Source organism: Microbispora bryophytorum (assembly GCF_043197435.1).
Lineage (GTDB): Bacteria > Actinomycetota > Actinomycetes > Streptosporangiales > Streptosporangiaceae > Microbispora > Microbispora bryophytorum.
In genome coordinates this window covers 1-115,343 of the sequence record NZ_JBICTF010000014.1, presented here as the reverse complement: position 1 = coordinate 115,343, position 115,343 = coordinate 1, and the positions used below count along the sequence as shown (strand labels likewise).

The 115,343-nt window shown below is 71.3% G+C and carries 90 protein-coding genes and 3 pseudogenes (1 of these 93 running past the window's edge); 52 read left to right on the top strand and 41 right to left on the bottom strand.

The window, feature by feature from the left end:
- Positions 1 to 184: the beginning of an ABC transporter ATP-binding protein gene (locus ACGFIB_RS34455; RefSeq protein WP_393377516.1), read on the bottom strand. The gene continues 1,091 nt to the left of window position 1, outside the view; 184 of the gene's 1,275 nt are visible here — the first part of the coding sequence; it begins with the start codon at positions 182 to 184; the stop codon falls past the left edge of the window.
- A 314-nt stretch (positions 185 to 498) separates the two neighbouring features.
- On the opposite strand from ACGFIB_RS34455, the pseudogene ACGFIB_RS34450 reads away from it, so the two are divergent.
- The 4 genes and pseudogenes from ACGFIB_RS34450 to ACGFIB_RS34435 form a co-directional block, all read left to right on the top strand.
- A pseudogene (locus ACGFIB_RS34450) lies at positions 499 to 801 on the top strand (extracellular solute-binding protein); the annotation flags it as partial.
- Between the two features lie 37 nt (positions 802 to 838).
- Positions 839 to 1,108 (top strand): hypothetical protein, encoded by a 270-nt coding sequence (locus tag ACGFIB_RS34445; protein WP_357264243.1) that lies wholly within the window; start codon positions 839 to 841, stop codon positions 1,106 to 1,108.
- A 26-nt stretch (positions 1,109 to 1,134) separates the two neighbouring features.
- On the top strand, positions 1,135 to 2,748 hold the full coding sequence (locus ACGFIB_RS34440) for a glycoside hydrolase family 13 protein (protein WP_393377657.1): 1,614 nt from the start codon (positions 1,135 to 1,137) through the stop codon (positions 2,746 to 2,748).
- 10 nt (positions 2,749 to 2,758) lie between these two features.
- Entirely contained in the window at positions 2,759 to 3,781 is a 1,023-nt protein-coding gene (locus ACGFIB_RS34435; protein WP_393377513.1) for a LacI family DNA-binding transcriptional regulator, read from the top strand.
- 143 nt (positions 3,782 to 3,924) lie between these two features.
- Here the strand turns inward: ACGFIB_RS34435 and eda are convergent, their stop codons facing one another.
- The 3 genes from eda to edd form a co-directional block, all read right to left on the bottom strand.
- Positions 3,925 to 4,542 (bottom strand): bifunctional 4-hydroxy-2-oxoglutarate aldolase/2-dehydro-3-deoxy-phosphogluconate aldolase, encoded by a 618-nt coding sequence (gene eda / locus ACGFIB_RS34430; RefSeq protein WP_393377511.1) that lies wholly within the window; start codon positions 4,540 to 4,542, stop codon positions 3,925 to 3,927.
- A gap of 79 nt (positions 4,543 to 4,621) precedes the next feature.
- Entirely contained in the window at positions 4,622 to 5,626 is a 1,005-nt protein-coding gene (locus ACGFIB_RS34425) for a glucokinase (RefSeq protein WP_393377508.1), read from the bottom strand.
- Positions 5,623 to 7,452 carry a phosphogluconate dehydratase gene (gene edd, locus ACGFIB_RS34420; protein ID WP_142572789.1) on the bottom strand — a complete coding sequence of 610 codons (1,830 nt, stop codon included), beginning with the start codon at positions 7,450 to 7,452 and terminating at the stop codon, positions 5,623 to 5,625. The genes ACGFIB_RS34425 and edd overlap by 4 nt, the downstream gene beginning before the upstream one ends.
- A 240-nt stretch (positions 7,453 to 7,692) precedes the next feature.
- On the opposite strand from edd, the gene ACGFIB_RS34415 reads away from it, so the two are divergent.
- The 3 genes from ACGFIB_RS34415 to ACGFIB_RS34405 all read left to right on the top strand — a co-directional run bounded on the left by ACGFIB_RS34415 (position 7,693) and on the right by ACGFIB_RS34405 (position 10,413).
- Positions 7,693 to 8,844 (top strand): ROK family transcriptional regulator, encoded by a 1,152-nt coding sequence (locus tag ACGFIB_RS34415; protein WP_142572792.1) that lies wholly within the window; start codon positions 7,693 to 7,695, stop codon positions 8,842 to 8,844.
- A 197-nt stretch (positions 8,845 to 9,041) separates the two neighbouring features.
- The gene (locus ACGFIB_RS34410; RefSeq protein WP_189105034.1) at positions 9,042 to 9,839 is read left to right on the top strand and encodes an ion transporter; all 798 of its coding nucleotides are present in this window, start codon (positions 9,042 to 9,044) and stop codon (positions 9,837 to 9,839) included.
- Positions 9,817 to 10,413 carry an HD domain-containing protein gene (locus ACGFIB_RS34405; RefSeq protein WP_393377504.1) on the top strand — a complete coding sequence of 199 codons (597 nt, stop codon included), beginning with the start codon at positions 9,817 to 9,819 and terminating at the stop codon, positions 10,411 to 10,413. The genes ACGFIB_RS34410 and ACGFIB_RS34405 overlap by 23 nt, the downstream gene beginning before the upstream one ends.
- A 33-nt stretch (positions 10,414 to 10,446) precedes the next feature.
- Here the strand turns inward: ACGFIB_RS34405 and ACGFIB_RS34400 are convergent, their stop codons facing one another.
- Positions 10,447 to 11,400 (bottom strand): zinc-dependent alcohol dehydrogenase family protein, encoded by a 954-nt coding sequence (locus ACGFIB_RS34400; protein WP_393377654.1) that lies wholly within the window; start codon positions 11,398 to 11,400, stop codon positions 10,447 to 10,449.
- A 92-nt stretch (positions 11,401 to 11,492) separates the two neighbouring features.
- On the opposite strand from ACGFIB_RS34400, the gene ACGFIB_RS34395 reads away from it, so the two are divergent.
- The gene (locus ACGFIB_RS34395; RefSeq protein WP_142572798.1) at positions 11,493 to 12,062 is read left to right on the top strand and encodes a TetR/AcrR family transcriptional regulator; all 570 of its coding nucleotides are present in this window, start codon (positions 11,493 to 11,495) and stop codon (positions 12,060 to 12,062) included.
- A gap of 31 nt (positions 12,063 to 12,093) precedes the next feature.
- On the opposite strand, the gene ACGFIB_RS34390 is transcribed toward ACGFIB_RS34395, so the two are convergent.
- The 5 genes from ACGFIB_RS34390 to ACGFIB_RS34370 form a co-directional block, all read right to left on the bottom strand.
- Complete coding sequence (locus ACGFIB_RS34390; RefSeq protein ID WP_393377501.1) at positions 12,094 to 12,660, bottom strand: AAA family ATPase; 567 nt, start codon at positions 12,658 to 12,660, stop codon at positions 12,094 to 12,096.
- Positions 12,657 to 12,908 carry a hypothetical protein gene (locus tag ACGFIB_RS34385; RefSeq protein WP_357247559.1) on the bottom strand — a complete coding sequence of 84 codons (252 nt, stop codon included), beginning with the start codon at positions 12,906 to 12,908 and terminating at the stop codon, positions 12,657 to 12,659. Before ACGFIB_RS34385 ends, ACGFIB_RS34390 begins: the two co-directional genes overlap by 4 nt.
- A 79-nt stretch (positions 12,909 to 12,987) precedes the next feature.
- On the bottom strand, positions 12,988 to 14,349 hold the full coding sequence (locus ACGFIB_RS34380; protein ID WP_142572802.1) for a S8 family peptidase: 1,362 nt from the start codon (positions 14,347 to 14,349) through the stop codon (positions 12,988 to 12,990).
- 180 nt (positions 14,350 to 14,529) lie between these two features.
- Positions 14,530 to 15,990: an LCP family protein gene (locus ACGFIB_RS34375; RefSeq protein WP_393377499.1), complete on the bottom strand. Its 1,461-nt coding sequence runs from the start codon at positions 15,988 to 15,990 to the stop codon at positions 14,530 to 14,532.
- Positions 15,991 to 16,395: 405 nt separating this feature from the next.
- Positions 16,396 to 17,754 carry a neutral zinc metallopeptidase gene (locus ACGFIB_RS34370; RefSeq protein WP_393377496.1) on the bottom strand — a complete coding sequence of 453 codons (1,359 nt, stop codon included), beginning with the start codon at positions 17,752 to 17,754 and terminating at the stop codon, positions 16,396 to 16,398.
- Positions 17,755 to 18,763: 1,009 nt separating this feature from the next.
- Between ACGFIB_RS34370 and ACGFIB_RS34365 the strand changes: the two genes are divergently transcribed.
- Entirely contained in the window at positions 18,764 to 19,633 is an 870-nt protein-coding gene (locus ACGFIB_RS34365) for a LysR family transcriptional regulator (RefSeq protein ID WP_142572806.1), read from the top strand.
- An 86-nt stretch (positions 19,634 to 19,719) separates the two neighbouring features.
- Positions 19,720 to 20,616, top strand: coding sequence for a dihydropteroate synthase (gene folP / locus ACGFIB_RS34360; RefSeq protein WP_393377493.1), 897 nt, complete (start codon positions 19,720 to 19,722; stop codon positions 20,614 to 20,616).
- A gap of 85 nt (positions 20,617 to 20,701) precedes the next feature.
- Here folP and ACGFIB_RS34355 read toward each other — a convergent pair whose 3' ends face one another.
- The 3 genes from ACGFIB_RS34355 to ACGFIB_RS34345 are packed head-to-tail and all read right to left on the bottom strand — an operon-like array spanning position 20,702 to position 24,234.
- Entirely contained in the window at positions 20,702 to 22,120 is a 1,419-nt protein-coding gene (locus ACGFIB_RS34355) for a pyridoxal phosphate-dependent decarboxylase family protein (RefSeq protein WP_393377491.1), read from the bottom strand.
- An 8-nt stretch (positions 22,121 to 22,128) separates the two neighbouring features.
- Positions 22,129 to 23,556 (bottom strand): sensor histidine kinase, encoded by a 1,428-nt coding sequence (locus ACGFIB_RS34350; protein ID WP_393377488.1) that lies wholly within the window; start codon positions 23,554 to 23,556, stop codon positions 22,129 to 22,131.
- Between the two features lie 3 nt (positions 23,557 to 23,559).
- Positions 23,560 to 24,234, bottom strand: coding sequence for a response regulator transcription factor (locus ACGFIB_RS34345; RefSeq protein ID WP_142572812.1), 675 nt, complete (start codon positions 24,232 to 24,234; stop codon positions 23,560 to 23,562).
- Between the two features lie 134 nt (positions 24,235 to 24,368).
- Between ACGFIB_RS34345 and ACGFIB_RS34340 the strand changes: the two genes are divergently transcribed.
- The 4 genes from ACGFIB_RS34340 (at position 24,369) to ACGFIB_RS34325 (ending at position 28,037) form a co-directional block, all read left to right on the top strand.
- Positions 24,369 to 25,562: a LolA family protein gene (locus ACGFIB_RS34340; protein WP_393377485.1), complete on the top strand. Its 1,194-nt coding sequence runs from the start codon at positions 24,369 to 24,371 to the stop codon at positions 25,560 to 25,562.
- Positions 25,559 to 26,638, top strand: a complete 1,080-nt coding sequence (locus ACGFIB_RS34335; RefSeq protein ID WP_393377484.1) for an ABC transporter ATP-binding protein — start codon at positions 25,559 to 25,561, stop codon at positions 26,636 to 26,638. Before ACGFIB_RS34340 ends, ACGFIB_RS34335 begins: the two co-directional genes overlap by 4 nt.
- Complete coding sequence (locus ACGFIB_RS34330; protein ID WP_393377481.1) at positions 26,625 to 27,497, top strand: ABC transporter permease; 873 nt, start codon at positions 26,625 to 26,627, stop codon at positions 27,495 to 27,497. The genes ACGFIB_RS34335 and ACGFIB_RS34330 overlap by 14 nt, the downstream gene beginning before the upstream one ends.
- A gap of 63 nt (positions 27,498 to 27,560) precedes the next feature.
- Complete coding sequence (locus tag ACGFIB_RS34325) at positions 27,561 to 28,037, top strand: hypothetical protein (RefSeq protein ID WP_142572816.1); 477 nt, start codon at positions 27,561 to 27,563, stop codon at positions 28,035 to 28,037.
- Here ACGFIB_RS34325 and ACGFIB_RS34320 read toward each other — a convergent pair.
- Genes ACGFIB_RS34320 through ACGFIB_RS34310 form a run of 3 tightly spaced genes read right to left on the bottom strand, consistent with a single transcriptional unit; the run spans position 27,961 to position 30,366 of the window.
- Positions 27,961 to 28,767, bottom strand: coding sequence for an ABC transporter ATP-binding protein (locus tag ACGFIB_RS34320; RefSeq protein ID WP_142572818.1), 807 nt, complete (start codon positions 28,765 to 28,767; stop codon positions 27,961 to 27,963). The two genes, ACGFIB_RS34325 and ACGFIB_RS34320, sit on opposite strands and share 77 nt — an antisense overlap.
- Before the next feature lie 3 nt (positions 28,768 to 28,770).
- Complete coding sequence (locus ACGFIB_RS34315) at positions 28,771 to 29,559, bottom strand: ABC transporter permease (RefSeq protein WP_393377478.1); 789 nt, start codon at positions 29,557 to 29,559, stop codon at positions 28,771 to 28,773.
- 6 nt (positions 29,560 to 29,565) lie between these two features.
- Positions 29,566 to 30,366: an ABC transporter permease gene (locus tag ACGFIB_RS34310; protein ID WP_393377475.1), complete on the bottom strand. Its 801-nt coding sequence runs from the start codon at positions 30,364 to 30,366 to the stop codon at positions 29,566 to 29,568.
- Positions 30,367 to 30,755: 389 nt separating this feature from the next.
- On the opposite strand from ACGFIB_RS34310, the gene ACGFIB_RS34305 reads away from it, so the two are divergent.
- The gene (locus tag ACGFIB_RS34305; protein ID WP_223853665.1) at positions 30,756 to 31,649 is read left to right on the top strand and encodes an alpha/beta hydrolase; all 894 of its coding nucleotides are present in this window, start codon (positions 30,756 to 30,758) and stop codon (positions 31,647 to 31,649) included.
- A gap of 263 nt (positions 31,650 to 31,912) precedes the next feature.
- On the opposite strand, the gene ACGFIB_RS34300 is transcribed toward ACGFIB_RS34305, so the two are convergent.
- The gene (locus ACGFIB_RS34300; RefSeq protein WP_393377472.1) at positions 31,913 to 32,320 is read right to left on the bottom strand and encodes a hypothetical protein; all 408 of its coding nucleotides are present in this window, start codon (positions 32,318 to 32,320) and stop codon (positions 31,913 to 31,915) included.
- 631 nt (positions 32,321 to 32,951) lie between these two features.
- On the opposite strand from ACGFIB_RS34300, the gene ACGFIB_RS34295 reads away from it, so the two are divergent.
- Positions 32,952 to 34,718 (top strand): serine/threonine-protein kinase, encoded by a 1,767-nt coding sequence (locus tag ACGFIB_RS34295; RefSeq protein ID WP_393377469.1) that lies wholly within the window; start codon positions 32,952 to 32,954, stop codon positions 34,716 to 34,718.
- Between the two features lie 45 nt (positions 34,719 to 34,763).
- Positions 34,764 to 35,567 (top strand): ABC transporter ATP-binding protein, encoded by an 804-nt coding sequence (locus ACGFIB_RS34290; protein WP_393377466.1) that lies wholly within the window; start codon positions 34,764 to 34,766, stop codon positions 35,565 to 35,567.
- A gap of 30 nt (positions 35,568 to 35,597) precedes the next feature.
- On the opposite strand, the gene aceA is transcribed toward ACGFIB_RS34290, so the two are convergent.
- Complete coding sequence (gene aceA, locus ACGFIB_RS34285) at positions 35,598 to 36,890, bottom strand: isocitrate lyase (protein ID WP_393377464.1); 1,293 nt, start codon at positions 36,888 to 36,890, stop codon at positions 35,598 to 35,600.
- Between the two features lie 244 nt (positions 36,891 to 37,134).
- Here aceA and ACGFIB_RS34280 point away from each other — a divergent pair, with 244 nt between their 5' ends.
- From ACGFIB_RS34280 to ACGFIB_RS34265, 4 genes are all read left to right on the top strand, one after another.
- A complete protein-coding gene (locus ACGFIB_RS34280) occupies positions 37,135 to 38,607 on the top strand; it encodes a helix-turn-helix domain-containing protein (RefSeq protein ID WP_373292594.1) in 1,473 nt (490 codons plus the stop codon).
- Positions 38,608 to 38,732: 125 nt separating this feature from the next.
- Positions 38,733 to 39,698 (top strand): glucosyl-3-phosphoglycerate synthase, encoded by a 966-nt coding sequence (locus ACGFIB_RS34275; protein ID WP_357161918.1) that lies wholly within the window; start codon positions 38,733 to 38,735, stop codon positions 39,696 to 39,698.
- A gap of 57 nt (positions 39,699 to 39,755) precedes the next feature.
- The gene (locus ACGFIB_RS34270) at positions 39,756 to 40,967 is read left to right on the top strand and encodes an acyl-CoA dehydrogenase family protein (protein WP_357247600.1); all 1,212 of its coding nucleotides are present in this window, start codon (positions 39,756 to 39,758) and stop codon (positions 40,965 to 40,967) included.
- Between the two features lie 12 nt (positions 40,968 to 40,979).
- Entirely contained in the window at positions 40,980 to 42,038 is a 1,059-nt protein-coding gene (locus ACGFIB_RS34265) for an ADP-ribosylglycohydrolase family protein (RefSeq protein WP_393377461.1), read from the top strand.
- A 34-nt stretch (positions 42,039 to 42,072) separates the two neighbouring features.
- Here the strand turns inward: ACGFIB_RS34265 and ACGFIB_RS34260 are convergent, their stop codons facing one another.
- Complete coding sequence (locus ACGFIB_RS34260; RefSeq protein ID WP_393377458.1) at positions 42,073 to 43,983, bottom strand: MGMT family protein; 1,911 nt, start codon at positions 43,981 to 43,983, stop codon at positions 42,073 to 42,075.
- Positions 43,984 to 44,183: 200 nt separating this feature from the next.
- On the opposite strand from ACGFIB_RS34260, the pseudogene ACGFIB_RS34255 reads away from it, so the two are divergent.
- A pseudogene (locus tag ACGFIB_RS34255) lies at positions 44,184 to 44,426 on the top strand (hypothetical protein); the annotation flags it as partial.
- 487 nt (positions 44,427 to 44,913) lie between these two features.
- Positions 44,914 to 45,450, top strand: coding sequence for an NUDIX hydrolase family protein (locus ACGFIB_RS34250; RefSeq protein ID WP_435822352.1), 537 nt, complete (start codon positions 44,914 to 44,916; stop codon positions 45,448 to 45,450).
- Positions 45,451 to 45,457: 7 nt separating this feature from the next.
- On the opposite strand, the gene ACGFIB_RS34245 is transcribed toward ACGFIB_RS34250, so the two are convergent.
- The 4 genes from ACGFIB_RS34245 to ACGFIB_RS34230 form a co-directional block, all read right to left on the bottom strand.
- Positions 45,458 to 46,438, bottom strand: coding sequence for a nucleotidyl transferase AbiEii/AbiGii toxin family protein (locus tag ACGFIB_RS34245; protein WP_393377455.1), 981 nt, complete (start codon positions 46,436 to 46,438; stop codon positions 45,458 to 45,460).
- Positions 46,435 to 47,106: a hypothetical protein gene (locus tag ACGFIB_RS34240; protein ID WP_208762318.1), complete on the bottom strand. Its 672-nt coding sequence runs from the start codon at positions 47,104 to 47,106 to the stop codon at positions 46,435 to 46,437. The genes ACGFIB_RS34245 and ACGFIB_RS34240 overlap by 4 nt, the downstream gene beginning before the upstream one ends.
- Before the next feature lie 197 nt (positions 47,107 to 47,303).
- Positions 47,304 to 47,867: a DUF4291 domain-containing protein gene (locus ACGFIB_RS34235; protein WP_393377452.1), complete on the bottom strand. Its 564-nt coding sequence runs from the start codon at positions 47,865 to 47,867 to the stop codon at positions 47,304 to 47,306.
- A gap of 116 nt (positions 47,868 to 47,983) precedes the next feature.
- Complete coding sequence (locus ACGFIB_RS34230) at positions 47,984 to 49,267, bottom strand: alkaline phosphatase (RefSeq protein WP_357264220.1); 1,284 nt, start codon at positions 49,265 to 49,267, stop codon at positions 47,984 to 47,986.
- A gap of 257 nt (positions 49,268 to 49,524) precedes the next feature.
- Between ACGFIB_RS34230 and ACGFIB_RS34225 the strand changes: the two genes are divergently transcribed.
- The 3 genes from ACGFIB_RS34225 to ACGFIB_RS34215 are packed head-to-tail and all read left to right on the top strand — an operon-like array spanning position 49,525 to position 54,659.
- On the top strand, positions 49,525 to 50,532 hold the full coding sequence (locus tag ACGFIB_RS34225; RefSeq protein ID WP_393377449.1) for an ABC transporter ATP-binding protein: 1,008 nt from the start codon (positions 49,525 to 49,527) through the stop codon (positions 50,530 to 50,532).
- Positions 50,529 to 51,902 carry an ABC transporter permease gene (locus ACGFIB_RS34220; RefSeq protein WP_393377447.1) on the top strand — a complete coding sequence of 458 codons (1,374 nt, stop codon included), beginning with the start codon at positions 50,529 to 50,531 and terminating at the stop codon, positions 51,900 to 51,902. Before ACGFIB_RS34225 ends, ACGFIB_RS34220 begins: the two co-directional genes overlap by 4 nt.
- A gap of 3 nt (positions 51,903 to 51,905) precedes the next feature.
- Positions 51,906 to 54,659 carry an alkaline phosphatase family protein gene (locus ACGFIB_RS34215; RefSeq protein WP_393377445.1) on the top strand — a complete coding sequence of 918 codons (2,754 nt, stop codon included), beginning with the start codon at positions 51,906 to 51,908 and terminating at the stop codon, positions 54,657 to 54,659.
- A gap of 101 nt (positions 54,660 to 54,760) precedes the next feature.
- Here ACGFIB_RS34215 and ACGFIB_RS34210 read toward each other — a convergent pair whose 3' ends face one another.
- The 3 genes from ACGFIB_RS34210 to ACGFIB_RS34200 form a co-directional block, all read right to left on the bottom strand.
- Positions 54,761 to 55,936: a glycosyltransferase family 4 protein gene (locus tag ACGFIB_RS34210; protein ID WP_357264232.1), complete on the bottom strand. Its 1,176-nt coding sequence runs from the start codon at positions 55,934 to 55,936 to the stop codon at positions 54,761 to 54,763.
- Positions 55,933 to 56,820: a sulfotransferase family protein gene (locus tag ACGFIB_RS34205; protein WP_142572865.1), complete on the bottom strand. Its 888-nt coding sequence runs from the start codon at positions 56,818 to 56,820 to the stop codon at positions 55,933 to 55,935. Before ACGFIB_RS34205 ends, ACGFIB_RS34210 begins: the two co-directional genes overlap by 4 nt.
- 246 nt (positions 56,821 to 57,066) lie before the next feature.
- Positions 57,067 to 58,491, bottom strand: coding sequence for an endo-1,4-beta-xylanase (locus tag ACGFIB_RS34200; RefSeq protein WP_393377442.1), 1,425 nt, complete (start codon positions 58,489 to 58,491; stop codon positions 57,067 to 57,069).
- Positions 58,492 to 59,180: 689 nt separating this feature from the next.
- Here ACGFIB_RS34200 and ACGFIB_RS34195 point away from each other — a divergent pair.
- Positions 59,181 to 60,569 carry an extracellular catalytic domain type 1 short-chain-length polyhydroxyalkanoate depolymerase gene (locus ACGFIB_RS34195; RefSeq protein ID WP_393377439.1) on the top strand — a complete coding sequence of 463 codons (1,389 nt, stop codon included), beginning with the start codon at positions 59,181 to 59,183 and terminating at the stop codon, positions 60,567 to 60,569.
- Between the two features lie 64 nt (positions 60,570 to 60,633).
- Here ACGFIB_RS34195 and ACGFIB_RS34190 read toward each other — a convergent pair whose 3' ends face one another.
- Both ACGFIB_RS34190 and ACGFIB_RS34185 read right to left on the bottom strand, forming a co-directional pair.
- Positions 60,634 to 61,887, bottom strand: coding sequence for a PP2C family protein-serine/threonine phosphatase (locus tag ACGFIB_RS34190; RefSeq protein ID WP_393377437.1), 1,254 nt, complete (start codon positions 61,885 to 61,887; stop codon positions 60,634 to 60,636).
- Positions 61,888 to 61,982: 95 nt separating this feature from the next.
- Positions 61,983 to 62,681: a methyltransferase domain-containing protein gene (locus ACGFIB_RS34185; RefSeq protein WP_393377435.1), complete on the bottom strand. Its 699-nt coding sequence runs from the start codon at positions 62,679 to 62,681 to the stop codon at positions 61,983 to 61,985.
- Positions 62,682 to 62,863: 182 nt separating this feature from the next.
- On the opposite strand from ACGFIB_RS34185, the gene ACGFIB_RS34180 reads away from it, so the two are divergent.
- The gene (locus tag ACGFIB_RS34180) at positions 62,864 to 63,064 is read left to right on the top strand and encodes a hypothetical protein (RefSeq protein ID WP_393377432.1); all 201 of its coding nucleotides are present in this window, start codon (positions 62,864 to 62,866) and stop codon (positions 63,062 to 63,064) included.
- 154 nt (positions 63,065 to 63,218) lie between these two features.
- Here the strand turns inward: ACGFIB_RS34180 and ACGFIB_RS34175 are convergent, their stop codons facing one another.
- The 4 genes from ACGFIB_RS34175 to ACGFIB_RS34160 form a co-directional block, all read right to left on the bottom strand.
- Positions 63,219 to 65,717, bottom strand: coding sequence for a PEP/pyruvate-binding domain-containing protein (locus tag ACGFIB_RS34175; protein ID WP_393377429.1), 2,499 nt, complete (start codon positions 65,715 to 65,717; stop codon positions 63,219 to 63,221).
- A gap of 1 nt (position 65,718) precedes the next feature.
- Positions 65,719 to 66,435 (bottom strand): TetR/AcrR family transcriptional regulator, encoded by a 717-nt coding sequence (locus tag ACGFIB_RS34170; RefSeq protein ID WP_393377426.1) that lies wholly within the window; start codon positions 66,433 to 66,435, stop codon positions 65,719 to 65,721.
- A gap of 93 nt (positions 66,436 to 66,528) precedes the next feature.
- Positions 66,529 to 68,052 carry a glycerol kinase GlpK gene (gene glpK, locus ACGFIB_RS34165; protein WP_393377424.1) on the bottom strand — a complete coding sequence of 508 codons (1,524 nt, stop codon included), beginning with the start codon at positions 68,050 to 68,052 and terminating at the stop codon, positions 66,529 to 66,531.
- Between the two features lie 46 nt (positions 68,053 to 68,098).
- Positions 68,099 to 68,878, bottom strand: a complete 780-nt coding sequence (locus tag ACGFIB_RS34160; RefSeq protein WP_142575894.1) for an IclR family transcriptional regulator — start codon at positions 68,876 to 68,878, stop codon at positions 68,099 to 68,101.
- A gap of 286 nt (positions 68,879 to 69,164) precedes the next feature.
- Between ACGFIB_RS34160 and ACGFIB_RS34155 the strand changes: the two genes are divergently transcribed.
- From ACGFIB_RS34155 to ACGFIB_RS34145, 3 genes are all read left to right on the top strand, one after another.
- On the top strand, positions 69,165 to 69,998 hold the full coding sequence (locus ACGFIB_RS34155) for an MIP/aquaporin family protein (RefSeq protein ID WP_357170504.1): 834 nt from the start codon (positions 69,165 to 69,167) through the stop codon (positions 69,996 to 69,998).
- Positions 69,999 to 70,067: 69 nt separating this feature from the next.
- Positions 70,068 to 71,585 (top strand): glycerol kinase GlpK, encoded by a 1,518-nt coding sequence (gene glpK / locus ACGFIB_RS34150; protein WP_142575898.1) that lies wholly within the window; start codon positions 70,068 to 70,070, stop codon positions 71,583 to 71,585.
- A gap of 90 nt (positions 71,586 to 71,675) precedes the next feature.
- Positions 71,676 to 73,406 carry a glycerol-3-phosphate dehydrogenase/oxidase gene (locus ACGFIB_RS34145; protein WP_393377422.1) on the top strand — a complete coding sequence of 577 codons (1,731 nt, stop codon included), beginning with the start codon at positions 71,676 to 71,678 and terminating at the stop codon, positions 73,404 to 73,406.
- Between the two features lie 52 nt (positions 73,407 to 73,458).
- Here ACGFIB_RS34145 and ACGFIB_RS34140 read toward each other — a convergent pair whose 3' ends face one another.
- From ACGFIB_RS34140 to ACGFIB_RS34130, 3 genes are all read right to left on the bottom strand, one after another.
- Positions 73,459 to 75,060, bottom strand: coding sequence for a WD40 repeat domain-containing protein (locus tag ACGFIB_RS34140; protein ID WP_393377419.1), 1,602 nt, complete (start codon positions 75,058 to 75,060; stop codon positions 73,459 to 73,461).
- Between the two features lie 222 nt (positions 75,061 to 75,282).
- Positions 75,283 to 75,957, bottom strand: coding sequence for an HAD hydrolase-like protein (locus ACGFIB_RS34135; protein WP_393377417.1), 675 nt, complete (start codon positions 75,955 to 75,957; stop codon positions 75,283 to 75,285).
- 27 nt (positions 75,958 to 75,984) lie between these two features.
- Entirely contained in the window at positions 75,985 to 77,127 is a 1,143-nt protein-coding gene (locus ACGFIB_RS34130; protein ID WP_357266358.1) for an ROK family protein, read from the bottom strand.
- Positions 77,128 to 77,231: 104 nt separating this feature from the next.
- Here ACGFIB_RS34130 and ACGFIB_RS34125 point away from each other — a divergent pair, with 104 nt between their 5' ends.
- The 7 genes from ACGFIB_RS34125 to ACGFIB_RS34095 all read left to right on the top strand — a co-directional run bounded on the left by ACGFIB_RS34125 (position 77,232) and on the right by ACGFIB_RS34095 (position 82,920).
- Positions 77,232 to 77,960 (top strand): amino acid ABC transporter ATP-binding protein, encoded by a 729-nt coding sequence (locus tag ACGFIB_RS34125; protein WP_142575906.1) that lies wholly within the window; start codon positions 77,232 to 77,234, stop codon positions 77,958 to 77,960.
- Positions 77,961 to 77,982: 22 nt separating this feature from the next.
- Positions 77,983 to 78,912: a glutamate ABC transporter substrate-binding protein gene (locus ACGFIB_RS34120; protein WP_142575908.1), complete on the top strand. Its 930-nt coding sequence runs from the start codon at positions 77,983 to 77,985 to the stop codon at positions 78,910 to 78,912.
- On the top strand, positions 78,912 to 79,556 hold the full coding sequence (locus ACGFIB_RS34115) for an amino acid ABC transporter permease (protein ID WP_191055117.1): 645 nt from the start codon (positions 78,912 to 78,914) through the stop codon (positions 79,554 to 79,556). The genes ACGFIB_RS34120 and ACGFIB_RS34115 overlap by 1 nt, the downstream gene beginning before the upstream one ends.
- Positions 79,553 to 80,401 carry an amino acid ABC transporter permease gene (locus ACGFIB_RS34110; protein WP_393377413.1) on the top strand — a complete coding sequence of 283 codons (849 nt, stop codon included), beginning with the start codon at positions 79,553 to 79,555 and terminating at the stop codon, positions 80,399 to 80,401. The genes ACGFIB_RS34115 and ACGFIB_RS34110 overlap by 4 nt, the downstream gene beginning before the upstream one ends.
- Positions 80,388 to 81,338, top strand: a complete 951-nt coding sequence (locus ACGFIB_RS34105; protein ID WP_357266365.1) for an asparaginase — start codon at positions 80,388 to 80,390, stop codon at positions 81,336 to 81,338. Before ACGFIB_RS34110 ends, ACGFIB_RS34105 begins: the two co-directional genes overlap by 14 nt.
- A 25-nt stretch (positions 81,339 to 81,363) precedes the next feature.
- The gene (locus ACGFIB_RS34100) at positions 81,364 to 82,110 is read left to right on the top strand and encodes a copper homeostasis protein CutC (protein ID WP_393377411.1); all 747 of its coding nucleotides are present in this window, start codon (positions 81,364 to 81,366) and stop codon (positions 82,108 to 82,110) included.
- Between the two features lie 63 nt (positions 82,111 to 82,173).
- Positions 82,174 to 82,920: an alpha/beta hydrolase gene (locus ACGFIB_RS34095; protein ID WP_393377408.1), complete on the top strand. Its 747-nt coding sequence runs from the start codon at positions 82,174 to 82,176 to the stop codon at positions 82,918 to 82,920.
- Here ACGFIB_RS34095 and ACGFIB_RS34090 read toward each other — a convergent pair.
- Both ACGFIB_RS34090 and ACGFIB_RS34085 read right to left on the bottom strand, forming a co-directional pair.
- On the bottom strand, positions 82,907 to 85,081 hold the full coding sequence (locus tag ACGFIB_RS34090; protein WP_393377406.1) for an MMPL family transporter: 2,175 nt from the start codon (positions 85,079 to 85,081) through the stop codon (positions 82,907 to 82,909). The two genes, ACGFIB_RS34095 and ACGFIB_RS34090, sit on opposite strands and share 14 nt — an antisense overlap.
- Positions 85,071 to 85,475 (bottom strand): hypothetical protein, encoded by a 405-nt coding sequence (locus ACGFIB_RS34085; protein WP_357249157.1) that lies wholly within the window; start codon positions 85,473 to 85,475, stop codon positions 85,071 to 85,073. The genes ACGFIB_RS34090 and ACGFIB_RS34085 overlap by 11 nt, the downstream gene beginning before the upstream one ends.
- A gap of 359 nt (positions 85,476 to 85,834) precedes the next feature.
- Between ACGFIB_RS34085 and ACGFIB_RS34080 the strand changes: the two genes are divergently transcribed.
- Complete coding sequence (locus tag ACGFIB_RS34080) at positions 85,835 to 89,743, top strand: ThuA domain-containing protein (protein WP_357249154.1); 3,909 nt, start codon at positions 85,835 to 85,837, stop codon at positions 89,741 to 89,743.
- Between the two features lie 111 nt (positions 89,744 to 89,854).
- A complete protein-coding gene (locus ACGFIB_RS34075) occupies positions 89,855 to 90,496 on the top strand; it encodes a hypothetical protein (protein ID WP_142575923.1) in 642 nt (213 codons plus the stop codon).
- Between the two features lie 87 nt (positions 90,497 to 90,583).
- Here ACGFIB_RS34075 and ACGFIB_RS34070 read toward each other — a convergent pair whose 3' ends face one another.
- Positions 90,584 to 91,747: an ROK family protein gene (locus tag ACGFIB_RS34070; protein ID WP_393377651.1), complete on the bottom strand. Its 1,164-nt coding sequence runs from the start codon at positions 91,745 to 91,747 to the stop codon at positions 90,584 to 90,586.
- 272 nt (positions 91,748 to 92,019) lie between these two features.
- On the opposite strand from ACGFIB_RS34070, the gene ACGFIB_RS34065 reads away from it, so the two are divergent.
- The 5 genes from ACGFIB_RS34065 to ACGFIB_RS34045 are packed head-to-tail and all read left to right on the top strand — an operon-like array spanning position 92,020 to position 97,450.
- Positions 92,020 to 93,462: a sugar ABC transporter ATP-binding protein gene (locus ACGFIB_RS34065; RefSeq protein WP_393377402.1), complete on the top strand. Its 1,443-nt coding sequence runs from the start codon at positions 92,020 to 92,022 to the stop codon at positions 93,460 to 93,462.
- On the top strand, positions 93,462 to 94,460 hold the full coding sequence (locus ACGFIB_RS34060; protein WP_357249145.1) for an ABC transporter permease: 999 nt from the start codon (positions 93,462 to 93,464) through the stop codon (positions 94,458 to 94,460). The genes ACGFIB_RS34065 and ACGFIB_RS34060 overlap by 1 nt, the downstream gene beginning before the upstream one ends.
- Positions 94,457 to 95,398 carry an ABC transporter permease gene (locus tag ACGFIB_RS34055; RefSeq protein ID WP_142575930.1) on the top strand — a complete coding sequence of 314 codons (942 nt, stop codon included), beginning with the start codon at positions 94,457 to 94,459 and terminating at the stop codon, positions 95,396 to 95,398. The genes ACGFIB_RS34060 and ACGFIB_RS34055 overlap by 4 nt, the downstream gene beginning before the upstream one ends.
- Complete coding sequence (locus tag ACGFIB_RS34050) at positions 95,385 to 96,614, top strand: substrate-binding domain-containing protein (protein WP_357249142.1); 1,230 nt, start codon at positions 95,385 to 95,387, stop codon at positions 96,612 to 96,614. The genes ACGFIB_RS34055 and ACGFIB_RS34050 overlap by 14 nt, the downstream gene beginning before the upstream one ends.
- Before the next feature lie 17 nt (positions 96,615 to 96,631).
- The gene (locus tag ACGFIB_RS34045) at positions 96,632 to 97,450 is read left to right on the top strand and encodes a sugar phosphate isomerase/epimerase family protein (RefSeq protein ID WP_229689981.1); all 819 of its coding nucleotides are present in this window, start codon (positions 96,632 to 96,634) and stop codon (positions 97,448 to 97,450) included.
- A 59-nt stretch (positions 97,451 to 97,509) separates the two neighbouring features.
- On the opposite strand, the gene ACGFIB_RS34040 is transcribed toward ACGFIB_RS34045, so the two are convergent.
- Positions 97,510 to 98,904 carry a lectin gene (locus tag ACGFIB_RS34040; RefSeq protein ID WP_357249136.1) on the bottom strand — a complete coding sequence of 465 codons (1,395 nt, stop codon included), beginning with the start codon at positions 98,902 to 98,904 and terminating at the stop codon, positions 97,510 to 97,512.
- A 289-nt stretch (positions 98,905 to 99,193) separates the two neighbouring features.
- Here ACGFIB_RS34040 and ACGFIB_RS34035 point away from each other — a divergent pair, with 289 nt between their 5' ends.
- Both ACGFIB_RS34035 and ACGFIB_RS34030 read left to right on the top strand, forming a co-directional pair.
- Positions 99,194 to 101,881: a glycoside hydrolase family 3 N-terminal domain-containing protein gene (locus ACGFIB_RS34035; protein WP_393377398.1), complete on the top strand. Its 2,688-nt coding sequence runs from the start codon at positions 99,194 to 99,196 to the stop codon at positions 101,879 to 101,881.
- Between the two features lie 80 nt (positions 101,882 to 101,961).
- Positions 101,962 to 103,179: pseudogene (locus tag ACGFIB_RS34030) on the top strand (acyltransferase family protein); the annotation flags it as partial.
- A 47-nt stretch (positions 103,180 to 103,226) separates the two neighbouring features.
- Here ACGFIB_RS34030 and ACGFIB_RS34025 read toward each other — a convergent pair.
- Positions 103,227 to 104,384: an MFS transporter gene (locus tag ACGFIB_RS34025; protein ID WP_393377396.1), complete on the bottom strand. Its 1,158-nt coding sequence runs from the start codon at positions 104,382 to 104,384 to the stop codon at positions 103,227 to 103,229.
- A gap of 379 nt (positions 104,385 to 104,763) precedes the next feature.
- Here ACGFIB_RS34025 and ACGFIB_RS34020 point away from each other — a divergent pair, with 379 nt between their 5' ends.
- Entirely contained in the window at positions 104,764 to 106,479 is a 1,716-nt protein-coding gene (locus ACGFIB_RS34020; protein ID WP_357266394.1) for a DEAD/DEAH box helicase, read from the top strand.
- A 31-nt stretch (positions 106,480 to 106,510) separates the two neighbouring features.
- On the opposite strand, the gene ACGFIB_RS34015 is transcribed toward ACGFIB_RS34020, so the two are convergent.
- Positions 106,511 to 108,376, bottom strand: a complete 1,866-nt coding sequence (locus ACGFIB_RS34015) for a cytochrome c oxidase assembly protein (protein WP_393377395.1) — start codon at positions 108,374 to 108,376, stop codon at positions 106,511 to 106,513.
- Positions 108,377 to 109,262: 886 nt separating this feature from the next.
- Here ACGFIB_RS34015 and ACGFIB_RS34010 point away from each other — a divergent pair.
- The 4 genes from ACGFIB_RS34010 to ACGFIB_RS33995 form a co-directional block, all read left to right on the top strand.
- Positions 109,263 to 111,011 (top strand): glycoside hydrolase family 27 protein, encoded by a 1,749-nt coding sequence (locus ACGFIB_RS34010; protein WP_393377393.1) that lies wholly within the window; start codon positions 109,263 to 109,265, stop codon positions 111,009 to 111,011.
- Between the two features lie 301 nt (positions 111,012 to 111,312).
- Complete coding sequence (locus tag ACGFIB_RS34005; protein ID WP_393377390.1) at positions 111,313 to 111,903, top strand: MFS transporter; 591 nt, start codon at positions 111,313 to 111,315, stop codon at positions 111,901 to 111,903.
- A 102-nt stretch (positions 111,904 to 112,005) separates the two neighbouring features.
- Positions 112,006 to 112,737, top strand: coding sequence for a YcnI family copper-binding membrane protein (locus ACGFIB_RS34000; RefSeq protein ID WP_357249115.1), 732 nt, complete (start codon positions 112,006 to 112,008; stop codon positions 112,735 to 112,737).
- 801 nt (positions 112,738 to 113,538) lie between these two features.
- The coding region (locus ACGFIB_RS33995; RefSeq protein WP_393377387.1) for a DUF222 domain-containing protein at positions 113,539 to 115,343 on the top strand (1,805 nt) is incomplete at its 3' end.

Genomic DNA, 115,343 nt, shown 5'->3' with positions numbered 1-115,343 from the left:
ACAGGTCGCCGGAGGTGATCTCCTCCAGGCCCGCGATCATGCGTAGCAGTGTGGACTTCCCGCAGCCCGACGGCCCGAGCAGGACGAGGAGTTCACCCTCTTCCGCGCGCAGGTTCATACGGTCAACCGCGAGGTACCCCCCCGGGTAAATCTTCGTCACGTTGTCGAGGACGACGGTGCTCATGCGCGCTCGTTCCTCCCGGGCAGGCACGCCCGGATCCCCAGCCTTCGGTGTGAATGATGAGGTAGTACATCGCGTCGTAGGCACTCGTGTCCATACGTGTCGTGAAAGATCCGGCATCTACGTGCAACTTCTCGTTACTGGGAACTTTCCCCTTGCTAAAGGCGGCTGTCAGGGTCGCGCCATGACCTCCCCACGCCCCTTTCTGGGGCGTCAAATGTAACGAAATTACGGAAAGTTTCTGAAAGGCCTTTCATCCCGTTCGCACCCCTGTTACGTTCCGCTCAAATCCCCCCTGAGCAAGGAGCGCGACGCCGATGAGGCGACTCCTCACGTCCGCGGCGGTGGCCGCGGCGCTCGCGGACTTCGCGGCCGAACACCCGAGGATCAAGGTCGGCGATGTCAACGTGCCGTTCGCCTGGCTCGGCTGTCTCGCGCCGTTCGGCGGCACGTACAACGGCAGGTCATACGGCGTGCCGCAGGTGACGCACACCTTCGCGCTCCTGTACAACAAGGAACTACTGAAGAAAGCGGGCTACGACGAGCCTCCGGTGACGATGGCCGACCTCAAGAAGGCGGCGCTCGACGTCAGGTCGAAGACCGGAGCGGGCGGCCTCGCCCTGAACGTGGACGCCTACTTCCTGCTTCCGTTCATCTGTGGCGAGGGCGGCGACTTCGCCCGGCCTGGCCGCGTTCTCCTCGTTCATCACCGCCTGGGCGGAGGTCGCGTACGCGACCGCGGTCGTGACGGGCGACGACACGTACACGCTCGCGGTCGGCCTGAGCCGGTTCGTCGGCCGGCACAAGGCGGAGTGGGGCCTGCTCACGGCCTCGTCGGTGCTGATCGCCATCCCGGCGGCCGCCGTCTTCCTGCTCGTCCGGCGCCACCTCGTCACCGGCCTGACGGCCGGCGCGACGAAGGCGTGACCTCATATGAGAATCGGGGGATCCCAATGACCGAACTCGCCGTCCAGCCGTCCGCGGTCACGACCAGGTGGTGGCGCGACGCGGTGATCTACCAGGTGTACGTCCGCAGCTTCGCGGACGGCAACGGCGACGGGATCGGCGACCTGCTCGGCGTGCGCAGCCGCCTGCGGTACCTGGCCGACCTGGGCGTGGACGCGATCTGGCTGACGCCGTTCTACCCCTCGCCGATGGCCGACTTCGGATACGACGTGGCCGACTACCGCGACGTCGATCCGCTCTTCGGCTCGCTGGCGGACGCCCAGGCGCTGATCGCGGACGCCCACCGGCTGGGCCTGCGGGTCATCGTGGACGTGGTGCCCAACCACACCTCCGACCGCCACCCCTGGTTCGAGGCGGCGCTGCGGGCCGGGCCGGGCGGCCCCGCCCGGGAGCGCTACGTCTTCCGGGAGGGCAAGGGCGCGGCGGGCGAGCTGCCGCCCAACGACTGGGAGTCGATCTTCGGCGGGCCCGCCTGGACGCGGGTCGAGGACGGCCAGTGGTACCTGCACCTGTTCGCGAGCGAGCAGCCGGACCTCAACTGGGAGCACCCGGAGGTGCACGAGGAGTTCGCCGACGTGCTGCGGTTCTGGCTCGACCTCGGCGTGGACGGCTTCCGGATCGACGTGGCGCACGGCATGGTCAAGGCGCCGGGCCTGCCCGACGTCGGGGCCTCGGGCCAGGCCGAGATGATCGGCGCGCAGGTCGTGCCGTTCTTCGACCAGGACGGCGTGCACGAGATCCACCGGACGTGGCGCCGCATCCTCGACTCCTACGAGGGCGAGCGGATCGGGGTGGCCGAGGCGTGGGCGCCCTCGCCCGAGCGGCTGGCCAACTACGTCCGCCCCGACGAGCTGCACCAGGCGTTCAACTTCCACTTCCTCAAGACGCCCTGGGACGCGGCGCTCTTCCGGGAGGTCATCGACGAGTCGGTGCGCACGTCGGCGCTGGTGGGCGCGCCCCCGACCTGGGTGCTGTCCAACCACGACGTCAAGCGGCACGTCACCCGCTACGGCGGCGGCGAGCGGGGCCTGCGCAGGGCGCGGGCGGCGGCGCTGCTCATGCTGGCGCTGCCCGGTTCGGCCTACGTCTACCAGGGCGAGGAGCTGGGGCTGCCCGAGGTGCTCGACCTGCCCGAGCGGTACCTGCAGGACCCGCAGCGGCTGCGCGACCCCGACAGCGGGCGCGACGGCTGCCGGGTGCCGCTCCCGTGGACCGTCGCGGGCGAGCCGCCGTACGGCTTCGCCCCGCCGGGAATCTACGAGAGCTGGCTGCCGATGCCGGCCGACTGGCGCGACCTGTCGGTGGAGGCCCAGCTGCGGGACGGCGCGTCGATGCTCAGCCTCTACCGGACCGCCCTCACCCTGAGGCGGAAGCGGCCGGAGCTGGGCGACGGCACCCTGACCTGGACCGGCAGCCCGGCCGGGACGCTCGCGTTCCGCCGCGGCGACGCGTTCGTCTGCGTGCTCAACATGACGCCCGAGTGGGTGGAGATGGAGATGCCGGGCGACCTGCTGCTGGCCAGCGGAGGACCGGAAACCGCCGGCGACGTCGTCCGCCTCGCTCCCGATTCCGCCACCTGGTGGTCCGCGAGAGATGTCTAAAGTGACGCTCATGAACAACACACGGCTCGCCGACATCGCCGCCCAGGCCGGAGTCAGCGAGGCGACGGTGAGCCGTGTGCTCAACGGCAAGGCGGGGGTCTCCCCGGCCACCCGCCAGGCCGTGCTGACGGCCCTCGACCTGATGGGCTACGAGCGGCCCCAGCGGCTGCGCCGGCGCAGCAACGGCCTGATCGGCCTGGTGATCCCGGAGCTCGGCAATCCGATCTTCCCGGCGTTCGCGCAGGCGATGGAGAAGTCGCTGGTCCAGCACGGCTACACGCCGATCCTGTGCACGCAGGAGCCCGGCGGCGCCCCCGAGGACGAGTTCACCGAGATGCTCCTCGACCGGGGGGTGTCCGGCATCGTCTTCGTCTCCGGTCTGCACGCCGACACCACCGCGCGGATGGACCGTTACACCCGGCTCACCGACCGGGGGCTGCCGATCGTGCTGGTCGACGGCTACAACGAGGCCGTCCCGGTGCCGTTCATCTCGCCCGACGACCGGCTCGCCGCCCGCCTGGCCGTGCGGCACCTGGTGGACCTCGGGCACGAGCGCATCGGCCTCGCGCTGGGGCAGCGGCGCTTCGTCCCGGTAATCCGCAAGATCGAGGGCTTCCGTCAGGCGATGGCGCAGCTGCTCGGCCCGGCCGACGTCGACGACCTCATCCAGCACTCGCTGTTCTCCGTCGAGGGCGGGCAGGCCGCCGCCGCGGCGCTGCTCGACCGCGGCTGCACCGGGATCTTCTGCGCGAGCGACCTCATGGCGCTCGGCGCGATCCGCGCCGCCCGCGAGCGCGGGCTGTCAGTGCCCGGGGACGTGTCGGTCGTGGGGTTCGACGACTCGCCGCTGATGGCGTTCACCGACCCGCCGCTGACGACCGTGCGCAAGCCGATCGGGGGGATGGCGGCCGCCGCCGTCGAGACCCTGCTCGAGGAGATCGGCGGCACTCCCGCCAAGCACGTCGAGCTGGTCTACCGGCCCGAGCTCGTGGTGCGCGGCTCCACCGGCTCGGGCCCGCTGGTCAACCGCTGAGACGACGCCGGGCCCGCCACCGCGGGTGAGCGGTCGCGGGCCCGGCACCCATGGACGTTCCCGGGTCGCGGGCACGAGCATGGCCACCGGCTCCGCCGAGGGAGGAAGGACGGACCGGCGAGCTGGGAGAACTCAGGGCGCGCCTACGGACGCAGCGCGGCGGCCTCGGCCGCGAGCTTCTCGATCCTGGCGAAGTCGCCCGCCGTCACCAGGCTGCGCGGCGTGAGCCAGCTTCCGCCGACGCTGCCGACGTTGGGCAGGGCGAGGTAGGCCGGCGCGGTCGACGGGGTGATCCCGCCCGTGGGGCAGAACCGCACGTCGGGCAGCGGGCCGCTCAGCGACTTCAGGTACGCGACGCCGCCGGCCGGCTCGGCCGGGAAGAACTTGAGCTCGCGCACCCCGCGCTCGGCGAGCGTCATGGCCTCGGTGGCCGTGGCGACGCCCGGCAGGAACGGCACACCCCCGGCGATCATGGCCGCGAGCAGGCCCGGCGTGGTGCCGGGGGAGACGAGGAAACGGGCGCCCGCCCAGGTGGCGGCCTCCACGTCGCCGGGCGAGCGCACGGTGCCCGCGCCGACCACGGCCTCCGGCACCTCGGCGGCGATCCGCCGGATCGCGTCGAGGGCGACCGGAGTGCGCAGCGTGACCTCGATGACCGGCAGCCCGCCCGCCACCAGGGCCCGGGCGAGGGGGACGGCGCTTTCGGCGTCGTCGAGGACGACCACCGGGATGACCGGCGCGAGGTCGAGAAGGTTGCTCATCAGTTACCTCCGAAGAGATCCCCGCCTTTGGCCGGGGGAGGAATAGGTACCCTGCGGGCAGGGCAGGCATGGGCGGATGTCACGCCAGCTCCACATCGGGGTTTCGCTGGGCGAGCCAGGCGGCCGCGCCCGTCAGCGCGGGCTGCTCGGCGGTGATCAGAACGGTGGCGATCCCGGCGGCGTACTCCGTCAGCGCCGGCGCGGTCGTCTCGAAGCGGGCCCGGAACGCGCTGCCGGGGATCCGTGAGACCAGGCGGGGAAGCACGCCGCCACCCAGGTACACCCCGCCCCGCGCGCCGAGGGTGAGCGCCACACCGCCGGCGAAACCGCCGAGCAGGGCGAGGAAGACCTCCACGGTCTCCACGCACAGCGGGTCGTCCGAGGAGGTGATCTGTGCCGCCGTCATCTGTGCTGCCTTCATCTGGGCCGCCGTCATCCCGCTCGTCGTGCGGGCCTCGGCCGTGACGCCCCGCACGAGCGCGAGCCCGTGGTGCAGGCGCGGCAGCCCCGTGCCCGACAGCAGGTGCTCGGCGTCCACGTACGGCATGCCGTCGGCGTGCAGCGCCCGGACGATCTCCATCTCCAGGTCCGTGACGACGGGAACCGCCACGTGCCCGCCCTCGCCGGGCACCGGCTGCCAGCCCTCCCGTACGGGCACGAGACCGGCCACCCCGAGCCCCGTGCCGGGTCCGAGCACGGCCTTCGTCAGGCCGGCGGCCGGCGGCGGCCCGCCGAGCGGCACGAGATCGTCCCCCGCCAGATGCGGCAGCGAGATCGCCAGCGCCTCGAAGTCGTTGAGCAGCACCGTTCGCGGGATGCCGAGTTCCTTCACCGACCCCGACCACCCCGCGTTCGTCAGCCGGTACCGGTCGTCTTCGACCGGACCGGCGATCGCCAGGCACGCGGCCCCCGGCCGAACTCCGCCCGCATGGTCTGCGAGATAGGCGGCTACGGCATCGGCAAGGCCGAGATGCTGGGAAACGTCGAGTACGGCTACCGCGTCCGGCTGCCCTCCGGGTCGGGTCACCAAACCGAACCTGGCGTTGGTTCCGCCGATGTCCGCGACCAGCCAGGGAAGGCTCACGCGGCACCTCCGAAGACGCTCGCCCCGCGCTCGGCCGGGCCGACCGTGCGGCGGAAGGAGGCGAACAGCTCGCGGCCGGTGCCGGCCCACTGCTCGTCGGTCAGCGGGGCGCCCCCCGGCGTACGGCCGGTGAGGTCGGCCAGCACGGTGAGCGTCCCTGCGGCCGAGTCGAGGCGGATCACGTCGCCGTCGCGCACCAGCGCGATCGGCCCGCCGTCGGCGGCCTCGGGGGACAGGTGGATCGCCGCGGGGACCTTCCCCGAGGCGCCGGACATGCGGCCGTCGGTGACGATGGCCACCTGCTGGCCGCGGTCGAGCAGGACGGCCAGCGGTGGCGTGAGCTTGTGCAGCTCCGGCATGCCGTTGGCCTGGGGGCCCTGGTAGCGGACGACCGCGACGAAGTCCTGCCCGTCGAGCTCGCCCCGCTCGAACGCGGTGAGCAGGTCGAGCTGGTCGTCGAACACCTTGGCGGGGGCCTCGATCACCAGGTGCGCGGGCTTGACGGCGGAGACCTTGCTCACGGCCCGGCCCAGGTTGCCCGACAGCATGTGGATGCCCCCGTCGGGGGAGAACGGCTCGGCGACCGGCCGCAGGACCTCGGTGTCGGCGCTGGGCTCTGTCCGCTCCTGCCACACCAGCGCGCCCTCCTTGAGCGCCGGTGCCGATCGGTAGAGGGCGAGGCCGCGCCCGGCGACCGTGAGCACGTCCTCGTGGAGCAGCCCGGCGTCCAGCAGGTCGCCGATGAACACCGGCATGCCGCCCGCGGCCTGGAAGTGGTTCACGTCGGCCTGGCCGTTGGGGTACATGCGGGTGATCAGCGGCACGACCTTGGACAGGGCCGCCATGTCGTCCCAGGTCAGCTCGATGCCGGCGGCCGCCGCCATGGCCACCAGGTGCATGGTGTGGTTGGTGGAGCCGCCGGAGGCGAGCAGCGCGACGACCGCGTTGACGATCGCCTTCTCGTCCACGATCTCGGCGACGGGGGTGTACTCCGCGCCGTGCGGGGTGATCTCGACCGCCCGCCGGGCCGCCGCCCCGGTCAGCGCGTGCCGCAGCTCGGTGTGCGGGTTGACGAACGTCGCCCCCGGCAGGTGGAGGCCCATGACCTCCATGAGGAGCTGGTTGGAGTTGGCGGTGCCGTAGAAGGTGCAGGTGCCGGGGGAGTGGTAGGACGCCGCCTCGGCGTCGAGCATCTCCAGGCGGCCGATCTTGCCTTCGGCGAAGGACTGCCGCGCCCTGGCCTTGACCTTGTTGGGCAGGCCCGAGGTCATCGGCCCGGCGGGGACGAATATCGCCGGTAAGTGCCCGAAGTGCAGGGCGCCGATGAGCAGCCCCGGGACGATCTTGTCGCAGACCCCGAGCAGCAGGGTCGCGTCGAACATGTCGTGCGACAGCGCGATCGCGGTCGCCATCGCGATCACGTCGCGGCTGTAGAGCGACAGCTCCATGCCCGCCCGGCCCTGGGTGACGCCGTCGCACATCGCGGGCACGCCGCCCGCCACCTGCGCCACGCCGCCGGCCTCCCGGACCGCCCGCTTCAGCTCTGGCGGGTAGGTCTCGTACGGCTGGTGCGCCGACAGCATGTCGTTGTACGACGTCACGATGGCCACGCCCGGCTTCGCCGTACCGCGCAGATCGAGCTTGTCCTCGGCCGGCGCGGCGGCGAAGCCGTGGGCGAGGTTGGCGCAGCCGAGCCGCCCCCGGGCCGGCCCCCGCTCACGCAGTTCGGCCCCGGCGCGGCGCACCCGCTTCAGGTAGGCTCCGCGGCTTTCGCGGCTCCGCGCGACCACGCGATCAGTGACCTCGGTGATAACGGGGTTCGTCACGGAAGGTCCTCCTCCTGCCGGGGCCGCCGTGAGGCGGGGTCCAACGCGTCCCGGGGCTGTCGCCTCGGGACGTGTGCCCGGCGTGACGTCCGGTCCCCTTCAGTGGATCGGGCACCAGGTGTCGATCGGGCACGGATGGGACAGTATCCGGAAGTTATGCGACTTTTCAAGCTCACTTATGTAACTCAAAATGAATAAGTCATTGAACTTAGGTGAGCTTCTGTGCTTCACTTACGCTCGATGTCACGTCTAGCCACCACCGGTGAGGTCCTCCAGCTCATCCGGAGCGGGGAGGCGGTGACGCGTGCCGACATCGGTCGTGTGACGGGCCTGTCCCGCCCCGCCGTCGCGCATCGCGTCGCCGATCTCCTCCAGCGCGGGCTGATCCTGGAGGACGCCGACGGGCCGTCCACCGGAGGCCGCCCGCCCATGCGGCTGCGCTTCGCCGCCTCCGGGGGAGTCGTCCCGGTGGCCTCGCTCGGCGCCCGCCGCACCCAGATCGCGCTGTGCGACCTCGCGGGCGAGGTGCTGCAGCGCACCGACCTGGACATCGACGTCGAGGAGGGGCCGGACGTGGTCCTGCCCCTGCTCATGGACACCTGGGAGAAGCTGCTCGACGGGCGCGACGACGTCGTCGGCATCGGGCTGGGCGTGCCGGCGACGGTGGAGTTCGCCGCCGGACGGGTCGAGAGCGCCCGCGTGATGGCCAGCTGGACCGGCGTGGTGATCCCGCCGATCATCGCCGAGCGCTTCCGCGTGCCGGTGCTCGTGGACAACGACGTGAACGTCATCGCGATGGGCGAGCACCGGGTCGTCTACGCCGCCGAACTCGACGACCTGCTGTTCGTGAAGGTCTCCACCCGGATCGGTGCGGGAGTGATCTCCGGCGGCGGCATCCTGCGCGGCGCGCTCGGCGCGGCCGGGGAGATGGGGCACATCCCCGTGCGGGACGGCGGGGGCGTGCTGTGCCGCTGCGGCAACCTCGACTGCGTCGACTCGGTCGCCAGCGGCACCGCGATCCTGCGCGACCTGCGGGCCAAGGGCCGTGACGTGACGTCGCTCGCCGACGTGACCGCCCTGGTCCGGGCCGGCGACGCGGAGACCATGGCCGTGGTGCGGCAGGCCGGTCGCTGGCTGGGCGAGGTCATCTCCGGCGCGGTCAACCTGCTCAACCCCGCCGTCGTGGTCCTCGGCGGCGACGTCGCCGAGATGTTCCAGCCGCTGGTGTCGGGCGTGCGCGAGGTCGTTTACCGGCGCTCCACCCAGCTCGCGACCCGCAGCCTGCGGATCGAGCGCAGCCGCCTCGGGCCCGGCGCGGGCATCACCGGCTGCGCACTCATGGTCCTCGACCACGTCCTGTCGGCCCGGGCCGTCGACGCCGCCGCCCGCTGACCACCCCGCGCCGGCCCCGTGTCGCCGTCCCGTGTCGCCGTCCCGTGTCGCCGTCCCGTGTCGCCGTCCCGTGTCGCCGTCCCGGAGGAGGACGTCGGGATCGAGCACGACCATCAGCGCGGGGCCGACGGCGTCGGCCAGCAGGGCGCGGTGGCACTAGGCTCTGTGCCGATCTTCCAGTCCCCCAGGAGTCCTTCGTGCGTGAACGTGTCCGTCGCCTGCTCGAGTCGCGGCGGTTCCAGCAGTCGATCACCGTGGTGATCCTCTTCAACGCGGCCACGCTGGGTGTCGAGACCTCCGCCGAGGCGGTCGCCCGGTACGGCACGGAACTGCACGTCGCCGACCATGTCGCCCTGTACGTCTTCGTGGCGGAGATCCTGGCCAAGATCTACGTCTACGGGTGGCGGTTCCTCCGCGACGCCTGGAACGTCTTCGACCTGCTGATCATCGGCTTCTCGTTCCTCCCCACGGCGGGCGGCCTGTCGGTGCTGCGGGCGCTGCGCGTCCTGCGGGCGCTGCGGCTGATCTCGGTGGTGCCGTCGCTGCGGCGGGTGGTCTCCGCGCTGCTCACCGCGATCCCCGGGATGACCTCGATCGTCGTCCTGCTCGGCCTCGTCCTGTACGTCGCCGCCGTCATGGGCACCAAGCTGTACGGCGCCGCGGCGCCCGACTACTTCGGCGACCTGCCCACGTCGCTCTACACGTTGTTCCAGGTCATGACGGGCGACGGCTGGTCGGAGATCAACCGGCAGTTGATGGAGAGTCATCCCTCGTCGTGGATCTACTTTGTCGTGTTCGTGCTGATCTGCACCTTCGTCGTCCTGAATCTCTTCATCGCGGTCGTGGTGAGCGCGATGGAGGAGGAGGCCAGGGACGACCGCTCGACGCTCGCCGAGCTGTCGGCCCTGCGCGAGGAGATCAGGAGCCTGCGCGAGAGCCTGGGCGATGATCGTCGCTTGGTAAACTCCGCGCATGCGGCTTCCGACGGACGCTGAGATCCGTGCCCTGCACGTGAAACACGCGCCCACGCAGGAAGCGTTCGAGCTCGTGCACACGCACTGCCGGATCGTCTGCGCGATCGCCCTGCGACTGGCCGACCGCGCCGGGCTCGGCGTGAACGCCGAGTTGGTGCGGGCCGGAAGCCTGCTGCACGACATCGGGGTCTACCCGCTCTACGGCGAGGACGGACGGCTCGACCACGCGGGCTACGTGCGCCACGGGATCCTCGGCCACGAACTGCTCCGCGCGGAGGGCCTGCCCGAGATCCTGTGCCGGTTCTGCTCTCACCACACGGGTGTGGGGATCAGCCGGGAGGACGTGCTGCGGCAGGGCCTGCCGCTGCCGCCCCGCGACTATCTCGCGGAGTCGGCCGAGGAAGAGCTTGTGATGTTCGCCGACAAGTTCCACAGCAAGACCGATCCGCCGAGATTCGTCACCGCCGGCGCCTACGCGGCCCACGTCCGCCGGTACGGCGACGACAAGGCCGAGGCGTTCGCGTCCATGTGCGCGGCCTTCGGCGTCCCCGACCTGCTGCCGCTCGCCGCCGCGTACGGCCACGAGATCGTGTGACCAGCGACCGGTGACCGCCGTGGGCCGCGAGGGCTACGGCGTCAGCACGATCCTGCCGAACACCTCGCCGGCGTCCATCTTCCGGTGCGCCGGCACGGCCTGCTCCAGCGGCAGCACTTCGTGCACCACCGTGCGCAACTCGCCCCGGCTCGCGGCGGCGAACTGCTCGGCCCTCACCGCACGCCGGGAGGGCCCGGCGACCGTGTCGGCGCTGAAGGTGGCGAACGTCAGCGACCTGCGGAACGCCGCCATCATCGCCGTACCGAAGTCCGCCGGCGGCTGGCCCGCGACCGCGCCGACGACCACCAGGCGGCCGTTCGGGTTGAGCTTGCCGAAGAAGGACGGCAGGTCCGGGCCGGCGACGACGTCGATGATGACGTCGTAACCCGCGGGAGCGTCCGCGGCCCCCTCGCCGGAGCGGTTCAGCACGTGGGTCGCGCCGAGCTCGCGCAGGCGCTCGCCCCGCTCGGCCGACGACGTCGTGACCGCCACCGCGCCGGCGCCGTCACGTGCCGCGAGCTGGACCGTCATGATTCCGATGCTGCCGGCCGCGCCGCGCACCAGCACCGACTCGCCGGCGGCGAAGCGGGCGTGGGAGAGGCCGAAGTGGGCCACCACACCGGAGCTGCCGAGCGTCACCGCGTTGACGGCGGACAGGTTCACGGGGAGCGGAAGGATCTCCTCGACCGGTGCGACCGCCTGTTCGACGTAGCCGCCGCCCACGCCGGTGAACGCCCACACCCGCCGGCCGATCCATGAGGTGTCGACGTCGTCGCCCGCGGCGATCACGGTGCCCGCCACCTCGCTGCCGGGGATGTGGCCCTCCTCGAAACCGTAGGCGGCCAGGGCGCCGCTTCGAATCACGGCGTCCGCGCCGCCGACGCCGATCGCCTCGGTGGCGATCAGCACCTGCCCGGCGGCGGGGGCCGGGGTGGGAAGGTCGATGACCGCCAGGCCCTGGGGGCCTCCGAACTCCTGGATCACCACTGCTCTCAAGGTCGTCTCCACATTCCTGGATCGCTTTGCACTGGCTTCGGACCGTAACGGACGCCGCCGTCCGTTTAGCTAAAGTGAGAGCCGTGACCGGACGTTCGCCTCAGATCCTGCGTTCCGACGCCCTGGACAACCGTGAGCGCATCCTCGACGCGGCTCGCGCGCTGTTCGCGGCCGAAGGTCTCGACGTCCCGATGCGGGAGATCGCCCGGCGCGCCGGAGTCGGCCCCGCCACCCTGTATCGCCGTTTCCCGACCAAGCAGATGCTGGTCACCGAGGTCTTCACGGACGAGATGCGCGCGTGCCACGCCATCGTCGACGAGGGGCGTGCCGAACCGGATCCGTGGCGCGGTTTCCGCCTCGTCATCGAGAAGATCTGCGAGCTGCACGCCCGCAACCGAGGCTTCACCGACGCCTTCATGTCGGCCCACCCCAAGGAGGTGGACCTCGCGGCGAGCCGTGAGCAGACGCTGAACGCGATCGCCGAACTCGCCCGCCGGGCCAAGAAGACGGGCCACCTGCGCGCCGACTTCGTCCTCGACGACCTGATCCTCATGCTCATGGCTCACCGGGGCATCCGCGCCACCTCGGCCGCCGCCCGGCTCACGGCCTCCCGGCGCTTCGCCGCGCTGATGATCCAGGCGTTCCAGGCCTGACCGGCCGCGCGAGACCGGGTGAAGACACGACCTAGGTCCTCGCGGTCAGCCGATCGATCTGGACCTCCAGCGGTGGCGCGCCCAGGCGGTTGTCGACCTCGTCGTACGGCACGGCGGGCGGCTCGTCGACGCGGATGGCGCGCAGGTACGCGGCGAACATCTCCAGCTTCTGCCCATCCCTGGCCAGGCCCCGGCGGACGAGCCGCTCACGCAGCGTCGGGCCGTCCGAGCGAGTCCAGATCAGGCGCACCTCGGGTCCGCCCAGCGCCTCCACCCACGCGTGCCAGAGCGCCGCGTCGTGCACCTGGGAGGTGAAGGGCCCGCCGAGCATCACCGGACAGCCGTGGGAGCGGATCTCCCTGGCGGTCGCCGTCATGCCGGCGTATTCGTGCCGTTTGACGTACTCGTCGTACCACGGCCCCTCACGCTCGCCCGGAGGCCTGCCGTGCGCGGCGAGCGTGGCCTCGACGAAGCCGCCGTACATCGTGTCCTTGTCCAGCAGGGCGGGCACCGGGTCGAGGCGGGCCAGCAGCAGGTCGCAGACGGTCGACTTGCCGGCGCCCGGCGGACCGGACACCACCCAGACGGGAGCGGTCATCGCGGCGGTCCGTAGGGCTCGATGGGCGGATCGGAGTAGGGCCCGCCGTCCGCCGTTCCGCCGTCCGAGTCGCCGACGCGCCGTCCGGCGTCCTCCGTCACCCGCAGCACGTACAGGTTCCTGCCGGGATCGATGGGCACCAGGCCGTACGCGGTGTCGACGTCGTCCTCGGTGAGGCCGAGCCGCAGCATCGCGGTCTCCAGCGTCGCGGGCGGGGCGAGCCGCACGGTGATGAGCACCTCGGCCACCGGCCCCCGCCTCCCCCCGCTGGACGTCTTGTCACCGGACGGCGTGACGGCCTCAGGCCGCCTTCGCGGCGCGGTGCGTTCAGGCCGCCTTCGCGGCGCGGCGGCGCAGCGCGGCGATGATGCCGGCGGCGTCCACCACGCCGTATCCGTAGTCGTGGTCATACCCTACGGCACTGCGATCATCGGCCGTCCGGCGGAGCAGGGTCCTGAGCTGGGCGGGCGCCAGCACGGTGGCGGGCCAGCGGGAGCGGACGGCGGCGACCAGCCCGGCCGCGACGGGGCAGGCCGCAGAGGTGCCCGAGTCGGGCTCGTCGTCGCCGAGCGCGCCGGAGCCGGCGAAGTGCGTATAGGCGCAGACGTCCGGCTTGCGCGCGGCCAGCCGTCCGGGGCCCTGGGAGGAGTAGCCCACCCGCGTCCCCGACGTGTCGATTCCGCCGATCGACAGCGCGCGGGGATGGGAGTTGGCCCCGACGATGGGCCGGTCGGGGTAGGCGCACCTGCTGTCGCGGCACTGCGCCCCGCAGTTGCCCGCGGCGAACAGGATGTCCGCCCCCGCCTCGGCCAGGCTGCCGACGATCAGGTTGAACGGATGGGCCGGGTTGTCGGAGTAGTTGCCGGGATGTCCGGGCGGGAAGTCCCAGCGCGGGGAGAACGACCCCCAGCTGTTGGTCACCACGAGCGCCCGCGACTCGGCGGGCTGGGCGTCGATGACCTCGCGCAGGTGGGCGTACGCGGCGATCGCGTCGGACAGCAGGCCGTCGAGCGTCGAGCCGCCCTGCCGCCGCGACAGCAGCACGGGCACGTCGACCAGCGACGCCTTGGGCGCGGCGATGAGCGCGTCGAAGGCGCACATCGTGCCGTGGTCGACGGGGAAGTCTCCCGGGGTTCCGGAGACGCTCTGCGGGCTCCAGCTCCGCTCGTGGTCCACTGTCACGTCGTGGCCGCGGGCGGCCTTGACGTACGCCGCGTTGATGCCGGTGTCGACGACCGCCAGGGGGACGCCGGAGCCGTCCAGCCCCTCGGCCGTCAGGTCGGGCACGCGCAGCAGCCGTTCGACGTCGTGCCAGTCGCCGACGGCCGGGTCGCCCCCGCAGGTGAGCGAGCTCTCGATCGCCGGGTCGGCGTACACCGCGACCACGTCGCGGTGGGCCGCGGGCAGGAGTGCGATCCTGCTGGTGACCTCGTCGTCGGCGATCTCCCCGCGGACCACGACCGAGGCGTCCTGGGGCGCCATGGAGAAGACCAGCGGCTGGTTGAGCGACAGCGGATCCCCGCCGAGGGAGGCCGGCATCGGGCGGGGCACCGCCACGGGGGCGTACGAGTGGTCGAGGACGACCCCGGGCAGGTTGTCGGCGACGTCCGACGCCATCGAGGAGACCGACGGGTCGGCGACGGCGGCGACCAGGTCGGGGGACGGACGCAACTGGATGAGTACGCGCACGACGAGTCCACTCCGTTACTAGGCGGATCGTGACTAGGTGGATACGTTACGTGACAACATTGCTGCATCCGAGGGGCCGCGTCCACGCCTTCTCCGAAAACCCGCAGGTGTCGCCCGGTCCCCGTTCGGAAACACTCGTTCGGGAACCCGCGTTCAGGAACCCGGCTCAGGAGTGCCGGCTCAGAAGCCGCACAGCTCCGACAGGCTCTTGGCCGCCTTGTCGTTCGTGGTGGGCGTCCTGCGGGGGCTCGTCCCGGCGACGACCGGCGTACGGGAGGGAGACGGGCTCGGCGACGCCGACGGGGAGTGCGAGCCGGAGGGCGTGGCGGAGGCCGCCGATCCGGCGGAGGTCATCGGCGAGGCGGTGGCCGCGACGGCGCCCCGGTCGGTCATCGACTCCCGGATCGCCTCCTTGGTCAGCTGCCTGATCTTGGCCCAGTCCGGGTTGCCCGTGTAGATGAGAGGCGGCACGAACTGGAGGCTGGTGATCTTGGCGCTGCGCACCTTCATGCCGAGCGGGACGAGGTGCTCCAGCAGGTCGCGGGGGATGTCGGTGCGGAACATGTGCCGGGCCGCCGCGGCGATCTTGCTGAAGTTCGCGAGCACTGTGGCCGGGGTGACCTGCTGGGCGAGCGCGCCGATGACGCAGCGCTGGCGGGCCATGCGGGAGAAGTCGTCGCTGTCCACCCGCGAGCGGCCGTACCAGAGCACCTCCTCGCCGTCGAGCGTCCGGTAACCGGCCTTGATGGTCCCGGCGGTGCCGAACTTGCCGCCCCACCTGATGTCCTGCTCGACCCGGATCTTGAGCCCGCCGACCGCGTCGATCAGGGCCGCGAAGCCGTACATGTCGACGATCGCGTAGTAGTCGATGTTCAGGCCCAGGGTGTAGCCGATGGCGTCCTTCAGCGCCTGCGCGCCCTTGTTCTTGCCACCCATGACCTGGGGGTTGTTGTCGGCGTAGTACCAGACGGAGTTGAGCAGCCCCTGCCCCTCGGCGTTGAAGCCGTTGGGGAACACCTTGCGCAGGGGGCTGCTCGGGGGGAACCGGACGTACTGGAGATTGCGCGGCAGGCTGAACAGGACGGTGTTGCCGGTGGCGACGTTCACGCTGGCCACGGTCATCGAGTCGGTGCGCACCCCGAGCCGGTTGCCCGCCGCGTCGCCGCCGATCAGCAGGAAGTTCACGCGGGTGCGGCCGTTCCACGGGTCCTCGGCGCGTACGGGGACGGGGGTCGAGCCCTCCACCGGGGCCGTGACGTCGTCGAGTAACTGGCTGGCCGTCCTGATCGTGTTGGCGGTGAAGGCGAACGGGGCCATCACGGCGACGCACAGCACGCCCGCGACGATGCCGGACACCACCTGCCCGGTCTGCGTCAGTCGCTGCGGGCGCAGGGCGACGAAGGAAAGGAGCACGAGCGCGAACCAGGCGAGCGCGCACGCGGCGGCGCCGGCCATGATGGCGGTCATGGTGCTGCCGCGCAGCGCGGCCCCCGCGTTGTCCTTCAGGCGCAGGACCAGGACCACCAGGGCGACCAGCACGACGCCGAACGTCGCCAGCAGCGCGATCCCGGTGCGGCGGTTGCCCGCCCGCAGGTGGGCCGCCCCGGGCAGGACGGCCGACAGCGCCGTCCAGCCGATCAAAGAGGCGGTGGTCAGCGGAGGGCCGAAACGCGGCCCCCGGCCCCGCCCGGCCGCCGCGGCGCGCGGGCCCGTCGGCCCCTTGCCGTCCCCACTCCCACCACGCCGGCCCGGGTCTGCGCCGGGTTGAGCCGGGTGTTCGCCGGGTTGCGTCGGGTGTTCGCCGGGCTGAGTCGGGTGTCCGCCGGGCGGGCCCGCGTGTTCGCCGGGTTGAGCCGCGTGCCCGCGCGGTCGGCCTGGGTCTCCGCTGTCTCCGCTGGGCTGACCTGGCCGCTGCCCTTTCCGGGGTCCTCCGGCCTCGTCAGCGGGACCCCCGCCGCGCATGGTTCACCGCTCTCTCTTTCGAAGCTGTGGCTAGGGATTCTAACCCCCATATCCGGACAAGAACGACGTAAACCGGGGGGCCCATCACGACACCGAACTGGAGCCGACGGCCCAGGTGTTGCACTGGTAAGCCGACGGGCGGGTGTATCCCTGGCGGAACCAGGCGGCGTTGCTGCGCGTGTTCCCGTGGTCGCGCGGCCCTCCCGGCGGGTCGCCCAGGTGGCTGTACGCCCACAGGAGTGTGTTGCGCCGGGTGGTGTCGATCGGATACGAGGTGGCGATCGACCGCATGAACATTCCGCCGAAACAGGTCGCCTGCAGTTCGTGCCGGCGGCTCAGGGCCAGCTTGCCGCTCCGCGAGCCGGAGTCGAGCGTCTGCCGCCACCAGGAGTCGGAGATGCCCGACAGACTCTGGATGTGATGGCCGTACTCGTGGGCCATCATGCTGACGATGATCCCGTTCCACGACCCGAGTGGGCCGTACTCCCTCGCCATGGCCGAGGTGGAGGCGTAGATCGTGCTGTTGCTCGGGCAGTAGTACGGCACGTTGCTGCCGGGGGAGGGATAGTCGCCGCACGCGCCCCGGCCCTTGCGGGCGGCGATCATGTACTTCGGCGGGCTCCAGTCGATCCCGACCCGCTCCAGCGCCGGGGCCCACGCCTTGCCCATGCACGTGCCGGTCTTGAGAATCAGCGCCTTGAACTGGGCGTGGTTGTAGATGCTGGCGTTCCCTGCCCGGCAGTTCGGTTTCGCCAGCGATCCCGCCCGGTAGAGAGTGTTGTTCTTCGTCGTCCGGTTGAGCACCGGAGTCGGCCGCGTCGTGGGCCGCGACGTCGGCTCCGAGGTCGGATTCCGGGTCGGCCGCGTGTCCGTGGTGGCTTCATCTGAGGGGAACGGAGAGAAGGTCGGGATCGCGATCGGCGAGACCGTTTCGTCGTGGTCCGACAGGCCTACCAGCGCGCCCACGATCACGATGAGCACGAAGACCAGCGCCAGCACGCCCATGAGCGCGCCGATGACCGCCCCCGCGCCGGACTTGCGACGCGGCGGCCGCCAGGCGGGCGGCGGATAAGGGGAGGCGGGCCCGCGGGAGGGAGCCGGAGGCTGCGCGGCCCACCCGGGCCCCTGCGGGGGCGGCACCGGGAACGGCGCTCCCTGGGGTGCCGCCTGCGGTGGCGCCTGGGGTGGCGCCTGGGGTGGCGGCGCCGCCTGGAACGGCATGCCCTGCGAGGGGACGGGGGCCGCGGTCCCCCGCGGTCCCGGGAAGTCCTGCGGGTAGGCGGGCCCGTTCGGCGCGTACGCCTGGCCTCCCTGGGCCCCGTTCGGCGCCCCGTTCGGCGGCCCGTACGGCCCGTACGGAGAGCCGGGTTGGGTGGCGGGGGACGGCGGGGGTGCGTAGGGCTGCGCGTAGGGCCCTCCGTGACCCTGTGCAGGGGCCTGCACGGGATGCTGCGCAGGAGGCTGAGGCTGCACGGAAGGCTGCACGGGAGGCTGGGCGTGCGGTCCGGCGCCCGCCGCGTCCGGCCATGCCGGAGCCTGCGGCTGCGCCCCGCCCTGGAACTGAGCCCCGCCCTGGAACTGTGCCCCGCCCTGGAACTGTGGCCCGTCCTGGTGGGGCGCCGCGCCCGGGTAGGGGCCGTTCGGTGCGTAGGCGCCGCCCCGCGCCTCGGCTCCCGGGTACGCGCCTTGGCTGTACGGCGGCGCGGCCGGTGGGTAGGGGACGCCGCCGTCCGGTCCGGGGTAGGCCCCAGGTCCCTGCGGCGGCCCGCTCGGGGGGTAGACGGCGGCGTGCGGCTGCTGCCCGAAAACAGGGGGGCCGGGGACAGAGCCGGAGATGGGGGAGCCGGGGACGGGGGAGCCGGAAGGGTGGGGGCCGCTCTGTGGCGAGGCGTTCCCCGGATAGGCCGGGCCGTTCCCCGGGTATGCGGGCGGGCCCTGGGGATATGCCCCGGGCGGATGGGGGCCGCCGTAGGGCTGACCTCCCGGCGTCGGGGAGCCGTTCTGCGGCTGCGCCGGCGGCGGGTAAGGAGGGGTGCCGGGCGCCTGCTGCCACGCGGCGCCCTCCGGGCCGCCCCAGCTCTCAGTGCCGCCCCAACCCTCCGAACCGCCTCGCCCCTCAGGGCCGACGCCCCAGTTCTCCGGGCCGCCCCAGCCCGCTGGACCGTACGGTCCCGGCGCCGCGCCGGGGGATCGCGATCCGTCCGGTGAGGCGGGCAAAGCCTCCGGTTGCGGCGAATACGGCGGCCCTGAATAGGGAGAACTCTCCCCGGGCGGCTCCTGCGGAGGGTACTGCTGCGCCACGACATTGCCCCCTTTGTGGATTTGGGGCAAAAGAATACTGTTTTCTCATCCATCACGGATGTAGCAGATGTCGGGCACGATGTGTAATCGACCGGCGTGATCTCTGCGATGTTCCAGAATCGCCGGGCTCGTCTGCCCTAGCGTTTTTCGCATGAATCTGCAGCAGCTCCGTTACGTGGTCGCCACTGCGGAGCACCGCACCATGACTGATGCCGCCAGATCGCTCTATATCGCGCAGCCCGCGCTGTCCCGCGCGATACGCGACCTGGAACGTGAACTCGGAATGACGCTTTTCGCGCGCTCCGGCCGTGGGGTCGTCGTGACGGCCCAGGGACGCCGGGTCGTGAAGCTGGCCCGCGAGGCCCTCGACGCGGTGGCCGAGATCGAGGCCCTCGCGACGCAGGGCAACTCCTCCGGCGCCGAGCTGCGGATCGCGTCCACGCCAAGCCTGGAGCCCGGTCTCGCCGGGCGCCTGCTGCCCGCCTACGCCGCCGAGCATCCGGGGATCCGGGTGCACATCGTGCGGTGCGAGGGCCGGGAGGGGGTGGTCAGCGCGGTGCGCGAGCAGCGCGCCGATCTCGGGCTGACCGACCTCCCGGTGCCCACCGACCTGGTGAGCCATCCGCTCGAACGCCAGGAGATCGTGCTGATCTCCCCGCCCGGCCTCGACCTGCCCGATCCCGTCCCCGTGGCCCGGCTCGACGGCATGCGGCTGGTGCTGCCCGCCCCCGGCAACCCCCGGCGCAGGGAGTTCGACCAGATCTTCGCCACGTACGGCGTCCGCCCGATCCCGGCCGTCGAGTCCGACGAGCGGCGGGGCTGGCTGCGGGCCGTGCGGGAGGGGCGGGCCTCGCTGTTGTGGTATCGGGGCATGGCCGAGCAGGCGGCCAGGGCCGGCCTCGTGATCCGCTCCCTCGACCCCTCGCTCCGGAAGATCATCGCGGTCGTGCACGCCCGGCGGCGGTTGCCCGCGACGGCGCAGGACTTCGTGGCCCTGGCCGAGGGCGGCTCCGCGGCGTGAGCGCATGCCGCGCGTTTGGAGCGTTCCACGCCTTCGTCGGCGGCGGGCACGCGAGAGGACGACGACGACCTAGTACGCTGGCCGCGATGTCCACTACGCCGATGCCCGCCGAGGCGCCCGGCCTGTCGGCCGTCCTGCGCCTGCGCGGCCGTGCCTTCGGTCCCGGCGACTTCGCGGTCATGGCCGTGGTCAACCGGACCCCCGACTCCTTCTACGACCGGGGATCGACCTACGCCTTCTCCGCCGCGGTCGACGCCGCCTCCCGCCTCATCGAGGAGGGGGCGGACATCGTGGACATCGGCGGCGTGAAGGCCGGTCCCGGCACGGAGGTCGATCCGGCCGAGGAGATTCGCCGCGTGGCGGAGGTGGTCGCCGCGGTGCGCGACCGGCACCCCGACGTGATCATCAGCGTCGACACCTGGCGGTCGGAGGTCGCCGAGGTCGTCGCCGAGGCCGGGGCCGACCTGCTGAACGACACCTGGGGCGGGGTGGACCCCAAGCTCGCCGAGGTCGCCGCGGCCTATGACATCGGCCTGGTGTGCGCGCACGCCGGGCGGGTGGAGCCGCGCACCCGGCCGCACCGCATCGCGTACGCCGACGTGGTGGCCGACGTGGTCGCCTACACGACGGACCTCGCCGAGCGCGCGGCCGCCGCGGGAGTCCGCCGTGACGCGATCCTGATCGACCCGGCTCACGACTTCGGCAAGAACACCTGGCATTCGCTGGAGGTCAGCAGACGGCTCGGCGAGCTGACCGCCACCGGGTGGCCGGTTCTGGTGGCCGTCTCCAACAAGGACTTCGTCGGCGAGACGCTGGGCGGCCTGCCGGTGGGGGAGCGGCACGCGGGCACGCTGGCCACCCTCGCCGTGTCGGCGCTGCAGGGCGCCCGGGTGTTCCGCGTCCACGACGCGGCGAGCGCCCGCACGGCTCTCGCGGTCGTCGCCCGTCTCGGCGGCGCACCGCCCCGGCCGGCGGGGCGCTGACTCCGGCCTTCGCCGCGGGGACGTCGGAGCGCCAGGCTGTGACCCCGTGAGCGCCAGGCTGTGACCCCGCCTGTGAGCGCCCGCGTCAGGAGTACAGGACCGACAGGAACCGGACGAGGATCGCCTCGCGGGTCGTGGCCGGCAGCGCGTCGAGCACGGCGTTCACGACCGCCATCCCGGGCTGTCCCGTCGCGGTGAGGTCGATCCCCACCGACGCGGCGAGCTCGGCGAACGTGGCGTCGTCCAGCGCGTCGAGGTCGAGGGACGCGATGAGCTCGGGCAGGCCCTCGGGCACCTCGGCCGGCCCACGCCGCCGCGCGGCCTCGGCCGCCTGCGCGATCACCTCCAGCATCGCGTCCACCCCCGCCAGCGTCACACCGGTGACCGTCACGTGGATGTTGGCCGGGATCCCGGCGTACGACAGCTGCGGCTGGAGGAACCAGCCGAGCCGGCGCGCCTCGTCGGCGAGCACGAAGACGTCCACCTCGGCGGAGCCGGCGACGGCGACCAGCGCGGCCTCCGGCTCCCCGAGCACCCTCAATCCGGGGATCTTGCCCACGCCCTCCGCCAGCCGCCGGGTCGCCTCCAGCGTCCTGCGGCCGAGCTCCAGGTAGCCCTCCCGGCCGAGGGCCTGCAGGGTGGCCCAGGCGCCGCCGAGTGGCCCGGCGGACCGAGAGCTCTGCACGGTCGCATTGATGATCGTGTAGCCGGGCCAGGCCGCGGAGGCGAAGTAGGCCCGGCGGCGCAGTTCGGCGTCGCGGAACAGCAGCACCGACGCCCCCTTCGGCGCGTACCCGAACTTGTGCAGGTCGCACGAGATCGAGGTGACGCCGGGCACGCTCAGGTCGAAGGGCGGGACCGCGGCGCCCGCCTCGCGCAGCCACGGCAGCAGCCATCCGCCGACGCAGGCGTCCACATGGCACGGCACACCGCGCGCGGCGGCGAGCGCGGCCACCTCCTCGACCGGGTCGACGACACCTTGCGGGTAGGACGGCGCGGAGACCACCGCCAGCGCCGTGCGGTCGTCCAGCGCGGCCTCGAACGCCGGGACACGGGCCCGGTAGGTGCCCGGGTCCACCGGGACCGGCACGATCTCCATGCCGAGGTAGTGCGCCGCCTTGTGGAACGCCGGGTGCGCGGTGACCGGCAGCACGACCCGGGTGGCGCCGGGACGGGCGTCGCGGGCGGCCTTCACGGCCAGCATGATCGACTCGGTGCCGCCGCTGGTGAAGACGCCCGGCGCGCCCGGCCGTCCGAGCAGCTCGGCGACGGCCCCGACCACCTGCCGCTCCAGCGCGACCATGCTGGGGAAGGCCGTCGGGTCGAGCATGTTGACTTCGAGCATCTCCGCGTACGCCCGGTGCGCGGCCTCGTGCACCTCCGGCAGGCCGGTGTCATAGACGTATGCCGTCACCTTGCCGCCGCGCACCGGCAGGTCGGCCTCCTTCAGGGCGGTCAGCTCGGCGAGCAGTTCGGTGACGGGCCTGCCGTGTTCGGGAAGCATGAAACTCCTCAACGTGCCAGGGGGAGCCGGACGACGGCGCGCAGTCCGGGGGAGGCGTCCTCCAGGTGGACCGTACCGCCGTGGGCCTCGACCGTGGTGCGCACGATCGCGAGACCGAGCCCGGCGCCGCCGTCGTCGCGGCTGCGGGCGTCGTCGAGCCGGGTGAACCGGTCGAAGACCCGCTCCCGGTCCTCGGGCCGGATGCCCGGACCGTCGTCGGTGACGGTGAGCTCGGCGACGCTCCCCTCGGCGCGTACGCCGATCCGGACCGCCGACGCCGCGTGCCGCAGGGCGTTGTCGACGAGGTTGGCGAGCACCCGCCGCAGGTCCAGCGTGTCGCCCAGCACGACGGGAGACGCCACAACGGGAGACGCCACAACGGGAGACACACTGGGCGCCAGGTCGAGGTCGAGGTCGAGGTCGAGGTCGAGGTCGAGGTCGAGGCCGAGGCCGTACCGCTCGGCCGTCCGGCGGGCCATGGAGACCAGGTCGACCGGTTCCCGCCGGCCCAGGCGGCCCTCGTCGAGCCGGGCGAGCGCGAGCAGGTCCTCGGCGAGGCGGGACAGCCGGAGGGTATCCTCCAGCACCCCCTCGGCCGTCTCCGTCCAGTCCTGTCCCTCCGGGTGGCTGAGCGCGACCTCCAGCTGGAGCCGGATGCTCGCGAGCGGGCTGCGCAACTCGTGCGCCGCGTCGGAGACCAGAGCCCGCTGGCGCGCGTCGGCCTCCTCCAGCCGGCCGAGCATGTCGTTGAGCGTCGTGGCGAGCGCGTGCACCTCGTCACGCGCCTCGGGCACCGGCAGCCGCCGCGACCGGGCCGTGGCGCCCACCTCGGCCGCGCCCCGCCGCAGCAGCGCGATCGGCCGCAGCGTGCGCCCGACGACCAGCCACGAGACCGCCGCCAGCAGCGCGAGCAGCAGCGGCATGCCCGCGATCAGCACGTGTCCGATGGTCACCATGCTGCTTTCCACCTCGGCGAACGACCGCGCCACGATTACCGTCACGCCGTGGTCCGCGCTCAGCGCCCGCACGCGCAGCGGCCCCGGCAGGGCGTACGGCCGGCCGTCCAGGAAGAGGGGCGAGCCGGTGCGCACGGCGGCCTCCCGCGTCGCCGCGGGCAGCAGGGGGACCAGACGGTCGGTGTTCGGGGTGGCGTCGACGATCCGCCCCTCCCGGTCGAGCACCTGCACGATCGTGTTGTCCGACGAGACGACGGGATCGGACAGCCGGTTCGCGTCGGACAGCGCGACGATCTCACGTCCCCGCTGGTAGACCTGGTCGTCGATGCCGCGGACGAGCGCCTCGCCGAGCACCGCGACGAACACGTACGCCGACGCGGCGAGGGCGAGGGCCAGCACGGCGGTCGCGGCCGCGGTGACCCGCAACCGCAGGCTCTGCCGCCGCCACCACGTGACCGGGCGCGCGAGTGAGGCGGGCACAGCTCAGCCGCCGTCGCTCGCGAGCCGGTATCCGGCCCCGCGCACGGTCTGCAGGGCGGCGCGGCCGAACGGCGTGTCGATCTTCCTGCGGAGATACCCGACGTACACCTCGACCACGTTCGGATCGGTGTCGTAGGTGTCCCACACGTGCTCCAGGATCTCGGGCTTCGACACCACCTCGCCCGGCCGGCGCATCAGGTATTCGAGCAGGGCGAACTCCCTGGGCGTCAGCTCGACCGGCGCCTCGCCCCGCGTGACCGCCCGCGCGGCGGGGTCCAGCGACAGGTCGCCCGCGCGCAGCACGGCGGGCCTGCGGCCGCCGCCCCGGCGCAGCAGCGCCCGGAGCCGGGCCACCAGCACCACGTACGAGAACGGCTTGGTGAGGTAGTCGTCGGCGCCGAGGTCGAGCCCGTCGGCCATGTCGTACTCGCCGTCCTTGGCCGACAGCATGAGGATCGGCACCCAGTTCTCCTCCGCGCGCAACTGCTTGCACACGTTGTAGCCGGACATGCCGGGCAGCATGATGTCGAGCACGACCACGTCGTAGTCGCCGACGCGCGCCAGGTGCAGGCCCTCGTTCCCGTCGTGGGCCAGGTCGACGGCGAAGCCCTCCGCCTGCAGCCCGCGGCGCAGCGCCGCCGCCATGCGCCGCTCGTCCTCCACCACCAGAACCCGCATTGCCCCAGTGTGGCCCCTTTCGGACAGGCGTATGCGGCGAGCCTGAGAGCCGTCTCAGCCTGTCTCAGCGTCGGCACAGGAGCGTCCAGGCAGTCTCGGGTCATCAGGTTTCCGCCCATAGTGGGAGATGTGAAATGGCGAAGAGAGCCCGCGCCGTGAGGTGGGGAGTGCCGGTGGCGGCGGTGGCCGTGGTGGCCGCGGCCGTGGGGACCGGACCGGTGATCGCGGCCGTGCGCGGCGACCAGGCCCTGCCGGACCGTACGGCGGAGCAGTTGCTGGCCGATGTCGCGCGCACCTGGCAGAGCGGTCGGATGCCGCCGATGTCCGGCACGATCGTCGAGACGGCGTCGCTCGGCCTGCCCTCGCTGCCCGGCCTGACCGGCCTGTCCGGGGGCCCGGGGCCGTCCGCGGCCTCGGCGACGTCGCTGCTGTCGGGGTCGCACCAGCTCAAGATCTGGTACGCGGGGGAGGACCGGTTCCGCCTCATGCTGCCGGGGGAGATGAGCGAGACCGACGTCGTCGCCGACGGCGACACGGTGTGGCTGTGGGACAGCGCCGCCAACAAGGCGACCCGTCTCACCGCCCCGGCGGCCCCCGGCGGCGGGCACGGCGGCGGGCCCGAAGGCGGCTTCCCGCTGCGGCCCGGACCCGCGTCGCCGTACGCGACACCGGAGCAGGCCGCGCGCCAGGCGCTGAAGGCGGCCGGGAGCGACACCGCGATCAGCGTCGGCGACGACGTCACGGTCGCGGGCCGCGCGGCCTACCAGATCGTGCTGACGCCCACGTCGGCCGATTCGCTGATCAAGGACGTCCGGGTGGCGCTCGACGGCGAGAAGCTGATGCCGCTGCGCGTCCAGGTGTACACGAAGGGGGCGGCCGAGCCGGCCTTCGAGGTCGGCTTCGAGTCGCTGTCGTTCACCGCCCCCGCGCCGGAGAACTTCTCCTTCACGCCGCCGGCCGGCGCGAAGGTCGAGCAGGAAACGGCGACACCTCCCGTCGGCCACCGGCCGGAGGCGGTCGCCGAGGCGCACGACCGCGGCAGCGTCGTCGGATCCGGCTGGGACAGTGTGCTCGTCACCTCCCTGCCGGAGGTTCCCGTCCGGGACGTCCCCGCCCAGCAGCAGGACGGGAAGGGGCCGGACGGCCTGGACGTGGCCGCGCTGCTCGACGGTCTGAAGGGGGCGGCGACCCCCGTCAGCGGGCAGTGGGGCAGCGGCCGGCTGCTGCGCACGAAGGTGGTGTCGATTTTGATCACCGACGACGGCCGCCTGCTCGCCGGCGCCGTGACCCCGGAGGCCCTTTACCGGGCGGCCGGTGTGAAGGGATGACCGAGCCCACGCACCGCGGACGAGCGGGGGTCGCGGGGCTCGCGGTAGACGCGGTGGACGCGGTGACGGTGGGCACGCGCGCGGGGGCGTCACGGGAGGACACCGGGGCGCCCCCGCCCCCGCCCTCCACGGAGGGCGCGGGCGCGCACGCCGTCGTCACGTCCGGCCTCACCAAGCGCTTCCGTGGCGGCCACGTGGCCGTCGACGGCGTCGACCTGGCCGTGCCGCGCGGATCGGTCTTCGGCTTCCTCGGTCCCAACGGCTCGGGCAAGACCACGACGATCCGCATGCTGCTCGGCCTGGTCGCCCCGACCTCGGGCACGTGGTCGCTGCTCGGGACGCCCATGCCCGCCGGACTGGCCCGGGCGCTGCCGCGCGTCGGCGCGGTGGTCGAGGGGCCGGCCTTCTATCCGTACCTGTCGGGCGAGGCCAACCTGCGCCGCTTCGACGTGGCCGACCCGTCGGCCGACGCGCGTACGGCGCGGGCCAGGATCGGCGCGGCGCTGGAGCGGGTGGGGCTGACGGCGGCGGCGGGCAGGCGCTACCGCACCTACTCGCTCGGCATGCGCCAGCGCCTGGCCATCGCGGCCGCGCTGCTGGTTTCGCGGGAGCTGCTCGTGCTGGACGAGCCGACCAACGGCCTCGACCCGCAGGGCACCCGGGAGGTCCGCACGCTGATCAGGAGGATCGCCGAGGACGGCACGACCGTCTTCGTCTCCTCCCACCTGCTGAGCGAGGTCGAGCAGATGTGCACCCACGTGGGCGTCATGCGCACCGGCAGGCTCGTCGCGCAGGGCCCGATCGCCGCGCTGCGCGCCTCGGGCGACGAGCCGCGCCTGCGGGTGGAGACGCCGGACGCCGGCGCGGCGGCGGCGGTGCTGACCCGGGCCGGGCTCGGCGACGTGCGCGCCGCGCACGACGACGTCACGGCGGTCCTCGGCGCCCGGGCGCCGGAAGACATCTGCGCGCTGCTCGTCGGCGAGGGCGTGGCCGTGCGCGGGTTCGGCGTGGAGCGTCCCACGCTGGAGGACATCTTCGTCGGCTTGACGGGGGAGGGGTTCGATGTCGGTGCGTGAGAACGCCGGAGGACTCGCCCCGAGCCACGTGCGGCAGGTGCGGCATGTGCGGCACCTGACGCGGCTGCTGGGCTCCGAGATCGGGCTGACGTTCCGCCGCCCGCGCAACCTCGCGATGCTCGGGGTGCTCGCGGTCGTGCCGGTGCTGGTCGGCGTCGCGGTGCGGGTCGCGTCGGACGGCGACGCGGGCGGCTCGATCATCGGCCAGATCGCCGGCAACGGCCTGATGCTGACCTTCGCCGCGTTCGTCGTCATGATGCCGATCGTGTTGCCGCTGACCGTGGCGGTCGTGGCGGGCGACGCGATCGCCGGTGAGGCGGCCCAGGGCACGCTGCGCTACCTGCTGGCCGCCCCGGCGGGCCGGACCAGGCTGCTGCTGGTGAAGTACGCCAACGTCGTGGTCTTCTGCCTCGCGGCGTGCGCGCTGGTGGCGCTGTCGGCGCTGGTGGCCGGGCTGGTGCTGTTCCCCGTCGGGCCGGTGACGCTGCTGTCCGGCACGACGATCCCGGCGGCCGACGCCCTGCTGCGCGTCGGCGTGGTCGTCCTGTACGCCGCCGCGGGGATGGCCGCGCTCGGCGCGGTGGCCCTGGCCGTCTCCACGCTGACCGAGGCGCCGATCGGGGCCGTGGCCACGAGTGTCGTGCTGGTGGTGGTCAGCCAGGTCCTGAGCGCGATCCCGCAGGTGGCGGCCGTACGGCCGGTCCTGCTGACCTCGTGGTGGGGCGCGTTCGACGGGGCGTTGCGGGCACCGGTGGCGTTCGACGAGATGGGGCAGGGACTGCTGGCCTTCGCTGCGTACGTCCTGATTTTCGGCTCTATCGCCTGGTCGCGCTTCACGAGTAAGGACATCACGGCGTAAGTGCTGCCCTTTGCCGTTCTTTGTCGCTAGTGTTGCCGCGGACCTCTCACCAAGGCGGTGTGCATGCGGCACTTCTTCGGGCTGCTCCTGGGCGTTGTCGTCGCGGCGGCTGTTCTCCTGGGTGGTGGATGGGCGTCCCAGGAGGCGGTCCGGGGAGCGGCACAGAGCGTCGACCCGGCCAAGGACACGCGGATGCTGATCGCCCTCGGCGTGATGGCCGTCGTGGGCCTGTTGCTCGGGCTGGTGCTGGTCGGCCGGGTCTCCCCGCTGGCGACGTTCGTCCCGTCGATGGCGTTGCTGGCCTGGACGGTGGTCTACGTCCTCGACGTGTCGCGCGCCGCGAGTCTCGTGCCCACGGGGCCGTCCGTGCAGGCCGAGCTGCTGCAGGCCGGCCGGGGCATGCTCATGCTGCTGTCCACGGGCGTCTACGGCCTGCTCGGCGTCGCGCTGTTCCTCCCGGTGCTCATGCCGTCGCGCTGGGCCCGTCCGGAGTCGGACGAGGAGCAGGAGGAGGAGTACGAGGAGTCGTTCGGCTTCTGAGATAGAGGTCGGTCACCACCTCCTCGATCGACGTCGCGCCGGGCGCGGTCGCCCGCAGGCCGTCCAGGGTGCCGTCGAAGGCCAGCCGGCCGTGGTCGATCAGCAGCACGCGGCGGCACAGCCGTTCCACGTCGCTCAGGTCGTGGGTCGTCAGCAGCACCGTCGTCCCGTGTTCGGCGCATCGCCGCCGCAGGAAGTCGCGCACCTCCGCCTTGCTGACGACGTCGAGCCCGATCGTCGGCTCGTCAAGCACCAGCACGGCGGGGTCGTGCAGCAGGGCGGCGGTGATGTCGCCCCGCATCCGCTGGCCCAGGCTGAGCTGGCGCACCGGGGTCGCGAGGAAACCGCCCAGGTCGAGCAGGTCGCACATCTCGTCGAGCCGCTCGCGGAACACCTTGCGATCTACTTTGTAAAGGAGCCGGATCAGTTCCAGGCTGTCCCGCAGCGGCAGGTCCCACCACAGCGTCGTCCGCTGGCCGAAGACGACCCCGATCCTGCGGGCGAGAGCCGTACGGCGCCGGGAGGGATCGAGACCGGCCACCCTGATCCGGCCCGACGTGGGCGTGAGGATCCCGGTCAGCATCTTGATCGTGGTGGACTTGCCCGCGCCGTTCGGGCCGAGGCAGGCGACGAACTCCCCGGCCGCGACGCGGAAGGACAGGTCCCGCACGGCGTGCACGACCCGGCGGCGGACCGTGAAGGTCCGCCCGGCCTCGTCTGCCTCGATCACTGGTCAGCTCCCCGTCGATCGGTAGCGGCGGATCCCCGCACGCCAGGCGAGCGCGGCGACGGCGGCCAGCGTGAGCGCGGCGGCGGGGGACAGCAGGCCCGTCCAGGACGGCAGGCCGAGCGGATCGGGCCGGCCGAGCACGTAGAGGCCCGGCTGCCAGTTGACGAACGCCAGGGGCAGCGCGAAGGTCATTCCCCGGACGATGCGGGCGTCGTAGACGCTCAGCGGATACTGCGTGAGCATCGCCCCGCCGTAGGTGAAGGCGTTGGCCACCTCGGGGGCGGCGGTGAGCAGGAACTGCACCGCGCCGCCGAGCGTGAACAGCGCCGCGAAGATCACGATGCCCGAGACCACCATGACAGGCACCATCCAGACCCGGCCGAGGGGGACGTCCAGCCGCGTCAGGCCCACGGTCAGCACGGCTCCGGCCTGGATCGACCGGCCGAGCCGGTGCGGCGTGAACTGGTCGGCCGCGACCTGCACGAAGGGCGACGCGGGCCGGATCAGCATGGCGTCGAGCGTGCCGGCCCCGATGTGCCGGCTGACCCTGTCGACGTTGCCGAACAGCAGGTCGGCGAGTGAGAAGGCCAGTTGCGACGCGCCGTACAGGAACATGACCTCGGTCAGCCCGAAGCCGGCCAGCTCGTCGGTGTTGGCGAAGATGACCCAGATGACCGCGATGTCGAGGCCGCCGACCACCAGCCCGCCTACCGTCATGAGCGCGAACGACAACGGGTACTGCGCCGCCGCCCGCGTCCACGTCCAGGCGAGCAGCGCGTACGTCCTGATCATCGGCGCTCACCCACCCTGGATCACGACCTTCCGCCGGGCGGCGCCGGTCATGAGCGCGCCGAGGGCCAGCAGGACGGCGGCCCACAGGGCCTGGAAGCCGAGGGCGCGGGCGGGGTCGGCCGTGCCCAGGTAGACGTCGGCGGGCACCTGCGCCATCGCCGACCACGGCAGCGCCCGGGCCAGGTCACCGAACCATCCGGGAAAGATCGCCAGGGGCAGCATGAGCCCGCTGAAGAACGTCGTGAGCACCATCGACAGCACCCCGAGGCCCCGGTCGTCCATGACCCAGCAGGTGGCCAGCGCGACGATGTAGCGCCACCCGAAGCTCACGACCACGCCCAGGGCGACGCTGAGGAGGAACGCGGCCGGGGAGTGCGGGGCGACGACGCCGAACAGCAGCGCGCCCACGAGGGTCGGCGGACCGCCGCGGGCGACGAAGAGGTACGCCGCGCGGCCGAGGTCCTCCGACAGGCACCACAGCTGGAGGGACGCCGGGCGGACCAGGTCGAGCGCGACGTCGCCGGTGCGGATCCGCTGCGGCAGGTCCAGGCCGCCGCCGAACAACTGCATCGGGCCGATGAACGCCTGCGTGAGGAACGTGAAGGTGACCGCGCCCGCCACGTCGTATCCCCCGAGGCCGGGACGGGCCTGCCACAGCGCGATCAGCACGTACGCGCGCAGCACCCCGAAGACGGTGTTGGTGAACGCCCCGGCGAGGGCGGCGGCCCAGTAGGTCGCGTGCCTGCGGAAGCCGTACCAGGCCAGCCGGGGATAGAGGGAGACGGCGGCGCCGTGGCCGCCGATCACCGCGCGGCGAGGCGGTGGAGGATGCGCACGGGACCCCCGCCGTCCTTGTCGTGATCGTCGATCGGATGATTTTGCTGAGCGTTTACCATCGCGCGGCGACCGGGCTCGGCACGGGGCCGATCCCGGGCCGATACCGGGCTGACACCGGGCTTCCCGGGGGCGGCGCCGCCCCCGAATATCCATCCAGAGGTGGCCCGTGTCCTGCGACGTTACCTTGTCGTAACCTTGCCGTAAGGGGAGTGAAACATACCCAACGGTAGAACGGATGACCTAAAGGGGAATGTCCCTTTTGGGAGGCTTGCATGACACATGAGCTGAACGTAGACATTCGTCCGGAATATCCGGTTAGTTGGCAGGCCGCTGCGATCAACGGGGTCCTGCGGGGCACCATGAGACCGATCTCCACCATCCTCGTCCGCAACACCGCGGGGATGGCCGTGGCCAGCCGCATCATGTGCCTCGGCGAGCGGGTCCCCGGCATCCTCCCCAAGCACGTGTCCATCGTTCCAGACAGGTCCGGCTCGTGCACGGGGGAATGGGTGCACGGCGGACCCGGCCTGGACGAGCGCAAGGTGGTGCTCTACTTCCACGGCGGGGCCTACTTCGTCTGCTCCCCGGCCACCCACCGGCCGATCACGTGGCGGTTGTCGGCCGCGGCCGGCTGCCCGGTGTTCTCCCTCGACTACCGCCAGGGGCCGGTCCACTCCCTCGCCGAGTCGCTGTCAGACGCGCTCCAGGCGTACGAGCACCTGCTCGACCTCGGGTACGCCGCCCAGGACATCGTGCTGGCCGGGGACTCCGCCGGGGGCCACCTCACCCTCGCGACGCTGCTGTCCCTCCGCGACCGGGGCATGCCCCTCCCCGCCGCCGGAATCTGCCTGTCCCCCTGGGCCGACCTCAGCTCCCACCGCCGCCGTGCCAACGTCTGGTCCGACCCCATGCTCCCGGCCGGCCGCGTCGACTGGCTCGCCCGCCGCTGGACCGACGGCCTCGACTGCTTCGACCCCCTCGTGTCCCCCGTGTACGGCGACTACACCGGCATCCCCCCGCTGATGATCGTCACCGGCTCCACCGAGGTCCTGCGCGACGAGGTCCGCCGGGTCGCCGTCAGGGCCCGCGAGACCGGCGTGCAGGTGACCTACGAGGAGTGGAACCGCATGCCGCACATCTTTCCCCTTCTCGCCGACGTCCTCCCCGAAGGCCGCCTGCTCTTCGAGCACGTCTCCCGCTTCCTCGACGCCGTCCAGGCCCACCGCCCCACCTCCGGCGTCGAGGCCGCCTGAAGGGAAACGGCGACCGCCGCCGGAATATGCGGCCACCGCGCCGTCCGCACGCTGAAAGATTCACGGCGTCGCGTACGTGATCGGCGGTTCGTGAACACGCACGGGTCCGGTACCGGAATGGCAGGTGCGAATTCCGTCGTCCTGGGCAGCCGAATAAATGGGACCTGGTGTCCGCCGGCTCTGGAGGTCGCCTATTTCGCGGCTGGCCTTCTGTGGTGATGGCGGCGCTGGTCGATCGGGCGGGGCCGCCGCGGTGGCCGGGGTCAGCAGGTGACGGTGTATGCCGGAGTCGTGTAGGTGGCGTAGTCGCCGTAGCCCGAGGTGCTGTACGCCTGGAACTGGGCGGAGGCCTGGTACGACCCGGACTGGCAGGCGACCCCGGCGTCGCAGGAGACCGACCAGCTGGTGGTCCCGCAGACGTTGCTCGCGACAGCGCTGCCGTTGCGCCGCAGTTGCACGTCGACCTGCAGATAGTCGATCGATGAGGAGCAGGAGACGGAGGCGTTCACCGCGACGGCGGCGCCGCCGGCCTGGGTGAAGTAGAGGCTGGGTGAACAGGTGCCTCCGAGGAGACCGGCAGACGCGGCGGCCGCCTGGGCGGCGGGGGCGCCGGGCACCGCGCACAGCAGCATCGCGACACCGGCGGCGAACAATGTGCCTTTCAGTTTCATCGGCCTCACCTGACTTCATTGGGGGGAATCGGGGCGGGTGGGCGGGGCGTTCGTGAATCCGCGGACGATCGCCGCGCGAATGAGTGCCGAATTCCGGTTTCCAATTGGATCTTCGTGGCGCGATTCTAACCGGGATCAGGCGATAACGGCACTCCCGCTCGCCGCCGGCCGGAAAAGCGGATGACCGGAAAGCGGATGACCGGAACGGCATGCACACGAGGCACGCGAATTGCCGCAGGCGAGCGATATTGCGAATGCTCGAAGAGTGGTCGATCACACGGTGTTCGATCACAGGGTTTCGATCACGCGGAACGGGGGGCGCGTGCGCTCAGGTCGTGACCGTGATCCGATTCCGGCGAACGGCGGAGAGCGTGTTCGAGCGGGGGTCGAGGGACGGCGGGCGTACCTCGCCGTTGGGGCAGCCGTCGTGCAGCGATCAGGGGCACCCCTTGGGGGAGAGCGGCGCTGATTTGTGGCAAATGAGGCCTATGTGACCTGCGGCTTCTCCAGCTGGGCTAACCGAAAGGTGTCATTGGGCTTACCTCTCATGCCGCTTGCCGCTACTTGAGCGCGTGGCGCGTTCCAACCGGCCACAGTGGCTGTGCGGCACTTCGAGAGAGGTAGCTTCCGTATGGCACGTGGCGGAACGGCTTCCCAGAACGGCATGCCACCCGGTGTGCGCCCGCTGACCGTGGGCGATCCGGTCGTCATCGGGCGCTACCTGCTGCTCGGCCGGCTGGGCAGCGGCGGAATGGGCGTGGTCTACCTGGCCGAGCACCCCGGCGGGGGGTACGTCGCGCTGAAGACGCCGCATCCGGTGCACCTGGGAGACCCCACTCTGCGGGCCCGCTTCGCCGAGGAGGTCGCGCTCTCCCGGCGCGTGGTGCCGTTCTGCACGGCCGCCGTCATCGAGGACGGCCTGGACGGCGAGCGGCCGTACCTCGTCAGCGAATACGTCCCCGGCCCCGCGCTCTCCCAGGTGGTGGCCGCCCGGGGGCCGCTCACCCCCGACCTCGCGTACGGCGTGGCCCTCGGCACGGCCGCCGCGCTCGTGGCCACCCACGAGGCCGGTCTTGTCCACCGGGACCTCAAGCCCGGCAACGTGCTGCTGTCGTCGCACGGGCCGTTCGTCATCGACTTCGGGATCGCCCGCGACCTCGACGTCGCGATGGCGCACACGCAGGCCGGGCAGATCATGGGCAGTCCGGGGTGGGTCTCCCCCGAGCGGCTTCGCGGCCACCACGCCATCCCCGCCTCGGACGTCTTCTCGTGGGGCTGCCTGGTCGCGTTCGCGTCGACCGGGCTGCATCCGTTCGGCGCCGGCGACCTCGATGTGCTCACCCGGCGCATCCTGGTCGAGGAGCCGCGGATCGACGCCGTGCCGAAGCCGCTGTGGGGCGGCGTGGCGGCGGCGCTGCGGCGCGAGCCTGCCGACCGTCCGGACGCGGCCTGGTTGCTCGCCTCCCTGCTCGCGGCGGGCGGGGTCCACGGGACCGCCGACCCCCGGCGGGCGGTCGCCGCCGTGCTCGACGAGATCTGGCAGCCCGTGCCTCATCCGTCGGGGATCACCGGCCGGGCCGCGCGGGGGCGGCGCACGCGGGGCAGGGACTCCCGGGAAGCGGCACAGGCATCGGCGAACCCGACACAGGGCGGATGGGCACAGGGCGGGTCGGCACAGGGCGGGTCCACACAGGGCAGGGTGGCGCGGCGCAGGGCGGCGCGCTCGCGGGCGCAGGTGTCCCACGCGGGCTTCGCGGCGCTCGCCACCGTGACGATCGCGGCGGTGACGGTGGTGGCGGCGGGCGCCGGGTCGGCCCACATGAACAGCACGGCCGATCCGCCGCCCGCGCTGCCCGTGGTCATCCCCGGTGAGGACAGCGCCCTGCCGCCGGAGGACGTGCTCGGCACCGCCCGGCCGCCGGTGGTGCCCATCGTGGACGGCGCCCGGCCCAGGGTGACGGTGACGGCCACGCGGACGATGCCGCCGCCCGGGACGGTTCCCAGGCCGGCGACCGAAGACGGCGGGCGGACGACCTCGGCGCCCTCGCCCTCGGCGGCCGGAGCCACCCTGCGTCCGCCCGGCGGCGGGCACTGCGTCACCGGAGGGCCGAAAGACTGCGGTTCCTCTCGGCCCTCCCCACCGGGACACCCAGACCGGCCCGGCCGGCCCGGACGCGGCGGTCAGCCCGGACAGGGGGGCCGGCCCGGACGGGGCGGTCAGCCCGGTCAGCCGGGTCAGCCGGGGGGCCAGCCGGGGCAGACCCGCCCGCCGATTCCGCCGGTGATCAGCCAGGAGCCGCAGTGGGGCGACGGGGAGTCGCCCCCGCCGAGCCCGAGCCCGCCGCCGGAGAGCCAACCGCCCAGCGTGGTGGCCACCCCCGCGCCGTCCATACCCTGAAACGCCGTCCCGGCCGGATGCCTCCATGCAGCATGCTGTGTGTCCATGGAAGCAGCTCTCGAACTCGACGACGTGACCGTCCGCGTGGTCGGCCGGACTCTGGTGACCGGCGCCGGCTGGCGGGTGGAGCACGGTCAGCACTGGGTGATCCTCGGCCCCAACGGCGCCGGCAAGACGACGATGCTCTCGGTGGCCGCGGCCGTACGGCACCCGAGCTCGGGGACGGCCACGGTGCTCGGGCGGCGGCTCGGCGCGGTCGACCTGCGGGAACTGCGCCGGAGCATCGGCCTGGTCGCGGCGAGCCAGCGGCTCGTGGACGCGTCGCTGCTGGAGGAGGAGGGCGCCACCGCGTTGACCGTCGTGCTCACCGGGCACACCGGGACGAGCGCGCCGCTGTGGGACCGGTACGGCGAGGAGGAGCGGGAGCGGGCGCACCGGCTGCTGGCCGACCTCGGCTGCAAGGACCTGGCCGACCGCAGGTTCCAGGTGTGCTCGCAGGGAGAGCGGGCCCGGGTCAGGGTGGCCAGGGCGCTGATGGCCGACCCGGCGATCCTGCTGTTCGACGAGCCGTTCGCGGGCCTCGACCTGCCGGCTCGGGAGGACCTGATCGAGGCGCTGGAGGACCTGGCCCGCACCCGCCAGGGGCTCACGACCGTGATGGTGACGCACCATCTGGAGGAGGTGCCGGCCACCACCACGCACGCCCTGCTGATGCGGGACACCCGCATCCTGACCGCCGGTCCCGTGGGAGAGGTGCTCACCGGGCCGAAGCTGTCCGAGTGCTTCGGCCGGCGGCTGCGCATCGACTCGCTGGACGGCCGGTGGTACGCCCGCGCGCAGCGCGTCTGACCGGCCGTCCGGGATGTCCGCTGTGGTCAGCTAGTGAGCCGCGGCGAACTGCGCCTCCTCCGTCGAGCCCTTCAGGGCCGTCGTGGAGGAGTCCGGCGCGATGGCCGTGCTGACCAGGTCGAAGTATCCGGTGCCGACCTCGCGCTGGTGGCGGGTGGCGGTGTAGCCGTGCTGCTCGGCGGCGAACTCGGCCTCCTGGAGCCCGACGTACGCCGGCATGCCCTCCTGGGCGTAGCCGCGGGCCAGGTCGAACATCGAGTAGTTCAGCGAGTGGAAGCCGGCCAGGGTGATGAACTGGAACTTGTACCCCATGTGGCCCAGCTCGCGCTGGAACTTCGCGATCGTCGCGTCGTCCAGGTGCTTCTTCCAGTTGAACGACGGCGAGCAGTTGTAGGCCAGCATCTGGTCGGGGTGCTCCCGCTTGATCGCCTCGGCGAACTGGCGGGCCACGTCGAGGTCGGGCGTGGAGGTCTCCATCCAGAGCAGGTCAGCGTACGGCGCGTAGGCGATGCCCCTGGCGACGCAGGCGTCGACGCCGTTGCGGATCCGGTAGAAGCCCTCGGCGGTGCGGTCGCCGGTGCAGAAGGCGCGGTCGCGCGGGTCGACGTCGCTGGTCAGGAGGGTCGCGGCCTGGGCGTCGGTCCGCGCGATGATCAGGGAGGCGACGCCCGCCACGTCGGCCGCGAGGCGGGCCGCGTTGAGGGTCTTGATGTGCTGGCCGGTGGGGATCAGCACCTTGCCGCCGAGGTGGCCGCACTTCTTCTCCGAGGCGAGCTGGTCCTCCCAGTGCACGCCCGCGGCGCCGGCCTCGATCATGGCCTTCATCAGCTCGAACGCGTTGAGCACGCCGCCGAAGCCGGCCTCGGCGTCGGCGACGATGGGCGCCGGCCAGTGCGGTGCGTCCTCGTCGCCCTCGGCCCAGCTGATCTGGTCGGCGCGCAGCAGTGCGTTGTTGATCCGGCGCACCACGGCGGGGACCGAGTTGGCCGGGTAGAGGCTCTGGTCGGGGTAGGTGTGACCGCTGAGGTTGGCGTCGGCGGCCACCTGCCAGCCGGACAGGTAGATGGCCTTGAGGCCCGCCCTCACCTGCTGGACCGCCTGGTTGCCGGTCAGCGCGCCCAGGGCGTGGACGTAGTCCTCCTGGTGCAGCAGGCTCCAGAGGCGCTCCGCGCCCAGCCGGGCCAGCGTGTGCTCCTCCTGCACCGAGCCGCGCAGGCGGACCACGTCTTCGGCCGTGTAGGTCCGCTCGACGTTCGTCCACCGCGGATTGGTGTCCCAGTCCTGCTGCAGCCGCTGGGCGGCTGCGGTGAGGCGATCCGACATCTCCGGTCACTCCCTTGTTGCGTACGTTGTCGTCACCTGGGGGCTTGCTTCGAGTTTGTGTCGATATCAAGACACTCACAAGGAGGCATCGGGCGAAAGAACGCCAAATATTCTTCCTCAGGTAAGACTCGCTGGTATTCGAAGGTGAAGAAACGCAGAGTTTCCGCTGTGGACTAGACCAATCTGACCGGTGTCGATCTCACGCCGATGGAAGAAACGCCGATTTTCCGCGTAAGATCGGTCTATGACCTCCGTTCTGGGCGAAGAACCGCTGTCTTTGACGCACGAGCTCGATCTCCTGGCCTTCGGCCAGCGGCTCAAGCACCTGCGCAAGCAGCGCGGTCTCACGCTCTCCGACCTCGGCGATCGGGTCGGGCGTGCGCCCAGCCAGCTGTCACTGCTGGAGAACGGCAAGCGCGAGCCCAAGCTGTCGCTGCTGAAGTCGCTGGCCGCGGCGCTGAACGTGCCGGTGGAGGAGCTGCTGCGCAGGCAGGCGCCGAACCGGCGAGCCCAGCTTGAGATCGCCCTGGAGGAGGCCCAGCGCGACCCGCTCTACGCGGGGCTCGGACTGAGCAGGCTGAAGGTCTCCTCACGGGTGCCCAACGACGTGCTCGAGCACATCCTCGGCCTGTTCGAGGAGCTCAAGGCCAGGGAGGCGAAGGGCACGGCCACGCCGGAGGAGGCGAGGGCGGCCAACGCCGAGCTGCGGCGCAGGCAGCGCGAGCTGGGCAACTACTTCGAGGAGATCGAGAAGGCCGCCGCCGAGGCCCTGACCGCCGTCGGCTACCGGACCGGCGCGCTGTCGGAGAGCACCGTCCAGGCACTCGTGTCGCACTTCGGGTTCGCCGTGCACACCGCGCCCGACCTGCCGCGATCGGCGCGGTCGGTGACCGACCTGCGCAACCGGCGCATCTACGTCAAACGCCAGCAGCTGGGCATGCACACGCCGCGTACCGTGCTGCTGCAGACCCTCGGGCACATCGCGCTCCAGCACCACAAGCCGCGCGACTTCGCCGACTTCCTGCGCCAGCGGGTGGAGGCCAACTACTTCGCCGCGGCCGTCCTCGTGCCCGAGGCGGCGGCCGCGCCGTACCTGCGGGAGGCCAAGCAGGACAAGGCGCTGTCGGTGGAGGACCTGCGCGACGTGTTCGCGGTGTCCTACGAGATGGCGGCGCACCGGTTCACCAACCTCGCGACCCGCCATCTCGACCTCGTCTGCCACTTCGTGCGCAACGACGCCGGAGGGATCATCTACAAGGCGTACGAGAACGACGGGATCGTCTTCCCCGCCGACGAGCAGGGGGCGATCGAGGGCCAGCGGATGTGCCGGCAGTGGTCGGGCCGCCAGGTGTTCCTGTCGCCCGACCGGTTCTCGCTGTACTACCAGTACTCCGACTCGCCCACCGGCACGTACTTCTGCATCGCCCACGTGGACCCGTCGCAGGAGAAGGACTTCGCGATCACGCTGGGCGTGCCGTACCGGGAGTCGCGGTGGTTCCGCGGGCGCGAGACCACCCACCGCACCAAGTCGAACTGCCCGAACGGCGAGTGCTGCCGCCGCCCGCCGGCCGAGCTCGCGCAGCGCTGGGAGGGCTACGCCTGGCCGTCGGCGCGCGCCAACTCCCATGTGCTCGCCGCGCTGCCGCCCGGGTCGTTCCCCGGTGTCGACGAGGCCGACGTGTACGCCTTCCTGGAGCGCCACGCCGCCCACGGCTGAGCCGCGCCGCCCCGATGCGCGGCGTGGCGGGGTGCTCGCGCCGGGAGGGGATCGCGCTGATCGCCTCCTTCCGCCCGCCGCATAAGGTGATGCCAGTGAACGTGGCGGACAGGGGGAGGGCGGGCGTGCTGCCTGAGGTGGAGGCCTGGCTGAGTCGGCGTACCTCGTCGGCGGCCGACTGGCCAGCCCGCGCCCTGCTGTCCGAGAAGGGACGCGCCACCGTTTCGGTGGTGCTGCCCGCGAGGAACGAGGAGGAGACGGTCGGGGAGATCGTCTCCGCCGTGCGGCGCGACCTCGTCGAGGCGGTGCCGCTCGTGGACGAGCTGGTCGTGATCGACTCCCGGTCGTCGGACGGCACGGCGGAGCAGGCCTTACGCGCCGGGGCGAAGGTCTTCGCGCAGGACGAGATCCTGCCCGAGCTGCACGATCCGCGCTACGACGGCAAGGGCGAGGCGCTCTGGAAGTCCCTCGCGGTGACGACCGGCGACCTGGTGGTGTTCGTCGACGCCGACCTGCGCGAGTTCCGGACCTCGTTCGTGACCGGACTGCTGGGGCCCCTGCTGACCGACCCCGCGGTCGGGTACGTGAAGGCGTGCTACGACCGGCCCCTGCTCGGCGCGAGGGAACCGAACGCCGGGGGCAGGGTCACCGAACTGGTCGCCCGGCCGCTGCTCAACCTGCACTGGCCGCTGCTGGCCGGATTCGTGCAGCCGCTCGCGGGCGAGTACGCCGGCCGCCGCGCGGTCCTGGAACGCGTGCCGTTCGTCACCGGATACGGCGTGGAGCTGGGGCTCCTCATCGACCTCCTGGACATGCTCGGGCTCGACGCGCTCGCCCAGGTCGACCTGGGCCGCCGGGTCCACTCCCACCAGTCCACGGAGGCGCTCGGCGGGATGGCCGGGCAGATCATGCACACTGCCTGGGCGCGGCTGGAGCGCCAGGACAAAATCGTTCCGTTGCACGAGCCGTCCACCCGGCTCGTCCAGTTCGAGCGGGGGCCCGCGGGGCACCGCCCGCTGACGCGGGACGTCGGGGTGGCCGAGCGCCCGCCGATGGCGACGGTCCCGCAGTACGCGTCCCGGCTGCGCTGATCGGCTCCTTCCGCCGTGCTGTTACCGTTGGTAACACCGAGAAGAGGAGAGCCCCCGATGACCTTCTGCCCCGAGTTGAGCGACGACCTTCGCGAGCTGCGCACCTGGGTCCACGAGTTCGCCCGCGACGTCGTCCGCCCGGCTGGGGTGGAGTGGGACGAGCGCGAGGAGACGCCCTGGCCGGTCATCCAGGAGGCCGCCAAGATCGGGCTGTACTCGCTGGACTTCTTCGCCCAGCAGTGGTTCGAGGAGTCGGGGCTCGGCCTGCCCGTGGCGTTCGAGGAGCTGTTCTGGGGGGACGCCGGGATCGGCCTGTCGATCGTGGGCACCGGCCTCGCCGCCGCCTCCATCGCCGCGAACGGCACCCCCGAACAGATGGGGGAGTGGCTGCCCCAGATGTTCGGCACCGCCGACGACGTCAAGCTCGGCGCGTTCTGCTCCTCGGAGCCCGACGCGGGCAGCGACGTCGGCGCGATCAGGACGCGGGCCGTCTACGACGAGGCGAAGGACGAATGGGTCCTCAACGGCGTGAAGACCTGGGTGACCAACGGCGGCATCGCCGACGTCCACGTCGTCGTGGCCTCGGTAGACCCAACCCTGGGCACCCGGGGCCAGGCGTCCTTCGTCGTCCCGCCGGGCACGCGCGGCCTGTCCCAGGGGCAGAAGTTCAAAAAGCACGGCATCCGCGCCTCGCACACCGCCGAGGTCGTCCTTGACGACGTACGGGTGCCCGGCCGGTGCCTGGTGGGCGGCAAGGAGAAGCTGGACGAGCGGCTCGCCCGGGTGCGCGCCGGCGCGCGGTCCGGTGAGCAGGCCGCGATGCGGACCTTCGAGACCACCCGTCCGCTCGTCGCCGCCATGGCCGTCGGCGTCGCCCGTGCGGGCTACGAGTACGCCCGGGACTACGCCCGGGAGCGCGAGCAGTTCGGGCGCAGGATCGGGGAGAACCAGGCCGTCGCGTTCCTGCTCGCCGACATGGCCACCCGGGTGGACGTCGCCCGGCTGATGACCTGGCGGGCGGCGTGGATGGCTCGGCACGGCCGCCGGTTCGAGCAGGCCGAAGGGTCGATGAGCAAGCTGGTCGCCAGCGAGACGGCCGTCTGGACGACCGAGCAGGCCATCCAGATCCTCGGCGGGGCGGGTTACACCCGCGAGCACCCGGTCGAGCGCTTCCACCGCGACGCGAAGATCTTCACCATCTTCGAGGGCACCAGCGAGATCCAGCGCCTCATCATCGGCCGCTCCGTCACCGGCCTCCCCGTCCGCTGAGGTGTACGCCATATGAGTGGAGAGCAGGCCACCTGGGTCAACCGGGTCCGCGGCCTGGTGCTGGGCCTCGCGTTGGGCGACAGCCTGGGGCGCGGCACCATGCCTACGTCCGGGCCCATAGTTGCCGGAGTGAGCACCCAGCTGGCGGCCTTCACCATCGACGGCGTCATCCGGGCGTCGATCCGCGGTACGCACAAGGGCATCTGTCACCCGCCGTCGGTGGTCTGGCACGCATACTGCCGATGGGCCGCTTTGCAGGGCATTGAGATGCATGACGAGCATCGGCACTGGTCGGAAGGATCGGACCACTGGCCGGACGGATGGCTCGCCGGCGTACCGCAGCTGCGGGAGCGGCGCGGGTCCGCGCCCGCCACCGTCAAGGCGCTGAACCAGCCGGAACAGGGCACTATTCGCCGCCCGGCCACCCACAGCCGTGGCTTCCACGCCCTCACCCGCTCCCTGCCGCTGGCCGCCCTGTCACGGACGATGAGTGGGATCCAGCTCGCGGATCTCGCCCGTGACGTGGCCGCGCTGACGCACGGGGACCCCCGCGCGCACGAGGCGACGGCGGCCGCCGTGGTCCTGGCCGGGCGATGCCTGTCCACGCGCCGGCTGGAGGAAGCGGCGGAGCCCGATACCGACCGGCCCTGGCCGCCGGCCACGGGGACGCTCCTCGATGAGGCGTGTGCGATCCTCGCTCAGGCCCGGCAGGCTCCCCGGCAGAAGGCCCGGCTGGCGCGGGTCGCACCCGATGCCACCGCACCGTCGGCTCTCCTCGGTGGCGTGTACGTCGCGGCATCCTGGCCGGAGCCGGCCGAGGCGTTGGAGGCGCTGGCCTTCGCCGCCACGGCGCCCGACGGCGATTGCGTCGCCGCCGTCGCCGGCGCCATGCTCGGAGCCCTGCACGGCGTCGACGTGTGGCCGGTCGAGCTTCTCAGCAGGCTGGAGTTGGCCTGGGTCATGGACACCCTCGCACGCGACCTGGTGTCGGAGGTGACCGACAGCCCGGGCGGCAGCGGGTACACGCCTCCGGAGGACCCGTTCTGGCTCGACCGCTACCCCGGGTGGTGATCTCGCCAGGCGAGAAGGCCTGTGGTCGCCGTGGTCAGTGAGGTGTTTCGCCGGTCAGGAACTCGTTGAGGGCCGCGATGATGACCTCCCGGGACTCCGGGCGTGCGAGGGCGGCCGGCTGGAGCGACGGGTATTTCGCGTAGTCGGCGGCTTCGAGCTGGTCGCGGAGACGGGCCGATCCAGGAAGGACGCCGAGCCTCTCGGCGAGCCGTGCCATGCGCTCTCGTGATGCGCCGTGGTTCTGCATGGACCCGAAGTTGACGGCCATGACGGACTTGGCCGGGCTCGTGTAGATGCTCCATACGGAGGCGGTGTCCGAGCCGAGGTTGAACCAGGCGGTCACCGACGGATACTCGCCCTCACCGAAGTAGTACTCGTGGAAGGACGGGTGGCTCTCGGCGTGGCGATAGACGGCCAGTAGCGTCTCGCGAACGTCGGTGGGACAGTACCGCTCGACGGCCTGGAGGAAGCCGGGCTCGTCCCACGTGCGCTTCATCCGGGAGCCGGCGGCCTGTCCTGTTACCGCTGTCGAAGGGGTGCCTCGCATCTCGCTCGGGCTGTCGGGACTCGGGACGGAAAGGGTGTCGCCGACGGCCAGTTGGATGGCGATGGCCATGGTTTCGAGCCAGTCGATCGTCGCCTCCGCTTCGTCGGCGGTGATCGGGGCCTTCTGCCCGGGGCGTACCGGATCGTGGTCGGCGGTGTGGGCGATGTTGTTCCTGCGCCAGGCGATATCCCGCAGCCTCGTCCGGACGCCGTCCGCGGTGATCGGATTCTTCACGTCCTGTCCGGTCAGGACCTGGGCGACCTTCACCCAGAGGTTCACCGTGCTGACGTGCGCGAACCCTTCTTTGATCTTTTCCGGGTTCTGGAAGGTCATGAAGGAGAAATGGCGCTCGAGATGCGCACGGAAGGCCTTGCCGAGGTCTTCGTTGCGGTGGTGGATGTCCTCGAACAACTCCACGGGGATGCTCAGGTTGGTGAACTTGTGGGGGCGCGGCTCTCCCGGGGTCAGCGCGAGGGTAACGGCCCGGTCGACGATCTCGCGCGTGACCCAGTGGTCGAGGGCCGCCACGGCCTGAGTCCAGGCCGCGCGGTAGAGGTCGGTGACGTCGAAGGAGCCGACCCCGAGTCGTTCCAGGCTGCGGCCGCCGTCGACGAGCTGCCGGGCGTACTCGAGGTTCTGCTGGAATTGTTCGAACGCGGCAGGAGTCGGGTCGGGGGGAGGCGGAGGCTGGGGACCGCCCGTCGGCGGGAGGACGACACCGCCCTCAGCGAGGATCGTGCGGAAGCGATCGGCGGTGATGTGCCGCTGCGGGTCGGCCCGGCCGGCGTGGTCGAAGGTCAGGCCTTCCTTTTCGAGGACGTCACGCGGATCATCGGTCCGTTCCGGGTCCAGCCAGCGGAACTGCGGGGAGATCCGTCCTCCCGACTGCAGGACCCGATGAGCATGGTCCGTGTCGGCGCTCTCGGCCATGAAGCCTCCCACCGATTGCGGCGACATGCCGACCAGGGCCGCCAGGTCGCCGTACGTGGTCCAGTAGCCCGGTTCCAGACGCTCCAGGGCCTCCAGGACGACGTTCCAGCGGGGGTCGCTGTAGATACGACCCTGTGGCGGCAGCCTCCTCGCCCGGTACTGACGCGCCAGCTCGCGATACAGCTCGGTGCCTTCGAAGTCGTCGAGCGCGCGGACGCCGGCTTCGGTGATCGCCCAGCCGTTCCGTTTGGTCATCCAGCCGAGCGACGCGGCCTCTCCCGTGCGGAAGCCCAGTTGCGCCCACCACCGCGCCTGGCCGTGCGCGTTGAGCCCCCGGAGCTCCGAGGGGATCGTCACTCTGCTTTCGACTTCGTTGCGTACCTCTTCGGGCCGCAGCGGCCGTCCGGTCTCGCGCAGGAGCTCGAGCGTGGCGCGGAGAATGGGAGAGATCTTGTCGGCGTAGGCCATAGGGGGGATTCCTGCCTTTCGACTGTCGCCCCGGCAGGATAAACAAAGGCTCGGTGAAAGTCCCCCGTCTCACGTAACCCTCACCTCTCCCGACTACGGGTGAAGCAAGGGCGTACGGGTAGGAAGGGGGCCCGGGGCCGGGAACGTGGGGAAGCGGCCAACGCCTCCCGCCCCGACGCCGCGGGCGTGGTGCCTTCCCGATCAATCCGGCCACGCTGGCCGCGGCCGCGCTCGGCCGCCGCAACTACCTGTTCGACAACTCGTCCCTGCGGCGGTTCCTCGACCGCATCCTGCCGATCCGGCGCCTGGAGGAGACGCGGACGCCGTTGTCGGTGCTCACCGCGGATGTGCGGACGGGGCGGCCGGTGGTCCTGTCGCGGGGGCCCGCGCTGCCGGCCCTGCTGGCCGGCGCCGCGATCCCGGCCCTGTATCCCACCGTGACGATCGGGGACCACGTGCTCATGGACGGCGGCGTCGCGGACCTGACCACCTTGGACTACGCGGTGGACGCGGGGGTCGACGAGGCGTACCTGCTGGCGCCCGGATTCTCCTGCCACCTGCCACCTGCCACCTGCCGGCCGCCGGCCGCCGGCCGCGGCGCCGCCGTGGAACCTACGCCTATCTGGAGGCGTCGAACAGCCCGCTGTTCTGGGGCGACGGCGAAGTGCAGATCTTCTCCGACTATCGGCGGCGGGTCGCCGTCGCCGGGATCTCCCGTCGCGAGGTCCTGGCAGATGTCCCCCGCGGATCTGGCGTCACAACGGCACGGTCCGCGCCCGAGGCAGGGTGAACACGGCCACCGGATGAACCCGGCATGGCCCTCGGCTTCTCGTCGCGGCCTGCCCGTCAAGGGGAGCAGGTGGCCGGACTCGCGGCACGGGTTGCGCCGACCTCCGGACCACCCCCCGCCTGGGCAAGTACGATCGACTCGTGACCGAAATGACCGAAACGACGCCAGGCTGGCTCGCTCCCGACGAGATCGAGTCGATGCGCGGCCGGATGCCGATCCTGTACGTGGACGCCGTGCCGGTGCGCGTGGACGACACGGGCACCGTGACCCGCGTCGGCCTGCTGCTGCGGATCGGCGGCGACGGCACCGTGAGCCGGGCGCTGGTGTCCGGGCGGGTGTACTACCACGAGCGCATCCGCGACGCGCTTCTGCGCCATCTGGAGAAGGATCTCGGGCCGGTGGCGCTGCCGAGCGTGCCGGTCTCGCCCACGCCGTTCACGGTGGCGGAGTACTTTCCCACCCCCGGAGTCACGCCGTTCCACGACCCCCGCCAGCACGCGGTCTCCCTGGCGTACATCGTCCCGGTGCGCGGTGACTGCCGGCCCCGGCAGGACGCGCTGGACCTGGAGTGGTTCACCCCCGAGGAGGCGGCCGCCCCGATCGTCCAGCAGGAGATGACCGGCGGTCAGGGCGTGCTGCTCAAACAGGCGCTCGCCTACGTCGGCCGCCTGACCTGATCCGGGGTCACTTCTTCGCGAAGGCCGGGCCGAGCGCCCGCGCCAGTCGGTCCAGCCAGTCGCAGGGGTTCCCGGTGACCTGGGGATACTCGGCGCGGAACTCGTCCCAGTCCACCTCGAGAGAACGGATCGTCTCCGGGCCGAAGTCACCGGCCTCGCGCTCCCCGAGCGCGTCGCGCAGAACCTCGTGCATGAGATCGCGGGGGAGCGTTACGCGCTCGGCGAGCAGGACGGCGTCGTAGAGGTCCTTGCCCTGCGGCCAGATGTCGGAGGCCAGCCAGAGCAGCTTCCATGCCAGGGACAGCTCCGGGGAGGCGGCGAGGATCGGCGTGGGCTCGCCCCCGCCGGCGCGCGGGATCAGGGCGACCTCCGGCGGGACGGGCAGGCGCTCGTTGAAGGTGAAGTCGAGTTGGACGGTCCCCGGCGGAAGGTCGCCGGCCCGCCAGGTGAACACGAGCCGCCGCCCGGGGACGCGGTCGTAGGTCCAGATCTCGTCCGCCGCGATGTCGCCCGGGTCGAAGGTCACCGCGCCGTCGGCCGGTCCGGCCACGGCGGCGGCGATGACGCCCTTGAACATCGCGGCGGTGAGCGGGCTGACCATGTCCACGGTGGGCGGGACGACGACCCAGTCGAGGTCGCCCGGTTCACGCGCCTCCTCGCCGACCCACGCCTCGAGCAGCAGGCTGCCGCGCAGCACGAAATTCTCGTGCCACGGGGACTCGGCGACGATCCGGACGAGATGATCGATCGCCTGGCGGCGGGCCTGCCGCCACCGGCGCCCGGCCTCTGGGTCGTCGAAAATCGGTTCGCCGGCCCGGAACGCACGGTCGAACTGCTTCAGCGCCGGGTCGAAAATCGGCGGCTGGCGGATGCCCGGCCTGTTCGCGACCGGCAGGTAGGTCTCCGGAAAGCCCGGCGTCCCGCGAGGTGGGACGGTGACTCCCTCGGGGAGGGAAACATACGGGAACCGCTCCCAGCTCGACGTCATCTCTCCTCGATCCAGCCGTGGTCGGCATCCGGGTTGTCGTCGTGGACGACGTACTCTCGCTCGGCTTCCAGTACGGCGTAGCCGTGCCGTTCCAGGTCGGCGAGCAGTCCCTCGAATCGGCGGCCCGCCGTGGCCAGCCCGACACCCCGGCATCGCTGCGTGACGAAACGCTCGTGTGAACCGTCGTCGCGCCGTCGGCGGGCGTTCCGCGACACGTGCGCGCCGTGGACCAGGGCGAGCTCGGTGAGGGGCGCCGGGTCTCCCCGGAGGACGACCTTGACGTGATGTTCGAAGTAGCGGTCCGGCATCGCCGCGGCGGCCTCGGCGGTCGGGGGGACGTCCTCGTTCCAAGGAGCCGCCTCGATCTTGACCCGGACCACGCGAAACCCCTCGTCCCGCAACCGCGCCACGTGCGTCGCGGCGGCCGTCCTCTGTGCGCTGAGCGTGCCCGCACCCCGGACGGTGAGCATCGGCTGGGAGCGGACCGTCCCACGATCGAGCACGATGTGGGTGAACTTGGCGTCGTTCTCCCGCGCCCAGGCGGCGAGTGGCGCGACGTCGTCGGCGGCCACCGTCAGGTGGATGTCGAAGACGCCCCTGAACTCCGGGCCGCTCACCGGTGGCGTGGCGCTTCCCGGCGCATCCCCGGTGCTGGGGGAACGTGGCATGACGACGACCATAATCGAGCGCGCGGGCGTACGGCATCGGGATTATCCCGGCCGTACGGCCGCCCGCCTCACCGCAAAAGAACTGGGAACCGAGCGCGTCGCCCAATGCCAGGCCGTACAGGGATGCGGTCGCGCGCGTGACGGGATCGGACGCCATCGCCGCCCGGTCTGGCACAGGCCGGGAGACGGCGCCTTGCTCAGGCGGCGCCGACGACGGCGGCGAGGGCGGGCGGCAGCGGATAGGGCCGTTCGGCGGGCGGCGCCGAGGCGCCCGCCCGGACCGCGCCGAGTGTGTCCGTGATGTCGGTGATGGAGACGATCCACTGGTCGACGTAGCGGTCGACGGCCTCGCGCGACAGGCCGATCTGGATCGACCGGTACGGCAGCGGGTTCAGGTGGGCGTCACGTTCGGGATCCCACTGGATCCGGACGGGGCTGCCGCGGAGCCGGGCGGCCCACGAGGCGTGGTCGTCGCCGGTACCGGGATGACTGGGACAGGAACGGGCGAGCGCCCATTCGATGCCGTCGCGGGTGATCTCCACGGCGAGCACGCGGGTCTGGCCGGGCTTGGTGGCCCAGCCGCTGCGGTACATCATCCAGTGGAACGACGGCTTGATCCAGGTCATCCGCTCCCGTTTGAACGGCGGCACGAACCGTTGCGCCGCGACGGCTCTGCCGGCGATGGCCGGATCGTAGGCCTGGTAGACGGTGACCGCCTCCTCGGTGTAGGCGGCACGGATCTGCCTGCAGGGAACGTTCATGCCGCCGAGTGTCCCCACGCCGTGTCGGAGCGGGCAACCGGTTATCGCCGGTGCCGAGGGCGCACCGCCATCCGCGCGCCGCCGCCGAAGGAGGCGGCGGCGCGACGAGCGGTCGTTCAGTGCCGTGAGGTCAGCACTCGCGAGAGGACCTCGTGGACGTAGGTGTTGGGGTGCTTGCCCGTGAAGAGGGTGGACAGGGGCCCCTGGGCGGTGACCGGCACGTCCGCGCCGGTGTGTTCGGTGGTGGTCCAGTCCATGACGAACTTGAGGTTGCTGCCGTGGACCGGGAACGGACCGTCCTCGGTCGACAGGTCGCTGCCGCTCTCGTCGCTGTCGATGGGGTCTTCCACGGTCAGACCGCCGCAGTCGTGGTCACCCGTGACGACGAGAAGCGTGTCGGGGTGCGCGGCCACGTACGACCTGGCGACCTTGACGGCCTTCTCCAGAGACTTCATGGCCTGGAGCACGCGCGCGCCGTTGTTCTCGTGCGCGAACTCGTCGACGCCCTCTTCTTCGACGAAGAGGAAGAAGCCCTTCTTGTTCGTGCTGAGGGTGTCCAGAGCCTTCTGGGTCATGGTGGCCAGGTCCACGGCCGGAGAGTAGACGTCACCCTGGCCTTCGGGCCGCTGCTGGAACATCTCCTCGTTGCTGAACAGGCCCAGCAGCTTCCCCCGCTTCGCGTGGGCGAGCTCCTTGGCGCTGGAGACGTACTGGTAGCCGGAGCGCTTGGCCCGGTCGATCAGGTTGCCCTTGGTCCCCTTGCTGGCCTCGCTGGGGTCCTCGGCGGGCTTGTCCGGCCAAGCGCCGGGCGTGCCCGCGGGGAGCCACCAGTCCTCGCCACCGCCGAGGATGACGTCCGGCTTGCTGACCGCCAGGTACTGCCGCGCGATCTCGTCCTGAGAGGCGCGGTCGGCGGTCTGGGAGAACCACGCGGCAGGGCTGGCGTCGGTCACCTGAGATGTGGTGACCAGGCCGGTGGACTTGCCCGCCGCCTTGGCCTGCCGGCCCAGGATCGGCAGCGGCTTGCCCTTGACGTCCACGCTGATGGCGCCGTTGTAGGTCTTGGTTCCCGTCGCCCAGGCGGTGGCCGCGGCGGCGGAGTCGGTGATGGCCGTCTTGGGATCGTGCGGACTGGTGCTCAGCTGCCCGGAGACCGGGAGCTTGTCCATGGTGAGCTGTCCGTCGAGACCAGCCAGGGACAGCCTCGCGGCTTCACGATGCGCCGCGGACATGCCGTCACCGTTGATGAAGATGACACTGCGTGCCCGTCCGGCGCCGTGGTCGGAGGTCGCGGCGTTCGCGGACAGGACAGGAGTGAGAACCGTGCTGACGACCACGGTCGTGGCCACGGTCGTCGCAGGAACAAGCAGCCGCAGCAGACGCTTGCGGGAGGAACCCATTAAAACCCCCAAGTGGGTATCTGTTTGCAAGATGGGGATATTACGGGCGAAAACCCACCATCAGGTGAACGTGGCCTGGAGACATCTTTAACCACGTCGGGCCAACTCCACCGCCGATCGCGATCTTTGTTTACTGCGCGTAAACCCAGTGTTGTCATGGTGCACACCGTCCAGCGTCCTTAGCGGGGCTAGCTTTCTCGCTGCCGTACCGATCACTGAACCTGCGATCGGGTGTCGGCTGCCGAGGAAGGACACGGATGGGAAAAGTCGACGAAAACAGGAGCCCGGCGGTCCGGGCTCGCGGGATCACGAAGTCCTTCGGCGATGTGGTCGCACTCGACGGCGTCGACCTCGACGTGGTGTACGGGCAGGTCCACGGCCTGGTCGGCCCGAACGGCGCGGGCAAGACGACGCTCCTCGGCCTGCTGCTGGGCTTGGCGGTCGCGGACGGCGGCCGCCTCGAGATCCTGGGCACGCCGGTCGGGCGGACGCTCGCCGTCCCCCAGGGCGTCGCGGGCTTCGTCGACGGGCCCGGGCTCTATCCCTCGCTCACCGCGCGACAGAACCTCTCGGCCCTGGCCTCGCTGGGCCGGTGCGACGACGATGGCGCCACCGGCGTCGACGACGCGCTGGAGCAGGTCGGGCTCACCGACGTCGCCGACGACCGTGTCCGGGGCTTCTCACTGGGGATGCGCCAGCGGCTCGGGCTCGCCGCGGCGCTGCTCACCAAGCCGCGACTGCTCGTCCTCGACGAGCCGGCCAACGGCCTGGACCCCGCGGGCAAGCACCACGTGCACCGCGTCATCGCCGGACTCGCCGCGGAGGGGACCGCGGTGGTCCTGTCCAGCCATCGCATGGACGACCTCGCCGCGCTGTGCTCCGAGGTGACCATCCTCGCCACCGGACGGGTCGTCTTCTCGGGTCCGGTGAGCAAGCTCGCCGCCGAGAGCGGCGAGCTCGACTACCGGCTGCTCACCTCCGACCCCGCGGCCGCCCACCGGCTGGCGTCGGAGACGCCCGGGCTCCGTGTCGCGCCCGGTAGCGACCCCGCCCAACGACTCGACGCCGGCGCACTCGTGGTACGCGGGCCCGTGCCGGCCGTCGACGAGCTGGTCGTACGGCTGGTGCGGGGCGGCGTGGCGCTCCGGGAGCTGGCGCCCGTGGTGACGCCGCTCGAGGCCGCGTTCCTCGCCCTGACCGGGGCCGGTGCCGCCCCTGTGCGGACCGGCCAGGAGGAGCAGATGGATCAGGAGGACCTGCGATGACCGCCACCGTCACCGTCACCGCCACCGCCACCCGGCCCCCGGGCGGCGCCCGGCCGGCGCCCGTGCTGCCCGGCTACCGGTTCGAGCTGGCCAAGCTGCTCTCCCAGTGGCGCATCCGCCTGCTGCTGCTCGCCTGCTGGATCGCTCCGGCGGCCTTCGTGGCCGCCGTGAGCCTGCAGAGCTCGCTCCCCGCCGACACGGTCTTCGGCCGCTGGATGAACGCGACCGGCTGGGCGGGGGCGCTGGTCGTACTCGACTTCTCGTGCAGCTGGGCGCTTCCGCTGCTGACGGCGCTTGTCGCCGGCGACGTCTTCGCGGCCGAGGACCGGCTGGGCACCTGGCGCCACCTCCTCGTGGCGGTCCGCTCACCGAGGCGGATCTTCGTGGCGAAGGGCCTCGCCAGCCTGACCGTGCTCCTGCTGCTGGTGGCGGGGCTGGCCGCGTCGGGCATCGTCGGCGGCCTGGCGGCGGTCGGCAACCGGCCGCTCGCCGGCCTGGACGGCCATCTTCTCGCCCCGGCGGACGCCGCCGCCACGGTTCTGCTCGCCTGGGTGTGCGTGCTGGCGCCGACGGTGGCGTTCGCCGCCGTGGGGCTCCTCGGCTCGGTGGCCCTGGGCCGCTCACCGATGGGGCTGCTGATGCCCGCGCTGCTCGCCCTGGTGCTGCAGCTCGCGCAGCTGCTCCCGCTGCCGGTGGCGGTGCGCACGGCCCTGCCGAACAGCGCCTTCATCGCCTGGCGCGGGCTCTTCACCAGCCCGGCGCAGACGGGCCCCCTCCTCATCGGTCTCGCGGTGAGCCTGGTCTGGGCGGTCGCCGCCACCGCGCTGGCCTACCGGCTGTTCCTGCGCCGCGACTTCACCGACCTCACGTACGACGGGTCGGGCCGGCGGGTCGTCGTGGCGGCGGTCCTGCCGCTGGCCGCGCTGGTCGTCCTCACCGTGGGCGTGATCGCCGTCGCGACCCCGGCCACGGGCTCGGGGATCGAGAAGGGGAAGCTGCAGGACTCGCTCGCCACGGCGTACGCCCATCTCTACCGGCTGCAGACGCGGGAGCTCCATCGGCCCGACGTCACCGAGGCGCGGCTGGGGGCGTCCGCGTCGTGCGACAAGGGCGGCTCCCGGGTCCTCGACCGGGGACCGGGCAACGACTGGCGGTGCGTCGTCTCCTGGCACCTGCCGGGCGCGAGCGCCGTCGGCTCCGCCATCTACCAGCTCGACGTCACCGCGGACGGGCGGTACGTCGCCGACGGAGACGGACCCAAGGAGGTGAACGGCTACTTCCAGGTGCGCACCCCTGCCGGGGACGCGCCCAACCCCCTCTGGCAGTTCGACGGGAACGTCGACCTGCTCGCAAGCACCCCGAAGGAATGATTCATGCACGTCACGCGCCAGCGCGTCGCCAAGGTCCCTCTCGGACTCCTCAGCGGACGCACCGGCCGGCGGACCCGCCTCCTCGCGTCCGCCACCGCCGCTCTCGTCGTCACCGGCGGCGGCATCGCCTACGCGTCCACCGACGTATTCGGCACCCAGCAGGTCGGCCAGACCACCGGCAAGGGCCTGGTCGTGTCGAGTGACCAGTACATCGACCCCATCGGCGAGCGTCTCGTCATCGACAACGGCAAGATCATGTCGTCCTCGGTCAGCCCGGACGGCACCCACCTCGCCGCCTCCGTCACCGACGGCGGGATGGCGCTCGTCATCGTCGACCTGAAGGACTGGAAGGTGCAGCAGGTCGTCGGCAACAACGCCGCGGCGAACCTGCGCATCACCGACAACCTCGTGGGCCAGGAAGGCCCCACGTACTCGCCCGACGGCTCGCAGCTGTGGCTGGGCCGGGCCGACGGCTTCACCAGGTTCACCGTGAACCCGGACGGCTCCCTCGCCGCCCCGGTCAACGTCACCATCGCCGCGCAGGGCTCGAAGCGCGCGCTGGTGGGTGAGCCGGTGTTCTCCGCCGACGGCAAGACCGTGTACGTCGCCGTCAACGGCCAGAACCGGGTGGTCGCCATGGACGCGGCGACCGGAGCCGTTCAGCAGAGCTGGGCCGTGGGCAACGCCCCGCGGGACATGGTCATGGTCGGGACCAAGCTCTACGTCAGCAACGAGGGCGGCCGCCCGGCCAGGCCCGGCGAGACCACGATCAACTCCTACGGCACCCAGGTGCCGGCCGACCCCAACACCGGCGCCACCACCACCGGCACGGTCAGCGTCATCGACCTGGCGAACCCGTCCGCCGCGCCCGCGAGCATCGACGTCGGCCTGCACCCGACCAGCCTGTACGTCAAGAACGGCGCGCTGTTCGTCACCAACACCGCCACCAACGACGTGTCGGTCATCGACACCGCCGCCGACAAGGTCGTCCAGACCATCGCCACCCAGCCCTGGCCGCAGGCATCCGTGGGCTACGAGCCCGACGCGGTGACGCTCACCGACGACGGTCACCTGCTGGTGACGCTCGGCCGCGCCAACGCGGTCGCCGTCTACCGGTACACGAGCCCGCAGGAGCCGGTCGGCTACGTCGGCCTGCTCCCGACCGACTACTTCCCGGCGGAGATCACCACGGTCGGCGACCAGGTGCTGGTCTCCAACACCCGTGGCATCGACGCCCGCCGCCCCACCACCGCCGCCGGGCACGGCACCCACGACACGACGTCGAGCCTGCAGCGGTTCACGCTGCCGGACGACAAGGAGATCGCCAAGTCCACGGCCACGGTCTTCGAGCAGAACGGCTGGGGCAAGAACGACGTCAAGATCGCCCACGGCAACAAGCAGAAGGCCGAGCCGGTCCCGAAGCGTCTCGGCGACCCCTCGACGATCAAGCACGTCTTCCTGATCGTCAAGGAGAACCGGACCTACGACCAGGTCCTCGGTGACATTCCGCAGGGCAACGGCGACCCGTCGCTGGCCCAGTACGGCGAGAACGTGACGCCGAACCAGCACGCGTTGGCGCGCCAGTTCGGCCTGTACGACAACACCTACGACATCGGCACCAACTCCGCCGAAGGCCACAACTGGCTGATGCAGGCCGACAACCCGGAGTACACCGAGTCCTCGGCCGGTCAGTACCTGCGCAGCTACGACACCGAGGACGACGCCCTCGGCCACCAGCGGACCGGCTTCATCTGGAGTGGTGCGCAGGCCGCGGGCAAGACCGTGCGGAACTTCGGTGAGTTCCACCAGTTCCTCACCAAGCCCTCGGGCGCGACGTGGCAGAACCTGTACTGCGACACCAAGAACATGGAAGCCACCGGGGCGAACACCGCCTACACCCTGAACTCGTCCTCGCCCATCCCGTCGCTCAACGACGTGTCGGTGCACGGCTTCCCGAAGTTCGACACCAGTGTCCCGGACATCTACCGGTACGAGATCTGGAAGCGTGACTTCGACGCCAACGGGCCGGCCAACCTGAACATGTTCTGGCTGTCCAGCGACCACACCGGCGGTCCGGTGAACGGCGCCGCCCAGGTCGCCGACAACGACCTGGCCGTCGGCAGGATCGTCGACAAGATCTCGCACAGCGAGTACTGGAAGGACTCGGCGATCTTCGTCGTCGAGGACGACTCCCAGGCCGGCACCGACCACGTCGACGGCCATCGTGCCCCGATCCAGATCATCAGCCCCTGGGCGAAGCACGGCACCGTGGACAGCCGCTACTACACGCAGATCACCATGATCCGCACCATCGAGCAGATCCTCGGGATCCAGCCGATGAACCAGAAGGACAGCGCCGCCACCCCGATGGCGGCGGTTTTCACCGGCAAGCCCGACTACACGCCGTTCACCGCCCTGCCGAACCGCACGTCGCTGACGCTGGGCCTGTCGGGCTCCACCCTGCCGTCCTGCGGTGCGGACACCCCCGCGCCGCAGAACCCGGCCGCGGCGGCGGCGCCGTTGGCGAAGGTGCCCGCGGACAAGCAGGACATCGCGAAGAAGTGGGGCGCCTGGAAGTCGCACCAGGCGTTCAACGGGCCGGGCGCCAGGGCCGACTCCGGGAACCCGGAGCAGATGAACCGCTTCTCCTGGTACGAGGCGCACGACTACAAGAAGCCCTACCCGGGTGACGGCGAGATCTACGCGCCGGACCAGGTGCCGGGCGCCTACATCCCGTCGTCGGACAACGACGGCTGACGCAGGCCGATCAGACGGAAGGGCCCTTGACCGGCGTCACCGCCGGCCAGGGGCCCTTTCCGTCCCTGCAGAGAGCGGGACCGCGTGCGCGTGTGGCCGGGTCAGCGCCGCGCCTGCGCGCCGCTGCCCGTCTTGGTCCGCAGGAGTTCGGTGAACAGGTTCTCCCACAGCGGCATGACGTTCGCCGGCGCGTACTCCCCGGAGGTGGCCACGGCGGCGGCGCCCATCCGCAGCCGCAGGTCGCGGTCGGCGATGAGCCGGTTCAGGGCCGCGGCGAAGGCGTCCACGTCCCCGCTGGGCACCAGGACGCCGTCGGTCCCGTCGGTGAGCACGTCGCGGGGGCCGGTCGGGCAGTCGAAGGCCACGATCGGCAGCGCGTGGGTCATCGCCTCGATCATGACCATCGGCAGGCCCTCGAAACGGCTGCTCAGCGCGTAGATCGAGGCCCGGGCGAGCTCGTCGTCGAGGCGGTTGGTCCGGCCCATCAACGTCACGTGCGCGGACAGGCCGTGCTCGCCGATCAGCCCCCGCAGGGCGGCCTTCTTCGGGCCGGTGCCGAAGACGCGCAGGCGCCACTCCGGATGTTCCTTCACCACCTGGGCGAACGCCGGCAGCAGCAGGTCGAAGCCCTTCTGCTTGACCAGGCGTCCGGCGGCGACCACGATCGGGTTCTCCTGCCGGGACGGCGCCTGGTTCACCGAGTGCACCGCGTTCGGAATCCGCACGATCCTCGTGCCGGGCAGCGCCTGCTCGTACTCGCGCTGGTCGCTGGCCGTCAGCACGGCGACCGCGTCGAAGCCGCCGTAGTGCCGGATGAGCTCCTCGCGCAGCGGTTCCGGGTAGGTGCCGAGATTCATGTGCTCCTGCGCCACCCGCACGACGTTCTTGGAGGCGCGGCGCACGGAGATGAGGTTCAGCGCCGGGCGCGTGGTGACGAGGACCCCTTCGTCCACCGAGGTGACGTAGTCGATGACCGCCTTCTCGACCCGCTCGGTGAAGTAGCCCGCGGCGAACTCGCCGTAGGGCACGATCTTGCCGCGCAGCCGCCGCCACACGCGCCGGCTGAGAGAGTCGGCCTGCACGCCGGACCGCTGGTCCACCAGCGTGGTGAGCATGACCTCGGGATGCAGCCGGAACTGCGGCTCCTCGCGGCGGCGCACCACGCTGACGATCTCGACTTCGTGGCCGAGCGCGGCCATCGCGTTCGCCTGGTTGACCACGGTGCGGATCGTGCCGCCCATGCCGTAGGCGTGCAGGAGCATGTAACGGATTCTCATCGGCCCTCCTCCTCGGGGAGGTAGCCCCAGCTGCGGCACATGGGTTTGAGCAGGTCGGGTATCTCGTCGGGCCCGGGCAGGTCGCGTCCCTGCTGCACCGCGCCTGACCGGATCTTGTCGCTCCAGTCGCCCAGGCCCTTCTGCACCACCTTCTGCTCGCCGTACGCCAGCATGCCGGGCTCCCACTCCACCTCGAGGAAGTCGCAGATGGCGCGGGTCGTCTTCTCCGGCTCGCCGGTCAGATCCTCATACCGGACGGTCAGGCCGGTGAGCGCCTTCCTGGCCCGTTGCACCGCCTTCATGTAACGCAGCGCGTCGGAGGCGGCCTCCTCCCGGGTGCGCTTGACGGGGTCGGCCTCATACCAGGAGGCGGCGATGGAGGCGGGGTGGCGCAGCAGGAAGACATACCGGGCGTCGGGCCAGCAGGCGGAGATCCGGGCGTACGCGAAGGCGTTGGCGGGAGTCTTGTCCACGATGGTCCGCTTACCGCTCCGCACCAGTTCGCGGTGGAGCACCCGGTCCCACAGCATGTGCTCCAGGTCGGCCTGGTTGTGGCCGAGCGCCTCCATGGCCTTGCGGGCCAGCGGCGTGCCGAACCCTACGGTCAGCCGCCTGACGTGCAGCTCGTGCGGGGCATGGAGTTCGGGGTGCGCGTTCAGGAGCGACCGCAGCAGGGTGGAGCCCGACCGCACCGGGGACATGATGAACACCGGCGCGACCAGAAGGCGGTCGGCGCGAGGATCGGCGGGGGGACGCACCAGCTCCTCCGGCGCCGGAGCCGGAGCGGGGCCCGCGGGCGACGACTGGGCGGCGGGCCGGACACGGGTGAGCTGGACTCCCGTGAACTTGACGAGTGCGCCGTTGATCCTCCGCTGCCATGTCATGGCCCGCGAGATTACCGGGGCTTCCGGGGAAATCCCTGAGAATCCGCCTCCGGCTCACCTGTGATCCCACCCTGTCTCACCAGGTGGCTTACGGCCTGCGCGCGGTCCCGTCCGGCGCGGCCGTCGTCCCGCCGCCGGGATCCGCTCCTCCGCCCCCGAATATGGACGTCTGACAACGCGAAACCGGATCCGGCCGGACATTCGTCCGAACCGGATCCGGTTTCGTCAGAGGTCAGGTGCCAGGGATCAGCTGCTGCAGGTGACGGACGGAGTGGCCGCGCTGCCGTTGGCGGTGAAGCCGACGGTGGTGGACGAGCCGGCCGCGATGGAGCCGTTGTAGGGAGCGTTGCGGACCGTCACGGAGGAGCCGGACACGCTCTGCGTGCCGTTCCACACGCTGCTGAAGGTCTGCCCGCCGGACCAGGTCCAGTTCAGGGTCCAGCCGTTGACCGCCGAGCTGCCGGCGGTGACCGTGACCTCGGACTGGAAGCCGCCGGGCCAGGAGTTCACCGTACGCATGGTCGCGCTGCATCCACCCGGCTGGGGTGAGGTGCCGGGCGACGGGCTGACCGGCGGGGTCGGGCTGGGGCTGGGGCTGGGGCTGACCGGGGGAGTGGGGCTGGGTGAGGTGTTGGGAGCCGCGTTGTTGAGGGCGTTGAGGACCGAGGTGTAGGCGGCCTTCTTGTTGCCGTTGCCGTCGAACAGCAGCGGGGTCTGGCTGGAGCGCCAGGAGTCGCTGTCGCGCACGCCCCACACGGTGATGCCGACGCAGCGGGCGACCGCGAGGCAGTCGTTGACGATGTTGGCGTAGGTGGTGGACGAGGCGCCCTCGACGTCCAGCTCGGTGATCGCCACGTCGACGCCCAGCGCGGCGAAGCTCTGCAGCGTGGTGCGGTAGTTGCTGTTGTAGGCGCTGCCGCTGTTGAAGTGGCCCTGCAGGCCGACGCAGTCGATCGGCACGCCGCGGGACTTGAAGTCCTTGACCATGTTGTAGACGCCCTGGGTCTTGGCCCAGGTCCAGTTGTCGATGTTGTAGTCGTTGTAGCAGAGCTTGGCGGCCGGGTCGGCGGCCCGCGCGGTGCGGAAGGCGACCTCGATCCAGTCGTTGCCGGTCCGCTGCAGGTTGGAGTCGCGCCGCCCGCCGTTGCCGTCGTCGAAGGCCTCGTTGACCACGTCCCAGTAGGGGATCTTGCCCTTGTAGTGAGCCATGACGCCGTTGATGTGGTTGATCATCGCCTGGCGCAGCGCGCTGCCGCTGAGGGACTGCATCCAGCCCGGCTGCTGGGAGTGCCAGGCCAGCGTGTGCCCACGCACCTGCTTGCCGTTCTGCACCGCCCAATTGTAGATCCGGTCGGCGTTGTTGAAGTTGAACTGCCCCTGGTTCGGCTCAGTCGCGTCGATCTTCATCTCGTTCTCGGCCGTGACCATGTTGAACTCACGATTCGCGATCGTCGTGTAGTTCGAGTCACCCAGCCTGCTCGAGCTGATCGCCGTACCGAAATACCGGCCGCTCTGCGCCGCCGCGGCGCCCAGAGTGCTCGCCGCCGCGTCGGCGGGAACCGACACCGCCACGGCGGTGACCGCGCTGAGAACACCGAGCGCGCCGGCGAGCAGCACCCGGCCGCGGCGCGGGCGCCGGAGCCGATCTGACGGGGTGGCGTTTGTATCCATGCCTGAGCCTCCACAACTGAATCACGGAAAGCGGACATCCGCGGGAGCGATACCGCGTCCCGTTGCGGGGACGCACACCACGAGGGAGCCGCGGACGGCGCCCCCCTGCCCCTTCACCACCGACCTGACAGGGGAGACCGCCTCGGGGACTCAGTCTGGAAATCTCGCCGAAATGTGTCAAGACTCCTTTGAAACTTTCGGTGACCTTGGTTGCCGGACAGGCCCGACAGGCGCTCCGATGAGCGCTCCTGCCTCCGAAAACAGGGCGGTCACCTTGGCATGCGGGCGGGGTTGCCGATGAAAGTTTCAGTGCCATACCGGGCTCGATCGCGGTCGGGTGGGTGCCGATATCTCCTGCTGAGTGACGTCCGCCGCACACCGTGGCGTGGAACGAGGTGCGCCGCCCTCTTGACGGCACCTCCCCGCTTCGTATTTGCTCCGCGCACCACCACCGGCCGATCCCCCCGGGGAGAGGAGCAGTCGACTCATCTAGTGGATGTTAACGCTAACAAGGCCGCTGTCGAGTGCTGTGGACTCCGGCCTCGCCGCCTGACGGGGCCCTCCCATGGGAACCGCATCGCGACACCTGAGCCTCGGCCGTTGATGGTAACGCTCACATATCGGTGCCGCCTCGGAGAGAGGCCGAACACGTGCGGCATCCGCGTCATCTCACAACGGAAGGACATGGCGTGAAACGAAGGCTCACCGCCATACTGGCGGCCGTTGCCCTGCCTCTGGTGGTGGCGGGCATGTTTCTCGGGGTCCGGCCCGCGGCGGCGGCATCGCTGACCCGGGTGACCGGTTTCGGCAACAACCCGACGAACCTCAACATGTACCTCTACGTGCCCGACAGAGTCGCGGCACGCCCGGCACTGCTGGTCCTGGTCCACTACTGCGGCGGATCAGCCGGCGCGATCTTCAACGGCAACGGCCACGACTACGTCACCGCCGCCGACCGATACGGCTACATCATCGTCGTCCCCGAAGCCACCCGCAGCGAGAAATGCTTCGACGTGTCCACCCCGGCCGCACTACGGCGCGACGGCGGCAGCGACTCCACCGGCATCATGGCGATGGTCTCCTACACCCGCCAGCGCTACAACGTCGACCCCTCCCGCATCGTGGTCAGCGGCTTCTCCTCCGGCGCGATGATGACCAACGTCCTGGCCGCCGAGTACCCCGACGTGTTCTCCGCCGCCTCGGCCTTCTCCGGCGTACCCGCCGGCTGCTTCGCCACCACCAACGGCTCACTGTGGAACAGCCAGTGCTCCGGCGGACAACTCATCAAAACCGCCCAGCAGTGGGGCGACCAGGCCCGGGCCATGTACTCCGGCTACACCGGCCGCTACCCCCGCATCCAACTGTGGCACGGCACCACCGACACCACCCTCGCCTACCCCAACTACGGCGAGGAGATCAAGCAGTGGACCAACCTCAACGGCCTGAGCCAGACCCCCGCCTTCACCGACCACCCACAGTCGTCATGGACCCGCACCCGCTACGGCAACACCTCCACCCAGGCCACCGTCGAAGGCATCAGCATCTCCGGCGTCGGCCACCAACTGCCGATGAACGGCCAACTCGCCTACGCCATCTCCTTCCTCGGCCTCGACGGCACCACAACCCCATCCCCCTCACCCAGCCCGTCGGCGCCCGCATCGCCCAGTCCGTCGGTGACCCCGACCTCCGGCGGCGGTAGCGGGGCGATCAAGGGGGTGGCCTCGGGCCGCTGCCTGGACGTGCCCAGCGCGAGCACCGCGGACGGCACGCAGGTGCAGATCTGGGACTGCAACGGCCAGACCAACCAGACCTGGGCCTCCACCTCCGCCGGTGAGATCCGGGTGTACGGCAACAAGTGCCTCGACGCGGCCGGCACCGGCACCGGCGCCAAGGTGCAGATCTACTCCTGCTGGGGCGGCGACAACCAGAAGTGGCGGGTGAACTCGGACGGCTCCATCCAGGGCGTCCAGTCCGGGTTGTGCCTCGACGCCGTCGGCGCCGCCAACAGCAACGGCACCAAGATCCAGCTGTACTCCTGCCACGGCGGCACCAACCAGAAGTGGACCTGGGCCCGATAGCCCCACTCGACACACCTCCGGTGCGGCCACCCCGCCGCGCCGGAGGTCTCGACCCGCCGAGGGCTCAGGGGCTGAGCTGCTCGTGGGCCGTGCCGTGCCACTCGACGAGCAGCACGGTGGCGTCGTCGTGCAGCCGGCTGTCGTGATGTTCCATCACGGTCCGGATCAGGCGGCGCAGCGTCTCGGGCACCGGCAGGCCGGCGGCGTTCTGCCGGATCATGAACTCGACGAACCGGCCCAGCCCGAACTCGCCGCTGTCGGGGCTGCGCATCTCGGTGATGCCGTCGGTGTAGAGCAGGAGCCGGTCGCCGGGCTCCAGTTGCTCCCGGCAGAGCAGGACGGGCAGGCCGAGGTCGAGTCCCATCGGGTGGGCGGGCGGGCATTGCAGGGTGGAGATCCAGCGGCCCCGGCGGATCAGCACCGGCGCGTGGTGGCCGCGGTTGACCCAGGTGAACAGACCGGTGCCGAGGTCGAGGTCGCCGATGATCGCCGTGACGAAGCGGTCGCCCCGGCCGAACTCGTCGATCAGCACCCGCTCGATCGCCTCGCTGTTGCGCACCAGGCTCGCACCCTGCCGCCACTGGTTGCGGCAGGCGGCCACCGCGAGGTTCGCGGTCAGTCCGGCCGACACGTCGTGCCCCATCGCGTCGAAGATCGCCACGTGCACCTGCTCGCCGGAGGTGGAGTAGTCGAACGCGTCGCCGCCGATCTCGTACGCCGGCTCAAGCACCGCGCCGATCGTCACCGAGGGGGTGGCGAAGGTCATCGGCGGCATCAGGTTCCACTGCATCTCGGCCGCCACGTTCATCGGGCGGCTCCGGACGAGGCGTGCGTGGCAGTCGCTGAAGGAGCGCTTGCTGACGACGACCAGCGCGAGCAGGGACGCGATGTGCCGCATGCGCTCCTCGACGTCGTCGCCCTCCGACTCGGGGGTCATGTGGAGCACGCCGAGGCGCTCGGTGCCGTCCAGCAGGGGAACCCACCACTGGCGCGGACCGCCGCCCTCCGGCCCGTTCCGCAGCATGCGGACCTCCTGGAAGGCGCGCCCGGCGAGCGTGGTGTCGATCTTCAGCTCCTCCGGCTGGGCGTCCGCTTCGCCGTGGCCGCACAGCCGGCGCAACACGCTCTGCTGAAGGTCGGCCAGGTAGACACCGATCCCCTTGAACCCCGCCTCGCGTCCGTGGCGGTCGATCAGCGACGGGATGTCCTCGAACGCGACCAGATGGCTGCCCTCCAGCATGCCCGTCAACGCGCGCGACAGCCCGTGAGAAGAGGGGATGCCCTGCTCCATCTGCCCACCCCCGTGGTCCTTGACCACCTACCCACGATGGGCCCCTACCCGTGGTGCGAGCCGCGATGCCATGACATTTTGAGAAACGAATTACCGCAGTAACGGGCGACCCGGCGGCACGTTCAGTCGAAGAACCGGGCCAGCCGCCGCTCGCAGGCGGGCTCCTGGCCGTCCACGGCCGGAACCAGGTCCGCGAAAACCGTGGACTCGTCGCGCGTGACCAGCAGCGGATACCAGCACCGGCCCGCGTCGTCGGGCCGGCACAGGTGCTTGAACGTCTGCACGTCGATCAGCCGGACGTGCGTGGGGTCGGCCACCGCGTTGACGTGCCGCCACCAGGGCGCGAGGACGTGCAGCACGCCGCCCGGCCGCAGCAGGCGGTGGCATTCGCGCAGCAGGGGCAGGTAGTCGGCCAGGTGCTCCAGCACGTGCACCACGAAGATCTGGTCCACCGACGCGTCCGCCAGCGGCACCCCGTGGGCCAGGTCGGCCAGCACGTCGATCACCGGGCCGGGGCGCAGGTCGACGCCGATGTTGGCGGGGTGCTGCTTGGTGCCGCCGCAGCCGAGATCGACGACCCGGGGCGGGGCACCGGCCACCCGCACCCGGTCCCACACCGCCAGCACCCCGGCCAGGTGGCCGAGACGCTCGCGCAGCACGGCGAGGTCGGCGGCGGCCGGCACGTCGCCCTCGACGTGGGCCACCCCGCCGTCGAAACGGACCCGCACGTCCAGGCCGCGCAGCCGGGAATCGTGCGCCAGGAGGTCGGCCGCCGCCTCGTCGAGGTCCCGGTCGACCAGGTCACGCCGACGCATGTCCATGCCGTCCACTCCTCGCTCCGATCACCTGTCGTCTACCCCCGGGAGGCCCGGGCGTACGCATGAGAGGCCTTTGCGAGGATGAATGAAGGCCGTACGACGGGGGCAGGTGAGCGGTCATGGGTGATCCGCGGGCCGGGGGGACCGGCGGACAGCGGCGAGGACATGTGGGAGGAGACGCGGACGTGGTTGCGGACAGATCCGGAGCGCGGGACGCGAGGGGCGCCTCGCCCGAGCCGCTGACACCGGAACCGGACGACGAGGGCCTGGAGACGATGATCGGCGATGTGTCCGACATCGAGACGCCGGCCGCCGAGACGCCGCCCGCGACCGGGGAGGAGTCGGCGATGCCCGAGCCCGAGCCCGACATCGGCCCGACCTCCTGAGCCGTCCCGGCTCCGCGCGGGTGGGAGGGCGGTCTCGGCCGACTCGGCGGCAGGGCTCGCCCTCAGGATCAGGTGTGCGAACCCTCCGCAGGTGAGACCGGCTGCGGGGAGCACATGCCATCCCGAGAACGCGTACGGCCGGTTGGCCGCGCGTTCACGGGTGGCCGACCAGCTCCACCGTGCCGCGTGCGCCGTCCACTCTGATCCTGTCGCCGTCGCGGACCCGCGTGGTGGCGTTGCCGGTGCCCACGACGGCGGGAATGCCCAGCTCGCGGGCCACGATGGAGGCGTGCGACAGCGGCGCCCCTACGTCGGTGACCACCGCCGCCGCGCGCGGGAACAGCGGCGTCCAGCCCACGTTGGTGAGAGTGGTGACCAGGATCTCGCCGGGCTGGAGCCGTTCCCCGTCCTCGGGCCGGGCGATCACCCTGGCGACTCCCTCGACCACGCCGGGCGCGCCGGGGAAGCCGGTCACGGTGTCCACGGCCGGGGGGACCGCGCCGCGGGCGTCGTGGACGTCGGCGCGCCTGCCGGGGTCGGCCGCCCAGCGAACGGGGTCGAACCGGCCCACGATGAGCGTCGGGTACGGCGGGAGCGCAGCGTACATCTCGTATGTCGCCCGCCGCACGGGCACCCGTTCCAGCGGCGTGGCGTCGCCGCGGAGCAGGGCGAGTAGCTCGTCGAGGTAGAGGTGGAACAGGTCGTCTCCGTGGCCCGTCAGCTCGCCGGCCCGCAGAACGAAGTCCCGCAGCACCCAGAACGCGCGGATGACCTCCGACCGGGTGGCCTCGCGGTCGCGCACCACCCCGGCCCAGCGCGCGACCCTGGCCCGCATCCCGGCCTCGCGGCGGGGGTGGCGCCGGGCGAACCGCGCCCACGCCTCCTCCCTGGCCTCGCGCTGCCGGGCCAGCAGGACGTCCGCGTCGGCCCGTGTGTCCCGCAGCCCCGCGAGCTGAGCGTCGATCCAGGCGGGGTCCTCCCCGGGGCGCGGGACGGACACCTCGAACTCGTGCGGGCCGCGGTGGCCGTAGAGCCTGGTGAAGGTCTCCCTGGTGATCTCGCCGGAGGCCAGCCGGCCCAGCCCCGTGATCAGGCCGAGGCTGGCCAGCTCGCCCTCGCCGCCCGCGCCCGTAAGGATGGCGTCTGCGTCGGTCTCGCCCACCAGCTTGCGCAGGCTGCCGCGGGTGAGGACGAGCGTGCCGCCGTCCTGCCGGCCCGCGGCCTCCAGCATGCGGCAGGCCGTGCGGAAATGCGGCTCGACGGCCCGCGACCACAGGCCGGCCAGTTCCGGCGCCGACGAGGTGGACCGGATCGCGGCGCGCAGTTCCTCGCATCGCTCCAGGGAGGTGGACAGGAAGGCCCGCATGCCTCCGAGGCTCGCCCTGACCCTGCGCCGGCGGCGTACGGCCAAGGGCACCACCGTTGTGATGATCTGCCACCGGGACATCTCGAGCGGCGGCACGTCCAGGCCCGGCGGCAGCTTGCCGAAGACCTGCTCGATCGCACCGAGCCTGCTCCCCATGCCCAACGCCCGGGCGACGGAGACCGCGATGCTCAGGTTCATGTAGAAACGGCCGCCGATGTTGCCGACCAGGTCGAAGCCGGGCAGCGCGGAGGCCGACATGGCCTCGTTGATGAACAGACGGACGAACGACCAGGTGATGGGCGTCATGACGTCGGGGATGGCCTCCCCGAGGTTGCCGGACGTCCACAGGTAGTCGCGCTTGAGGCTGTCGTTCCACTCCTCCACCCGTGACCCGGAAGCGGTGATCGGGCGGGCCTGGACGAGGGCGAACGTGCCCGCGCGCATGGTCCATTCCACGTCCATCGGCGTGCCGTACAGGGCCTGGACGCGCGCTCCCAGCTCGGCCAGCGCCAGGGCCTGCGCCCCGGACAGGACGGGAGCCCGGCGCATGTCCTCGGGGACCGGCTCCTCGCGGGTGCCGCCGGGGGCGCGGACGGTCATGACGGTCTTGTCGCCGGTCCGCTCCTCGACGACCGCGGCGCCGGAGACGACGACCGTGTCGGGGATGACATGGCCGCCGACCACGGCCTCGCCCAGGCCCCACGACGCATTGATCACGGTCCTGTCGTGCGCGCCGGTGACGGGGTCGGCGGTGAACATGACGCCCGCCGCGTCGGCGTCCACGAGCTCCTGCACCACGACCGCCAGGGCGACGTCGTCGTGTGGCACGCCGTTCTGCTCCCGGTAGGCGATGGCGCGGGAGTTCCAGAGGGAGGCCCAGCAGCGCTTGACCGCGTCGAGCAGCTCATCGGCTCTGACGTTGAGGAAGGAGTCCTGCTGCCCGGCGAACGACATGCCGGGAAGGTCCTCAGCGGTGGCGGACGAGCGCACGGCCACCGGGACGTCGTCGCCCAGTGCCGCATGAGCGGCGCGGATCTCCGCGGCGATCGGCTCGGGAAGCTCGCGCCCGGCGAACAGGGCGGCGATCCGCTCGGCGTCGCCCGCCGCGGCGGCGGCCAGCGTCTCCTCGCGGAAGTCCGCTACGAAGGCCCGGTAGGCCTCGGTGGTGATGTGGAAGCCGCCGGGGACGGGCAGCCCTGCCCGTGCGAGGGTGGCCAGCGAGGCGCCCTTCCCGCCCACGGTGGCGAGGTCGGCGCCGGTGTCGTCCAGGGGGATGACGACCTTCATGTCACACGCTCCTCGGAGAGCTCAGGGAGTCCGCCAGCTTGCGCCGGGCGACGTAAGTCATCGAGTCGAGATAGTCGAGGGTGGCCCGTTCCACAGCCTCTACGGCGTCATCCGGCAGCGCCCGTCCGGTGCCGATGGCGCGCTCGACCATGTCGGCGAGCAGCGGGGCGAGTCGCTCCTCCGGGGGAGGCCCGCCGGGGAGCATCCCCGGCACGGTGAGGAACCCGTAAATGATCGAGCCGATCACCAGGACGTGGTCGCCCGACAGGTCCCTGGCCGCGCCCACCTGTATCAGCGCGGCGTAGTAGGCGTCCAACGCCTCGCCCGGGTTCACCGCGCCGGGGCCGTGCCGCCTCTGCCGGACGAGCTTGCCGAGCACCTCCGAGTCGCCGACGAGCGCCGCCTTGAGCAACGGCCGGCGCAGCAAGCCCGCGGCGATCCCGGCGAACAGTTCACGCGGGGTGGCGGGACCGCTCCGCCGCACCTCCTCGAGCATCCGCACCCGCTCCCGGCGCAGTAACGCGGCGAAGAGCGCGTCGCGCGTTCTCCAGTGCAGGTAGATGGTGCCCTTGGCGACACCGGCCTGCTTGGCGACGTCGTCGATCGTCGTCTTGTCGTAGCCCCACCGGCCGATCAGCTCCGCGGCGGCGTCGAGGATGCGGTTCGCCCGCTCCACCTGGCGCGCCGGATCCTGCGGGGGCCGTCCTACTTTGGTCATCCGCCCATCCTCATTGATTGACTAGATGACGCTATATGGTCAATTAATTGGGTGCAAGAGTGCCGCGAGTCCGATCGGGCCGACCGGCCGCTCTCAGGGGCCGGCCCGGCCCGCGGTGGGTTTGATCCAGTCGAAGGAGCGCTCGACCGCCCGCCGCCAGTTGTCGTACTCGTCCGCGCGCCGCTTCGGGTCCATCGCCGGCGTCCACTGCGCGGCGCGGTGCCAGTTGCGCCGCAGGCCCTCCAGGTCGGGCCAGTAGCCGACGGCGAGCCCGGCGGCATACGCCGCGCCGAGGGAGACGGTCTCCGCGACCATGGGCCGGACCACCGGCACGTCCAGCACGTCGGCGATGAACTGCATGAGCAGGTTGTCGGACGTCATGCCGCCGTCGACCTTGAGAGTGGTAAGGGCGATGCCCGCGTCGGCGTTCATGGCGTCGACCACCTCGCGGGTCTGCCAGCCCGTGGCCTCCAGCACCGCGCGGGCGAGGTGGCCCTTCGTGATGTACGAGGTGAGCCCGACGATGACACCGCGGGCCTCGCTGCGCCAGTGGGGCGCGAACAGCCCGGAGAACGCCGGGACGATGTAGCAGCCGCCGTTGTCGTCGACCGTGCGTGCGAGGGTCTCGATCTCCGGTGCGGTGCCGATGATCCCGAGCCCGTCCCTGAACCACTGCACGAGCGCGCCGGTGATCGCGATGGAGCCCTCCAGGGCGTACACCGCGGGCTGGTCGCCGATCTGGTAGCCGACCGTGGTGAGCAGGCCGTGGGTGGAGGCGACCGGCTCGGTGCCGGTGTTGAGCAGCAGGAAGGCGCCCGTGCCGTAGGTGCACTTGGCCTCGCCGCGGTGGAAGCAGGTCTGCCCGAACAGCGCGGCCTGCTGGTCGCCGAGCGCCGCGGAGATCCGCACGCCGGGCAGCACCCGCCGGGCCACGCCGTACGTCTCGCTGGACGGGCGGATCTCCGGCAGCATCGCGCGGGGGATGCCGAAGAAGCCGAGCAGGACCGGGTCCCAGTCGAGGTCGCGCAGGTTCATCAGCAAGGTTCGGCTGGCGTTGGTCACGTCGGTGACGTGAACGCCGCCGTCCGGGCCGCCGGTGAGGTTCCAGATGAGCCAGCTCTCCATCGTGCCGAACAGGACCTCGCCGCGCTCGGCGCGCTCGCGCAGCCCGTCGGTGTCGTCCAGCAGCCAGCGGACGGTGGGGGCGGAGAAGTAGGTGGCCAGAGGGAGGCCGCAGCGCTCACGCACCACGTGCGCGTCGGGGTGGCGGGACAGCTCGTCGACCAGGGTGCCGGTCCGGGTGTCCTGCCAGACGACGGCGGGGGTGACCGGGACGCCCGTGCGCCGGTCCCACAGCACCGTCGTCTCCCGCTGGTTGGCGATGCCGACGGCGGCGACCTCGCCGGGCCCGATGCCCGCCTGGGCGAGCGCCTGCGGGCCGATCCGCTCCAGGTTGCGCAAGATCTCGACGGCGTCGTGCTCCACCCATCCGGGACGCGGGAAGTGCTGCTTGTGCTCCCGCTGCGTCACCGAGACCAGCCGGCCGCGCTGGTCGAACAGGATGCACCGGGTCGAGGTGGTGCCTTGGTCGATGGACATCACGTAGCGCTGGGTCACGGCGGTCTACCTTCGGGCGGCGAATGCGGTGTGGGGGTGGGGAGGGTCACCAGCGGGAGGCGCCGAGGTCGCGGGAGACGGCCCGCGCCGCGTCGCGCACGTAGCCCACCAGTTCTGGCCGGGGACGCCCGCCGGAGTCACAGATCCGCTCGGTGGCGCCGGAGACGCCCATCGCGCCCACCACGAGTCCCCCGTACCCCCTGATGGGGGCGGCCACCCCCGCCTCGCCCATGCCGGCCTCGTCGGCGTCCGACGCCCAGCCGTGCTCGCGCACGGTCGCGAGCATGCGCGACATCTCCCGCTGCGTGCGCGCGGTGCGGCGGGTGAACTGCTCCAGCTCTCCGTCCCGTACGGCGTCGTGCAGTGCGGCGGCCGCGTTGGCGTCGAAGGCGAGCAGCACCTTGCCGATCGCCGTGGCGTGCAGGGGCAGGAGCATGCCGACGTCGAGGGTCTGCAGGCTGTCGTCGGGCCGGAAGACATGGTGGACGACCAGGACCCTGCCCTGGAGGTGGGTGCCGATCCGCACCGCCTCGCCGCTGCGCGCGGCCAGGGCGTCGGCCCAGTTGATCGCCCGCGAGCGGAGCTCGTTCACGTCGAGGTAGCTGGTGCCCAGGTGCAGCAGCGCCGCGCCGAGCTGGTACTTGCCGGTCGCCTCGTCCTGCTCGACGAAGCCGACGAGCTGGAGGGTGCGCAGGATGCCGTGTGCCGTGCCGCGGGCCAGTCCCAGGGAGTTCGCGATCTCGGTGAGGCCGAGCCGCCCCGATCCCTGGGCGAGCAGCCGCAGGATCGCGGCGGCGCGCTCGATGGACTGGATCGGACCCGGCACGCACCGGATCCTAGCCATGTCGGAAGGCGTACGACAATGCCGACACCTGACCGAACCCGCTGTGGCGTACTTCTGGAAGATCTTTTGCCTACGGAGGGGTGTGCGTGAAATATGTCAGCTTGCGGCATGCCCGGGATGGAGTGCGAGGCACACAAGGGGACCAGCGTTCGACAATGCCGACGATCATTCGTTGACGCTCTCTTGGGCGACGTTTAACGTCCGGACAACCGGCGGTGCTCACAGCGAGCACCTCGGGGGACGCGACGGGCGTGGTCAAGGAGGAGACATGGCGGAAGGGCGAAGCGACCGGCGGCCACCCACTCCGTTCGGTGAGCTCGCGGCCGAGTTCGCGGGCACGGCGATCCTCATCCTGATCGGCGTCGGCGTCGTGGCCCAGGTCTCGGCCGGCGGCATCGGGGACCACGACAGCATCGCGTGGGCGTGGGGCCTGGGGGTGACCCTCGGCGTCTACACGGCCGCCCGCGTCAGCGGCGCCCACCTCAACCCGGCGGTCACGGTCGCCCTCGCCGTCTTCAAGGGCTTCTCCTGGCGGAAGGTCCTGCCGTACGCGCTGGCGCAGACCGCGGGCGCCTTCGTGGCGGCGCTGCTCGTCCGCTGGAACTACGCCGAGGTCCTGGCCAAGGCGGACCCCGGGCACACGATCAAGACGCAGGGGGTCTTCTCCACCCTCCCCGGCAACGGCACGCTGCCGGTCACCCAGTGGGGAGCGCTGCGCGACCAGATCATCGGCACGGCGATCCTGCTGTTCCTGATCTTCGCGATCTCCGACGAGCGCAACTCGGCGCCGCTCGCCAACCTCGCGCCGGTCATCATCGGCCTGCTGGTGGTCGCGATCGGCATGGCGTGGGGGACCGACGCCGGCTACGCCATCAACCCCGCCCGCGACTTCGGTCCGCGCCTCGCCTCGTTCTTCACGGGGTACGGCTCGGCGTTCCGCGACCAGTACGGTGGGCTCTACTTCTGGGTGCCGATCATCGGCCCGCTGGCCGGCGGCGTCATCGGCGCCGGGCTGTACCAGCTCCTGGTCGCCCGCTTCCTGCCGCGTACGGACGCGGCCGAGCCCGCCCGCACGCCGCAACCCGCCACGCGGGCCGGCTAGTCACCCGAGTCCCCGCTCACCGAGTTCCCAGCTCACCCGAGCCCACGCGAGACGAGAGGCGCAACGAGAATGGCAGACTACGTCGGCGCGGTCGACCAGGGGACGACCAGCACCCGATTCATGATCTTCGATCACGGGGGCAACGAGGTCGCCCGCCACCAGCTGGAACACCAGCAGATCCTGCCGCAGGCGGGCTGGGTCGAGCACAACCCGACCGAGATCTGGGAGCGCACCCGGGCGGTCGTCGAGACCGCGATGCGGACCGCGGGCCTGCATGCCTCCGACCTCGCGGCGCTCGGCATCACCAACCAGCGCGAGACCGCCGTCGTCTGGGACCGGCGCACCGGCCGCCCGTACTACAACGCCATCGTCTGGCAGGACACCCGCACCGACCGCATCGCCTCGGCGCTGGAGCGGGAGGGCAAGGGTGAGGTGATCCGGCGCAAGGCCGGACTGCCGCCCGCCACCTACTTCTCCGGCGGCAAGATCCAGTGGATTCTGGAGAACGTCCCCGGCGTCCGCGAGGCCGCCGAGCGCGGCGACGCGATCTTCGGCAATACCGACACCTGGCTGCTGTGGAACCTGACGGGCGGCGTCGACGGCGGCGTCCACGTCACCGACCCCACCAACGCCAGCCGCACGATGCTGATGAACCTGGAGACGCTCGACTGGGACGACGAGCTGCTGTCGTTCTTCGGCGTCCCGCGCCAGATGCTCCCGGAGATCCGGCCCTCCTCCAACCCCGACCTGTACGGCGTGACCCGCGCCGGCGGCCCGCTCGGCGGGGAGGTCCCCCTCGCGGGCGACCTCGGCGACCAGCAGGCCGCGACCGTCGGCCAGGTCTGCTTCGAGCCCGGCACGGCCAAGAACACCTACGGCACCGGAAACTTCCTGCTGCTCAACACCGGCACCGAGCTCGTGCGCTCCCGGAACGGCCTGCTCACCACGGTCTGCTACCAGTTCGGCTCGGCCAAGCCCGTGTACGCGCTGGAGGGGTCGATCGCGGTCACCGGCTCGGCCGTGCAGTGGCTGCGCGACCAGCTCGGGATCATCTCGGGGGCGTCGCAGAGCGAGGCGCTCGCCCGGCAGGTCGAGGACAATGGCGGCGTCTACTTCGTGCCCGCGTTCTCCGGCCTGTTCGCGCCCTACTGGCGGTCCGACGCCCGGGGCGCCATCGTCGGGCTGTCCCGCTACAACACCAACGCCCACCTGGCCCGCGCCACGCTCGAGTCGATCTGCTACCAGACCAAGGACGTGGTCGGCGCGATGGAGCAGGACTCCGGCGTCGTCCTCGACGTGCTGCGGGTGGACGGCGGTGTGACGGCCAACGAGCTGTGCATGCAGATGCAGGCCGACATCCTCGGCGTCCCGGTGTCGCGTCCGGTGGTGGCCGAGACCACCGCGCTCGGGGCCGCGTACGCCGCCGGTCTGGCCGTCGGCTTCTGGAAGTCCACCGACGACCTGAAGCGGAACTGGCACGAGGACCGCCGCTGGGAGCCCACCTGGAGCGACGAGCAGCGCGAGCGCGGCTACGCCGGATGGCGCAAGGCCGTCCAGCGGACGCTCGACTGGGTCGACGTCGACTGAGCCGGCCCACAGAACAGGGCCGCCTGGCAGAACGAGGGCCGCCTGGCAGAACGAGGGCCGGCTGACAAGAACGAGGGAGTCAACACCGATATGTCTGTACCCATGGGTCCCCGCGCTCGGGAGGCGGCGCTGCGGAGGCTGGCCGAGGACGAGTTCGACGTCCTCGTCGTCGGCGGCGGGGTGGTCGGCGCCGGGGTCGCGCTCGACGCGGTCTCGCGCGGTCTGTCCGTCGCGCTGGTGGAGGCCCGTGACCTCGCGGCCGGCACTTCGAGCCGGTCGAGCAAGCTGATCCACGGCGGGCTGCGCTACCTGGAGCAGCTCGACTTCCGGCTGGTGCGGGAGGCGCTCAGGGAACGGGGCCTGCTGGTGACCCGGCTGGCCCCGCACCTGGTGCGTCCGGTGCCCTTCCTGCTGCCGCTGCGTCACCGCGTGTGGGAGCGCGGCTACGTCGGCGCGGGCGTGCTGCTCTACGACACGCTCGGCGGCGCCCGCGTGCTGCCGCGGCACCGCCAGCTCAGCCACAGCCGGGCCCTGCGCGAGGCTCCCGGCCTGCGCAGCGACGCGCTCGTCGGGGCGATCCAGTACTACGACGCCCAGGTCGACGACGCCCGCTTCACGATGACGGTGGCCCGTACGGCCATGCAGTACGGCGCGTGCGTCACCACCCGCGCGAAGGTCACCGGGTTCCTGCGCGACACGCTCTCGGACGGAGGGGGCCGGGTCGTCGGCGCGCTGGTGCGCGACCTGGAAAGCGGCGCCGAGCTGCGGGTGAGGGCCCGTCAGGTGATCAACGCCACCGGTGTGTGGACCGACGAGATCCAGCGGCTCGCGGGGGCGTCGCCGGGCACGCGGGGGTCGGTGACCGTCCAGGCCTCCAAGGGCGTGCACCTCGTCGTGCCCAGGGAGAAGATCCGCCTCGACACCGGGCTGATCCTGCGTACCGAGAAGAGCGTGCTGTTCGTCATCCCCTGGGGTCCGCACTGGATCGTCGGCACCACCGACACCCCCTGGGACCTGGACAAGGTCGAGCCGGCGCCCACCCGGGCCGACATCGACTACATCCTGGAGCACGTCAACGCCGTGCTGCGGACGCCGCTCACCCACGACGACATCGAGGGCGTCTACGCGGGCCTGCGCCCGCTGCTGGCCGGGTCGGCATCGCGGTCGCAGACCGTCAAGCTGTCCAGGGAGCACGCGGTCATCCGGCCCGAGCCCGGCCTGGTCATCGTCGCGGGCGGCAAATACACCACCTATCGCGTGATGGCCAAGGATGCGGTCGACGTCGCGGTGGCCGGCCTCGGCCAGAAGGTGCCCGCGTCGGTCACCGACCGCGTCCCGGTCCTCGGGGCCGCCGGGTTCGAGGCGCTGCGCAACAACAGGCGCCGCCTGGCCGGGCGCGCGGGGCTGCCCGTCGCGCGGGTCGAGCACCTGCTCGGCCGGTACGGCTCCTGCGTCGAGGAGGTGCTCGCGCTCGTCGAGGCCGACCCCGGGCTGGGCGACCCGATCCCCGGCGCGGAGGGCTATCTCAAGGCCGAGGCCGTGTACGCGGTCACCCACGAGGGGGCGCTGCACCTGGAGGACGTGCTGGTCCGGCGCACCCGGGTCTTCATCGAGGAACGGGACCACGGGCTCGCGGCGGCCCCCGTGGTCGCCGCGCTGATCGCGCCCGCCCTCGGCTGGGACGACGACCGGGTGCGCGCGGAGATCGACGCCTACCGGTCCGGCGTGGAGGCCGACCTCGCGGCGCAGCGTGAGATCGACGACACCGCGGCCAACGCCGTACGCCTCGCCGCGGCCGCCCCGGCCGGCCAGGTGGCCTGACGGTGCGCGGCGGCCTCGGCCTGTCTTCGACCGGCCGAGGCCGCCGTGCCGGTCATTCCTGGGGCGCTTCTTCGACCGTCACATCGAGGGTGGCCGTCGTCGGCAGGCCCGCCCGGTCGCCGTCGAACTCAACGCGATACGAGTACTCGCCCGCCTCGGCGGGTGTATCCCTGAAGCGGAATCGTCCGTCCGGGGTGATGGAGGACACGGGCGGCAGCGCGGTGACCACGGTGCCATTGCTGTTGGTGACCTCGCGCAGGATCCTCAACGGGGTGGAGGAACGCACGGGTTGACCGCCCATGGAAAGCACACCGCTGAACGTGAGTTGTGTGCCGAGAATGCCAGTCTCCGGTCCGGACAGGGTGATCGACGACACTGCCTTGACCAAGGTGACGGTGGCCGAGGCGGCGCTCCAGTGCACGGTCGGACTCCCGTTCCAGATCACGTCATATCTGATCACCCCCGCGCTTCTCGGTTGGTCCTTGAAGGTGAACGTGCCGTCCTCCGCCGTCGTCGCTCCGAAGGTGAGTTTGGCGCTGTCGTTCACGTAGCGGGTCACCGAAAGTGGCTGCTCACCCGGAGCCGAGCCGTCGGGCAGCGTGAGCCGGCCGGTCAGGGTGAGGACGTCGGCCCCGGTCCCGGTGGACGGAGCCGTCAGGGTCAGCGTGGATTCCGGGAGCGCGCCGGTTTCCAGCCGCCACAGGTGCAGATGGTGGGTAGCCAGGTCCTTCCATATGGCGAAGAGGTCGTTACCCGAGAACGTGAGACTCTGCAGGTCCATAAAAGCGCCATGGTCCCTGAGCGTGCCGGTGTAGACCGGGGTCGTCGTCGCGCTGTCGTACAAGGTCACGACCAGACCTGACTTGGTCCCGCGCCCGCCCGCGACGTGAGTTCCGTCCGGGCTGACCGCGACGACCGGCGCGTAGTAGCCGGAGGACGGATCCGGGCCGTAGGCGTGGACCTCTTGCAGGCTGGTCGTGTCCCAGGCCAAGTATTCGGCCGAATTGAGGAATGCCGCGATGATGGTCGAACCGTCCGGTGTGATGGCGAGGTCTCCCAGGAAGCCCGCGTGGTAGTCGTGGCCGTCGATGATGCCGCGCAGGGTGGTATGGAACGCGTTCACGTCGTACACGCTCAGGGTGGCCGGGGAGAGCGCATCGCCGACCACCAGAGTGTTTCCGGCGGCGGCGACCTTGGGGCTGGCATAGGTCGATGCCACCCGGATCAGCCGTGATCGGTGTCCGGACGCCATGTCGATGCCGACGACACCGCCATCCCATTGGTCGCACCCGTATCCCACCCAGAGCCATCTGCCCGACAGCGCCAAGTTCGTCGGGCATGGGTATTCGGCCAGGCTGATCTCCCGGGTGGTGTCGAGAGTGGTGGTGTCGAGCTCCATGACCTCGTTCGGATCGCGTAGTGCCGCATACAGCCGTGTGCCGTCCGGCGTGATGGCAAGGCTCCGCGCGGACAGGCCGTCGACAGCGGTGTTGAACGTGCCGTTGGCGTTGACGACAAGAATTCGGTCGCCCCCGGCGATGAAGGCCTTTCCTCCGCCCGCGACCACGTCACCGCCGCTCGTGATGCCCAGGTCGGTCGTGATGTCGGCGGCCGAGGCGGCCGGTGCGTGCACGACAAAAAGGCCGGCTGTCACCGCCAAAGTGGTTGCGAGGCAGGCCAGCAGCCGGGTGATTGACGACTTATGGAATCCGCCGCTCTCTTCGCGGGGCGACGAGCGCCCGGGAATTCCTGATTCCGATGTGCTGGAACGACTGGGACGTTTCCGAGGGAATGTGATAATCACGACAGTGATCTAGCCATGTCCATCCCGATCACGTCAAGGCGATTTCGCCTCGTACGCTGGCGTATTCGTGCGTTACGACCCGCCGGGCGTATCCATTTCAGGGATGGCCGTTTGGGAGAGCACATCGAGAAGGCGTTCGGGCGTGTTCACCACGGCGATGAGGCCGGGATCGGCGAAGTCGGCCGCCTCGCCGAACCCCCACGTCACGGCGATGGTCCGCACACCGCAGGCGGCCGCGCCGGCGACGTCCTCCCTGCGGTCGCCGATCATGACGGTCGCCTCGGGCGGAGCGCCGAGGGTGTCGAGCGCGTGCCGGACGACGTCCGCCTTGTGCCGTCGTGACCCGTCGAGCGTCGCCCCGGCCACGTAGGCGAAGAAGCCGTCGAGCCCGAAGTGCACCAGGATCTTCTCCGCGTAGACGGCCGGTTTCGAGGTCGCCACCGCCAGGGTCCAGCCGTCGGCGATGAGCGCCTCCAGTACGGCGGGGATCCCCTCGATGACCTCGTTCTCGAACATCCCGTCGGTGTAGCGCTCGCGGTACGCGTGGATCGCCTCGTCGACACGCTCTGGCGGCACGCCGAGCAGGAGGAATCCCTCCGGAAGGGGAGGGCCGATCATGGCGCGGAGTCGCTCGGCCTCCACCTCCGCAATCCCGACCGCGGACAGGGCGTGCCGCAGCGAGGCGACGATGCCGGTCTCGGGGTCGGTCAGCGTGCCGTCGAGGTCGAAGAGGCAGTATCGGGTCACGTACGGCTGTCCGTTCAGGGTCGGTGTTCAGGCGAGCACGGCGTCGAGCAGCAGGGAACCGGCGCCGAGCAGGGCGGCGTCGGGTCCCGACCGGGAGGTGGAGATCTCCAGGTCGCGGGTGGCCAGCGGCAGGCACCGCTCGTACACCGCCGCGCGGATCGACGCGATCAGCGGCTCGGCCGGCGACAGGCTGCCCCCGACCACGATCGCGTCGGGATTGATGAAGTTCACCAGCACGGTCAGCACCTCGCCGATGAGCCGGCCGGCGTTGCGGACCAGGGCGGTGGCCTCGGGCACCCCGTCCTCGACCAGCGCGACGACGTCGGCCGGCCGCCGCACCGGGATGCCCTGCTCGTTGAGCACGCTCATCAGGGCCGCGCCGCTGGCGTAGGCCTCCAGGCAGTCGTCGTGCCCGCAGGAGCAGGTGACCGACGAGTCGCTCCTGACCCGCACGTGGCTGATGTCGCCGGCCGCGCCCCGCCCCCGGTGGAGCGCGCCGTTCACCATCACGCCGCAGCCGATGCCGCTGCCGGCCTTGAGCACCATCAGCGTCTCGCACTTGGGCCACGACCTGGCCTCCCCGGCCGCCATGAGGTTGGCGTCGTTCTCCACCAGCACCGGCAGGTCGAAGTGCGCGCCGAGGCGCTCCGCGACGGGGAAGTTGTTCCAGCCCGGCATGCGCGAGGGCGCCACGACCCGGCCGGTCGCCGGGTCCACAGGACCGGGGATGCCCGTGCCGACCCCGCGCAGCGGGACCCCGGGCGGGCCGTGCGTGGACAGCAGGTCCTCGAACGCGGCGGCCATCCCGTCGATGGTCGCCTCGGGGCCGTCCGCGATCTCGCAGGGGCGCTCCTCGACCACCAGCGGGGTGCCGCTGAGGTCGAGGAGGCCGAGGCGCGCGTGGTGGGCGCCCAGATCGGCGACCGCGAGCAGTCCCGCGCTGGGGCTGAGCCGCAGCCGGCGGGGTCGCCGCCCGCCGCGGGAGGTGCCCGCGCCCTCCTCCACCAGCAGTCCGCTGCCGATCAGTTCTTCGACGCGCAGCGAGACGCTGGAGGCCGCCAGGCCGGACAGGCGGGCGAGTTCCGCCCGCGACTCGGCGTGGCCGGCGGCGACGAGGCGCAGGAGGTCGCCCTGCGCCCCCCGCACCGGCAACCTCTCTTTGCCTGGCATGGAGGAAGGAATACCACGGCTTGACTTTGTCCGCCAACGCGTTGACTTCGACCAGAATCATCCATTACGGTCCGCCGTATCTTCGATTTCGAAGGAAGATGGCGATGATTCGGGTACGAGGCCTCAACAAGTGGTTCGGTGAGCACCACGTGCTGCACGATGTCGACCTCGACGTGGCACGCGGCGAGGTCGTGGTGGTGATCGGGCCCTCCGGGTCCGGCAAGTCGACGCTGTGCCGGTGCCTCAACCGGCTGGAGGCGGCCGACTCGGGCGAGATCCTCGTCGACGGGGTGCCCGTGCCCGCGGAGGGCCGCGAGCTGGCCCGGCTGCGGGCCGACGTGGGGATGGTCTTCCAGAGCTTCAACCTCTTCCAGCACAAGACCGTGCTGGAGAACGTGATGCTCGCGCCGATGAAGGTGCGCGGCGTGAGCCGGGCCGAGGCCGGGCGGACCGCCCACGAGCTGCTGGCCCGGGTCGGCATCGCCGAGCAGGCCGGCAAGCAGCCCGCACGGCTGTCGGGCGGCCAGCAGCAGCGCGCCGCCATCGCCCGCGCGCTCGCCATGCGGCCCAAGGCCATGCTCTTCGACGAGCCCACCTCGGCGCTCGACCCGGAGATGGTCGGCGAGGTCCTCGACGTGATGACGGGCCTGGCCGCCGACGGCATGACCATGGTCGTCGTCACCCACGAGATGGGGTTCGCACGCCGCGCGGCCGACCGCGTGGTGTTCATGGACGGCGGCCGGATCGTCGAGACGGGGGAGCCGAACGCCTTCTTCGACTCCCCCCGGACCGATCGGGCCAGGGACTTCCTGGCCAAGGTACTCACGCACTGATCGCAAAGGATGGTGGACCCCGATGGTGTCCGTTAAGCGGGTGGCCGCTGTCGCCGCGGTGGCGATGGCCGGCCTGACGGCCTGTGCCGGGACGGACTCGGCCGGCTCGGCCGTGCCGGGCGGGGGCGCGAGCGAGGGCGGCGGCGGTGGCGTGCTCGCCAAGGCCCCGGTGGCCGCCGCCGCGGACATCCTGCCCGGCTCGACGATGGAGAAGATCAAGCAGCGCGGCGAGCTGATCGTCGGCGGCTCGCTCGACGCGCCGCTGCTGTCCCAGCAGAACCCCGCCACCGGTGAGGTGGAGGGCTTCGACGCCGACCTCGGCAAGGCGCTGGCCAAGTACATCATCGGGCAGCCGAAGGTCAAGATCGTCAACGCGGCGTCCGAGACCCGCGAGGCGCTGCTGAGCAACGGCACCGTCGACGTGGTCTTCCAGACCTACACGATCACCCCCGAGCGGGCCGAGCAGGTCGCCTTCGCCGGGCCGTACTACTCCTCGGGCCTGTCCATCGCCGTCAAGAAGGGCACAACGGGGATCTCCTCGCCGCAGGACCTCAACGGCAAGACCGTCATCGCCGGGGCCAACACCCCCGCCATTCCCGAGATCAAGAAGCTCGCGCCGCAGGCGAAGATCGTCACCTTCGGCGGCGACCCCGAGTGCGTCCAGGCGCTCAAGCAGGACCGCGGCGTCGCCTACGTGCAGGACGAGACGCTGCTGGTCGCCGACGCCAAGAAGGACCCCGAGCTGCAGGTCGTGGCCAAGCCGTTCACCCAGGACCCGTACGGCATCGGCCTCAGGCACGGCGACGACCAGTTCAAGTCGTTCGTCAACGACTGGCTGAAGAAGATCCAGGCGAACGGCGTCTGGCAGGACGTCTGGAAGAACTCCCTCGGCACGGTCGTGCAGGGCGAAGCCCCCACGCCGCCCGAGATCGGGTCGGTGCCGGGTTCCTGATGTCGGCGCTGTTTGATCACCTGCCCGAGTTCTGGCAGGGGCTGGTCGTGACCCTCCAGATGACCGTGACGTCGTTCGCCGGCGCCGCGGTCGTGGGGCTCGTGATCGTGGCGATGCGGGTCGGGCCGGTCCCGGTCCTGCGCAGGGTCGCGACCGTCTACGTCGAGACCCTGCAGAACCTCCCGCTGCTCGTGCTGCTCGTGCTCGCGGTCTTCGGCCTGCCCGAGATCGGGCTCAAGGCCGGCCTGACCACCACGGCCATCGTGGTGATCGCGTTGTACGAGGGCGCCTACATCGCCGAGGCCCTCCGCTCGGGCGTCAACGCGATCTCCGCCGGTCAGGGCGAGGCGGCCCGCGCCCTGGGGCTGACGTTCGGCCAGTCGCTGCGCCACGTCGTGCTGCCCCAGGCGCTGCGGACCGTCGTCCAGCCGATCGGCAACATCTTCATCGCGCTCACGATGAACACCTCGCTCGCGGCGGCCGTCGGCGTGGTCGAGCTGACCGCCGCCGCCAACCGGGTGAACCTGCTGGAGGCGCAGCCCATCCCGATCTTCGTGGGGGCGGGCCTGGCGTACGCGGCGATCGCCGCCGGCGCCGGGTTCGTGACGGGGCGGCTCGAACGACGGCTGGCGGTGGCGCGGTGAGCAACCTGCTGTTCGACGAGCCGGGCCCGCGCGCCCGTCGCCGCATCCGCCTGGCCACCGTCGCGGGTGTGCTGGTGCTGCTCGCTCTGCTGGCCCTGGCCGTGCGCCAGTTCGCCGCGAACGGGCAGCTCGCCGCCGAGCGCTGGCAGCCGTACGCGACCTGGCCGATGTGGCGCTACCTGCTCGGCGGGCTGTGGTCCACGGCGCTGGCCGCCGTCGTGTCCGCCGCGCTCGCGATGGCGGCCGGGATCGCCCTCGCGCTCGGACGGGTGTCGCGGCGCCGCGCGGTCCGCCTGCCGTCCGCCGCGTACGTCGAGGCCGTGCGCACGGTCCCGGCGCTGCTGCTGGTCTACCTCGTGCTGTTCGCCCTGCCGAGGTACGGCCTGGACCTGCCGCTGTTCTGGAAGCTCGTGGTGCCGCTGGCCGTGTCCAACGCGGCGCTGTTCGCCGAGGTCTTCCGGGCCGGGATCATGTCCGTGGAGCGGGGGCAGGGGGAGGCCGCCCTGGCCCTCGGGCTCAGCCACGGGCAGTCGATGCGGCTGGTGGTGCTGCCGCAGGCGGCCCGCCGGGTGCTGCCCTCGATCGTCAGCCAGTCGGTCGGCCTGCTGAAGGACACCTCGCTCGGCTTCGTCGTCAGCTACGCCGAGCTGCTCTACAGCGGCAAGGTCCTGGCCAACTTCAACGGCCTGCTCATTCAGACCTACATCGTCGTCGCGCTGGTCTACCTCGTGGTCAACGCGTCGCTGTCCGCGCTCGCCCGTTCCCTCGACCGCTCCGCGGCGGGCAGGGGCGGCGCGCGCAGAAGGATCACCCGTGGCAGGAGAATCATCCGTGTCAATCGCTGAATACGCCCCGCTCGCGGAGGTCGTGCGGTCCGGCTTCGTGGAGAGCGTCCACTTCGGCAGCGCGGTCGCGCTCTCGGCGGGCGGCGAGGTCGCCGTGGCGCGCGGCCCGGTGGACGCGCCGGTGCTGCCGCGCTCGTCGGCGAAGCCGTTCCAGGCCCTCGCCTGCCTGCTCGCCGGGGCCCACCTGCAGGGTCCCGCGCTCGCGATCGCCGCGGGCAGCCACACGGGAGAGGACTTCCACGTGCGGCTCGTGGCCGAGATGCTCGGCGCGGCCGGGCTCGGCTTCGCCGACCTGCGCTGCCCGCCCGACTGGCCGGAGGACGAGACCGCCCGGAGGGCCCTGGTCAAGGCGGGCCTCGGGCCGTCGCGGGAGCGGATGAACTGCTCGGGCAAGCACGCGGCGATGCTCGCGGCCTCCGTCGCCGCGGGCGCGCCCACCGCCACCTACCTCGACCCCGGCCACTTCGTGCAGGAGAGGGTCAGGTCGGTGGTGGAGGAGCTGTCGGGGGAGAAGACCGCCCACGTCGCGATCGACGGCTGCGGCGCCCCGCTGTTCGGGATCTCGCTCACGGGCCTGGCCCGCGCCGTGCGCGCCATGGTCGTGTCCGCGCCGGGGACACCGCCGCGCGCGGTCGCCGACGCCATGCGGGCGCACCCGGAGTACGTCGGCGGGACCGGTCACGTGAACACCCGCCTGATGCGGGCGCTGCCCGGCGCCGTGGTGAAGGGCGGGGCCGAGGGAGTGCTGGTCGTGGCGCTCGCCTCCGGGCACGCGGCGGCCGTCAAGGCGATCGACGGCGGCCCTAGGGCGACGACCGCGATCGCGCTCGACGCGCTGCGGGCCGCGGGTGCGGACGTCTCGGCGGCGGCCGAGTTCGCGACCGTCCCGGTGCTGGGCGGGGGCGTCCCGGTCGGCGAGATCCACGCCGTTTTCTGAGTGGCGGTTGCCGGATAGGGGAGACATGAGCCTGACGTACGAGATCTGCATCGACAGCACGGCCGGGGCGCTGGCCGCCGAGCGGGCGGGCGCGCACCGCGTCGAGCTGTGCGCCGCGCTGTTCGAGGGCGGTCTGACGCCCACCCTGGGCACGGTCGAGGCCACGCTGGACGCGGTGTCGTCGATCCGGGTCCACGTGATCATCCGGCCGCGCGGCGGCGACTTCGTCTACGACGAGCACGAGGTCGCGGCCATGGTCCGCGACGTGGCGGCCGTACGCGACGCCGGGGCGCAGGGCGTCGTGATCGGCGTGCTCACCCCGGACGGGGAGGTGGACACCGAGGTGGCCAGGCGGCTGATCGACGCGGCCGGCGGGCTCTCGGTCACCTTCCACCGGGCCTTCGACATGACGGCCGACCCGTTCGCCGCGCTGGAGACGCTGGCCGGTCTGGGAATCGACCGGGTGCTCACCTCCGGCCAGGACAGCTCGGCCCTGGAGGGCGCGCCGCTGATCGCCGAACTGGTGCGGCGGGCCAGCGACCGGCTGGTCGTCATGCCCGGGGGTGGCATCACGCCGCGCAACGTTGGCCGGGTGGTCGAGGCGACCGGGGCTGGGGAGATCCACTTCGCCGCCCTGGTGGACGAGCCCAGCCCGGCCGTCCACCGCAACCCGTACCCCTTCATGGGCGGCGAGCTGCGTCAGCCCGAGTACGTCCGCCGGGTCACCTCGCCCGCCCTGGTGACCGAGGTGATCGCCGCCACCCGGGCATGAGGCCATCCGCGACGAGGTGACCGGCGGCCAGGAGGGGTAGACCCTGGGCGGGGGGTGAGGCCGATGGACACTCCGGAGCGGAGCCGGCCCCATCCGGCGCCCGAGGAGGGCGTGCGGCACGGCCGGCTGTCCGCCCGTCCCGTCGCGGTGCCGCCTCAGCACGCCGAGCCTCTCGTGCCGGGCCTGCACCGCCTGGGCGGGCGCGCCCTGCTCTACGTGCCGTCCGCCCGGGGGCCCGGGCCGTCCTCGCTCGCCGTCGTGCTGCACGGCGCGGGCGGCGCGGCGGAGGAGGCGCTGGAGTGGCTGCTGCCCCAGGCCGAGGAGTCCGGCGTGCTGCTGCTCGCGCCGCAGGCCGTCTCCGCCACCTGGGACATGATCGTCGGCGGATACGGGGCGGACGTGTCACGGGTCGACGCCGCGCTGGAGGAGGTGTTCTCCCGTGCGGCGGTCGGGCTCGACGGCGTGGCCGTGGCGGGTTTCTCCGACGGCGCCTCCTACGCCCTGTCGCTGGGCCTGGCGAACGGCGACCTGTTCCACGCCGTGCTCGCGTTCTCCCCGGGCTTCATGGCCCCGATGATCCGGCACGGCCGTCCCCGGATCTTCGTCTCGCACGGCGTCTCCGACCGCGTGCTGCCGATCGACGAATGCAGCAGGCGCCTCGTGCCCGAGCTGAGGGAGAGCGGTTACGAGGTGACGTACGAGGAGTTCCGCGGCGGGCACCAGGTGCCGCCGCAGACCGCCGCCGCGGCCGTCCGCTGGTGGATCTCGCAGCGCCCGGGTCACAGCACCGGCGACGTCAGCCCGGGGTAGTGGTCCGCTTGAACGGCCACCAGTTTCGCTCGCCGAGCATCATCGCGAGAGCGGGGACGAGCAGGGCCCGGACGAGGAAGGTGTCGGCGAGCAGGCCCAGGGTGACCACAAAGCCGATCTGAAACAGCGCCTCCATCGGAAGCACCATCAAAGTGGCGAAGGTGGCGGCGAGCACGAGACCGGCGGAGGTGATCACGCCACCGGTTCGCTCGAGGGCCTCCGTCACCGCACGGCGGGTTTCGTGCTGTCGACGCCGCTCGGTGATCCGGCTGAGGAGAAACACGTTGTAGTCGACGCCCAGGGCGACGAGGAAGATGAACGCGTATATCGGCAGATTTGGGTCTGAGGCCGGCTGGCCCAGGAGGTGGGTGAAGATGAGAGAACTGACGCCGAGGGCGAAGCCGAAGGAGAGGATCACGGTCGCGATCACGTAGAGCGGCATCACCACCGCGCGCAGGAGCAGAGCGAGGACGACGAGGATCAGGGCAAGGCTGACCGGGACGATCAGCCTGGTGTCACGGCCGAGTGCCTGGCGGGCATCGTAGTTTTCGGCCACGGTCCCGCCGATCAGGACGGTCTGCCCGTCGGCCGCGCGCTCGGCGACCTCGCGTAGCACGGGGACGGCGTCGGTGGACTGCTCTGAGAACGGATCCATCCGCAGGTCCGCGTCGAAGATGAGCAAGCCGTCCGTCCCGGCCGACCTCGCCACCGCGTGCATGTCGGCGACCGGTGTATGCGTGCCTTCGGTGAGAGCGCTCTGGACCTTCCCGCCTACCTCGTCGGCTACGACGATGCGAAGCGGTGCCGCCCGGCCGGGGATGAAGTGGTCGCGGATCACCTGCTGGCCGTGGACCGAGTCCGGCGCCTCGCGGAAGGACTCGGAGAAGTCGAGCGCCGGACGCCCACCGATGCCGGCCAGCGCGCCCGCGGCGAGGACAGCGGTGACCGCCGCGGCGATCACTCCCGGGCGTGCGTGAACGAGGCCCGCGACGCGGCCCCAGAACGTGACCGCAGGTGCGGATTCGGGCTCGAGGCGGGGAACCGCGGGCCAGAACGCCCGTCGCCCGAGGGCGGTGAGCACCGCGGGCAGGAGCGTCAGGCCGGCACAGACCATGATCGCGACACCGAGGGCGAGGATCGGGCCCATCTCGCGTGTGGCGTTGAAGTCGGCAAGGGCGAGGACCATCATCGTGCCGACGACGATTGCTCCGGCGGAGAGAATCGCTGGGGCGGTGCGCTGGGCGGCGGCGACCATCGCCTCCTCGACGTCCCCCGTCCGGCGCAGCTCGTCGCGAAACCGCGCCACGATCAGCAGACAGTAGTCGGTGCCCGCACCGAACATCAGCACGACCAGGATCGAGGTTGTCTGGCCGCTGATGTCGGTGAGGCCGGCGGCGACAAGGCCGTAGGCGAGGCCGGAGGTGACCAGATAGGCGAGGGCGACGACGGCCAGCGGCACCAGAGCGACCAGCGGCGAGCGGTAGGTCACGAGCAGCAGGAGCAGCAGCACGGCGACAGTGACCGCCAGAAGGGTTCCGTTGATCCCTCCGAGCGCGGCTTGTCGATCGGCCTCGAAGCCGGCACGGCCGGTCACGAAGGCCCTCAATCCGCTCTCGTCGCCGGTGGCCGGCGGGACCACCTCGCGGATTGCCGCGACCGCCTGCTCGATGTCGGGCGTCGAGTCGTCGGTCATCAGGACCGTGCTCAAGATGACGGTGTCGTCGGGTGAGGTGAGTAGCGAACCGCCCGCGCTCATGTCGAGCGGATCGGTCTCGCCGCACGCGCGTTGGTACGGGGTGGCGACCATCGTCAGGTTCGGGATCGCGCCGGACCCGCACAGCGCGAGGGCGTCGGTGTCGGCGCGCCGTCCGTCGTCCGCGGTGATCCCACCCTCGCGGAAGTAGGCGATCACCGCCGCTGTCTCGCTGCCGCGCCGGAACCGCTCGTCGACGATCCGCTTGACCGCCGCCGACTCCGATCCCCGGACGAGGAAGGTCTCGCTCTCGTCGGCGGCGCGCTCGTCGAGTTTGGCTTGTAGCGGCAGCGCGAGCATCGCGAGCGCGAGCCACACCGCGATCACGACCCACCGTGACCGCCGGCCGGCGGCGATCACCGAAGCCCTGGTGAGAAGTCGCATGGGGTCGCCGGCCTCAGAGGCCACCACCGACCCCCTCTATCTGGCTGACGACGCCATGCGCGATGTAGACGTAGATCCTCGTCGGGTCGATCTCAATCGGCACGGGCCGGCTCTTGTCGTCCTCGCGCGAAACGATGATCTCGCAGTTGTGACGGGCCGCCTTCTCACGCGCCTCAGCGAGCTGCAGGCCGAGCAGCTCCGCCGTATCGAAGGCGTTCTTCGCGGGCCTGTACGCGTTGGCACCCCCGGTCTCCCCGGTCTCCTCCATCGGGCATTGAAGCGCGGTGAGGTCGCGCCCCTTCGTCTTCGCCTCCCCGGAATCGTCGCTACATCCCGTCAGAGCCAGTGCTCCGACGGTGATCGACAACGCGGCCGCAGCGACGCTGAGAAGCCGCCGGTGAACCCTCTGCCCGCTCATAGCGGGGAACGTTAACCGACGAAACCGTCTGATTCAAGACAACTAACGCCTTTGACGAAGGAACCAACGGCAGTTCGGGCCCGACTTTTTTAATTTCGAAGCGAAAGTTCTTGACATAAGGACAAAAGATGCGGACGCTACGTCTGAACCTCGGGCGGTCGAACCATATCGCTCCGGCCGCGGGGCGGGTCGCCGCTGCATCGGGAGAGGAAGTGAGTGGTATGCGGAACGCCGCGCTGCCCGCGCGGAGTGTGAGGCGTTCTTTAATCGCGCTGACTGCGGTCGCTCTTGGGGCTCAGATGTTCACCCCGGCGACCACTGCCCAAGCGAAGAGCACCCACCTGGCTGCTGCTGCCCCTGTGACGAGCACAGGGCTGGCCAACAGAGGTTTCCTTGCGGCTCCTGCCAAGGCGGAGGACAGCAAGAGGGTCCTCATCTATACCGGCACGACCGGATACCGGCACGCCGAGGCGATCGACAACGGGCGCCCTGTGGTGCAGGCCGCTCTCAAGGCCGCAGGCTACGAGGTCGACTGGGAGGACTGCGACAACAACGGTGGCGGCACGAACAACTGCGACAACCCGAACAAGAACCCCCGGATCTTCACCGACGAGAACCTGGCCCAATACAACGCGATCCTGTTCCTCAACGCATCGTGGTCATGGGCCGGCGGCGGTCGGTCCGGACCGCTCCTGGACCAGGCCCAGCGCGATGCGCTGATCCGCTTCACCCAGAACCACGGCGGGATCGCGGCCGTGCACAACATGACCGACGCCGGCGCCGGCGTGTCCGTGTGGGACTGGTGGGACGGCGGGCCGGACAGCCTCATCGGCACGACGATGACCGCCCACTCGAATGGGTCGGCGACCGGCAACGCCGCGACCGTCCAGGTCGCCGATCACAACCACCTCTCCACCAAAGACCTGCCCGACACCTACCAGCTCTCCGACGAGCACTACAACTTCGCCCGCAGCGTCCGGGGCACCCACCACGTGCTTGAGACCTTCGACGAGCGCACCTACAACACCGGCACCCAGAAAATGGGCCAGGACCACCCCACGACGTGGTGCAAGCTCTACGACGGCGACAGGGTCAAGGACGGCACCACCACGCCGCGGTCCTACGACGACGGACGGAGCTGGGTGACCTCGCAGGGTCACTTCGGCGTGCGTTACAGCGAGAACGGCGGCGACAACCCGCTGGTCAAGCAGATCGTCGGAGGGGTGCGCTGGGTCGCCGGCGAGGGAGACAAGACCGACTGCTCGGGCACCGTCTGGTCGAACTTCACCCGCACGACCCTGGTCGACAACGCGAACGGCCCGATGGCTCTCGACGTGGCGCAGGACGGCAAGCTCTACTGGACCGAGATCGGCCCCACCACGGGCTACCAGTCCCAGGGCTACGTGAAGATGTACGACCCGAAGGGCCCGCCGAACAACTCGACCACGGTCGCGACGATCCCGACGCGCGCCGACCACGGCAACTCCGAGGACGGCGTGCTGGGGATGAGCCTGGAGCCGGGCTTTGACCTGTCGGATCCGGACAAGCGCGACATCTACGTCTACTACTCCCCGCGCAACCCCGACTGGCCGACCACGGGCAACCAGCAGACGGTCGGCTACAACCTGATCAGCCGCTTCACGCTGAACGAGGCCGGTACCGCGTTCGTGCCCGCGCAAGCAGGCGGAGCCGGTGACCCGGCACATCCATACGATGAGCGGCAGATCCTGCGCGTGCCCAAGGCGAAGATCGCGGGCAACCCCTCAGGCTTCCCGGGCGGCCCCACCGACAACGGCCCCGGCCATGTCGGCGGCGCGAGCCTGGTGTTCGACTCCGAGGGCAACCTCTACCTCGGCGTCGGCGACGACACCTCCCCGAACGCGCCCGGCCACAACTCCTACCCCCCGATGGACCATCGCGCCTCCGAGCGCTGGGACGCGCGCAAGACGGCGGCCAACACCGCCGACCTGCGCGGCAAGGTCCTTCGCATCACACCGATCGACGACATTCCGCCTCCGACCTCAGAGAGCGCCCCCGACCCCGGCCTGGACAAGACCTACACGGTTCCGAAGGGCAACATGTTCCCGCCGGGGACCCCGAAGACCCGGCCGGAGATCTACGCCATGGGCTTCCGGCAGCCCTTCACGGTGCACACCGACCCCGCCAACCCGGGTACGGTCGTCGTCGGCGAGTACTGCCACGACAACTCGGTGGACCAGGCCAACCGTGCCCCGGCCGGCACCTGCGAGTGGGATCTGGTCGACGGGCCCGGCTTCCAGGGCTGGCCGTTCTGCGTCGGCGACAACTCGAAGACCAACACCACGTGGCGCTGGAACTACGAGACCAACTCCTCGACCGGCCAGCAGTACGACTGCTCGCTCGGCGAGATCCCGGCCGACCTCGCCTGGGCTCCGCCGGGCGGCAAGAGCTCGCAACCCACATTCCAAGGCCTCGATGAAATCCCAGGCCCCGCGAAGCCGGCGACGATCTGGCGCAAGTACCCCGGCAACCCGGGCGGTCAGGATCCGTTGGCTTTCGGCGACCTGGGCTCCGGGGGCATGCAGCCGGTCACCGGCCCGGTCTACCGATACAAGGACAGTTACGGTCCCGGGGCCTTCCCGCCCTACTACGACGGCTCGTGGCTGATCACCAACCGTGGTGCCGACAACGGGTTCTGGAAGGAGGTCCGCCTGCGGGAGGACAACAACCAGATGCTCCGGGTCAATGACTGGCTGCCGGTCAACCACTTCGGCACGCCGAACAACAGCTTTGTGATCCCGACCAGATTCGGGCCCGACGGCGCCCTCTACATGGGGCGCTGGACCTTCGGCTGCTGCCGCAGCCAGGCCAACTCCTCAGCGAAGATGGAGCTGGTCAAGATCGAGTTCAAGCCCGCGACCACGTGCGCCGAGGACACCCAGGCACCGACGGCGTCGCACCAGATCGACGGCCGGGCCCACCCCAGCCAGCAGAACACCTACATCGACTCGGCCACGCTCAAGCTCAACGCCAGCGATGTCGGTTGTGCCGGCGTGGAAAAGGTCGAGTACCGCGTCAACGGCGGAGAGTGGACCGCCTACGGCACGCCGGTCCCGTTCAAGGACCCGGGGAAGTACACGGTCGACTACCGGGCCACCGATTACTCCGGTAACACCTCCAGCTCGCAGAGCGCCGTCTTCACGGTGCTCGACGGCGGCAGGACGCTCCCCACGACGTGCGACATCTTCGCCATGGGCACGGTGTGGAGTCCCGACAACTGCGAGATCGCCCGCGGTGGCACCATCACCTGGCACTTCAACGCGCCGGATGCGGGGATGCCGCACGATGTCTGGCTCGTGCCGCCCGGCGGCAATCCGGACCCGAACGGCGGCGACATCTTCGAGGTCACCAAGGGCGCTGTCTCGCCGGGGGGTCCGTCGGTCTCCTACACCTTGAACAAGGAAGGGACCTGGACGGTCATCTGCAGGTTCCACTCCGGCTTCGACGGCAAGAAGTGGGCAGGCATGGTCACGACGATCACGGTCGGAGGAGGGGCCGCGGGTGTCTACACCATCTCTCCCAAGCACAGCGGCAAGTACGTCGCGCCGCAGAACGCCTCGACCGCCAATGACGCCAAGATCGTTCAGATGAGTGCGACGGAGGGCGGCGAGCAGCAGTGGGAGGCCATTCCCTTCACCGCGGGCGCCTACCAGCTCAAGAACGTCAAGAGCGGCAAGTGCCTTGACGTGCCGACCGGCTCGACCTCGACGGGCACCCAGCTCGTCCAGTACTCCTGCCATCCCGACGGAAATGCGGACCAGGTCAACCAGAGGTTCTATCTCATCCCATCCGGAGATGCCTACCAGGTCAGTTCGGCGGTGAGCGGCCTGTGCCTCGACATCAACGGCAGATCCGTGGCCGACGGCGCCGCGTTGATCCAGTGGACCTGCAGCAACGACGACAACCAGCGGTTCGGCTTCACTCCGGTCTCCTCTCCCGGCGTTCCGCTGACCGTGACCGCCTCGTCCCGCTGCGTGGGCACGTCGGCGTACGTCGCGGTGACGGCGGTCAACGACGGCGACGGGCCGGCGACCGTGACGCTGACCACCCCGTACGGTTCGACGACCGTGGCCGACGTGGCCCCGGGCAAGCAGGCGTACCAGTCCTTCAACGCGCGTGCCGGGCAGATCGGCGCGGGCAAGGCGACGGTTAAGGGGACCGCGACGATCGACGGCAAGCAGGTCACCACGACCTACGACGCCGCCTACAACGCGATCAGCTGCGCCTGACCGCCGCACGGAACAGTACTGACCGGGGCCGGCCGACCGGACGATGGGCCGGCCGGCCCCGCACCCCCTGCCTCCTTAAACCCCATGCCTCCCAAAAGATGGAGTCATCACGTGAAGACCAAGAGAACCGCCCAGATACTGGCCGTGTCGGTGCTCGGCCTGGCGCTTTCGGGTGTGGTCGGTCCCGCGATGGCGGCCGACGGACCCGGCGACGGCTCTGGCGACGGCATCGACGTGTCGGTGAACATCGAGCCCACCACCACGCCCGGTCAGCTGTCGATGACGGTCGCCGACAACAGCGGGGTGTCCCTCACCGAGAACGGCTCGGACGCCGCCGCCCGCCAGTTCACCGGCACCCTGCCGACGGTCACGGTGTCCGACACCCGCAACCCCGAGGACATCCCCGACGGCGAGTTCTGGGCGGTCGTCGGCCAGGCCGACCAGTTCACAGCGGCCGACGACCCGTCCGCGACCATCGGCCCCGAATACCTCGGCTGGAAGCCGCGCCTGCTCACCGACTCCTCAACCGGGGCGGTGTCGGCCGGTGAGCCGGTCTCCAGTGTCATCTCCGACGGCAGCGACGCTCCCGCCGTGGGTCTGGAGGGCCAGGAGCTGCTCGTGTCGATCGCGAACTCCGCGGACGAGATCGGCACTTCGGAGGTCAACGCCGATCTGGCCCTGCGCACTCCGGTCGACGTCGCCGCCGGTGAGTATCACTCGACGCTGACGCTGTCGCTGTTCAACCAGTCCTGAGCCGGCGGGACCAGAAAGGAAACGGGCCACCCCTTCCGCCGTAGGGGTGGCCCACATATTCATAGAAGAACCCTGATCCGACAGAAGTCACGTGGCGACTGACCGATCGACGGTCTCGGGATCCAGGATGCGCTCGATGACCATGACAGCGGCGCCGGTGACGCCCGCCCGGTCACCGAGCTCGCTGGCGCGGATGCTGAGACTCTGGGTGGCCAGTGGCAACGAGCGGCCGTAGATCATTTCGCGGACGCCCGCCAAAAGGTGATCGCCCGCTTCGACCAGGTCGCCGCCGATCACGATCAGCGTGGGGTTGAAGAAGTTGACGATCGAGGCGAGCGCGCTGCCGACCTCTCTGCCGCCCTGCCGGACAAGGCGGATGGCCTGGGGATTGCCTTCCTTGGTGAGGCGGACGACATCCCGGCCGTCGGCGACGTCGAGCCCCGCGTCGCGGAGGCGGGCGACCAGAGCCGCGCCGCCGGCCACGGCCTCCAGGCAGCCGACGTAGCCGCAGCGGCACTGCACCTGGTCGACGGTGGGTATGCGAATGTGGCCGATATCCCCTGCAGCGCCTCGGGCGCCGCGATGCAGCCGGCGTCCGGCGATGATGCCACAGCCGATGCCGGTGCCCGCCTTGACGAAGATCAGATGCTCGACCTCGGGGTAGACGGCCCAGTGCTCGCCGAGAGCCATGATGTTCACGTCGTTGTCGACGAGCACCGGAACGCCGAGCCGCTCGCCGAGCCAGTCAGGTACGGGGAAGCCGTCCCAGCCCGGCATGATCGGTGGGTTGACCGCCGTGCCGCTTTCGTGGTCGACAGGGCCGGGGAGGCCGACGCCGACTCCGCATACGTCCGACGCCGGGTGACCGCACTCGGCGAGCAATTCGCGGAAGGTGTCGAGAACCCAGCTCAGCGTCGGCTCAGGTCCGCGGTCGATGGGCAGGTCGGCGGCACGTTCTGCGAGGACCGCTCCACCGAGGTCGCTGGCGGCGATCCTGGCGTGGGTGACGCCGAGGTCGGCGGCGAGCACCACGCGGGCCTCACGGTTGAAGGAGAAGGCGGTGGCGGGCCTGCCGCCCGATGGAGTCGTGCCCTCGCCGGGCAGTATCAAGCGCTGGTGCAGCAGAGCGTCGATCCGCTGGGACACCGCGCTCCTTGACAGACCAGTGAGCTGGACCAGCTCGGCGCGGGTACGCGCCCGCCCGTCGCGCAGGATCGAGAGTAGTGCTCCCGCTCCGGTCCCGCCGGGCATGCCCTGAGCCACTGGCACTCCTTCCTCCTCGGCGTTTACTTATGTTTTACTCTACGCGTCTTTTGCTTGACCAAAGTCATAAGTCATGTATACGCTCACGGCGATATGTGGCGGCGCACCTAAAGTTCTGACAAGCAGACCGGGTGCCGGGTCGGGAGCGAGTTTATGACCTGTATTAACGGCGTGCCCGAGCCGAGAATCCAGAGAGCACAGCAGTGCGGCCGAATCCGCGAGGCTTTTCTCTCTTCCGTTCCCGCGGCGGAGTAGACCCGATGCTGACCATGACGGGCATCGGCAAGAGCTTCTTCGGCGTGCGGGTGTTATCCGGCGTCGACCTCGCGGTCGTTCCGGGCGAGGTCCACGCGATTGTGGGGGAGAACGGCGCGGGCAAGTCCACGCTCATGAAGATCCTCGCCGGAGTGCACGCACACGACGAGGGAACGATCGAGATCGACGGCCGGCGCGTATCGTTCGGCCATCCGCTGGACGCCCAGCGAGCCGGCGTGGCGATCATCTACCAGGAGTTCAATCTGCTGCCCGAGCGGACCGTGTCCGAGAATGTCTTCCTCGGCAGGGAACCCATACGGCGCGGCCTGGTCGACCGGACCGCGATGGACACCGCGACCGCCCGGCTGCTCGCCGAACTGGGTGAGGCCTCCTTCGGCCCCCGACGGCTGGTCAAGCGCCTGTCGGTCGCTCAGCAGCAGGTCGTGGAGATCGTCAAGGCGCTGTCGCTCGATGCCCGGATCGTCGTGATGGACGAGCCCACCGCCGCGCTGGCCGAGCACGAGGTCGAACTGCTCTACCGGCTGGTGCGGCGCTTGCAGGAGCGAGGCATCGCCGTGCTCTACATCTCTCACCGGCTACGCGAGGTGTTCGACCTCAGCGACCACGTGACGGTCATCAAGGACGGCAGGCTGGTCACGACGGTCGCCACCGAGGACGTCACCTCCGAGGATCTGGTCCGCCTCATGGTCGGGCGCGATCTGAACGGTTACTTCCCGCCACGCTCCACCTCGGTTGGGGAGACACGGCTCCAGGTCACCGGCGGCGGCAACGACCGGCTGCACGACATCGACCTGAAGCTGAACGCGGGAGAGATCGTCGGCATCGCCGGGCTTCAGGGATCCGGCCGGTCGGAGCTGGCCAAGGCCCTGTTCGGTGCCGATCCGTTCACCCGGGGCGAGATGACGCCGGTGCGCCCGCGCTCGGTCCGCGAGGGAATCCGTGCCGGAGTCGGCCTGGTGACCGAGGACCGCAAGAGCGAGGGCCTGGCCCTGCGCCAGTCGGTGCGCGACAACGCCCTTCTCGTGACCCGCGCGATGGGCCGTGGTGCTCGCCGCAGCGGGGTGCGGGAACTGCTGGAACGCGTACGGCTCAAGCCGCCCCGCGAGGAGCAGGAGGTTCGCTACCTGTCCGGCGGCAACCAGCAGAAGGTCGTGCTCGCCAAGTGGATGACCGTCGCCCCGAAGGTGCTCCTGTTCGACGAGCCCACCCGTGGGGTCGACGTGGGCGCCAAGGCGGCCATCCATGACCTGATGCGCGAGCTGGCCGAAGACGGCGTGGCGATCATGATGATCTCCTCCGAGCTTCCTGAGCTGATCGGCATGAGCGACCGCATCGTCGTGCTCCGGGAGGGCCGCATCGCGGGCACCCTTCCCGCGGGCTCCGCAGAGGAGGCCATCATGAGCCTGGCCGCGGGCGAGGTGTCCTGATGAGCCAGAACGTGCTTGCTGACAGCAGGGCCAGGTTCGCGGCGCTGGTGAACCCCACGAGTGTCGTCTTCCTGGCACTGGCCGCCGTGATCCTCGTGGGCTGGGCGCTGGTAGCCGTGGACGGTGGTCAGTTCCTCACGATGGAGACCGTCGTCGGGGTGCAGCAGCGCTCGGCGGCGCTCGGGATCGTCGCGGTAGGCCAGACGCTGGCCATCCTGGCGGGATCCCTCGACCTGTCGGTCGCCTATCTGATCAGCCTCGCCTCGCTGGTGGCGGCGGTGACCATGGCGGGCCAGGACTCCAACATCGTGCTCGCGGTCGGCGCCGTCATGGGAGTGAGCGCACTGGTCGGGCTGGTCAACGGCCTGATGATCAGCAAGCTGCGCGTGCACGCGTTCATCGCCACACTCGGCATCTCACTGATCATCAAGGGAATCCTGGGCGACCTCTACGACGGCCCGGCCGGCCGGGTGCCGGAGTCCTTCCAGCACCTCGGCTACGACCGGTTGGGCCCCGTGCCCGTCTCGGCGTTGCTCTGGGCCGCGGTCGCACTCGTCGCCTGGTTCCTGCTCAGACGGACCAAGTACGGCTACCGGGTGTACGCCGTCGGCGGTGACGTCGAGGTCGCCAGGTTGTCCGGCATCCGCACCGACCGGGTGATCATCATCACGCACGTGCTGTGCTCGCTCTGTGCCGGCATCGCGGGACTGCTGCTGGCCAGCAGGCTCGGCGCCGGAGCCCCGACCGTGGGCACCGACGGTGGATACGACCTTGAGTCCATCGCCGCCGTCGTCCTCGGCGGCGCCGCGCTGGCCGGGGGCAGAGGCGGAGTCGCGGGCACCGTGGGCGGCGTGCTGCTGCTCGCCGTCCTGGACAGCGTGTTCAACCAGCTGGAAGTGAACTCCTTCTTCAAGGACGTCGTGCGGGGCGTGGTGATCGTCGTCGCCGTTGCCGTTTACGCCCGGCGTACGGGCCTGGTCGGAAGGAGGCGGACGTGAAGCGTGCGCTGCCGATTCTCGCGGTGCTGGCGGTGCTGCTGGCCGCCATCGCCATCGTCAACCCGTTCTTCCTGGAGCCTGCCGGGTTCCTGTCCTTCGTCAGGCGCGCCGCGCCCCTGGTCATCCTCGCCGCCGGGCAGTACCTGGTGATCGTCGCCGGCGAGTTCGACCTGTCGGTCGGATCGCTGGTCACCGTCGAGGTGGTCGTCGCCGCCCGCTTGATCGACGGGGACGAGGCGGCGACCTGGGCGGTGCTGGCCCTGCTGATCGTTCTAGGCCTGTTCGTCGGTCTGGTCAACGGTGCGGTGACGACCCTCCTCCGCGTGCCGTCGTTCATCACCACGCTCGGCATGATGCTCGTGCTGTCCGGCGCGGTCTTCCTGTGGACGGGCGGCGCACCGCGCGGCGCGCTCTCCCAGGCTTTCCGCATGTTCGGCAGGCAGACCGGATGGGCTGTGCTCATCCTCGTGGTCGTCGCCGTCGCGGTCGTGTTGCTGATGCGGGCGAACTTCGGCAGGACACTCATCGCCATCGGCGACAACGAGCGTGCGGCCGCCCTGTCCGGCGTACGGGTGACCAGGGTGAGGATCATCGCCTTCGCCCTCTCCGGCGTGTCCGCCGCAGTGGCCGGAATCCTGCTCGGTGGGTTCGCAGGAGTGTCCGCTCAGGTCGGCCAGGGACTGGAGTTCCAGGCAATCACCGCGGTCGTCCTGGGCGGCGTCGTCCTGGGCGGCGGTCGCGGCACGGTCATCGCCGCGATGGCGGGGGCGTTCACCCTGGAGGCCTTGTTCACCCTGCTCAACCTGTACGGCGTCTCTGGGGCGCTGAAGTTCACCGTGCAGGGCGTCGTCCTCATCGCCGCCGTAGCGGCCGGAGCCATCCGTCTTCCCTTCCTTGATGCCCCGAAATTAAAAGGAGACGCCCATGCGGTTTCATAGACCGCTCATCCTCGCCGCTGCGACTCTGACGGTGTTCGCCGTCGGCGGCTGCACCAGCGACAAGCCCAGCACCACCACAGCCGCCGACACGGGCGCCGCCACGGCGCCGGCCACGGCCGCTTCGACGGCGCCGGCCTCGGGAACCGGTGAGCAGTCCAAGTTCTTCGTCCAGGCTGACTACGACGCTCAGCTCGCGATGCGCTCGCAGACGGCGGAGGGACCGGCGGACAAGCCCTGGGAGCAGGCCATCGCGCCGCAGATGGTGTCCACCGCGGAGTACAAGAAGGACGGGCCGTACAACCTGTGCTTCTCCAACGCGGCGGTCGACAATCCCTGGCGGCAGGTCGGCTGGAAGACCATGCAGGCCGAGGCGGCGTTGCACAAGGAGATTTCCAAGCTCACCGCCCTCGACGCCGAGGGCAAGGACGACAAGCAGATCTCTGACATCGCCGAGCTGCAGGCCAAGGGCTGCGACGCGTTGATCGTCTCGCCCAACACCACGGCGACGCTCACTCCAGCCGTCAAGGGCGCCTGCGGCAAGGTCCCGGTCATCGTCTTCGACCGGGGCGTGGAGACCGACTGCCCGGTGACGTTCATCAAGCCGATCGGCGGCTACGCGTTCGGTGCCGACGCGGCCGAGTTCCTCGTGGAGAAGGTGCCGGCGGGCGGGAAGATCCTGGCGCTGCGCATCAGCCCCGGGGTGGATGTGCTGGAGACCCGCTGGTCGGCGGCGAAGGCCGCCTTCGACTCCAGCGGCCTCCAGGTCGTCGGTGTGGAGTTCACCGACGGCGACGCGGCCAAGGCCAAGGGCATCGTCAACGACTACATCCAGCGGAACGGCAAGCTCGACGGCGTCTGGATGGACTCGGGAGCCACCTCTGTGGCCGTCGCTGAGGCGTTCGAGGACGCCGGCATGCCCGTCCCGCCGATGACCGGTGAAGACCAGCAGGACTTCCTGCGTAAGTGGAAGGACGACGGCCTCACCGCCGTCGCTCCCACGTACCCCACCTACCAGTGGCGCACACCGATCATCGCCGCCTTGAAGATCCTCAAGGGTGAGGAGGTGCCGAAGGTGTGGAACCTTCCGCAGCCCAAGATCACGGCGGAGACCCTCGACCGGTACCTGCAGCCGAACATGCCGCCGCTGCACTACGCGCTGTGCGGCTGTGAGGGCATGCCGGGATTCCCCGAGAAGTGGGGCGGTAAGAAGGGGTGAACGCGTTCCCTCTCGGAGTGAACACGTGGGTGTGGGTGTCGCCGCTGACGGACGACGACCTCGCGTCCCTGGTGCCCCGGGTCGCGGCGTGGGGGTTCGACGTCATCGAGCTGCCGGTGGAGCGGCCCGGCGACTGGGATCCTCACAAGGCCGCGGCGCTGCTGGCCGAGCACGGGCTGAAGGCGTCGGTGGTGCTGGTCATGCCGCCGGGGCGGGAGCTCGTGGCGGCCACGGCCGGGGTCGTCGAGGAGACCCAGGACTACCTGCGGCACTGCGTGGACGTGGCGGCGGTCGTGGGCTCCCCGGTGATCGGCGGGCCCGCCTACGCCTCCGTCGGCAGGACCTGGCGGATGTCGGACGACGAGCGCCGGACGATCTACACCGAGCTCCGGGACAATCTTGAACCCGTGGTCGACTACGCCGGCGAGCGCGGTGTGGCGATCGCGGTCGAGCCGCTCAACCGTTACGAGACCAGTCTGCTCAACACCGTTGAGCAGGCTCTCGAGGCATTGCCCGACGGATGCGGCCTGGCGCTCGACGTATATCACATGAACATCGAGGAGAAGGATCCGGCGCAGGCCGTACGTGCCGCGGCGGGCCGGATCGCGCACGTGCAGGTCTGCGGAACGGATCGGGGCACGCCAGGCGTCGACCGCTTCGACTGGCCCGCCTTCACCCAGGCCCTGGGTGAAGCGGGCTATGCGGGCCCCCTCGTCATCGAATCCTTCACCGCCCACAACCAGACGATCGCCACCGCGGCCTCCATCTGGCGGCCGCTCGCACCAAGCCAGGACTCCCTCGCCGTGGACGGCCTGGCCTTCCTCAGGTCGCTGTAGCCGGCCCCGCGGGTCCCCCGTCATTGGCGGGGGACCCGCGGGAGCCCGTCGACTCCAGCTCAGACGCGGGTCCACCTCTGGTTGGCGCCGCCGTTGCACGTCCAGGTCTGCACCTTGGCGCCGTTGGCCGTCTGGTTGCCGTTCACGTCCAGGCACAGGCCCGACTGGACGCCGACCACAGTGCCGCCGGAGTTGAGCGTCCACTTCTGGTTGGCGCCGCCGTTGCAGTCCCAGATGCCCACCGTCGCGCCCGCCGTGGTCCGCTGGTCGAACACGTCCAGGCACTTCGTCCCGCCGAACGTGCGCAGCTCCCCGGAGGAGGTGAGGGACCACTTCTGGCCCGCGCCGCCGTTGCAGTCGTAGATCTGCATGGTCGAGCCGTTGGTCGCGGCGCCGCCGGCGACGTCGAGGCAGCGCCCCGACTGGCCGCCGACGAGCGTGAAGTTCTGCGGCGGCGGCGCGGCCGCCCAGGTGCCGGTCGCCGTGTCGATGGTCCAGGAGTCGTAGAACGCGCTCATCGAGGCGGTGGAGCCGTTGATCGTGAGCGGCAGCCAGACGGGCGTCGAGCTGTTGAGGTCGCCCGGGTTCCACCGGTCGCCGATGTAGAGGTACGTGGTGCCCGACGAGCCCGACACCGGCACGACGGAGGAGGTCTGGGAGTCGAACGTGCGGCTGCCCGCGGGGGCGAACGTGGTGAAGCCGCTCCACGGCCCGGACAGGGAGGTCGCGGTGGCGTACGAGTTGTCGTTGGTGGACCAGCCGGTCAGGTGCGAGGCGAACAGGAAGTACCGTCCGTTCACCTTGACCATCGCCGGGGATTCCAGGTCGGCGAGCACCGCCGTCGTGCTCACGGCCTGGGTGTAGTCGGCGGAGAGCCGGTCGATGCGCAGGCCGTGACTGCGGTCCTCGGTCAGCAGGTAGGCCGTGCCGTCGTCGTCCTTGAACAGGCCCAGATCCCGGCTCTCGTACCCCAGCGGACGTGAGGAGCCGCGGTAGGTGTACGGGCCGCACGGCGTCGGGCTGGTGGCCACGCCCGCCCGCGCGTCGCTGTAGGAGGAGTTGTCGATGTGCACCCACATCACGTACTGGCCGGTCGCCGAGTTGTAGATCACCTTCGGCCGTTCCACGATGCGCCCGGCGGCGAGGTCGCCGCTGCTCTGCCGGCTCAGCGCGTTGCCCACCCGGGTCCAGGTGGCCAGGTCCGTGGAGGAGTAGCAGGCGACCGCCGTGAACGTGGCGCCGGCGCTCTTGTCCTCGCCGACCATGTAGTAGGTCGAACCGACCTTGAACACTCCGGCGCCGTGCGCCTGCAGCCGGTTGCCCGCCGTGTCGTACCACAGGACGCCGGGGTGGAGCGTCGCGGCGGCGGCGAACCCCGGGGCGGGCGCGAACAGCCCGGCGATCATCAGGACGGCTGTGGCGAGCGCCGTGAACCAGGCGCGTGTGCGTCTCATGGGTGCCTCACCTGGGACAGAGCGTCGATCTTGGCTTCGGGCTCCCCGGACCATAGACACGGTCCGGGGACGGAAGCAATGCCCGGTCCGCTCCGCCTGCCGGCCGTCCGCGGTGACCTCGGCCTCGGCGGTCCGCCACGGCCGGCCCTCCCGAAACTTTCACGAGGCGGTGCCGCTGAGAGATCCGGGAGAGCGCTCTCTTGACCGATGGGCCGTATGGGGTGACGATCTGCGCAACACGCCCGTAACACCCGATCTGGTCCTCGTGGCCCCTCGAGAACGGACGTTCATGCGCACAGTCACCACCCCCCGCCCGCCGAGCCGTCGGCGGCTGCTCTCGGCCCTGGCCGGCCTCGCCCTGCTGCCGGGCGCCGCGGCGGCGGCGGCCCCCGGCGGGCCGCCGGGAAAGCCCGAAGGCAAGCCCCCGGCCGGGCCAGTGGTCGGCAGGCCGGACACGGACCACGGCTGCGCGCGCATCGACAAGCGCCTGCCCACGCTGCCCGACTGGCCGGCCGTCAAGAGCGAGATCAAGCGCAACCCGGCCGACGAGAAGCGCGTCGCCAAGATAGTCGCGGGAATGACCCTGGCCGAGAAGGTCGGTCAGATGACCCAGCCGGAGATCTCCGCGATCACTCCGGAGGAGGTCGCACAGTACGGCATCGGCTCCGTGCTCAACGGCGGCGGGTCATGGCCGGGCCGCGACAAGCACGCCTCCCCGCAGGACTGGCTCGCCCTCGCCGACGCGTACTGGCAGGCGTCGGTGAACACCAGGACCAAGATCCCGGTCATCTGGGGCATCGACGCCGTCCACGGCAACAACAACGTCTTCGGCGCGACGCTCTTCCCGCACAACATCGGCCTCGGCGCCGCCCACGATCCCTGCCTGCTGCGCGACATCGGCGCCGCCACCGCCGCGCAGATCCGCGCGACCGGCCAGGACTGGGCCTTCGCGCCCACCCTCGCCGTCGTGCGGGACGACCGCTGGGGCCGCACGTACGAGGGCTACTCGGAGGACCCGCGCATCACCCGCGCGTACGGCTACGAGGTCGTCCGCGGCCTGCAGGACGGCGGCTCCCACAGGCTGGGCGATCGGGGCGTGATCGCCACGGCCAAGCACTTCATCGGCGACGGCGGCACGCTCAACGGGCAGGACCAGGGGGTCGACCCCTCGTCCGAGGCCGACATGATCAACATCCACGGCCAGGGCTACTACGGCGCGCTCGCCGCCGGGGCGCAGACCGTCATGGCGTCCTTCAACAGCTGGACCAACGAGGACCTCGGCATCACCGAGGGCAAGGTGCACGGCAGCAGGAAACTGCTCACCGAGGTGCTCAAGCAGAAGATGGGCTTCGACGGCGTCGTCGTCTCCGACTGGAACGGCATCGGCCAGGTCGCCGGGTGCACGAACTCGAACTGCGCCCGGGCGATCAACGCCGGCCTCGACGTGGTGATGGTGCCCAATGACTGGAAGGCGTTCATCTCCACCACGATCGCCCAGGTCGAGGCGGGGGAGATCCCGATGTCCCGGATCGACGACGCCGTGACGCGCATCCTGCGGGTGAAGCTGCGGGCGGGCCTGTTCGACGCGCGCAAGCCCTCCGCGCGCCCCGGTGCGGGCTCCGCGAAGGCCCTGCAGGCGCGGGCGCTGGCCAGGAAGGCGGTGCGGGAGTCGCAGGTCCTGCTGAAGAACAACCGCAAGGTCCTGCCGCTCTCCCCCCGATCCAAGGTGCTGGTGGTCGGCAAGAGCGCCGACAGCATGCAGAACCAGACCGGCGGCTGGACCCTGACCTGGCAGGGCACCGGCAACACGAACGCCGACTTCCCGAACGGCACGACGATCCTGGGCGGCCTGCGCGAGGTCCTCGGCACGGACAACGTGACCTTCAGTGAGAGCGCCGACGGGGTGGACCCGAGCCGGTACGACGCCGTGATCGCCGTGATCGGCGAGACGCCGTACGCCGAGGGCGTGGGCGACCTCGGGCGGCGCTCGTTGGAGGCCGCCGCGCTCTACCCCGGCGACCTCGCGGTGCTCGGCAAGGTCGCCGGCAAGGGCACGCCGGTCGTTACCGTCTACGTCACCGGCCGCCCGCTGCACGTGAACAAGGAGCTCAACCGGTCGGACGCGTTCGTGGTCGCCTGGCTTCCCGGCACCGAGGGCGGCGGCGTGGCCGACCTGCTGGTCAGGAGCCGCGACAGCGGCCCCGGCTACACCGGCACGCTGTCGTACTCGTGGCCGAGGAGCGCCTGCCAGTCGCCGCTCAATCCCTCCCCTCAGAAGCAGGGTGAGGAGGGCTACGACCCGCTCTTCCCCTCCGGCTACGGCCTGCGCTACGGGCAGACCGGGTCGGTCGGCACGCTCGACGAGACCTCGCCCGGGTCCGGCTGCTCCGGCACGGGCGGCGGCGGCACCGCGACCGAGGACCTGGAGGTCTACAACCGCCAGGACGTGGCGCCGTACAAGAGTTACATCGGCTCGGCCGAGAACTGGGGCGGCACGGAGATCGGCGTGGACGGCGAGGCGGCGCACTCGGAGATCGCCGTCGTCCCGTCGGACGTCGCCGTGCAGGGCGACGGGCTGAAGGCGACCTGGAACGGCGCCGGAGCGGCGCAGCTCTACATGCAGGACCCCGCGGGCGGCAGCGACCTGCGCGGCTACCTGAACGCCGGCGCGGCGCTGGTGTTCGACACGATCGTCCACCAGCCGCCGGCGGCCCGCACCGTGATCAGCGCGCACTGCGTCTACCCGTGCTTCGCGGAGGTCGTGGCGACGTCGCTCTTCCAGAACCTGCCCGCGGGCACGAAGGCGACCGTCAAGATCCCGGTGTCCTGCTTCTCGCCGAACCTGGACTTCGAGAACGTCAACACGCCGTTCCTCGTCTACACCGACGGCGCGTTCTCGGCGTCGTTCGCGAACGTCCGGTGGGTGCCGGGCGCGGCCGGGGACGCCGACGCCCGAAGCTGCGCGGACCTGACATAGTGGTACGTATGCGCCCCCTGAGGCCGTAAAGTCCAGGGGGCGCTTACGCTTTTCCCAGGCTGACCCCCTACCCTGACCGGATGTTCGTCGATGTTGTGGAAACGAACCGGACCGGTGTCAGGGAGGAGGCGTCACCCGCGCAGCCGCGGCCGCAGTCGCCGCGGCAGTCGTCGCGGCAGGGATGGCTGGACGCGTTGCGCGGCCTGGCCGCGCTCGTCGTGGTGTTCGAGCACTGCGTGGACGCGCTGTTTCCCGAGGTGCGCGCGGGCGCGAGCCAGTGGTTCAACTTCGGCCAGTACGGCGTGCTCGTGTTCTTCCTCGTCAGCGGCTACGTGGTGCCGGTCTCGCTGGAACGCCGCGGCAGCGTCGGCGGGTTCTGGATCAACCGGGTCTTCCGCCTGTATCCCCTGTGGTTGGTCGCCGCGGCGGCCGGGACGGTGTTCGGCGTCGAAGGCGTGTACGCCACGCTGCCGAGCCAGCTGGCCGACAGCCCGGGCATATCGGCCCTGGCGCACCTGACGATGCTGCAGGACCTTCTTCAGGTGGTCAGCGTCGTCAACGTGTTCTGGACGCTGTCGTACGAGATGGTCTTCTACCTGCTCGTGACGGCGATGTTCGTGGCGGGCGTGCACCGCGCCGGCACCACGGGCATGCTCGCCTTCGCCGCGGCGGCTCTCACCGTGGGTGGACTGCTGCCCGCGGGCGCGCTGTCGCGCGGCGCGGGCACCGCCCAGGTCGTGGTGGTCACGGCGGTCGTGTTGCTCGCGGCGGCCGCGTCGCTGGCATGCCGCGGGTGGCCGCGCGTGTGCGGCACCGCCGTCGCGGCCGTGCTGGCTCTGGTGCTGCTCGGCGCCAACAGCAGGATCGGTGCGTGGCAGAGCCTCGCCATCCTCGCGACGATGTTCGCCGGCACCGTGCTCTACCGGCTCGACCAGGGACAACTTCGCTGGAAGACGAGCGGATGGGCGCTGGCGTGCGTGCCGGTCGCCTCCATCGGCGCCGCGTGGGCGTTCGGCCCCGGCTGGGGCATGCCCGCCGACCAGGCGCTGGCGTTCACCTGGGGCTGGTCCACGGCCGTCGCCGCGGCCTGGGCCACCTTCCTGGCCGCCCGGCTGCTGCGGCGCCGGCCGATGCCCCGCGCCCTCGTGGGGCTCGGCCTGATCAGCTACTCCGTCTACCTGCTGCATCCCCTCGCCGTGCAGGTGCTCCGGCGGCTCACGACGGACCCGGGCCGCTTCTCCCTCGCCGAACGCCTGGCCATGGCCGTCCTGCTGCTCGCGGTGGTGCTCGCCTGCTCCGCGCTGACCTACCGGTTCGTCGAGCGCCCGGCCCAGTCCCTGGGCCGTCAGCTGTCCCGCAGGGCACGCCAGGGCGTGAGCCTTCCCGCGCCCAGCAGGACCGCCAGCAGCAGCACAGTGACCAGTGCGAACGAGGCGGGCAGCCCGGCCAGCGCGGCGATGCCGCCGATGGCGCTCGGCGCGACGAACCCCGACGCGTAGCTCACCGTGGCCGCGCCCGCGACGCCCTCGCTCGGTGAGGGCGCGGCGTTGCCCGCCGCCGCGAACACCAGCGGGATGACCACCGCGATCCCCACGCCGATCAGCATGAACCCCGCGATCGCCGGCACCGGGGCCCGGGAGAGCACGACGAGCAGTCCGCCGAGCGTCGCCAGCACCCCGCCGCCGCGCACGGTCGCCACCGGCCCCAGTCGCCGCACCACCGCGTCGCCGCACAACCGGCCCGCGGCCATCATGCAGGCGAAGGCCGTGTACGCCGCGGCGCCCACCGCCTGGGACGCGCCCGCGACCTGCCGGAGGTAGACCGCGCACCAGTCCTGGGCGGCCGCCTCACCGAACACCGAGCAGAAGCCCACCAGCCCGATGACCAGCACTCCGCGCGGCGGAAGCACGAAATGGGGCGGGGCCGGCTCGTCCGCGCCCGCCCGCACGTCGAGCAGCGACGGGCCCACGACCAGGGCCAGGAGGAACAGCACGACCGCCGTCCCGCCCAGATGGATCCGGGCGTCGAGGCCCGCGCTCGCCGCCAGCGTGCCCACCGCGCCGCCCGTGAGCGTCCCCACGCTCCACATGCCGTGCAGCCCGGACATGATCGAACGGCCGAGCCGCTGCTCGACCACCACCCCCTGGGCGTTCATCGCGACGTCGCCGATGCCGGCCACCGCGCCGTACAGCATGAGCGCCGCGCACAGCAGGGGCAGGTTCGGCGCCAGCGGGGGCAGGACGAGGACCAGGCACCACAGGCCGATCGAGACGCGGGTGACGGCCCGCCCGCCGAACCGGTGCGTGAGGCGCCCGGCGGTCGGCATCGCGAGGATGGAGCCGACGGCGGGCGCGAGCAGGGCGAGCCCGAGCTGGCCGGGCCCGGCCCCGACGTGGTCCTGGATCCAGGGGATGCGGGAGGCGAAGCCCCCGGTCACCGCCCCGTGCAGGGCGAAGGTGACCGACACCGCGAACCTGGCCCGCCTCAGCTCCCGAAGATCCATCATCACACGTTATGTCCTCGCGGGCCCTGTCACTCGCGGGCCATGTCCTCTCGGGCCATGTCAGCGGGGTGACCGCTGAGACGCGCTGGTCCCGGCCCTGTGGGATGATGTTCCAGCCCCCTCCAGCCCGACGCCGGGCCGACGCCGGGTCGCCTCCGGGTTGACGCCGGGCCGACGCCGGGTCGACGCCGGGCCGACGCGGTGGCCCCGACTCGCATGCGGACGGGCCCTCCGCGGCCCGCTGCGCGGTGGAACCCGCGGGAGCGCCGGGCCGCGTGCCGGGGGCTGCGTTCGGGGTAAGGGCGGAAAGACCATAGGGTCGTCCCGTGCACATTCGCCCCGCCACAGCCGGGACCAGGAGCAGGACCAGGAGCAGGACATGGTCGTGAACGAGATCGATGAAGGACCCGGATTCGCCGACCTGGCGCTGGGCCCCGAGCTCCTCAAGGCCCTGACCGGTCTCGGCTACGAGGAGCCCACGCCCATCCAGCGGGAGGCCATCCCGCCGTTGCTGGAGGGCCGCGACCTCCTCGGGCAGGCCGCGACCGGGACGGGCAAGACGGCCGCGTTCGCCCTGCCCATGCTCCAGCGGCTGCACGGCGGCCTCGACCGGGTGGACACGGAGGCCGGCGGTGAGCCCGGCGGGCTGGTGCTGGTGCCCACCCGCGAGCTGGCCGTGCAGGTGTCGGAGGCCATGCACCGCTACGGCCGCGACCTCGGCACGCGTGTGCTGCCCATCTACGGCGGCCAGCCGATCGGGCGGCAGCTGCGGGCGCTTGAGCGCGGCGTGGACGTCGTCGTCGCCACCCCGGGGCGGGCGCTCGACCACATCGGCAGGGGCACCCTGCCGCTCAAGGGCCTGCGCATGATCGTCCTGGACGAGGCCGACGAGATGCTCGACATGGGCTTCGCCGACGACATCGAGGCGATCCTCCAGGAGACCCCGGAGAACCGGCAGACCGTGCTGTTCTCCGCGACCATGCCGCCGCGCATCGACGGGATCGCCCGCCGCCACCTGCGCGAGCCGGTGCGGATCAGGATCGAGCGGGAGGCGCCCGCCGCCGGCGAGGCCCCGCTCATCCGCCAGAGCGCCTACATCGTGAGCCGGGCGTACAAGCCGGCCGCGCTGGGCCGGGTGCTCGACGTGGAGGCCCCCACCGCGGCGATCGTCTTCTGCCGCACCCGTGAGGAGGTCGACAGCCTCACCGAGACCATGAACGGCCGCGGCTACCGCGCCGAGGCGCTGCACGGCGGCATGGGCCAGGAGCAGCGCGACCGGGTCATGGGCCGACTGCGCAGCGGGACCGCCGACCTGCTCGTCGCGACCGACGTGGCCGCGCGCGGCCTCGACATCGAGCAGCTCACCCACGTCATCAACTACGACGTGCCGTCCGCGCCCGAGTCGTACGTGCACCGCATCGGCCGGGTGGGCCGGGCCGGGCGCGAAGGGGTGGCGATCACGCTCGCCGAACCGCGCGAGCACCGCATGCTCAAGACCATCGAGCGCGTCACCCGCAGCAAGATCGCGGTGGAGAAGGTGCCGACGGTCGCCGACCTGCGCGCCCGGCGGCTGGAGCTCACCAGGGCCGCCCTGCAGGAGAGCCTGATGGAGGACGGCGACCTCGACCGCTTCCGGGTGGTGGTCGAGACGCTCGCCGACGAGTTCGATCTGGTCGACATCGCGCTCGCGGCGGTCAAGCTCGCCCACGAGTCGACCGGCGCCGCCGCCGACGAGGAGGAGATCCCCGAGGTCACGCCGCGCACGCAGCGGCCCGAGCGCGGGCCGCGCGACGACAGGTTCGGCCGCGACGAGCGGCGCGGGCGGCGCGGAGGCGGCGCGATGAGCCGCGTCTTCGTCGGCGCGGGCCGCAGCGCGGGCGTGCGTCCCCAGGACATCGTCGGCGCGATCACCGGGGAGACCCGGGTCAGCGGGCGCGAGATCGGCGCGATCGAGATCGCCGACCGCTTCACCCTGGTCGAGATCCCGGACGGCGCCGTGGACGAGGTGGTCACGGCGCTGCGCCACACCACGATCAAGGGCAGGAAGCCGATCGTGCGCAGGGACCGCGACGACGCTCCCCGCGGCCGCCGCTGACCGTCCCCGGGCGGATCCCGCCCGGAGACGGTCAGCGGGTGCCCACGGCCCTTCCTGAACGGACGGCCGCGGCGGTCCTGCGCCGTGCCGCGCGCCAGCGGGCGAGCAGCAGCGCGAGCAGGCCCGCGAGGACGGCGACGGTCACGCCGGTGCCGAGCAGCGCCCCCAGTCGCTGGTCGCCCGCCCGGTCCGGCGCCCACGGCAGCCCGAGCGCCGCGTACCACTCGGGCGCCTGCGGCGGCTCCGCCAGCACCACCAGGCCGGTCCACACGCGTACGGCGATCGCCCCGGCGAGCATCCAGGCGCGGACCTGGGGCCGGATCGCGCGCGGGAGCGGGTCCACGCCGGCGGTCACCGCGAGGAACAGCACCGCGGTGACCGTCACCACCGTCTGCGCGGCCAGCCGCAGGGCGAGGCTGGGCTGGGCGTATCCGAACAGGCCGGTCAGGTACAGCGCCGCATACGGCAGCGCGTACAGGGCCAGCGCGGTCACCGGATGGGACAGCGCGCGGCCGGCGGGACCGCCGGCGGGATCCCCGTCCGGACGGGCCCGCCGCCACAACGTCACCGGGGCGCCGAAGACGAGCAGGAGGGGGCCCACGGCGCCGAGCAGCGCGTACTGCGCCGCGTGGGCCGAAAACAGCGCGGGCGCGTAGGCCGCCACACCTCCCGAGGTGGCGTAGGCGAGGACGGCCAGGCCGGCCAGCCAGGAGGCGGTCCGCCCGGCCGGCCACCCCTCGCCGCCCCCCGGAGCGCGCGACAGCCGCCGTACGCCGGACAGGTACGCGGCGAGGGCGGCGGCCAGCAGGAGCAGCGCGATCGGGTCGGGCCGCACCTCGGTGACGAGCGCGCCCGGGGAGAGGGGAGGCAGGGCGTATCCCAGCGCGTTGTGCTGGTGCATGGCGGTCGCGGTCTCCGCGGGCGGGGGCGTGCGTCCCAGCGCCACGGCCAGGCCCAGCGTGCCGGCCATCACCGCGATCTCGCCACAGGCGAGGCGGAGGAACGGCGCGCGGGCCCCGCCGGAGTCCATCGCCTCGATGGTCCTGCGCCGATGCCGCCAGCCGAACCAGCCGAGCACCGCCAGCGCGGCGATCTTGGCGAGCACGAGCAGGCCGTACCGCGACTGCCAGAGCAGGGGCAGGGAGCCGAGTCTGACCCAGGCGTTGAGTGCGCCGGACGCCCCGACGGCGGCGAAGCAGCCGAGCGCGAGGGTGCTGAAGCGGCGCACGGCGACGGCGAGCCCGGGCACGGCGCGCAGGTGCGCCACGAGGGCGTACAGGCCGCCGGTCCACAGGGCGACGGCCGCCACGTGCGCCATCAGGCTGAGGACGGCGAGGTTGTGGTCGGCGGCCGAGGCGGAGTGGCCCACGTACACCGGGGGTAGCACGGCGAGGAGCGCCACCGCGAGCAGCGTGAGCCGGAGCAGGGGGCCGTCCGGCAGGAGCGAGCCGGCGGCGACCGCCAGGGCCGCGAGCGTCACGGCCATGAATGCCTGACCCTGCGGGATGTGGAGGAGGAAGGCGGGCAGCGCGCCGGAGCGCAGCGCGCCGCCGGGGGGCAGCCCGAGGAAGTCCGAGAGCGTCAGCGCCTCGGTGACCGCCGCGCTGGCCGCCCAGCCGAGCGCCCAGGCCCCGGCCGCCCGCACGACGGCCCGGCCGCTCGCGGGGGCCAGCACGACGGCCGCCAGCAGGACACCGACCGTGGCGGCGGCGCAGACGTCGTGGACGAGGCGCACGACCGGCAGACCCCAGGTGGTCAGGGCGCCGGGGGAGGGCAGGCCCTGAATCGCCGGTTGCGGTCGGCCGCCCCCGAACCAAAGGGCGAGCGCCAGCACGGCGAACGCCGTCGCGGCGACGGCGGGGACGACCACGCCGCGGCGGCGCTGGGGAGATGTCATCGTCGGCGTTCCTCGGCTCGGCACCGTTGATCGTGTGCGAGTATGACCGAAAAGTCGTCATTGGGGGAGTCCCCTGCGACGGAATCGGCCCTCGGCGGCAGGGCGCGCTCACTCGCATCGAGGGGAAGAGCGGTGCAAGAGCCGGCCGAGTGGGTCAGCGCCGGCGTGCCGGCATGTTCTCCTTCCTCTTGTCGGGTGCGAGCCGCATGGGGGGAAGTCAGTGCGTTCGCGCTGTCTCACGGGGTCGGACGTGAGATGCCGCGCGGTCGCGGAGCGGTGAGGTCTCCCTCGATGGTTTCCGTGATTGTTAGCGTTAACAATTAAATGGCCGAGAGGTTCTCCTTCCGAAGGCAGCCCGAGGGGTGGTTGCAGCGGAGCACATACGATGCGGCGAGCGCTGTCAATAGCCCGGGTCCTGGCTGCATCAGGGGATTCCCGCACGCCGGTGCGCACAGCTCCTCCTACTGCGGGAACACGCTTCTTCTCGGCGGCAGACCACGCTGAAAGTTTCACCAGCCGGGGCGCGTGCGGGCGGCGCGAGTTCGTCGGACACCTGGTTTCGTCGGACAGCTGGGGTCGTGCGAGAGGTGCGCCGCGCGAAACGATTCGCTCAACGGTCTTGACACATCTCACGGTGGTTTCGACACTGATTTGGCGTTCGGCTTCTTCCTGCCTGGGTCGGTGATGAGCGGCAGGGGCTGACGGTGCCGTCGGTCGCGTCGCGTCCGGCGATCCGTCACGCAGTGAATCTCGCGGGTGTCTCCGGCTTCTTCCCTGTCATGCAGCCATGCCCCGCTCGACCTGGACGCGGGATCCGCCGGCCTCCTTCTCCGGAGAACGGCCGTGCCCGCGCCTGTCGAGGGCCCCCAACCAGAAGGAGAGACGAATGCGACTACGCGGTCCTGGCCGGCGTCAGTCCCCCGGCCACACCGTGGATGGCCGCTCCCCCCGCGTCCGGCGGTTACGGCGGCTGGTCGCCGCCGTACACCTCGCGATCGTGACGATGGTGCCGGCGGGGTGGGTGGTCGCGGACGGCGCCGCCGCCGCCACGACGAGAACGGCCGCCGCCGCGGCCGTGGCGACGGTGACGACTCCGCCGATGGGCTGGGCGTCGTGGAACACCTTCGCGGCGCAGATCAACTACAACGTGATCAAAGCCCAGGTGGACGCGATGGTGTCCTCGGGGATGAAGGACGCCGGCTACCAGTACGTCAACATCGACGAGGGCTGGTGGCAGGGAACGCGTGACTCGTCCGGCAACATCACGGTCGACACGGCGGAGTGGCCGGGCGGGATGAAGGCGATCGCCGACTACATCCACAGCAAGGGTCTCAAGGCGGGCATCTACACCGACGCCGGTCGGAACGGATGCGGCTACTACTATCCGACCGGCCGTCCGGCCGCGCCGAACACCGGCAGCGAGGGCCACTACGACCAGGACTTCCTGCAGTTCTCACAGTGGGGCTTCGACTTCGTGAAGGTCGACTGGTGCGGAGGGAATGCCGAGGGTCTCAACTCCCGCACCGCCTACCAGGCGATCAGCGACGCCATAGACCGGGCCACGGCACAGACCGGGCGGCCGATGGTGCTGTCGGTGTGCAACTGGGGTGTCCAGAGCCCCTGGGACTGGGCGCCGAGCATGTCCACCATGTGGCGGACCAGCGGCGACATCATCTACTGGGGGCAGACCGCGTCGATGGACCGGGTGCTGGCCAACTTCGACTCCGCCCAGCATCCCGCCGCCCAGAGCCCGGGGCACTACAACGACCCCGACATGCTCATCGTCGGGATGAACGGCTTCTCGGCCGCGCAGAACCGTACGCACATGGGCCTGTGGGCGATCGCGGGGGCGCCGTTGCTGGCGGGCAACAACCTCGCCACGATGAGCGCCGAGACCAGGGCGATCCTCACCAATCGGGAGGTGCTGGCGGTCGACCAGGATCCTCTCGGGAGGCAGGGGGTGAAGGTGGCCGAGGCCGTGAGCGGACGCCAGGTCTACTCCAAGGTGTTGTCGGGGACAGGCCGGCGCGCGGTGCTCCTGCTCAACCGGACCACGTCGGCCGCCTCCATCACCGCCCGCTGGTCCGACCTCGGCCTCGCCGGGCCGGCGACCGTACGGAACCTCTGGGCGGGGACCGACTCCGGGACGTTCGACGGCGGCTACACCATGACCGTGCCCGCCCGCGAAGCGGTCCTCCTCACCGTCACGGGGAGCGGCGCCACGCCGTCCCCCACGCCCACCCCCACCGGAACGAACGCGATCAAGGGAGTGCAGTCGGGCCGGTGCCTGGACGTCGCCGGCGTCTCCCAGGCCAACGGCGCCCTGGCGCAGATCTGGGACTGCAACGGGCAGAACAACCAGCAGTGGACGCCGACCTCCTCGGGTGAGCTGCGGGTCTACGGCAACAAGTGCCTCGACGTCAACGGTGCGAGCACCGCCGACGGCGCCAGCGTGCTCATCTGGGACTGCAACGGGCAGAACAACCAGAAATGGCGGTTCAACTCCGACGGCAGCATCACCGCCGTGGGCGCGAACAAGTGCCTGGACGCCTACAACAACGGCACCGCCAACGGCACCAAGGTCATCATCTGGACCTGCAACGGCCAATCCAACCAGCGCTGGACCCGCGCCTGACCGCTCCGCACATGCCCTTCGCCGGGACGGCGTGATCCGTCCCGGCGAAGGCCGTCGCGGCAGCGGCGGGCAGCGGCGGACTGCGGCGGACTGCGGCGGGCTGCGGCGCAGAGCGGCCTCTTCCCCGTGGCCGACGCGGTCGCGGCCCGTCTTCTCTGATCACGGGGGCGCTTTCTGTGGTCGCGGGGTGTTTTCTGTGGCCACGGGTGTTTTCGGTGGTCACGGCGCGTCTTCTGCGGTCGCCTGGAAGATCGGCGACGGACCGGCCGGGAACGCCCGGGTGTGAGACAATCCCGGCGTCATGCGCGCCACGCTCTCCTTCAGGCTCGCGCGGTCGGCCGCGTTCTCCGCCGTCTGCGTGCTGCTCGCCGTCGGCGCGCACCGGTTCGCGGGCGGAGGCGGGCCGACGCCCGCCGCGCTCCTCACAGGGGTGCTCACGGTGACGGCCGGCGCGGCCGTCGCGGCGGGCCGGGAACGGTCGCCCCAGGCGATCGTCGGCCTTCTGGCCGGTGCCCAGGTGTTCCTGCACCTTCTCCTCGACGCCACCGGGTCCGCCGCGGCGTCACACCCCACCTGGCACGGCGGCCTGAGCACGCAGACCGGCATGCTCACCGCCCACCTCACCGCGGCGACGCTCACCGGATTGTGGCTGGCACGCGGCGAGGAGGCCCTGTGGTCCGTGCTGCGCGCGATCAGCGCCAGGGTGGTCCGCTGCCTGCGGGCGGTGGCCGCGCTGGTGCGTGCGTTACCGGCGCTGCAGGGGTCCGATCTCGCGGGCACCGGACGGCCACGCCTGTGTCCGGTGCCGAACTCCGAGCGCATCCCGCACACCGCGGGGGTGCTGCGGCACGCGGTCGTCCGCCGCGGGCCACCGGTTCTCCGGGTCTTCTGAGCCTCACGCGCGAGCGGCGCGTACCTCCCTGCGGGACCTGCCTGTCCCCGCAGGGCCGTGCTCGCGCGCCTCCGTAATCTCGCAGACGACTGGAGAACCCCCATGACCTCGTATGTCCGTCGAGCGGCCACCGTCACCGCCGGTGCTCTCGCGCTCACCATCGGTCTCGCCGTGCCCGCCCTCGCCCACGTCACCGTCAACCCCGGCACCGCCGTGCAGGGCTCCTGGACGAAGATCGCCTTCCGGGTCCCCAACGAGCGCGACAGCGCTTCGACCACCAAGGTGGAGGTCGAGTTCCCCACCGACCACCCGTTGCCGTTCGTCTCGGTGCGCCCGGTCCCCGGCTGGGACGTCAAGCTCACCCGGGGCAAGCTGCCCAAGCCCGTCGTCTCCGACAGCGGCGACACGATCACCGAGTCGGTGCTGAAGATCACCTGGTCTGGCGGGAAGATCGAGTCCGGCCAGTTCCAGGAGTTCGAGGCGTCGGTGGGTCCGCTGCCGAAGAACGTGGACGCGCTCGAGTTCCCCACGGCGCAGACCTACTCCGACGGTGAGATCGTCAAGTGGGCGGACGCGCCGAAGGCCGACGGGTCCGAGCCCGAACACCCCGCGCCGGCGCTCAAGCTCGTCGCCGCCGAGGAGGGGGAGGACGACCAGCACGGCGCCGCCCCATCCTCGCCCGCCGCCGCTCCCACGGTGGCGGCCGCGGCGAGCGACGACGATCACGATGGCGGGGACACCACTCCGGCCCTGGTGCTCGGCGGTCTCGGTCTCGTCGCCGGCCTGGTCGGAGCCGGGGCGGGCATCACCGCCCTGCGCCGTTCCCGCGGCTAAGCCGCTCTACAGGGAGCTCGTTCCGGGTCACGCGACCCGGAACGGGCTCCCTCTTCTCTGGGCGTGCCTTGCGCGAGTTGCCCGGCCGGCGAAGCCCACGCCGACACCCACGTCAGCGTTGAGGTCCACGCCCGCGTCGGCGTCAGCCTTGAAGCCCGCGCCCACGCCCACGTCGGCGTCAGCCTTGAGGCCCGCGCCCACTCCAGACCAGGTCAGCGTCGGTGTCGAGGCCCACGTCCACGTCTGCGTTGAGGCCCGGCGGCGCCCACGTCAGCGCCGACGCCGACGCCGACGCCGACGCCGACGCCGACGTCGGCACGCTGCCTCCGAGAACGCCCTTCCATTCGGCCGGTGCCATCCCTTGCAAGTGGCTGTGACTCCACGTTTGTGCTGGTGGGGGGCTGGAGTCGATAGCGTGTTCGAGATAGGGTGAGGGCAGCCGTTACAGGTGAGCCTAGTGGGCGGGCCCTTGGTGGCCGTACGCCGTGTGTTGAGCCGAGTCTGTGTGAGGGAAGTCCCGGTCCGGGCGGCCGGGAGCCGTTCAGTCGCCTTCGTCTCCGCTCCCGGGGGTCCCGCACCGTGTCCGCGCCTTCATCCGCACCCGTGTCCGCTCCTGGATCCACGTCTGGATCCGGGCCTGGGTCCGCGCCCGTGTCCGCACCCGTGTCCGCTCCTGGATCCGCTCCTGTATCCGGGCCTGGGTCCGCGTCTGTGTCTGCGCCCGTGTCTGCGTCTGGGTGCGGGCCGGGTTTGTCGTCTGCTGGCGCGGGGTCGTCTTGGTGTGGGGTGGGTGGGGTGCCGGTGGCGATTCCCGCAGGGCTGGCGGTGATGCCGCCGGGGGCCGGGTTGGCCCGGATGCTGGCGGGGATCGATGTGGAGCGGGTGTCGGGGTTCGACACGGTGGAGGTGCTCAAGGCCGCCTACCGCCAGTCCTGTCACGAGCGGGCGCGTTTCCTGCACGCGCTGCTGGAGGTCGGACTGCGCGAGCAGTTCACCGGCGACAGCGTGGTCCGCCTGCACGTGCCCGATGAGTTCGCTCCCGATGAGGCGCGGGCGGCGCTGGTGTGGTCGCGCCGCCGGGCGGACTCGGCGTTCGATCTGGCGTGGAACCTGCACCGCCGGCTTGCGGTTCTCGGCGAGGCCATGCTGGCGGGAGAGCTGGACGAGCCGCGGGCGGCGGCCTTCATCCGCTGGACGGGCGGTTTGACCGACGCCCAGGCCGTCTGGGTCTGTGAGCGGCTGATCAGCCGCGCCCCGGCCTGGACGGTGGGACAGCTGATCGAGCATATCCAGCGTCTGGTGCTGGCCATCGACCCTGGTTGGGCGGAGAAGCGCTACCGGGAGGCGGTGCGCAGGCGCCGCGTGGTCGGGACGCGCACCGAGGAGGGCACCGCGACGGTCTCAGGGCTGGATCTGCCGCTTGATCGGGCGGTGGCCGGCTGCGAGCGCATCGACGAGCTGGCCCGTGCCTGCAAACGCGCGGGAGACCGCCGCCCCGTCGACCACATCCGTGCCGACCTCTTCCTCGGCAGCCTGGACGGCAGTTTTGAGAGCCTGTCCGACTCCGAGATCGTCACCCACGTCCGCACCCACCCCTTCCTGGACGCCACCCCCTCCGACGCCTCAGCCGACACCCCCGACACCGACACCGAGCCCGCCGCCACGGCCGGTGACACCGCCACAGACACCGCCACGGAGCCTGCCGCCGCGTCCGGTGACACGGCTACCAACACCACCGCCGGGCCCACCGCCGCGTCCGGCGACACAGCCGCCGACACCGCCACGGAGTCCGCCGCCGCGCCCAATGACACGTCCACGGAGCCCGCTGCCGAGCCCGACGCCAAGCCCGGCGGCGCGAGGAGCTCTGGAACCCGTAGTCAGACACGTCCTGAAGCCCTCAGCGGGACCGGCGGCTCGACCGGCACCGGAACCCACGGGCAGGCGCACGATGGAGATTTCACGCAGGATCGCCCCGACAGCCACACCGGCGACTACACCGCTCATGCCGGCGACCACGCCGACGATCCTGCCGGTGTCCCCGTCGGCCACCATGCAGGCAGGGCCGATGACACGAGCGACGGCGAGACCCGCGACCGCGACGAGAGCGCCCCGGCTGACACCAGCAACGGTCCTCCTCGACAGGAGGGCGTCGACGGCCACGCCGATGACCGCACCCGCGACATCGCCGACAAGACCGCCGACAAGGCCGTCGGCAAAGCCGCTGACAGGGCTGCCGACGAGGCCGTTGACAAGGCCATTGCCGAGGCCGTTGACGAGGCCGCCGACGACGGTGAGACCGCACTCGCTGACCCGCGTGCCGGTGGCGGGGACAGTGACGACAGCGCCAAGCCCAGCCCGGTGTCACCGCTCGCAGCAGACGCGTGGCCGACGCAGACCCGCCCGACGCAGGCGTGGCCGGTGCAGACGCGGCCGACGCAGACGCGGCCGGTGCAGGCATGGTCGGTGCGGGAGATACGGGTGGAGCTGACCACCCTGCTCGGCCTCGATGAGCACCCGGCCCATCTGCCCGGCTGGGGCATGGTCCACGCCGCTCAGGCCCGCCGGATCGTCGCCTCCATGCTCACCGGGCAATGGCGCTTTGCCGT

Excerpts from the sequence above, each read along its gene's own strand:
- ACGFIB_RS34270 (WP_357247600.1), top strand. The coding sequence starts at position 39,756 with ATGACCTTCTGCCCCGAGTTGAGCGACGACCTTCGCGAGCTGCGCACC.
- ACGFIB_RS34155 (WP_357170504.1), top strand. The coding sequence starts at position 69,165 with ATGGCGGAAGGGCGAAGCGACCGGCGGCCACCCACTCCGTTCGGTGAG.
- ACGFIB_RS34125 (WP_142575906.1), top strand. The coding sequence starts at position 77,232 with ATGATTCGGGTACGAGGCCTCAACAAGTGGTTCGGTGAGCACCACGTG.
- ACGFIB_RS34340 (WP_393377485.1), top strand. The coding sequence starts at position 24,369 with ATGGCGAAGAGAGCCCGCGCCGTGAGGTGGGGAGTGCCGGTGGCGGCG.
- eda (WP_393377511.1), bottom strand. The coding sequence starts at position 4,542 with ATGAGCAACCTTCTCGACCTCGCGCCGGTCATCCCGGTGGTCGTCCTC.
- ACGFIB_RS34070 (WP_393377651.1), bottom strand. The coding sequence starts at position 91,747 with ATGCCCGGCGGGACCGGAGCGGGAGCACTACTCTCGATCCTGCGCGAC.
- ACGFIB_RS34000 (WP_357249115.1), top strand. The coding sequence starts at position 112,006 with ATGACCTCGTATGTCCGTCGAGCGGCCACCGTCACCGCCGGTGCTCTC.
- ACGFIB_RS34300 (WP_393377472.1), bottom strand. The coding sequence starts at position 32,320 with ATGAAACTGAAAGGCACATTGTTCGCCGCCGGTGTCGCGATGCTGCTG.
- ACGFIB_RS34050 (WP_357249142.1), top strand. The coding sequence starts at position 95,385 with ATGCGGTTTCATAGACCGCTCATCCTCGCCGCTGCGACTCTGACGGTG.
- ACGFIB_RS34325 (WP_142572816.1), top strand. The coding sequence starts at position 27,561 with ATGCGGCACTTCTTCGGGCTGCTCCTGGGCGTTGTCGTCGCGGCGGCT.
- ACGFIB_RS34435 (WP_393377513.1), top strand. The coding sequence starts at position 2,759 with ATGAACAACACACGGCTCGCCGACATCGCCGCCCAGGCCGGAGTCAGC.
- ACGFIB_RS34365 (WP_142572806.1), top strand. The coding sequence starts at position 18,764 with ATGAATCTGCAGCAGCTCCGTTACGTGGTCGCCACTGCGGAGCACCGC.
- ACGFIB_RS34260 (WP_393377458.1), bottom strand. The coding sequence starts at position 43,983 with ATGGCCTACGCCGACAAGATCTCTCCCATTCTCCGCGCCACGCTCGAG.
- ACGFIB_RS34355 (WP_393377491.1), bottom strand. The coding sequence starts at position 22,120 with ATGCTTCCCGAACACGGCAGGCCCGTCACCGAACTGCTCGCCGAGCTG.
- ACGFIB_RS34115 (WP_191055117.1), top strand. The coding sequence starts at position 78,912 with ATGTCGGCGCTGTTTGATCACCTGCCCGAGTTCTGGCAGGGGCTGGTC.
- ACGFIB_RS34295 (WP_393377469.1), top strand. The coding sequence starts at position 32,952 with ATGGCACGTGGCGGAACGGCTTCCCAGAACGGCATGCCACCCGGTGTG.
- ACGFIB_RS34175 (WP_393377429.1), bottom strand. The coding sequence starts at position 65,717 with ATGAAGGTCGTCATCCCCCTGGACGACACCGGCGCCGACCTCGCCACC.
- glpK (WP_142575898.1), top strand. The coding sequence starts at position 70,068 with ATGGCAGACTACGTCGGCGCGGTCGACCAGGGGACGACCAGCACCCGA.
- ACGFIB_RS34305 (WP_223853665.1), top strand. The coding sequence starts at position 30,756 with ATGAGACCGATCTCCACCATCCTCGTCCGCAACACCGCGGGGATGGCC.
- ACGFIB_RS34120 (WP_142575908.1), top strand. The coding sequence starts at position 77,983 with ATGGTGTCCGTTAAGCGGGTGGCCGCTGTCGCCGCGGTGGCGATGGCC.
- ACGFIB_RS34200 (WP_393377442.1), bottom strand. The coding sequence starts at position 58,491 with ATGGATACAAACGCCACCCCGTCAGATCGGCTCCGGCGCCCGCGCCGC.
- ACGFIB_RS34240 (WP_208762318.1), bottom strand. The coding sequence starts at position 47,106 with ATGCCACGTTCCCCCAGCACCGGGGATGCGCCGGGAAGCGCCACGCCA.
- ACGFIB_RS34025 (WP_393377396.1), bottom strand. The coding sequence starts at position 104,384 with ATGGATCTTCGGGAGCTGAGGCGGGCCAGGTTCGCGGTGTCGGTCACC.
- ACGFIB_RS34130 (WP_357266358.1), bottom strand. The coding sequence starts at position 77,127 with ATGCCAGGCAAAGAGAGGTTGCCGGTGCGGGGGGCGCAGGGCGACCTC.
- ACGFIB_RS34225 (WP_393377449.1), top strand. The coding sequence starts at position 49,525 with ATGGGAAAAGTCGACGAAAACAGGAGCCCGGCGGTCCGGGCTCGCGGG.
- ACGFIB_RS34280 (WP_373292594.1), top strand. The coding sequence starts at position 37,135 with ATGACCTCCGTTCTGGGCGAAGAACCGCTGTCTTTGACGCACGAGCTC.
- ACGFIB_RS34415 (WP_142572792.1), top strand. The coding sequence starts at position 7,693 with ATGTCACGTCTAGCCACCACCGGTGAGGTCCTCCAGCTCATCCGGAGC.
- ACGFIB_RS34235 (WP_393377452.1), bottom strand. The coding sequence starts at position 47,867 with ATGAACGTTCCCTGCAGGCAGATCCGTGCCGCCTACACCGAGGAGGCG.
- ACGFIB_RS34060 (WP_357249145.1), top strand. The coding sequence starts at position 93,462 with ATGAGCCAGAACGTGCTTGCTGACAGCAGGGCCAGGTTCGCGGCGCTG.
- ACGFIB_RS34085 (WP_357249157.1), bottom strand. The coding sequence starts at position 85,475 with ATGAGCGGGCAGAGGGTTCACCGGCGGCTTCTCAGCGTCGCTGCGGCC.
- ACGFIB_RS34210 (WP_357264232.1), bottom strand. The coding sequence starts at position 55,936 with ATGAGAATCCGTTACATGCTCCTGCACGCCTACGGCATGGGCGGCACG.
- ACGFIB_RS34245 (WP_393377455.1), bottom strand. The coding sequence starts at position 46,438 with ATGACGTCGAGCTGGGAGCGGTTCCCGTATGTTTCCCTCCCCGAGGGA.
- ACGFIB_RS34215 (WP_393377445.1), top strand. The coding sequence starts at position 51,906 with ATGCACGTCACGCGCCAGCGCGTCGCCAAGGTCCCTCTCGGACTCCTC.
- ACGFIB_RS34345 (WP_142572812.1), bottom strand. The coding sequence starts at position 24,234 with ATGCGGGTTCTGGTGGTGGAGGACGAGCGGCGCATGGCGGCGGCGCTG.
- ACGFIB_RS34095 (WP_393377408.1), top strand. The coding sequence starts at position 82,174 with ATGGACACTCCGGAGCGGAGCCGGCCCCATCCGGCGCCCGAGGAGGGC.
- ACGFIB_RS34315 (WP_393377478.1), bottom strand. The coding sequence starts at position 29,559 with ATGATCAGGACGTACGCGCTGCTCGCCTGGACGTGGACGCGGGCGGCG.
- ACGFIB_RS34145 (WP_393377422.1), top strand. The coding sequence starts at position 71,676 with ATGTCTGTACCCATGGGTCCCCGCGCTCGGGAGGCGGCGCTGCGGAGG.
- ACGFIB_RS34330 (WP_393377481.1), top strand. The coding sequence starts at position 26,625 with ATGTCGGTGCGTGAGAACGCCGGAGGACTCGCCCCGAGCCACGTGCGG.
- ACGFIB_RS34405 (WP_393377504.1), top strand. The coding sequence starts at position 9,817 with ATGCGGCTTCCGACGGACGCTGAGATCCGTGCCCTGCACGTGAAACAC.
- ACGFIB_RS34220 (WP_393377447.1), top strand. The coding sequence starts at position 50,529 with ATGACCGCCACCGTCACCGTCACCGCCACCGCCACCCGGCCCCCGGGC.
- folP (WP_393377493.1), top strand. The coding sequence starts at position 19,720 with ATGTCCACTACGCCGATGCCCGCCGAGGCGCCCGGCCTGTCGGCCGTC.
- ACGFIB_RS34185 (WP_393377435.1), bottom strand. The coding sequence starts at position 62,681 with ATGGACATGCGTCGGCGTGACCTGGTCGACCGGGACCTCGACGAGGCG.
- ACGFIB_RS34290 (WP_393377466.1), top strand. The coding sequence starts at position 34,764 with ATGGAAGCAGCTCTCGAACTCGACGACGTGACCGTCCGCGTGGTCGGC.
- ACGFIB_RS34020 (WP_357266394.1), top strand. The coding sequence starts at position 104,764 with ATGGTCGTGAACGAGATCGATGAAGGACCCGGATTCGCCGACCTGGCG.
- ACGFIB_RS34265 (WP_393377461.1), top strand. The coding sequence starts at position 40,980 with ATGAGTGGAGAGCAGGCCACCTGGGTCAACCGGGTCCGCGGCCTGGTG.
- ACGFIB_RS34065 (WP_393377402.1), top strand. The coding sequence starts at position 92,020 with ATGCTGACCATGACGGGCATCGGCAAGAGCTTCTTCGGCGTGCGGGTG.
- ACGFIB_RS34015 (WP_393377395.1), bottom strand. The coding sequence starts at position 108,376 with ATGACATCTCCCCAGCGCCGCCGCGGCGTGGTCGTCCCCGCCGTCGCC.
- ACGFIB_RS34335 (WP_393377484.1), top strand. The coding sequence starts at position 25,559 with ATGACCGAGCCCACGCACCGCGGACGAGCGGGGGTCGCGGGGCTCGCG.
- aceA (WP_393377464.1), bottom strand. The coding sequence starts at position 36,890 with ATGTCGGATCGCCTCACCGCAGCCGCCCAGCGGCTGCAGCAGGACTGG.
- ACGFIB_RS34230 (WP_357264220.1), bottom strand. The coding sequence starts at position 49,267 with ATGGGTTCCTCCCGCAAGCGTCTGCTGCGGCTGCTTGTTCCTGCGACG.
- ACGFIB_RS34170 (WP_393377426.1), bottom strand. The coding sequence starts at position 66,435 with ATGACCAAAGTAGGACGGCCCCCGCAGGATCCGGCGCGCCAGGTGGAG.
- ACGFIB_RS34005 (WP_393377390.1), top strand. The coding sequence starts at position 111,313 with ATGCGCGCCACGCTCTCCTTCAGGCTCGCGCGGTCGGCCGCGTTCTCC.
- ACGFIB_RS34010 (WP_393377393.1), top strand. The coding sequence starts at position 109,263 with ATGCGACTACGCGGTCCTGGCCGGCGTCAGTCCCCCGGCCACACCGTG.
- ACGFIB_RS34035 (WP_393377398.1), top strand. The coding sequence starts at position 99,194 with ATGCGCACAGTCACCACCCCCCGCCCGCCGAGCCGTCGGCGGCTGCTC.
- ACGFIB_RS34205 (WP_142572865.1), bottom strand. The coding sequence starts at position 56,820 with ATGACATGGCAGCGGAGGATCAACGGCGCACTCGTCAAGTTCACGGGA.
- ACGFIB_RS34440 (WP_393377657.1), top strand. The coding sequence starts at position 1,135 with ATGACCGAACTCGCCGTCCAGCCGTCCGCGGTCACGACCAGGTGGTGG.
- ACGFIB_RS34040 (WP_357249136.1), bottom strand. The coding sequence starts at position 98,904 with ATGAGACGCACACGCGCCTGGTTCACGGCGCTCGCCACAGCCGTCCTG.
- ACGFIB_RS34390 (WP_393377501.1), bottom strand. The coding sequence starts at position 12,660 with ATGACCGCTCCCGTCTGGGTGGTGTCCGGTCCGCCGGGCGCCGGCAAG.
- ACGFIB_RS34100 (WP_393377411.1), top strand. The coding sequence starts at position 81,364 with ATGAGCCTGACGTACGAGATCTGCATCGACAGCACGGCCGGGGCGCTG.